The organism is Vibrio coralliirubri (assembly GCF_024347375.1).
In the GTDB taxonomy this organism is placed as follows: Bacteria; Pseudomonadota; Gammaproteobacteria; order Enterobacterales; family Vibrionaceae; genus Vibrio; species Vibrio coralliirubri.
Genome location: NZ_AP025470.1, coordinates 2,590,351 through 2,705,693, shown reverse-complemented (window position 1 = coordinate 2,705,693; position 115,343 = coordinate 2,590,351). Strand labels below are relative to the sequence as shown.

The 115,343-nt window shown below is 45.3% G+C and carries 85 protein-coding genes, 7 tRNA genes, 1 other RNA gene and 3 pseudogenes (2 of these 96 only partly in view); 60 read left to right on the top strand and 36 right to left on the bottom strand.

The window, feature by feature from the left end:
- Both ccmI and OCV20_RS12235 read left to right on the top strand, forming a co-directional pair.
- Positions 1-28 carry the final stretch of a c-type cytochrome biogenesis protein CcmI gene (gene ccmI / locus OCV20_RS12240; RefSeq protein WP_050621064.1) on the top strand. 1,193 nt of this gene lie to the left of the window's left edge, so 28 of the gene's 1,221 nt are visible here — the last part of the coding sequence; its start codon lies off the left edge, out of view; the stop codon is at positions 26-28.
- A 124-nt stretch (positions 29-152) separates the two neighbouring features.
- Complete coding sequence (locus OCV20_RS12235) at positions 153-938, top strand: MlaA family lipoprotein (RefSeq protein WP_086775687.1); 786 nt, start codon at positions 153-155, stop codon at positions 936-938.
- Positions 939-1,028: 90 nt separating this feature from the next.
- On the opposite strand, the gene OCV20_RS12230 is transcribed toward OCV20_RS12235, so the two are convergent.
- From OCV20_RS12230 to OCV20_RS12215, 4 genes are all read right to left on the bottom strand, one after another.
- Positions 1,029-2,288, bottom strand: a complete 1,260-nt coding sequence (locus OCV20_RS12230; protein WP_086775688.1) for an outer membrane protein transport protein — start codon at positions 2,286-2,288, stop codon at positions 1,029-1,031.
- A 296-nt stretch (positions 2,289-2,584) separates the two neighbouring features.
- Positions 2,585-3,889, bottom strand: coding sequence for an outer membrane protein transport protein (locus OCV20_RS12225; protein WP_086775689.1), 1,305 nt, complete (start codon positions 3,887-3,889; stop codon positions 2,585-2,587).
- Positions 3,890-4,186: 297 nt separating this feature from the next.
- Positions 4,187-4,915 carry a DUF3379 domain-containing protein gene (locus tag OCV20_RS12220; protein WP_048616070.1) on the bottom strand — a complete coding sequence of 243 codons (729 nt, stop codon included), beginning with the start codon at positions 4,913-4,915 and terminating at the stop codon, positions 4,187-4,189.
- The gene (locus tag OCV20_RS12215; RefSeq protein ID WP_202910153.1) at positions 4,908-5,456 is read right to left on the bottom strand and encodes a sigma-70 family RNA polymerase sigma factor; all 549 of its coding nucleotides are present in this window, start codon (positions 5,454-5,456) and stop codon (positions 4,908-4,910) included. Before OCV20_RS12215 ends, OCV20_RS12220 begins: the two co-directional genes overlap by 8 nt.
- 552 nt (positions 5,457-6,008) lie before the next feature.
- Here OCV20_RS12215 and fadI point away from each other — a divergent pair.
- Positions 6,009-7,316, top strand: coding sequence for an acetyl-CoA C-acyltransferase FadI (gene fadI, locus OCV20_RS12210; protein ID WP_048607862.1), 1,308 nt, complete (start codon positions 6,009-6,011; stop codon positions 7,314-7,316).
- Positions 7,316-9,532: a fatty acid oxidation complex subunit alpha FadJ gene (gene fadJ / locus OCV20_RS12205; RefSeq protein WP_086775691.1), complete on the top strand. Its 2,217-nt coding sequence runs from the start codon at positions 7,316-7,318 to the stop codon at positions 9,530-9,532. The genes fadI and fadJ overlap by 1 nt, the downstream gene beginning before the upstream one ends.
- Positions 9,533-9,917: 385 nt before the next feature.
- Here fadJ and OCV20_RS12200 read toward each other — a convergent pair whose 3' ends face one another.
- The gene (locus OCV20_RS12200) at positions 9,918-12,695 is read right to left on the bottom strand and encodes an insulinase family protein (RefSeq protein ID WP_086775692.1); all 2,778 of its coding nucleotides are present in this window, start codon (positions 12,693-12,695) and stop codon (positions 9,918-9,920) included.
- A gap of 141 nt (positions 12,696-12,836) precedes the next feature.
- Entirely contained in the window at positions 12,837-13,757 is a 921-nt protein-coding gene (locus tag OCV20_RS12195) for an IS5 family transposase (RefSeq protein WP_261881408.1), read from the bottom strand.
- Positions 13,758-14,063: 306 nt separating this feature from the next.
- Here OCV20_RS12195 and sixA point away from each other — a divergent pair, with 306 nt between their 5' ends.
- Positions 14,064-14,528 (top strand): phosphohistidine phosphatase SixA, encoded by a 465-nt coding sequence (sixA, locus tag OCV20_RS12190; RefSeq protein WP_017064097.1) that lies wholly within the window; start codon positions 14,064-14,066, stop codon positions 14,526-14,528.
- 111 nt (positions 14,529-14,639) lie between these two features.
- On the opposite strand, the gene smrB is transcribed toward sixA, so the two are convergent.
- Positions 14,640-15,170 carry an endonuclease SmrB gene (smrB, locus tag OCV20_RS12185; protein ID WP_017064096.1) on the bottom strand — a complete coding sequence of 177 codons (531 nt, stop codon included), beginning with the start codon at positions 15,168-15,170 and terminating at the stop codon, positions 14,640-14,642.
- 62 nt (positions 15,171-15,232) lie between these two features.
- Here smrB and prmB point away from each other — a divergent pair, with 62 nt between their 5' ends.
- The 11 genes from prmB (at position 15,233) to hflX (ending at position 28,867) form a co-directional block, all read left to right on the top strand.
- Positions 15,233-16,165: a 50S ribosomal protein L3 N(5)-glutamine methyltransferase gene (gene prmB / locus OCV20_RS12180; protein WP_017060640.1), complete on the top strand. Its 933-nt coding sequence runs from the start codon at positions 15,233-15,235 to the stop codon at positions 16,163-16,165.
- A gap of 253 nt (positions 16,166-16,418) precedes the next feature.
- The gene (locus OCV20_RS12175) at positions 16,419-17,060 is read left to right on the top strand and encodes a LysE family translocator (RefSeq protein ID WP_086774322.1); all 642 of its coding nucleotides are present in this window, start codon (positions 16,419-16,421) and stop codon (positions 17,058-17,060) included.
- A 571-nt stretch (positions 17,061-17,631) separates the two neighbouring features.
- Complete coding sequence (locus tag OCV20_RS12170) at positions 17,632-19,089, top strand: protein adenylyltransferase SelO (protein WP_086774321.1); 1,458 nt, start codon at positions 17,632-17,634, stop codon at positions 19,087-19,089.
- Between the two features lie 227 nt (positions 19,090-19,316).
- The gene (locus OCV20_RS12165) at positions 19,317-20,045 is read left to right on the top strand and encodes a response regulator (protein ID WP_004736055.1); all 729 of its coding nucleotides are present in this window, start codon (positions 19,317-19,319) and stop codon (positions 20,043-20,045) included.
- A gap of 45 nt (positions 20,046-20,090) precedes the next feature.
- A complete protein-coding gene (locus OCV20_RS12160) occupies positions 20,091-21,536 on the top strand; it encodes an ATP-binding protein (protein WP_086774320.1) in 1,446 nt (481 codons plus the stop codon).
- A 111-nt stretch (positions 21,537-21,647) separates the two neighbouring features.
- A complete protein-coding gene (locus tag OCV20_RS12155) occupies positions 21,648-22,895 on the top strand; it encodes an ABC transporter substrate-binding protein (protein ID WP_086774319.1) in 1,248 nt (415 codons plus the stop codon).
- Positions 22,896-23,076: 181 nt separating this feature from the next.
- Positions 23,077-24,015: a carbohydrate ABC transporter permease gene (locus OCV20_RS12150; protein ID WP_009848503.1), complete on the top strand. Its 939-nt coding sequence runs from the start codon at positions 23,077-23,079 to the stop codon at positions 24,013-24,015.
- Positions 24,012-24,869, top strand: a complete 858-nt coding sequence (locus OCV20_RS12145) for a carbohydrate ABC transporter permease (RefSeq protein WP_050052727.1) — start codon at positions 24,012-24,014, stop codon at positions 24,867-24,869. Before OCV20_RS12150 ends, OCV20_RS12145 begins: the two co-directional genes overlap by 4 nt.
- A 6-nt stretch (positions 24,870-24,875) precedes the next feature.
- Positions 24,876-25,988, top strand: a complete 1,113-nt coding sequence (locus OCV20_RS12140) for an ABC transporter ATP-binding protein (protein ID WP_017056923.1) — start codon at positions 24,876-24,878, stop codon at positions 25,986-25,988.
- A 140-nt stretch (positions 25,989-26,128) separates the two neighbouring features.
- Positions 26,129-27,274: a S8 family serine peptidase gene (locus OCV20_RS12135; RefSeq protein WP_086774318.1), complete on the top strand. Its 1,146-nt coding sequence runs from the start codon at positions 26,129-26,131 to the stop codon at positions 27,272-27,274.
- Between the two features lie 225 nt (positions 27,275-27,499).
- A complete protein-coding gene (gene hflX / locus OCV20_RS12130) occupies positions 27,500-28,867 on the top strand; it encodes a GTPase HflX (RefSeq protein ID WP_017056924.1) in 1,368 nt (455 codons plus the stop codon).
- A 97-nt stretch (positions 28,868-28,964) separates the two neighbouring features.
- On the opposite strand, the gene pfaD is transcribed toward hflX, so the two are convergent.
- The 4 genes from pfaD to OCV20_RS12110 are packed head-to-tail and all read right to left on the bottom strand — an operon-like array spanning position 28,965 to position 46,407.
- Positions 28,965-30,602, bottom strand: coding sequence for an eicosapentaenoate synthase subunit PfaD (pfaD, locus tag OCV20_RS12125; protein ID WP_086774317.1), 1,638 nt, complete (start codon positions 30,600-30,602; stop codon positions 28,965-28,967).
- A 30-nt stretch (positions 30,603-30,632) separates the two neighbouring features.
- A complete protein-coding gene (locus OCV20_RS12120) occupies positions 30,633-36,533 on the bottom strand; it encodes a hotdog fold thioesterase (protein ID WP_086774316.1) in 5,901 nt (1,966 codons plus the stop codon).
- Positions 36,530-38,563: a PfaB family protein gene (locus OCV20_RS12115; RefSeq protein WP_086774315.1), complete on the bottom strand. Its 2,034-nt coding sequence runs from the start codon at positions 38,561-38,563 to the stop codon at positions 36,530-36,532. The genes OCV20_RS12120 and OCV20_RS12115 overlap by 4 nt, the downstream gene beginning before the upstream one ends.
- Entirely contained in the window at positions 38,563-46,407 is a 7,845-nt protein-coding gene (locus OCV20_RS12110) for a type I polyketide synthase (RefSeq protein WP_086774314.1), read from the bottom strand. The genes OCV20_RS12115 and OCV20_RS12110 overlap by 1 nt, the downstream gene beginning before the upstream one ends.
- A 730-nt stretch (positions 46,408-47,137) precedes the next feature.
- Between OCV20_RS12110 and OCV20_RS12105 the strand changes: the two genes are divergently transcribed.
- On the top strand, positions 47,138-47,971 hold the full coding sequence (locus OCV20_RS12105) for a 4'-phosphopantetheinyl transferase family protein (RefSeq protein ID WP_414503108.1): 834 nt from the start codon (positions 47,138-47,140) through the stop codon (positions 47,969-47,971).
- 11 nt (positions 47,972-47,982) lie between these two features.
- Here the strand turns inward: OCV20_RS12105 and OCV20_RS12100 are convergent, their stop codons facing one another.
- Positions 47,983-48,390 carry a thioesterase family protein gene (locus OCV20_RS12100; protein WP_048607892.1) on the bottom strand — a complete coding sequence of 136 codons (408 nt, stop codon included), beginning with the start codon at positions 48,388-48,390 and terminating at the stop codon, positions 47,983-47,985.
- A gap of 346 nt (positions 48,391-48,736) precedes the next feature.
- Here OCV20_RS12100 and OCV20_RS12095 point away from each other — a divergent pair, with 346 nt between their 5' ends.
- The 3 genes from OCV20_RS12095 to OCV20_RS12085 all read left to right on the top strand — a co-directional run bounded on the left by OCV20_RS12095 (position 48,737) and on the right by OCV20_RS12085 (position 51,916).
- Positions 48,737-49,732 (top strand): TRAP transporter substrate-binding protein, encoded by a 996-nt coding sequence (locus OCV20_RS12095; RefSeq protein ID WP_016788636.1) that lies wholly within the window; start codon positions 48,737-48,739, stop codon positions 49,730-49,732.
- A gap of 64 nt (positions 49,733-49,796) precedes the next feature.
- Positions 49,797-50,552 carry a TRAP transporter small permease gene (locus OCV20_RS12090; protein WP_050635215.1) on the top strand — a complete coding sequence of 252 codons (756 nt, stop codon included), beginning with the start codon at positions 49,797-49,799 and terminating at the stop codon, positions 50,550-50,552.
- Positions 50,553-50,554: 2 nt separating this feature from the next.
- Positions 50,555-51,916, top strand: coding sequence for a TRAP transporter large permease (locus tag OCV20_RS12085; RefSeq protein WP_017060625.1), 1,362 nt, complete (start codon positions 50,555-50,557; stop codon positions 51,914-51,916).
- 74 nt (positions 51,917-51,990) lie between these two features.
- On the opposite strand, the gene OCV20_RS12080 is transcribed toward OCV20_RS12085, so the two are convergent.
- The 3 genes from OCV20_RS12080 to OCV20_RS12070 form a co-directional block, all read right to left on the bottom strand.
- Complete coding sequence (locus OCV20_RS12080; protein ID WP_017064086.1) at positions 51,991-52,173, bottom strand: hypothetical protein; 183 nt, start codon at positions 52,171-52,173, stop codon at positions 51,991-51,993.
- Between the two features lie 157 nt (positions 52,174-52,330).
- Complete coding sequence (locus OCV20_RS12075; RefSeq protein ID WP_086774312.1) at positions 52,331-53,677, bottom strand: sigma-54-dependent transcriptional regulator; 1,347 nt, start codon at positions 53,675-53,677, stop codon at positions 52,331-52,333.
- A gap of 47 nt (positions 53,678-53,724) precedes the next feature.
- A complete protein-coding gene (locus OCV20_RS12070) occupies positions 53,725-55,527 on the bottom strand; it encodes a sensor histidine kinase (protein ID WP_086774311.1) in 1,803 nt (600 codons plus the stop codon).
- A 163-nt stretch (positions 55,528-55,690) separates the two neighbouring features.
- Here OCV20_RS12070 and OCV20_RS25885 point away from each other — a divergent pair.
- The 8 genes and pseudogenes from OCV20_RS25885 to OCV20_RS12035 form a co-directional block, all read left to right on the top strand.
- Positions 55,691-55,873 (top strand): annotated as a pseudogene (locus tag OCV20_RS25885) (hypothetical protein); the annotation flags it as partial.
- 294 nt (positions 55,874-56,167) lie between these two features.
- Positions 56,168-57,466: a trigger factor gene (tig, locus tag OCV20_RS12065; RefSeq protein ID WP_017106221.1), complete on the top strand. Its 1,299-nt coding sequence runs from the start codon at positions 56,168-56,170 to the stop codon at positions 57,464-57,466.
- Between the two features lie 105 nt (positions 57,467-57,571).
- The gene (gene clpP, locus OCV20_RS12060; protein ID WP_004736080.1) at positions 57,572-58,198 is read left to right on the top strand and encodes an ATP-dependent Clp endopeptidase proteolytic subunit ClpP; all 627 of its coding nucleotides are present in this window, start codon (positions 57,572-57,574) and stop codon (positions 58,196-58,198) included.
- Between the two features lie 81 nt (positions 58,199-58,279).
- Positions 58,280-59,560, top strand: a complete 1,281-nt coding sequence (gene clpX / locus OCV20_RS12055) for an ATP-dependent protease ATP-binding subunit ClpX (protein WP_009847283.1) — start codon at positions 58,280-58,282, stop codon at positions 59,558-59,560.
- A gap of 132 nt (positions 59,561-59,692) precedes the next feature.
- Positions 59,693-62,044: an endopeptidase La gene (gene lon, locus OCV20_RS12050; RefSeq protein WP_019824784.1), complete on the top strand. Its 2,352-nt coding sequence runs from the start codon at positions 59,693-59,695 to the stop codon at positions 62,042-62,044.
- A gap of 189 nt (positions 62,045-62,233) precedes the next feature.
- Positions 62,234-62,506 (top strand): HU family DNA-binding protein, encoded by a 273-nt coding sequence (locus OCV20_RS12045; RefSeq protein WP_004736083.1) that lies wholly within the window; start codon positions 62,234-62,236, stop codon positions 62,504-62,506.
- A 218-nt stretch (positions 62,507-62,724) separates the two neighbouring features.
- Entirely contained in the window at positions 62,725-64,590 is a 1,866-nt protein-coding gene (gene ppiD / locus OCV20_RS12040) for a peptidylprolyl isomerase (protein ID WP_086774310.1), read from the top strand.
- Between the two features lie 225 nt (positions 64,591-64,815).
- Positions 64,816-65,115, top strand: coding sequence for a ComEA family DNA-binding protein (locus OCV20_RS12035; protein ID WP_086774309.1), 300 nt, complete (start codon positions 64,816-64,818; stop codon positions 65,113-65,115).
- On the opposite strand, the gene rrtA is transcribed toward OCV20_RS12035, so the two are convergent.
- Positions 65,106-65,654, bottom strand: a complete 549-nt coding sequence (gene rrtA / locus OCV20_RS12030) for a rhombosortase (RefSeq protein WP_086774308.1) — start codon at positions 65,652-65,654, stop codon at positions 65,106-65,108. The two genes, OCV20_RS12035 and rrtA, sit on opposite strands and share 10 nt — an antisense overlap.
- A gap of 9 nt (positions 65,655-65,663) precedes the next feature.
- Here rrtA and OCV20_RS12025 point away from each other — a divergent pair, with 9 nt between their 5' ends.
- Positions 65,664-66,263 carry a tRNA-uridine aminocarboxypropyltransferase gene (locus tag OCV20_RS12025; RefSeq protein WP_086774307.1) on the top strand — a complete coding sequence of 200 codons (600 nt, stop codon included), beginning with the start codon at positions 65,664-65,666 and terminating at the stop codon, positions 66,261-66,263.
- Positions 66,264-66,289: 26 nt separating this feature from the next.
- On the opposite strand, the gene OCV20_RS12020 is transcribed toward OCV20_RS12025, so the two are convergent.
- The 3 genes from OCV20_RS12020 to OCV20_RS12010 form a co-directional block, all read right to left on the bottom strand.
- A complete protein-coding gene (locus tag OCV20_RS12020) occupies positions 66,290-67,633 on the bottom strand; it encodes an anti-phage deoxyguanosine triphosphatase (protein ID WP_086774306.1) in 1,344 nt (447 codons plus the stop codon).
- A 55-nt stretch (positions 67,634-67,688) separates the two neighbouring features.
- Positions 67,689-68,273 carry a 5'-deoxynucleotidase gene (gene yfbR / locus OCV20_RS12015; RefSeq protein WP_017060613.1) on the bottom strand — a complete coding sequence of 195 codons (585 nt, stop codon included), beginning with the start codon at positions 68,271-68,273 and terminating at the stop codon, positions 67,689-67,691.
- A 331-nt stretch (positions 68,274-68,604) separates the two neighbouring features.
- Positions 68,605-69,837 (bottom strand): pyridoxal phosphate-dependent aminotransferase, encoded by a 1,233-nt coding sequence (locus OCV20_RS12010; protein ID WP_050621089.1) that lies wholly within the window; start codon positions 69,835-69,837, stop codon positions 68,605-68,607.
- A 296-nt stretch (positions 69,838-70,133) separates the two neighbouring features.
- Between OCV20_RS12010 and OCV20_RS12005 the strand changes: the two genes are divergently transcribed.
- From OCV20_RS12005 to menE, 6 genes are all read left to right on the top strand, one after another.
- Positions 70,134-71,441, top strand: coding sequence for an isochorismate synthase (locus tag OCV20_RS12005; protein ID WP_086774305.1), 1,308 nt, complete (start codon positions 70,134-70,136; stop codon positions 71,439-71,441).
- Positions 71,438-73,162, top strand: a complete 1,725-nt coding sequence (gene menD / locus OCV20_RS12000; protein WP_086774304.1) for a 2-succinyl-5-enolpyruvyl-6-hydroxy-3-cyclohexene-1-carboxylic-acid synthase — start codon at positions 71,438-71,440, stop codon at positions 73,160-73,162. The genes OCV20_RS12005 and menD overlap by 4 nt, the downstream gene beginning before the upstream one ends.
- 9 nt (positions 73,163-73,171) lie before the next feature.
- A complete protein-coding gene (menH, locus tag OCV20_RS11995) occupies positions 73,172-73,972 on the top strand; it encodes a 2-succinyl-6-hydroxy-2,4-cyclohexadiene-1-carboxylate synthase (RefSeq protein ID WP_048661466.1) in 801 nt (266 codons plus the stop codon).
- Between the two features lie 102 nt (positions 73,973-74,074).
- Positions 74,075-74,941 (top strand): 1,4-dihydroxy-2-naphthoyl-CoA synthase, encoded by an 867-nt coding sequence (menB, locus tag OCV20_RS11990; protein WP_017060170.1) that lies wholly within the window; start codon positions 74,075-74,077, stop codon positions 74,939-74,941.
- 75 nt (positions 74,942-75,016) lie between these two features.
- Positions 75,017-76,024: an o-succinylbenzoate synthase gene (menC, locus tag OCV20_RS11985; protein WP_086774303.1), complete on the top strand. Its 1,008-nt coding sequence runs from the start codon at positions 75,017-75,019 to the stop codon at positions 76,022-76,024.
- 64 nt (positions 76,025-76,088) lie between these two features.
- Positions 76,089-77,525, top strand: coding sequence for an o-succinylbenzoate--CoA ligase (gene menE / locus OCV20_RS11980; RefSeq protein ID WP_086774302.1), 1,437 nt, complete (start codon positions 76,089-76,091; stop codon positions 77,523-77,525).
- A gap of 124 nt (positions 77,526-77,649) precedes the next feature.
- On the opposite strand, the gene nagE is transcribed toward menE, so the two are convergent.
- Positions 77,650-79,095 (bottom strand): N-acetylglucosamine-specific PTS transporter subunit IIBC, encoded by a 1,446-nt coding sequence (gene nagE, locus OCV20_RS11975; RefSeq protein ID WP_170930211.1) that lies wholly within the window; start codon positions 79,093-79,095, stop codon positions 77,650-77,652.
- A 193-nt stretch (positions 79,096-79,288) separates the two neighbouring features.
- Between nagE and OCV20_RS11970 the strand changes: the two genes are divergently transcribed.
- Both OCV20_RS11970 and OCV20_RS11965 read left to right on the top strand, forming a co-directional pair.
- Positions 79,289-80,167 (top strand): LysR substrate-binding domain-containing protein, encoded by an 879-nt coding sequence (locus OCV20_RS11970; RefSeq protein ID WP_048613079.1) that lies wholly within the window; start codon positions 79,289-79,291, stop codon positions 80,165-80,167.
- A 106-nt stretch (positions 80,168-80,273) separates the two neighbouring features.
- Positions 80,274-80,441: a hypothetical protein gene (locus OCV20_RS11965; RefSeq protein WP_017068947.1), complete on the top strand. Its 168-nt coding sequence runs from the start codon at positions 80,274-80,276 to the stop codon at positions 80,439-80,441.
- 133 nt (positions 80,442-80,574) lie between these two features.
- On the opposite strand, the gene OCV20_RS11960 is transcribed toward OCV20_RS11965, so the two are convergent.
- From OCV20_RS11960 to OCV20_RS11950, 3 genes are all read right to left on the bottom strand, one after another.
- A complete protein-coding gene (locus OCV20_RS11960) occupies positions 80,575-81,495 on the bottom strand; it encodes a YeiH family protein (RefSeq protein ID WP_086774301.1) in 921 nt (306 codons plus the stop codon).
- A 146-nt stretch (positions 81,496-81,641) separates the two neighbouring features.
- The gene (locus tag OCV20_RS11955; protein WP_050645671.1) at positions 81,642-83,516 is read right to left on the bottom strand and encodes an MFS transporter; all 1,875 of its coding nucleotides are present in this window, start codon (positions 83,514-83,516) and stop codon (positions 81,642-81,644) included.
- A gap of 17 nt (positions 83,517-83,533) precedes the next feature.
- Positions 83,534-84,124, bottom strand: a complete 591-nt coding sequence (locus tag OCV20_RS11950; RefSeq protein ID WP_017064073.1) for a TetR/AcrR family transcriptional regulator — start codon at positions 84,122-84,124, stop codon at positions 83,534-83,536.
- 196 nt (positions 84,125-84,320) lie between these two features.
- Here OCV20_RS11950 and OCV20_RS11945 point away from each other — a divergent pair, with 196 nt between their 5' ends.
- Together OCV20_RS11945 and OCV20_RS11940 are read left to right on the top strand one after the other, a co-directional pair.
- On the top strand, positions 84,321-85,229 hold the full coding sequence (locus OCV20_RS11945) for a Tim44 domain-containing protein (protein ID WP_004736112.1): 909 nt from the start codon (positions 84,321-84,323) through the stop codon (positions 85,227-85,229).
- A 275-nt stretch (positions 85,230-85,504) separates the two neighbouring features.
- Complete coding sequence (locus OCV20_RS11940; RefSeq protein ID WP_197275920.1) at positions 85,505-85,660, top strand: hypothetical protein; 156 nt, start codon at positions 85,505-85,507, stop codon at positions 85,658-85,660.
- A 175-nt stretch (positions 85,661-85,835) separates the two neighbouring features.
- On the opposite strand, the gene OCV20_RS11935 is transcribed toward OCV20_RS11940, so the two are convergent.
- From OCV20_RS11935 to OCV20_RS11905, 7 genes are all read right to left on the bottom strand, one after another.
- Positions 85,836-85,920, bottom strand: a tRNA-Tyr gene (locus OCV20_RS11935).
- Positions 85,921-86,022: 102 nt separating this feature from the next.
- Positions 86,023-86,107: transfer RNA gene (locus tag OCV20_RS11930), tRNA-Tyr, on the bottom strand.
- Between the two features lie 102 nt (positions 86,108-86,209).
- A tRNA-Tyr gene (locus OCV20_RS11925) sits at positions 86,210-86,294 on the bottom strand.
- 102 nt (positions 86,295-86,396) lie between these two features.
- Positions 86,397-86,481, bottom strand: a tRNA-Tyr gene (locus tag OCV20_RS11920).
- 102 nt (positions 86,482-86,583) lie between these two features.
- Positions 86,584-86,668: transfer RNA gene (locus tag OCV20_RS11915), tRNA-Tyr, on the bottom strand.
- 102 nt (positions 86,669-86,770) lie between these two features.
- Positions 86,771-86,855 (bottom strand) — tRNA-Tyr (locus OCV20_RS11910).
- Positions 86,856-86,958: 103 nt separating this feature from the next.
- Positions 86,959-87,043: transfer RNA gene (locus tag OCV20_RS11905), tRNA-Tyr, on the bottom strand.
- Between the two features lie 563 nt (positions 87,044-87,606).
- Between OCV20_RS11905 and OCV20_RS11900 the strand changes: the two genes are divergently transcribed.
- The 5 genes from OCV20_RS11900 to OCV20_RS11880 all read left to right on the top strand — a co-directional run bounded on the left by OCV20_RS11900 (position 87,607) and on the right by OCV20_RS11880 (position 93,687).
- Entirely contained in the window at positions 87,607-88,683 is a 1,077-nt protein-coding gene (locus OCV20_RS11900) for an efflux RND transporter periplasmic adaptor subunit (protein WP_086776004.1), read from the top strand.
- A complete protein-coding gene (vexH, locus tag OCV20_RS11895) occupies positions 88,683-91,796 on the top strand; it encodes a vibriobactin export RND transporter permease subunit VexH (protein WP_086776003.1) in 3,114 nt (1,037 codons plus the stop codon). The genes OCV20_RS11900 and vexH overlap by 1 nt, the downstream gene beginning before the upstream one ends.
- A gap of 116 nt (positions 91,797-91,912) precedes the next feature.
- Positions 91,913-92,422 carry a helix-turn-helix domain-containing protein gene (locus OCV20_RS11890; RefSeq protein ID WP_086774936.1) on the top strand — a complete coding sequence of 170 codons (510 nt, stop codon included), beginning with the start codon at positions 91,913-91,915 and terminating at the stop codon, positions 92,420-92,422.
- Positions 92,419-93,261 carry an IS3 family transposase gene (locus tag OCV20_RS11885; protein WP_108721729.1) on the top strand — a complete coding sequence of 281 codons (843 nt, stop codon included), beginning with the start codon at positions 92,419-92,421 and terminating at the stop codon, positions 93,259-93,261. Before OCV20_RS11890 ends, OCV20_RS11885 begins: the two co-directional genes overlap by 4 nt.
- Before the next feature lie 105 nt (positions 93,262-93,366).
- Positions 93,367-93,687 (top strand): DUF1244 domain-containing protein, encoded by a 321-nt coding sequence (locus tag OCV20_RS11880; protein WP_004736423.1) that lies wholly within the window; start codon positions 93,367-93,369, stop codon positions 93,685-93,687.
- A 90-nt stretch (positions 93,688-93,777) separates the two neighbouring features.
- Here the strand turns inward: OCV20_RS11880 and OCV20_RS11875 are convergent, their stop codons facing one another.
- Entirely contained in the window at positions 93,778-94,845 is a 1,068-nt protein-coding gene (locus OCV20_RS11875) for a PLP-dependent cysteine synthase family protein (RefSeq protein WP_050644637.1), read from the bottom strand.
- Between the two features lie 129 nt (positions 94,846-94,974).
- On the opposite strand from OCV20_RS11875, the gene OCV20_RS11870 reads away from it, so the two are divergent.
- Entirely contained in the window at positions 94,975-95,448 is a 474-nt protein-coding gene (locus tag OCV20_RS11870; RefSeq protein WP_017062025.1) for an Lrp/AsnC family transcriptional regulator, read from the top strand.
- A 90-nt stretch (positions 95,449-95,538) separates the two neighbouring features.
- Entirely contained in the window at positions 95,539-96,204 is a 666-nt protein-coding gene (locus tag OCV20_RS11865; protein ID WP_086774872.1) for a hypothetical protein, read from the top strand.
- A 133-nt stretch (positions 96,205-96,337) separates the two neighbouring features.
- Here the strand turns inward: OCV20_RS11865 and tesB are convergent, their stop codons facing one another.
- Positions 96,338-97,198, bottom strand: a complete 861-nt coding sequence (tesB, locus tag OCV20_RS11860) for an acyl-CoA thioesterase II (RefSeq protein WP_029224039.1) — start codon at positions 97,196-97,198, stop codon at positions 96,338-96,340.
- 168 nt (positions 97,199-97,366) lie between these two features.
- On the opposite strand from tesB, the gene OCV20_RS11855 reads away from it, so the two are divergent.
- Entirely contained in the window at positions 97,367-97,807 is a 441-nt protein-coding gene (locus OCV20_RS11855) for a YbaY family lipoprotein (protein ID WP_086774871.1), read from the top strand.
- A gap of 75 nt (positions 97,808-97,882) precedes the next feature.
- On the opposite strand, the gene OCV20_RS11850 is transcribed toward OCV20_RS11855, so the two are convergent.
- Positions 97,883-98,185 carry an MGMT family protein gene (locus OCV20_RS11850; protein ID WP_017098798.1) on the bottom strand — a complete coding sequence of 101 codons (303 nt, stop codon included), beginning with the start codon at positions 98,183-98,185 and terminating at the stop codon, positions 97,883-97,885.
- A 51-nt stretch (positions 98,186-98,236) separates the two neighbouring features.
- Between OCV20_RS11850 and OCV20_RS11845 the strand changes: the two genes are divergently transcribed.
- The 5 genes from OCV20_RS11845 to OCV20_RS11825 all read left to right on the top strand — a co-directional run bounded on the left by OCV20_RS11845 (position 98,237) and on the right by OCV20_RS11825 (position 102,968).
- Complete coding sequence (locus OCV20_RS11845; protein WP_017071711.1) at positions 98,237-98,980, top strand: VP0952 family biofilm-associated protein; 744 nt, start codon at positions 98,237-98,239, stop codon at positions 98,978-98,980.
- A 196-nt stretch (positions 98,981-99,176) separates the two neighbouring features.
- Positions 99,177-99,273, top strand: an RNA gene (gene ffs, locus OCV20_RS11840) — signal recognition particle sRNA small type.
- Between the two features lie 140 nt (positions 99,274-99,413).
- The gene (locus tag OCV20_RS11835; protein ID WP_086774870.1) at positions 99,414-100,037 is read left to right on the top strand and encodes a TnsA endonuclease N-terminal domain-containing protein; all 624 of its coding nucleotides are present in this window, start codon (positions 99,414-99,416) and stop codon (positions 100,035-100,037) included.
- A gap of 2 nt (positions 100,038-100,039) precedes the next feature.
- A complete protein-coding gene (locus tag OCV20_RS11830; RefSeq protein WP_086774869.1) occupies positions 100,040-101,905 on the top strand; it encodes a Mu transposase C-terminal domain-containing protein in 1,866 nt (621 codons plus the stop codon).
- On the top strand, positions 101,874-102,968 hold the full coding sequence (locus tag OCV20_RS11825) for a TniB family NTP-binding protein (protein ID WP_202910138.1): 1,095 nt from the start codon (positions 101,874-101,876) through the stop codon (positions 102,966-102,968). The genes OCV20_RS11830 and OCV20_RS11825 overlap by 32 nt, the downstream gene beginning before the upstream one ends.
- A 3-nt stretch (positions 102,969-102,971) precedes the next feature.
- On the opposite strand, the gene OCV20_RS11820 is transcribed toward OCV20_RS11825, so the two are convergent.
- Positions 102,972-103,280 (bottom strand): helix-turn-helix domain-containing protein, encoded by a 309-nt coding sequence (locus OCV20_RS11820; RefSeq protein WP_086774868.1) that lies wholly within the window; start codon positions 103,278-103,280, stop codon positions 102,972-102,974.
- 101 nt (positions 103,281-103,381) lie between these two features.
- On the opposite strand from OCV20_RS11820, the pseudogene OCV20_RS11815 reads away from it, so the two are divergent.
- The 3 genes and pseudogenes from OCV20_RS11815 (at position 103,382) to hsdR (ending at position 107,825) form a co-directional block, all read left to right on the top strand.
- Positions 103,382-103,916 (top strand): annotated as a pseudogene (locus OCV20_RS11815) (hypothetical protein).
- Entirely contained in the window at positions 103,910-105,292 is a 1,383-nt protein-coding gene (locus tag OCV20_RS11810) for a DEAD/DEAH box helicase (protein ID WP_086774867.1), read from the top strand. The pseudogene OCV20_RS11815 and the gene OCV20_RS11810 overlap by 7 nt, the downstream one beginning before the upstream one ends.
- 85 nt (positions 105,293-105,377) lie before the next feature.
- Positions 105,378-107,825, top strand: coding sequence for an EcoAI/FtnUII family type I restriction enzme subunit R (gene hsdR / locus OCV20_RS11805; protein ID WP_086774866.1), 2,448 nt, complete (start codon positions 105,378-105,380; stop codon positions 107,823-107,825).
- Between the two features lie 45 nt (positions 107,826-107,870).
- Here hsdR and OCV20_RS11800 read toward each other — a convergent pair whose 3' ends face one another.
- Positions 107,871-108,248, bottom strand: coding sequence for an elongation factor Ts (locus OCV20_RS11800; protein WP_086774865.1), 378 nt, complete (start codon positions 108,246-108,248; stop codon positions 107,871-107,873).
- 74 nt (positions 108,249-108,322) lie between these two features.
- Between OCV20_RS11800 and OCV20_RS11795 the strand changes: the two genes are divergently transcribed.
- Complete coding sequence (locus tag OCV20_RS11795) at positions 108,323-108,472, top strand: hypothetical protein (RefSeq protein ID WP_008220701.1); 150 nt, start codon at positions 108,323-108,325, stop codon at positions 108,470-108,472.
- Between the two features lie 160 nt (positions 108,473-108,632).
- Here the strand turns inward: OCV20_RS11795 and OCV20_RS25880 are convergent, their stop codons facing one another.
- Entirely contained in the window at positions 108,633-109,031 is a 399-nt protein-coding gene (locus OCV20_RS25880) for a hypothetical protein (RefSeq protein WP_046225069.1), read from the bottom strand.
- 155 nt (positions 109,032-109,186) lie between these two features.
- Between OCV20_RS25880 and OCV20_RS11790 the strand changes: the two are divergent.
- From OCV20_RS11790 to OCV20_RS11775, 4 genes and pseudogenes are all read left to right on the top strand, one after another.
- A pseudogene (locus OCV20_RS11790) lies at positions 109,187-110,689 on the top strand (N-6 DNA methylase).
- The gene (locus OCV20_RS11785) at positions 110,689-112,467 is read left to right on the top strand and encodes a restriction endonuclease subunit S (RefSeq protein ID WP_086774863.1); all 1,779 of its coding nucleotides are present in this window, start codon (positions 110,689-110,691) and stop codon (positions 112,465-112,467) included. The pseudogene OCV20_RS11790 and the gene OCV20_RS11785 overlap by 1 nt, the downstream one beginning before the upstream one ends.
- A gap of 11 nt (positions 112,468-112,478) precedes the next feature.
- A complete protein-coding gene (locus OCV20_RS11780; RefSeq protein WP_086774874.1) occupies positions 112,479-114,677 on the top strand; it encodes an McrB family protein in 2,199 nt (732 codons plus the stop codon).
- Between the two features lie 2 nt (positions 114,678-114,679).
- A protein-coding gene (locus OCV20_RS11775) for a nuclease domain-containing protein (RefSeq protein WP_086774862.1) crosses the window boundary here: on the top strand, positions 114,680-115,343 show its beginning. 1,913 nt of this gene lie beyond the right edge of the window; only the first 664 of its 2,577 coding nucleotides appear in the window; its start codon is at positions 114,680-114,682; its stop codon lies beyond the right edge, outside the window.

Sequence of the window (115,343 nt, the reverse complement as noted above, 5' to 3'; positions counted from 1 at the left end):
GACCATTGATATCAATAAGCAATATTAATCATCACTTTGCATAGGTGTTAGCTATTCCGATTTGCAGATAAACGGTATAGACTTAGCCAAACAATTGAGGCCAGCGATTGCTGGCCTTTTTTATTTTTTGAATTCCTTATGGAAAAGGTGATATGTCTGCCAGTGTTTTAAGACTCTCGAGTTTACTTTTTATCACAAGCTTAACGGTTGGGTGTTCAAGTGCGCCGGACGAAAGTGTTGACGATGATAACCTCGAAACCTCTGAATACGTCGAAGAGTCCCACCCGAATGATCCTTTTGAAGGTTTCAACCGAGCGATGTGGGATATCAACTACGAATATCTAGATCCTTATTTAGTTCGCCCTGTTTCCCTCGCTTATGTTGACTACACCCCTGTGCCAGTGCGTTCTGGTATCTCCAATTTCCTAGCCAACTTAGACGAACCATCAAGCATGGTGAACAACCTCATTATGGGTAATGGCGAGAAAGCACTCGACCATTTTAATCGTTTTTGGATTAACTCAACGATTGGTTTGTTAGGCTTAATCGATATTGCCAGCGAAGCTGGGATCACCAAATACGATGATAAGTCATTCTCTGATGCGATTGGTCATTACGGGGTAGGGAATGGTCCGTACTTCATGGTGCCGGGTTATGGTCCACTAACAACGCGAGAAGTGACTGAAACCGTCGATGGCTTGTATGTCCCTCTGTCGTTCTTGAATTTCTGGGCTAGCTTAGGCAAGTGGGCATTTGAAGGCATGGAAACACGTGCTCAGTTAGTGTCACAAGAGGCGCTGTTGGATAATTCTCCTGATCCATATGCATTAACGCGTGATGTTTACATTCAACGTCGTGATTTCAAAGCCGAGATTGAACCTGAAGAGGTCGACCTTGAAGAAGAAGACTTCATCGATGGTTATCTAGAAGATTACTAGAAACACGATTTAGAGAACCGATAAAAGAAAGGCTCGATGTTGAAAACAACATCGAGCCTTTTTAATGCTTTCTACTTTTAGGGCGGTAGATTAGAAGCGGTAGTTCGCTTGGATACCCACTAACCAGATGCTACCAGTCACTTCACCTTCGAAGTCACCACCAAATGGCGCAGAACTTGCGTCATCTTCAACCATTTTTGCGTCTTTCGCTAGGATGTAAGTGAAACCAGCGTCTAGTGTTAGTTGCTCAGACCATTGGTAGCCTGCACCAATACTTAGCCAAGTGCGGTCTGTTTCTGGGATTGTCGCTGTACGGTGCTCTTCGCTTACCGCTGAAGTGTCGTATGCGATACCAGAACGTAGAGCCAATTTAGGTGTCATTTGGTAAGTCGTACCAATCGCAAAACGGTAGTTGTCTTCCCAATTTTCTTCTTTGATCGGCACCGATTCTGTTGGGAAATCAGCAACAAGTTCTTTGAAGCTGCTCCAGTTTGTCCAGTTAACACTCGCGTGAACCGCGACTTTTTCTGTCAATTGGTGGAAACTCGCAAGCTCTGCGGTTGCAGGTAATGCAAGATCCATAGACCCTGCATCTTTTTTATTCGGTTGAAGCATATTGAAGCCACGACCGTTAGCATGCCCTTCTAGAGTTAAGTCGACTTCTGATTTGTAAGTAAATCCTAAGCGGTTGTTTTCATTGATCTGCCAAGCGGTACCCACTTGCCATCCCCATGCAGTGTCTTCACCTTCCATGTATTTTAGTGTGTCGCCCTTCTTCATAAACAAGTAATCAGAAGCAGCAACAGCACCAAAGCTACCTTCTGCCATGATGTAGCGAATACCACCACCAATTGATACATTTTCAAGTACTTGGTATGCAGCATTTAGGTTCAGTTCCATGCTGATAACGCTTGCTTCATTGCCGTGGTTTGCACCAGCAAAGTCAGTACCTAGGTCGGTTTCCATACCGTAGTTAGTGCCAGCAGCAAAACCTAATGCGAACTTGTCGTTGTACTTATGAGAAACATAAAAACTTGGAATCACAGCACTGTGGGCAAAATCTTTGCTACTTGCTGGAGTATTTCCGCCAGAGGTACCTTCGATATCAATGTTCGGGTCAACATAGATAGCGCCAACAGAAACCTGAGTACCTTCTAGGTAAGTCAGCATTGCTGGGTTACGCCATTGTGCGTCTGCACCGTCTGCCATTGCTGCTTCACCAGCGTATGCGCGGCCAAGACCGGTTGCTGAGTATTCTGCTAGTTGAAAACCTGCCGCGTGAGTCACGGTTGAAGTCGAAAGTAGTCCAACTGCCACTGCAGCAGATAGAAGAGTCTTATTCATTTTCATTATTATGTTCGCTGAATCATAAGTATTTAGTGGCGTGATTCTACTTTTAGAGTCATTACTTTAAAAATGAAATTCGAATAAAACAGTGTTTTAGGGATTTAATGAGTAAATGTGTTTAATTATTAGAGAAATAATCTAAATGTTTCGGCTGTGTTGCGAAATTTGAGCGTACACTTGTAGTCATATATTGACCTTGCAGGCTACAACTGTAAGCTTAAATTGATTTGAGTCAGTGGTTTAGGCAATGAAAAAGGGTCGCGTAATGCGACCCTTTGGGGATTACTTATTAACTTATATTAGAAGCTACGGCTGTACTGCAGGCCTAGTAGGATTGCATCAGCGCGAGTAGTTGCACTGATAGATGTAACGCCTAAGCTTTCATTTACGTTATCTACGTCTTCACCTAATAGGTAAGTGAAACCAAAGTCGACGTTAGATGCAGTATCGATATGGTAAGTGAAACCAGCAGAGAACCATTGACGATCAGAGTCTGGAACAGATACTGATTTCAGGTCATCTTGTGCTGCGATGTCGTACATGTAACCAGCACGTAAATCCCAGTTATTGTTCAAGTAATACGTAGTACCGACTGAGATGTGACCTGCATTCTTCCATTCGTATGCTGAATCAGGAAGAGCACTTGCCGCGCCACCGAATTCAATTTTATCGAACGCTTTCCAACCAACCCACTGTAGAGAGTAGTGAACCGCAAACTTGGTATCTTTAAGTTTGTGGAAGCCCGAGAACTCAGCCATATCTGGTAGTGGAAGAACGATTTCTTGTCCTTTATCGTCTTTAGCCGTAATTTCTGGGCTGTAGCGGTAAGATAAACCGAAGCGGTTGTTTTCGTCTAGCTCGTAAACTGTACCGATGTTAAAACCAACACCCCAACCATCTGCCTCATCGATATCAACAATGCTTGTACCGTTTAACGCATTTAGCCCTCCAGTTATACCACCGTCAACAGCTGGTGGAAGGACGGGACCTGTATAAGTAGTGTCACTAAATGAGCGTTTTAGTGTGCCTTTACCGTAGATCAGATCCAGACCTGCACCAAAGCTCCACTGTTCATTTAAACGGTAAGAACCAGCTAAGCCAAAGTTAAGGCTCATGATATCTGTCTCGCCGCCGTATTCAGATGCTACGAAATCACTACCAAAGTCTGTAGACGTACCAAAGTTTGAGTATGCGTTAACACCCCAAGCAAATTTTTCGTTTACAGGAACGATAAGGTGGATGTTTGGTGCAACAGATGTGCCACCAGCATCATCGTAATCTGAAGACTGTGTACCAGTCGTTGGGCCTGCTGCGCCAATGCCATTTACTGAAGTGTAAGTAGCATTTTTAACTTTAATATCAGTAGTAATTGTTTCAAAACCAAGAGATAGCTCAGTTTTGTCAAACAGTGCCATTGCTGCAGGGTTACGAGCCATGACTGACGCGTTATCTGCGATTACTGCATCACCAGCGAAAGCACGACCAAGGCCGGTAGCTGATTGTGCGTTAAGTTGGAAACCTGCTGCCATCGCTTGCGAAGACGCCAGTGTAATTGTTACTGCTAAAAGAGACTTTTTAAACAGACGCGTGTTGTTGGTAGTCATTCATTTATTCCTTTATATATCCGCCTCTACAGGGCGATTAATTTGAGCAATTGCTCAATGGTGGCTGATCCTATTCGCAAGTATACGATATACAAATCCGACCATTGGAAATTTTGAGTGGAAAATTATGGAAATGACGCCTATCTGGCACGAAAATGGTGCGAAATGCTGTTTTTTAGAGTTTTAACTCTAGAGGTATTGATGGAGTGAATGATTTTGCGGTTTATTTATAAATAAAGCCCAGCAATATCAGTGATATAATTGCTGGGCCTTTTGTGACGGGGCTTTAAGAGCGAATTAGCTCATCGGTTTGATCATTTTTGTCAGCTTTTCGGCGATTTTGGAAACATCCTCACCATTTTCACCCACAAGGATTAGGCTGCTGCCATCGACGGGGGTTACTGAGCCGGACATGCCTTTCTCATCAAAGTCGATAGGTTTGTCTGTCGGAATACCGGTTAAAAACAGTGTTACTTTGCCTTTTGCGCCTTGGAAGACCATATGTACTGCGTTGGATTTACCAAAGCCACAGTGGTTTAGGTAATAAACGTGGTAAGGGAAAGCGTCATCAAACTGAAAAGCAAATGGGTTCATTTTTGCGTTGATCTGCTGCGATGTAACCTGTTCATCGATGCTACTAACAAAGCTCTTTTCATCAACAACATGCTTCATCGCCGTATCAACTAAACTAGCTTGCGCAGGTGAAACGAATGCATTTCCCCAATTCACTTGGCCAACTAATAAACCAGCAACAAACGCCACCGAGGCAGCCATTGCCATTGCTCGTCTCGCAAACGTAGGCCTTACTACTTTGCTTTCTTCGCTTGAGGTCTGATTGAACAGAATACGATCAGCAAGATCGTCTGGCACATCCACATTCATCGCTGAGTGGATCTGTTTATCAAGCGCTAGTACATCGTCTAAGAAGTTACTATTGGCTTCGCTATTCGCGGCCGCATCAACAATATCTTGTGTACGTTGTTTAGGTTCCGACAATACACGACGACGAAATTCCAAATCATCCATTATGTTGCCCCCTCTCTGCCTCTTCTGTATCCAACAGCTCTTTCAACTGATTTCGAGCTCTGAATAAACGTGTCATCACCGTGTTTTTGTTGAGATCGAGAATATCGGCAATCTCATCACCACTAAAACCACCAATCACTTGTAAGAAGAGAGGTTCACGGTAATCAATTTCAAGTTTCATGATCTGGGCTTGTAACCACTGATGCTGATGGTGCGGGTCATCACTGACACTAGCATCGTTACTGTGATCGTCGATATCAACCAGATCAAACTGTTTGCGTTCAAAACGTCGAGCGTTCTCGCGTCTCAAGATGGTAATCAGCCAAGATTTAGCGGCTTTTTCATCTTGAAGGCTATCGAGTGACTTCCATGCACGAAGGCAAGTTTCTTGAACTAAGTCTTCGGCAATGCTTTTGTCTTTGCATAACCAATAGGCGTAGCGAAAGAGGTCACGATGATAGGCACGCACGAGTGCTTCGTATTTTCTTTGTTTGTCCATATCAGAGTTGACCGGACGCTTGGCTGTTTTCTTTCCAAACATTTTTATTATTGACACACGAGCCTCCATAATTGCTCTGCGTATAGCTGTCCTCTATACGTTGTGCTTCGTTTTTATATTTTTAGAGCTAACGATCGGCAGGAAATCGTAAAATCACATTAAAATTGATCTACTTCAAAATCTAAGGCCTCGAACCCGTTATAGTACACCTTGTCGTCTAGTTAGTCATTCGTGGCTAGCATGTTGAGCAAGACGACACTTCCTTTTGAAGGCTGACTTTACTTTCTCCTAATCAGGAAACTGATTATTTCAATTGGCGCTAAGTTAATTGCTTTATATACATTCCGACCACACAGCTTTGTGTGGTTTTTTTTTGCCTCAAGAAAACCATTCTCTACATTGCGATAACAGTCTTGGCTTACAATAGTTTAGTCTCTTACGACAACCTTTCCCCCAAAAAGGTTCGCCTGAATGTGCAGTTATATTTTCAAACAGTGAGATACTCGTATCACGTTTATTTAAACGCTCGTTTGATTTAATTAACAACTTCTTTACAATGCTTCAGGTCAGACCTCTTAACTTTAAGGAGAAACCATGGGCAAACAGGAAGTCAAAACGCGTTCTGGAGAACGTGTTGCCGTTGTCGCTGGATTACGAACCCCATTTGCTCGTCAGAGCACAGAATTTAGCCAAGTGCCTGCGGTTGACCTAGGCAAAATGGTTGTGAGCGAAATGCTTGCAAGAACGGATGTCGATCCTGCGCTTATCGAACAAGTTGTGTTCGGCCAAGTCGTGCAAATGCCAGAAGCGCCGAACATTGCGCGTGAAATCGTGTTGGGCACAGGCATGGACATCAATACCGATGCCTACAGTGTCACACGAGCATGTGCGACCAGCTTCCAAGCGGCAGTTAACGTGACCGAAAGCATTATGGCTGGCACGATTGATGTCGGTATTGCGGGCGGTGCGGACTCTTCTTCTGTATTGCCTATCGGTGTATCGAAAAAGTTAGCGGCAAATCTATTAGCGCTGAGCAAAACGAAAACTATGGGTCAAAAGCTGAAGATTCTTAAAACGCTTTCAGTAAAAGACTTGATGCCAGTACCACCTGCAGTTGCTGAATACTCGACCGGTTTATCCATGGGGCAAACGGCTGAGCAAATGGCTAAGACGCATGGTATTACTCGCGAAGCTCAAGATGCACTTGCTCACCGTTCTCACTCTTTGGCTTCTCAAGCATGGAAAGAAGGCAAGATTAAAGACGAAGTGATGACGGCATTTCCTGCGCCTTACAAAAAGTATCTAGCGGAAGACAACAACATTCGCCACGACTCAACGGTTGAAGGTTACGCTAAGCTGCGTCCTGCTTTTGATAGAAAGTACGGCAGTGTAACGGCAGCCAATGCTACGCCGCTGACTGATGGCGGTGCGGCAGTGATGTTGATGCGCGAAGGTAAAGCGAAAGAACTAGGTTTAGAAGTGCTTGGTTATATTCGTGGTTATGCGTTCTCAGCGATTGGTGTTGAAACAGATATGTTGATGGGCCCGACTTACGCGACCTCACAAGTATTGAAGAACACAGGTTTAGAGTTGTCAGACTTAACACTGATCGAAATGCACGAAGCATTCGCTGCCCAAGTCTTGGCTAACGTTAAAATGTTTGCGAGCGATGAGTTTGCACAGAAGAATCTTGGCCGCGATAAAGCGATCGGTGAGATTGATATGGAGAAGTTCAACGTGCTGGGTAGTTCAATTGCTTACGGACACCCGTTTGCAGCGACTGGCGCGCGCATGATGACTCAAACATTACGTGAACTGAAACGTCGTGGTGGCGGTTTGGCACTGAACACAGCTTGTGCGGCTGGTGGTTTAGGTGCAGCAATGATCTTGGAGGTAGAATAATGTCTACGACTCTTGATGCAACAACAGAAAAAGAAACAGTCGCTCAACCAGATTCAACCTCTGCGACAGAATCAACCCAAAAGAAAGCGGCAGCATTTTCTCTTAATATCGATGAGCAAGATATTGCTTGGTTAGCGATCGATGTGCCAAACGAAAAAATGAACACTCTTCAAGCGGCTTTTGCTGAAGAAATGAAAGCCATCTTTGAGCAACTCAAAGAAAAGCAGAGCCGAGTTAAGGGCCTAATCGTTCATTCTCTTAAGCCAGATAACTTTATCGCGGGTGCAGACGTTCGAATGCTTGATGCGTGTAAAACGGCTGACGAAGCACAGTCTCTGGCTCGCCAAGGGCAGGAGATGTTCCAAACTCTGTCTGAACTACCGTACCCAGTGGTCGCAGCGATTCACGGCCCATGTCTAGGCGGTGGTTTAGAGCTCGCACTGGCGTGTGATTACCGCGTATGTACCGATTCAGATAAGACTCGTCTTGGTCTGCCAGAAGTTCAGTTAGGTCTGTTACCAGGCTCGGGCGGTACACAGCGTCTGCCTCGCCTTATCGGTTTGCTGCCATCTCTCGACCTAATCCTAACGGGCAAGCAACTGCGCGCTAAGAAAGCGAAATCGCTCGGTGTCGTGGATGCTTGTGTGCCTGAAACTATCCTGCTTGAAGTCGCTAAGAGCTTTGTTGAAAAGAATACGGGCAGTAAAAAAGGTAAGCGTCTTGCGTCGAAAAGCCAAGCGTCGACCAAAGAAAAGCTGATTTCACGTAACGGCCTTGGTCGTAAAGTGATTTTTGAACAAGCTTCTAAGAAGACGAATCAGAAAACACGCGGCAATTACCCAGCAGCAGATGCGATTCTAGATGTGATTCGTTATGGCCTAGAGAATGGCTTTGACAAAGGGCTTCAGTATGAAGCGAAGCGTTTCTCAGAACTGGTTATGACTTCAGAATCCAAAGCCCTTCGTTCGATTTTCTTTGCGACTACGGAAATGAAAAAAGAGCACGGCGCAGACGCAGAACCAAAAGCGGTTAAGCGTGTTGGTGTGCTGGGCGGTGGTCTTATGGGCGCAGGTATCAGTCATGTCAGCGTTGCTAAGGCGAAAGTACCTGTGCGCATTAAAGACGTATCAAATGAAGGTGTACTGAACGCGCTTAACTACAACTTTAAGTTATTCGATAAGCAGCGTAAGCGTCGTATTCTGAGCCGAGCGGATCTTGAAAGTAAGATGCTTCAACTGTCTGGTGGTATCGACTTTACGAGTTTTAATCACTCTGATGTGGTGATTGAAGCGGTATTTGAAGACCTCGACCTTAAGCAATCAATGGTTGCGGACATTGAAGCCAATGCCAAGCCAGAGACTATTTTCGCGACGAATACGTCTTCACTGCCAATCCATAAGATTGCAGAGAAGGCGCAGCGACCAGAAAACGTGGTTGGTCTTCACTACTTTAGCCCTGCAGAGAAAATGCCGCTAGTTGAAGTTATTCCTCATGAAACAACGTCAGAAGAGACGATCTCGACGGTTGTAGCATTAGCGAAGAAGCAAGGTAAAACGCCGATTGTTGTGAAAGATACGGCTGGCTTCTACGTGAACCGTATTCTTGCTCCGTACATGAACGAAGCAGCGCATTTACTGTTAGCGAACGAGCCGATTGAAAAGCTCGACAGCACGTTATTGGACTTCGGTTTCCCGGTTGGCCCTATCACCTTATTAGATGAGGTGGGTGTTGATATCGGTGCGAAGATCATTCCGATTTTAGTGAATGAGCTTGGCGATCGTTTCCAAGGCCCTGATGTGTTCGACATTCTTTTGAATGACAACCGTAAAGGTCGTAAGAGTGGTAAAGGTTTCTACACTTACAAAGGGAAGAAGAAGGAAGTCGATAAGTCAGTTTACAAGCTGCTTAAGCTTCAACCAGATCCTAAGTTGAGCGATAACGATATCGCGATGCGCTGTGTGTTACCTATGCTAAACGAAGCGGTTCGTTGTCTAGATGATGGCATTATCCGAAGCCCTCGTGATGGTGATATCGGTGCGATTTTCGGCATCGGTTTCCCTCCATTCCTAGGTGGTCCGTTCCGCTACATGGATCAAATCGGCATTAAGTCACTGGTTGAGATGATGAACGACTTCGCTAAGAAGTACGGTGATCGTTTTGCGCCATGTGATGGCCTACTGACACGCGCTGGTTTGGGTGAGTCTTTCTACAAGTAACTCTCTAGTACGCTAATTAATAAGCCCGCATCAAGCGATTGATGCGGGCTTTTCTGTTTCATGGGTTAGCGAAAGGAATGAGATTCCCGACTCAGTCATTCTTCCTTCTCGGGAATGACGGGGGTAGTGATGTGTTCTGTCTGGTAGCGTTGGCTTGGTGTGGGAAATTCCCGATTCGGTCGTTCTTCCTTTTCGGGAATGATGTTCGAGAGATAAAAAGTAAGTTATTGCGTTGATTAGAAAGGCGGTCAAACGCACGTCATTCAAAACTACTGTCATCTCCTAAAGCGACGAAGGAGCGTAATAGGAGATCTGATTTTGGGCTGCATCCAATAAAAAAGGTTGATGCTTGCACATCAACCTTATGGTTTTGACTCCAGCTTTATCAGCCTAGCTCAGTATCTTTCGGTCGTAGCTGAAACTCGTCAATAGAGCCAATCTCTAAACCTTCTGACAGCTTATCTTCCTCATTATGAGCATTACCGTGAGCATGCATAATCAGGCGATTCGCCGTACGAGGTTTTAGCTGACTCACCACAAAACGCATCATGTCAGAGCGAGTTAACCCCTTAAGGTCTTCCAACACGCGCTCTCTTTGGTTGAACTCAACATCCTTATTGCCTATCGCAACCCATAAGCGCTGAGCACGTCCTCGCAAAGTCGTATCTGGTGTTGAAATCTGATTCCATAGGCCGCGCTTACTGCTGTGCCATTGATAGTCGTTAAGCTCCAACAGCACCATATAAAAGGCATTGAGGAACTCGTCTATTGAGGCTAACAAGTCTGCAGGGGCGGCATTAGGTGATTGTACATACAACACAATTCCAGGGTGTCGGTTGAGCGGCATATTGCCAGTACCGACCATGTAACCTAGCTGCTGCTTGGTACGTATCTCATGGAAGAAAGTGGCCGACATCAAATGGTTTGCCAGTGAATACAGCGCAATGTTTTTAGGCGAAATATCTGGGCATTGGTAATAAACCACGATGGCCGAATCATCTTGGTTACACACCACTTCACGTTGGAAGCTGCCGTTTTCACCCAGCATGATTAGCGGGCGCAGTGACTCTTCGTAAGCCTGATCTTGAACGCGCAGGGCATCTTTTAGCGTTTCAGCCATCTTGTGTGCATCGGCTTTTTTCCAGTCGCCATACACAAACATCTCAACATGAAGTTCCGCCAAGATTGCTTGAACAAAAGAGGAGAGCTCATCGACCTCGATCGTTTCTAGCGCTTCAATTAACACAGAATAGGGCGGATTATTTGGTTGAAGTATCCCCGTCATCGCATTAAACAGCTGCGAAATAGGACGATCTTGCGACGCGTTATTCCAGTTTCTGAGCAGTTGATGCTTAATGGTTTCGAAGCGTGTTGGACTAAAGTCGCGTGCTTGGAAACGTTCAAGAATCATATTGAGTAGCTGTGGTTGCTTCTCGCTAAACCCAGACAGAGTGAGTGTTACACCGCCCTGATGGGTGTACATGTTGTAGCCCATTCCGGCGATTTCAGCCTGATACGTATCTTTTTCCAGCGAGTCTAAGAACATCTCTACACACAAGCGTGTTTTAACGATATTTCTTGGGCTAGCGACGGAGTGCGGGCTATCGATTGCGACATACACCACACCTTTAGGCACTCGGAATTGATGGTCTTGCAGATGCCATAACTTAAAGCCATCGAGCTCTTCTAACAGTTGTGGGAACTTAGCGTCACCTTCGAGTTCAGTCGGGTCTAGATCGTAGCAAATAAACGGGTTTTTGCTTGGGAGTTCAAACTGCCAACCGGGGTTAATGCACGTAAAGCATTGAACTTGTTCAGCGCTAAAAGGTGTGACCGAATAGGGCGTAAAATACCACTTCGCTTCCCTGTCATACTCGAATCCCTGAGCAACAATGGTCGCACGCATGTTGTCGACGGTTAAGTAAGGCAGCAAAGAACGCTGTAACTCGTCATCGAAATGCGACATTTTGTAATCGCCATACACCACATCTTGCTCTTGGTAGTGCTGCATGTTGATGACGAGGTGGCTGACGACATCAAGCGGTCTTGCTGGCTCTTGAAAGCGGAAAGCAGACTCTAAAACGGCGCGTTTTTCTAGGTAGCGCCACTCATCGATGCCTTGTTGTTCGACTAACTTGATGTACTGAAATATCGCTTGGATGATGTTATCGGTTTTGGTTAAACCTTCAATAGTCAACGAGCAACTGACTGTGAAATCACGGTAGTTACTGCCACTCGCGCCACCACCTGCAGAGAGGGATGTTATCCAGCCTTTCTCTTTGAGTTGCATCATCAAACTGCCTTCACCTTCGTAACCTAAAAGGTGGGCAAAGAACGACAATGGCTTAATGCCGTAGTGTTCGTCCATGCTTGGCATTGGGAAGGTTAAGATCAGTTTGCGTACTTCTTTAATTGGTTCAACGCAGACTTGTACGCCCGTGCTTAACTCGCCAACAATCGGTACTTCAACCTTTTTGCCTTGTAGGTTGTGATTGGTGATCGAGCTAAAGCGATCCTCAACCCAGCTTTGCATCTCGTCTAATGATTGATTGCCAGACAGTGTCAGCGTCATCAAGTCAGCAGAGTATTGTTGCTGGTGGAAAGCTAAGATCTCTTGTCGAATCGTCTCGCCGTTTCTGTCACCCAACGTATCGATATTACCGACAGAAAACTTCGAGAATGGGTGATTGTGATTCACCAGTTCTTTGGTAACTTGATACAAGCGTCGTGAGTCGTCGTTGAGTTTCATCTTGTATTCGGAGTCAACGGCTTGGCGTTCTTTGTCTAACGCTTCTTCGTTGAACAGGGGAGCGGTAAAAAATTGGCTGAAGCGATCGAGTGCGGTTTCAAAGGCATTCAATTCAACATCAAAAAAGAAGCAGGTGTGCTCTGTTCCTGTCCAAGCATTGTTGCTGCCGCCATGCTGGCTGATAAAACTTTGGAACTCTCCGACCTTTGGATACTTTTCAGTTCCTAAAAATAGCATATGCTCTAAGTAGTGAGCTAAACCCTCTCGGTCTGTAGGGTCATCAAAATGCCCCACATTGACGGCTAATGCGGCTGCTGCTTTTTGAGCATTTTGGTCCTGAACTAACAGTACACGTAACCCGTTATTTAAGGTTATGTAGCGGTATTGATGTTCATCATTTGGGCTTAAGTGCACAGGAGCATCTCCAGAGAAGGTGGTTTTTAAATTATGTACCCGATGATTCGGCGTGCAAACCTTGTGATCATATTTTGGGATATGAAGGGCTTTGTTGCGTAATTAAATTTAGAGATAGAGCCAACCCGTTTCGCTTGTTTCTTAGTCAATACGACAAGTTTCAGGCATACCTAACCCAGTAAGCTTGTTCAACGCTTTTATCATCGCGTAAGTTTCACCCACCTGGGCATTGTAATTTCTTAAGCTCAGTTTCCCTCCTAGCAACTGTTTAACTCGATACATCGCTGTTTCTGAGAGTGAACGTTTGTGGTATCCATACCGCTCTTTCCAATACTTATTTGAGTCGTATAATTTCTGGCAACCCACGGCGAGATTTCGAGGGTGACCACGCTCCCAGAAGGCAGCCCCTTCTCTTGGGGGAATAAGCGCAATAGCTCCCTTAATCTTAATAGCAGCGTGACACGCTCTCGTGTCGTAAGCGCCATCACCAGACACCTCAAGGATACTTCGGCGTGTTTGTTTCAGTAAGTTCGGGAGTACTTCTCCATCTGTAACCGTCGATAAACTTAGCTCGGCGGCAATGATCTCATGAGTGTTGGTATCGACTGCAATATGCAGCTTTCGCCAGACTCTACGCTTGCCATCCGTCCCATGTTTTTTGACTTTCCATTCACCTTCGCCATAAACCTTAAGGCCAGTAGCATCAATGGCTAGGTGCTGTATCGCTCCTCTCGTTTTAGTCTTAAATGAAACCTCAACTTGCTTGGCTCTACGACTGATGCAGGTGTAATGCGGACAACTTAACGGTACATGGGCTAACCTAAATATCGAGTCGATAAATCCTTGCAGCGCTCTCAATGGCATAGAAAAAACTCGTTTGACCATGAGTGCTGTCGTGATAGCTAAATCACTGAACCGACGCGGCCTACCGCGCTTATTCTGTTTGCTTTGCGCCCATCCGCTTATTGCTTCTTCATCAATCCAAAAAGTCAGAGAACCACGGTTAATGAGTGATCGGTTGTATTGCTTCCAGTTGGTTGTTTTATAACGAGGCTTAGGCATAGGACTACGAGATAGAGTGGAGGTAGCTGATCAGATCGTAGGTTCTTGATTTAGTTCCATTGAATTACGCAACAAAGCCGATATGAAGTGCTTTTTGGCGATTTCTAAATCACTTTTATCGATTTTTATCAGTAATTTATTTTCTTTTAACAAGATTGTTAAGAAAGTCGAACTCTTTGGCAAGTGACTTGATATAATTATTTATATTGACTGCGGTTTCTCTGGATTGAGAGCCAAACCTAAGTAGCGTTTCGCTGATATATGGGATATATCGACTTTCGACATGTTACGAAGACAGGATTGAACATGAAAATATTCATTATGCGCCACGGTGAAGCAGAACATTTTGCGAACTCGGATGCAGAACGAGCGTTGACCAAGCGCGGGAAAATGGCTTCTCTTGCAGTGGCACAAGCTGCAAATGAGCAGGGGATTAGTCAATTCGATAAAGTGCTGGTGAGCCCATATTTAAGGGCACAAGAAACGTGGTTAGAGATCTCTCAGGCGTTTTCTGGAAAGAAAGTTGAAACCTGTGATGATATTACGCCTTATGGAATGTCCGACGATGTGTTTGATTTGACCTTAGCAATGGCTGAAGTAGAAAAACTAGAGACCATTTTATTTGTTTCTCATTTACCTCTAGTGGGCTACCTAACGGCAGAGTTTGCAACAGGCATGGCGCCGCCGATGTTTCCCACTTCGGGCCTAGCGTGTATCGACTTCAACCTTGAGACACAAAAAGGTGAGTTGCTTTGGAACATCAATCCATAAGCTCGTTGAGCTCTGTTTGATGACAAAGTTGCAGACAATTAGAAAGGGCATCTCAATATGATTGGGATGCCCTTTGTTGTTTTTTGGTGAGAGAGAATTCGTAAACCAGAATTATTTCTCAGGAACCGAAAGCAAGACTAACAGCGCGCCATTGCCGCCAAACTCTAACGGCGCTTGGTGGAAAGCCATCACATCTGGGTGCTGTGCTAACCACAAAGGCACCTTCTGTTTAAGGATGTGTTTACCGATACCGTGCTGAACACAGGCACACGCCACGCTCTCTTTCACGCAGTGCGCAATCATCGCGCCCAGCTCACGTTTGGCTTCTTGTTGAGTCATACCATGCATATCGAGATACACGTCAGGCACGTAGACACCACGACGTAGGCGCTTGACCTCATATTTAGAGACATCATCACGCGCATAACGTGTCGGACCGTCTTCGCTAAGATGCGGAATGAACTCATCCGAGAAATAAAACTCGCTATCACTGGCTTGTCTTGCCGTTCGAGTAATTTCTTTTTGCTTGGCATTTCTTTTTGGCTGCTGGACTATGGTATCCTGTTGCAACTTTTTAACGCCCTTTACTGCATCGTTGAACAGGGCGAAATCGTCATCGAAGTCGGTGTCTTTTTTGCTCATCAGGTTATGAATTCTAATTAGAAACGTAATTAGCAGTATTGTAGCGCTTTTCGGAGACAATTTTGGATAAGATTTTTGTAGAAGAAGCGGTATCAGAACTACACACGCTTCAAGATGTGATTCGTTGGACTGTTAGCCGCTTTAACGCAGCGGGCCTATTTTATGGTCACGGCACTGATAACGCGTGGGATGAGGCAGTACAACTTATCTTACCTACTCTTTATCTGCCGATTGATGTTCCTTCGCATGTGATGAACTCTCGTCTAACGAGCAGCGAACGTCTGCGTATTGTTGAGCGCGTAATCAAGCGTATTAATGATCGTACACCAACGGCTTACCTAACCAACAAAGCTTGGTTCTGTGGTCTTGAGTTCTTCGTTGATGAACGCGTTCTTGTGCCTCGTTCGCCAATTGGTGAGCTGATCGAAGCTCAATTCCAACCTTGGTTAACTGAAGAGCCAACTCGCATCATGGATATGTGTACGGGTAGTGGTTGTATCGCTATTGCTTGTGCTCACGCATTCCCTGACGCTGAAGTAGATGCGATTGATATCTCTACCGACGCATTGCAAGTTGCAGAGCAGAACGTACAAGATCACGGCATGGAGCAGCAAGTGTTCCCAATCCGTTCAGATCTTTTCCGTGATTTGCCAAAAGAGAAATACAACCTGATCGTATCTAACCCACCTTACGTGGACGAAGAAGATATGAACAGCCTACCAGATGAGTTTACTCACGAGCCAGAACTTGGCCTAGCTGCGGGTACAGACGGTCTGAAATTGGTTCGTCGCATCTTAGCTAACGCACCAGACTACCTAACTGACGACGGTATTCTTATCTGTGAAGTTGGTAACTCAATGGTTCATATGATGGATCAGTACCCAGAGATTCCATTCACTTGGATTGAATTCTCTAACGGTGGTCATGGCGTATTCATGATCACTCGTGAGCAGCTTGTTGCTTGCGCTGATGAGTTCTCTATCTACAAAGACTAGGTTTCAATTATTAGGTTCGCGCCCCTATCTTAGGGCTGTAAGCTTAGAACCTGAAACCTAGTAAGACGTTCGATTTGAAACGTTTTTATTTAAACGCCATGCATTGTTGCATGGCGTTTTTTATTGCCTAGATTAAAGATGTTTGCATTTATATCGAAGACGTTCAGCGCAATATTTAGTTGATTAATATGAGGGCTTATTACATATTGGTGTTTGATATTTAGTCGTTTTAGTGAGTTAAGGAGGATTCACGATGAGCTTTGATACATGGATTTATTATTTACTAGCGGTGCTGATCTTAACGGCATCACCAGGCCCAAGTTCTCTATTGTGCATGACCAAAGGTGTGCAATCTGGCTTTAAATTATCGATATTTACCGCCTTGGGCAGCTTAACTGCGATTACTGGCATTCTAACCTTATCGTTTACCGGACTAGGGGTAATTATTGCTTCGTCTGAAGTGGTATTTAATGTCATAAAATGGACTGGTGCGGCTTATCTAATCTTCCTCGGCTGGAAATCTCTGCGCTCTAGCCAACAAGATTATGACAAGTTACCGGGTCAACAAGGCGGCTCTCGAACTGTCAAAGAAAGTGCTGCGCAGCATTACCTAAGTGGCTTTATTGTTGGCGCGAGTAACCCCAAAGCTATCCTGTTTTTTACCGCACTTTTTCCTCAATTTATTGACCCATCGATCGCTCTGGTTCCCCAGTTTACCGTGTTTGCTTTGACCTTCGCAGTGATGGAGTTGTCTTGGTTACTGGTGTACGCCTACTTGGGGGCGAAGTCGTCAAATTGGTTGTTTGCGAAAGGCCGAGCTAAGGTCTTTAATCGTGTCACTGGAGGTGTCTTTATTGGGGCTGGTGCACTGCTTTCGACGACCAGTCGAGCATAACTTTCTGTTTTATCAGAGAGGTGAATAATTACAGAATGTTCTTGATGCTGTCATAAAAGGTTAATATTAATGTGCTTGCTGCTTTTGGCGAAAAGCCGATATATTGTAGTTACACCATCACGTTCTCAAGGAGAGACATATGCAGCATCAAGAAATGATTCAACACAGTAACTTTGGCGTAATCAGTCGTACTTGGATTTTCTCTACCCTTTCTCTAGTGGGTATTCTTGCTCTAATGTAGTCAGCTTCATGGCTCTATATTTTTAGTTTTTATTATGAAATCACTTGTTAAAAAGTCTTCAAAGTCAGAACTCTTTCTCTTATAAATGTGGCTTTTCTCATCAGGCTAGCCACTTAACTTTTTCTTAGTCATCTTTTTCTAGTAAGCCTCCTCCAGTAATTTACTCCTAGTTGTCACTTTTTCGTAGTCGTCTTCTACCCCTAAATTCGCCACTTTCTTTCCGTGGACTAGTTTGTCACCTTATCTCTATAAACAAGCGCCATCGCACTTCTGAAGTTGTTACGAAACTGTGATAATCTTAAGTTATCTTTTATCTACAGTGTATCTCTCATGTCTGTCTGGGATTCTATTTCATTTAACAATCGATTTACTGCATTACCTCGACTGTTCTATACCCCAATTCAACCTACACCGCTAAACAGTGTTCAATGGCTCGCATGGAACCATAAGCTTGCGGATGAACTCGGCTTTCCGTCATTTGATGATGCTTCCGAGGAGTTGCTTGAAACGTTATCTGGCAATGTTGAACCTGAGCAGTTTTCGCCTGTAGCAATGAAGTACGCAGGCCACCAGTTTGGTTCTTATAATCCGGATTTAGGTGATGGAAGAGGGCTGTTATTAGCTCAAGTTGTCGCGAAAAGTGGCGAAACGTTCGATTTACACCTCAAAGGTGCAGGTAAAACACCTTATTCTCGCATGGGCGATGGACGCGCTGTTATTCGATCAACGGTTCGTGAGTACTTATGTAGCGAAGCGATGGCGGGGCTCAACATCCCAACCACGCGTGCATTAGCCATGATGACCAGTGACACGCCGGTTTATCGTGAGAAGCAAGAGTGGGGGGCGCTACTGGTGCGTGCTGCCGAATCCCACATTCGATTTGGTCACTTTGAACATCTGTTTTACACCAATCAGTTGGCAGAACATAAATTACTGGCTGATAAAGTCATCGAATGGCACTTCCCGAAATGCCTTGATCAAGAGAAGCCCTACGCTGCCATGTTTAATGAGATTGTCGATCGCACTGCGGAAATGGTCGCGTTGTGGCAAGCGAATGGTTTTGCTCATGGCGTGATGAACACCGATAACATGTCGATCATCGGGCAAACTTTCGATTACGGTCCGTTCGCGTTTCTTGACGAATACGACCCTCGCTTGATCTGTAATCACTCGGATTACCAAGGGCGCTATGCCTTCAACCAGCAACCAAGAATAGGTTTATGGAACCTGTCGGCACTGGCGCACTCACTTTCTCCGCTGGTGGATAAGGCCGATTTAGAGGCGGCTTTAGAGCAGTACGAACCGCAAATGAACGGTTATTTTAGTCAGATGATGCGTCGTAAGTTGGGGCTACTTTCGAAACAAGAAGGTGACAGTCGTTTGTTTGAATCTATGTTCGAGCTGATGTCGCAAAATAAAGTCGACTATCCAAGGTTCTTTAGAACGCTATCGAACCTAGACACCTTGTCGCCACAAGAAGTGATTGATTTGGTTATCGACCGAGATGCAGCAAAACTGTGGGTAGATAACTACTTACAACGTTGCGAACTGGAAGAGAGCTCAGTGGCAGAGCGCTGCGAAAAGATGAGGCAGGTAAATCCGAAATACATCCTCAGAAATTACCTTGCTCAACTGGCGATAGATAAAGCAGAGCGCGGTGATAGCAGCGACATTGACGCTTTGATGGTGGTACTTGCAGACCCTTACGCGGAACACCCAGACTATGAACATCTTGCGGCTCTACCTCCTGAGTGGGGCAAAGCGATGGAGATCAGCTGCTCGTCATAATCAGCTACTCATGACAATCGACTGCTCTTGATAACCAATTGTACGTGATAATCCATTGTACGTTATAACCAACGAGTAGCGGATTAAGTCGTCAAAATGCAGGTAGAGGTCACTAAGTTGTGATCTTTATCTGTTTGTTCTTCTAACTTTACAAACATGTCAATAATCAAACAATCGGCCAGCCTATACACTATGTGAATAAGTTGTAAATTTAATAGGTTTGGGCGATGCCAACAAATACTCGAATTCTCGTGGTGGATGATGATCAAGAAATCCGCGAGCTGCTGGAAGAGTACCTCACAAAATCGGGCTTCGATGTCTCTTCTGTTGGAGACGGTGTTGAATTAGAAACCCACCTGCAAAGCCAAGGTTATCCAGACCTGATTCTGCTCGATGTTATGCTACCCGGTGACGATGGTTTTACCCTGTGTCAACGCGTCCGTAAGCAATCGAATGTGCCTATCATCATGCTGACTGCGGTATCGGATGAAACCGACCAGATCATTGGTTTAGAAATTGGTGCCGATGACTACATCGCCAAGCCGTTTAGCCCTCGCCAGTTAATGGCGCGTATCAAAGCGTTATTACGCCGCGTTCAAGTGGTTGATGACAAGCCAAGTGATGCTCTGCCAAAGCAAATCATTTTTGGTGATTGGACGCTTGATACGTTAGCGCATCGAATTTCCCACAATGAACACTCGGAAGAGATGGATTTGTCGGGCAGTGATTTTTCTCTGTTGATGTTGTTCTTAACTCGCCCCAACGAAGTTCTTGACCGTGACACCATCTCTTTCGCCACCAGAGGCCGCGAAGCGTTGCCTTTTGAACGTGGCATTGATGTGCAGCTTAGTCGCCTGAGAAGTCGGCTGGGCGACAGTGGCAAGTATCCTCACTACATCAAAACCATGCGCGGTAATGGCTATATTCTCGCTGTGCCTGTTCAGTATGAACACTGATAATCAAGTGCCGTTAATGAACACCTTTCCAATGAAGTATTTCCTATGAACTGGTTGAGTCGATTAAAACCAAACTCTTTGGTTGCCAGAACATTGTTACTGACCTTGTTAGCCGTGGTGATTGCTCAAGGTATCGCAACGTCTATTTGGTATAGCGAATCCAAACACAAAGAACTGGAAGGGATTCGTTCTGCCTCCGAGAGCATGGCCAATATGTTTGCCTCGACAGTGACTTTCTTTCAGTCTCTACCCGTCAAATATCGTCATATCGTATTAGATCAGATCCGCAATATGGGCGGTACGCGCTTCTTTGTCTCTTTCAATAAAGAGGCGTTGATTGTCGAACCGATCCCCGATACCCGTTTAAAAACCGCTTCGATTGAAGCGATAGAAAGTGTTTTGAGTAGCAAGCTCAATAAAGTGGAATCAGTTCGTGTTGATTTCTCTCGCCCTGAACATCTTCGTTTGCTTAAAAATGACATTTACTTGAGCGATCTCCCGCGATCGTGGGCACACCATACATTAACCTTAGAACCTCTTAATCCGCCGATTTTGGTTGTTCAGATAGAACTAGCCAGTCATGAATGGGTGTATATCGCCGCGTTATTGCCTGCGCCATACGTAAAGCTCGACGATACGATTCTCGGCAGAGAGCAGGTGATCTTCTTAGTTTCCTCGACACTCATTCTTTTGGTTTTGACTTACTTGATGATTCGTCGCCAAGTGCGCCCTCTTAAAAAATTAGCAAGAGCGGCCAATGAAATGAGTATGGATATTCAGCAGCCGCCACTTAACGAAGAGGGGGCAACGGAGCTGGTGACGGCGACCCGAGCCTTTAATCGCATGCAGCAACGGATTCGTCGCTATGTTGCCGACCGAGAGCACCTTTTCTCGGCAATCTCCCATGACTTAAAGACACCGATAACGCGGCTTAGATTGCGTGCAGAGTTGTTGGAGAGTGAAGTAAAGAAAGACAAATTCAATAAAGATCTCGATGAGCTAGAGATGATGGTTAAAGGTGCTTTGCAAGCGGTAAGAGACACCGATCTACACGAAAACAATGCCATTATTGACCTCAACGAAATGGTGCTTGCTGTGATTGAATCGCATAACCAGTATCAGACAAAGGTTGAGTTCGAGCCGGTCGTCATTGAGCCATTGGTCGCTAAACCACTGGCGATAAAGCGTGTACTCACCAACTTAATCGACAACGCGGTTAAGTACGGTTCCTCAGCAGTTGTTGAAATCAGCGGTGATGATCTTTGGGTGGTCGTGACCATTCAAGACCGTGGTCTCGGTATTCCAGAAGATAAGTTAGAGCTGGTCTTTGAGCCTTACTTTAGGTTAGCAACGGATGATCAAGGACATGGTCTTGGCCTCGGGATCTGCCGAAATATCCTGCATGGACACGGCGGAGATCTCATTCTTCGCAACTCCTCTCAAGGTGGCTTAGAAGCCAAAGTCTATATCCCAACAGGCCTAGAAGTGTAATGTAACAATTATGTTACATAGGACTTACCTTTTGTTTCAATCCTAAAAATCAAAATAAGTAGACTCTTTATTGAACCGGACGTCGAGTCCGCTAAAACATGGAAGATAATAATGAAAATCAATAAAACCCTACTTACTCTATCTCTTCTTGCTGCCTCAACATTTTCTCAAGCTGGTGAAGTGGAAGTGCTTCACTGGTGGACTGCTGGTGGCGAAGCGAAATCCGCAGCGGTACTGAAAGAGATGATTGAAGAACAAGGCCATACTTGGAAAGATTTCGCTGTTGCTGGTGGCGGCGGTGAAAGTGCGATGACTGTTTTAAAAACTCGAGCAGTTTCGGGCAATCCTCCATCTGCCGCGCAGATCAAAGGTCATGATATTCAAGAGTGGGGTGGTTTAGGTTTTCTAACGTCTCTCGATGCGACTGCTAAACAAGAACAATGGGATGAACTACTACCAGAAGTAGTGACTAAAGTGATGAAGTGGGATGGCGAATATGTCGCAGTTCCTGTCAACGTTCACCGTGTTAACTGGCTTTGGGCGAACCCTGTTGTTTTAGAAAAATCAGGCGTGACGGTTCCAACTACGTTAGATGAGTTCTTTGTTGCCGCAGACAAGATTAAAGCGGCTGGCTTCATTCCACTGGCTCACGGTGGTCAACCTTGGCAAGACGCGACGGTATTCGAAGCTGTAGCACTTGATGTACTAGGCAGTGAAGATTACAACAAAGCGTTCGTTGATCTTGATATGGACGTGTTGTCTGGTGACAAAATGGTGGAAGTATTCACCAAGTTCAAAAAGATGCGTGATTACGTCGACAGCAACTCTCCGGGTCGTGATTGGAACGTAGCAACGTCAATGGTTATCAATGGCGAAGCGGCAATGCAGATCATGGGTGACTGGGCGAAAGGCGAGTTTACAGCAGCAGGTAAAGTGCCGGGTAAAGACTACATCTGTGCACCAGCTCCAGGTACTGATGGCCAATTCACTTTCAACATCGATAGCTTTGCGTTCTTTGAGTTAAGTGACAAAGAGAACCAAAAAGCGCAGCAAGACCTAGCGAAAACCATTCTTACCAAAGATTTCCAAGAAGTCTTCAACCTTAACAAAGGTTCTATCCCTGTTCGTCTAGATATGGACATGTCTAAGTTTGACCAATGTGCGTTGGATTCAATGGCAACCTTCAAAGCGAGTGCGGAGTCTGGCGATCTTGTTCCGAGTATGGCTCACGGCCTAGCGACAACAAGCTACGCTCAAGGCGCGATTTACGACGTGGTAACCAACTTCTTCAACGAGAAAGATGCCGATCCAAAACAAGCGGCGGCTAAGTTAGCGAAAGCTGTGAAAGCGGCTATCTAATCTAACTTGATAAGCGACACATAACGCACATGAGTGACCGGTTGTGTTGCTTTACCAAACCCCCAGGGTGGGTAGGCTCGTAGGGAGCCTATCTACTCTTCACTCCCAATTCTGATATGCGTGATGCTGATGTGGTGCCGAAAGGTAAGCCATTGGCTCGATTGTGCAACAAGGATAAGTTATGGAGCATGTTTTGACTGAGTCGACTCCAAAACCCACAAGGAGCCAGCCTGCACCGAAACCGAGTTTTGCTGATAGGTTGCAACATTGGTTACCTAAAATTGTACTGGCGCCGACCGCGTTAGTGACCGTGGTCTGTATCTACGGCTACATTTTTTGGACGGCAGCGCTGTCGTTCACCAACTCTCGATTTCTGCCGAGCTTTAATTTCGTTGGTTTAACCCAATATGAAAAGCTGATGGATAACGATCGCTGGATCACCTCAATCACCAACCTCGGTGTGTTTGGTTTTCTGTTCATGGCGATAGCTATCTTGCTTGGTGTTGGTTTAGCGGTATTGCTTGACCAGAATATCCGCCAAGAAGGGGCGATTCGAACTATCTATCTCTACCCAATGGCGTTGTCATTCATCGTGACAGGTACGGCGTGGAAATGGATTCTTAATCCGGGTCTTGGCATTGAAAAGCTGATGCAAGATTGGGGATTTACTGACTTCAAATTTGATTGGTTAGTTGACTCGGAAATGTCGGTGTATACCTTGGTTATCGCGGCACTTTGGCAGTCTTCAGGCTTTGTGATGGCGATGTTCTTAGCGGGTCTTCGCGGCATCGATTCATCAATCATCAAAGCGGCACAAATTGATGGAGCAAGCTTACCCACTATCTATCTCAAAATCATTCTGCCTTGCTTGCGCCCTGTGGTTTTCAGTGCGGTGATCATCACCTCACACATTGCGATTAAGAGTTTCGACCTTGTGACCGCTATGACGGCGGGTGGCCCGGGTTATTCATCGGATCTTCCTGCGCTCTTCATGTATGCGCACTCCTTTACTCGTGGACAAATCGGCCTTGGTGCTGCCAGTGCCATGATGATGCTTGCTGGTATCTTAGCGATTCTCGTGCCTTATCTTTACTCTGAACTTAGGGAGAAAAAGTCATGATGAATAACGTCAACTTTGCTCGAATCTTTATCTATTCAGCACTGCTTTTCTTCTGTTTAGTGTATCTAATGCCATTGTTCGTAATGGCGCTGACGTCATTCAAAACTCTGCCAGACATCAAGGCGGGTAATTTAATGAGCTTGCCTAAAGAGTGGGTGTTTGATGCTTGGTATAAAGCGTGGGACACCGCTTGTACGGGCGTAAAATGTGAAGGCATCAAAGGCTACTTCTGGAACTCGTTCCAAATGGTGATTCCTGCGGTTGCGATTTCAACATTGCTCGGTGCATTCAATGGCTATGTGGTAACGAAATGGCAATTTAGAGGCTCAAACCTGTTCTTTAGTTTGTTGTTATTTGGCTGCTTCATTCCATTCCAAGTGGTGCTGCTGCCAATGGCGACCATGCTTGGCAAGATGGGTTTAGCGAACACTACGATTGGCTTGGTGATTGTGCACGTTATCTACGGCATGGCATTTACCACGCTGTTTTTCCGTAACTTCTATATCTCTATTCCTGATGAATTGATCAAGGCGGCAAAGCTCGATGGTGCTGGCTTCTTTACCATCTTCTTCAAGATCTTATTACCGATCTCAACGCCGATCATCATGGTGACGGTGATCTGGCAGTTCACCGCTATCTGGAATGATTTCTTGTTCGGGGTGGTTTACTCCGGCTCAGAAACTCAGCCAATCACCGTGGCATTAAATAACTTAGTCAACACCAGTACAGGCGTTAAAGAATACAACGTCGACATGGCTGCCGCGATCATCGCCGCACTGCCAACGCTGTTGGTGTATGTCTTCGCAGGAAAATATTTTGTTCGTGGCCTAACGGCAGGATCAGTAAAAGGATAATTACCCATGGCAACATTAGATTTAAAACAGATCCGTAAAACCTATCGCAACGCGGACAACGAAACGTTAAAGGGCATCGACATCAGTATCGATTCGGGGGAATTTTTGATACTTGTCGGCCCTTCGGGGTGTGGGAAATCCACCCTAATGAACACCATTGCTGGGCTCGAGAATATTAGCTCGGGTGAGATAGTGATTGATGGAGTAGACGTGGCTCAGGTTGAACCGAAAGATCGCGATATCGCGATGGTATTCCAGTCCTACGCGCTTTATCCAAACATGACGGTACGCGGCAATATCGCTTTCGGTTTGAAGATTCGCAAGATGCCTCAGGACGAGATCGATGCTGAAGTAAATCGAGTGGCAGAAATGCTGCAAATTGAACAGTTGCTGGATCGTAAGCCATCGCAGCTTTCTGGTGGTCAGCGTCAACGTGTCGCGATGGGACGCGCTCTAGCTCGTCGTCCTAAGCTGTATCTGTTTGATGAGCCGCTTTCGAACTTGGATGCCAAGTTACGTGTTGAGATGCGTCATCAGATTAAACGTCTGCACCAGAAGTTGAACACCACGATTGTTTATGTAACCCATGATCAAATCGAGGCAATGACACTGGCGGATCGCATCGCAGTAATGAAAGATGGTGAACTACAGCAGCTCGGCACACCGCAAGAGATCTACACCAAACCCAACAATATGTTTGTGGCTGGCTTTATGGGGTCACCGTCGATGAACTTCATTAAAACCATGGTGGACTTGGATGAGGAACAGAATCCGATTATTAAAGTGGTTGGTACCGCAGATCAAGAACACCATATTCGTTTGCCACAAAGTATGCGTGACCAAGACGGCAAAGAGTTGGTGATTGGGTTGCGTCCAGAACACATTACCGAACAGGAAGGTGATGATGTTTCTGCCTCCACAAAGCTAGACTTACAGCTGGAGGTATTGGAACCGACAGGGCCAGATACTATCGCTATGGTCAAAGTGAATGACCAAGAAGTCGCGTGTCGTTTATCGCCGGAATTTGAGGTGTCGGTTGGGCAAATGGCACCACTGCATTTTGACCTATCCAAAGCTGTATTCTTTGATGCTCAGACGGAAGCGAGAATCGATTTCTAAGTGTTACTAGCAAGTTAGTTTCACCAAACACCTCATCGTTTGATGGGGTGTTTTTGTATTAAGACAGGTTAATTGTCACATTAATGATAAAAAACTCAGTAGAGTCTATGCTTGATGGGAGATTAATTTTTATAAAAAGGATGTCTGCAATGAGAGTCCAATTACTTGCAGGAGCAATGTCACTTGCTCTTCTTTCTTCTCCTGTATCTGCTGTTGTTAATCATGATTTGAGAGACAGTTATATTGTCGTTTTAAAACAGAGTGTATCGGAATCACGGGCGAATGATATCGCGCGCGAAGTTGCCAATGGGCGTGGTGTAGTTGGTCATCAATATAGCCATGCCTTGAAAGGGTTTTCTGTTAAGGTCCCAGAGCAAGCTCTCAAAGGTCTTAAAAATAGGTTCCCCGAGATTGATTACATTGAACCTGATATCATCATGCATGCTTTACCGCGAGGAGGTAAACCTAATCGAGGCGGAGGTGGAGATAGTGTTGAGCGAGCTGTTCAGCAGGTTCCTTGGGGTGTAACCAGAGTCAACGGTGGTACTGTTGATATGAGTAATTCCTCATCTGTTGCGTGGGTTATAGACTCGGGTATTGACAGCAATCACCCAGATTTAAATGTAAACAAATCTCGAGGGGCAAACTTTACTCGCGGTAAGAAAAACAATACTAGCGATGGTAATGGTCACGGCACGCATGTAGCAGGAACGATAGGAGCTTACGACGATGGCTTTGATGTCATCGGTGTTGCGCCCGGTGTGGAAGTGATACCTGTTCGAGTCCTAGATAATAGTGGCAGTGGTTCAATGTCGGGAGTTATTGCCGGTGTTGAACATGTGGCGATTAATGGTAGCGCGGGTGATTGTGCCAACATGAGCTTGGGTGGTTCAGGGTATTCGGCCGCATTGGAAACTGCTATTCAAGCTGCCGCCGCACAGGGGATCTTTTTCTCTATCGCTGCGGGTAATTCTGGGTTAGATGCGAATGGTTTTACACCAGCGAGTACGAATGGCACAAATATCTTTACGATCTCTGCATTTGAAGAGAACAATGATAATTTCGCTTACTTTTCCAATTATGGCTCTGATGTAGATTACGCTCAACCTGGAGTCGATGTGTTATCGACCAAAACGGGCGGAGGAACGGTTTCTTACAATGGTACCTCAATGGCGGCTCCTCACTTTTGTGGAGTACTGTTAGCCACCGGAGGCTCATTCTCTTTGGATGGGGATGTGAATAATGATCCCGACGGATCTCCTGACCCTATTGCAGTGAGTAATTAACTTGTTTGATAGTTTAAGTAGGTATAAAAATGCCGTTGTAGGCAATAAAAAGCGACCTGATGGGTCGTTTTTTATTGTGAATAATCATCGAGTAGACAGTTAATTATCGTCAAAGCTGATATTTAGTGTGATGTGGCTATATAAAGCTGACGTAGAAACGCGTAGGATCGAGTCAACTTTAGACCAAATACTAGGTTGCACTTTGGTGCATAAACAGAAGAATACATGAAACTAACAGCAAAACCCTCAGCTAGTAACGCTTTACTTATTTCTATTACGACACCGGACTTCAAAGGTGACGAAGCAAAAGAGTCTCTTGCCGAACTTGCTCGCTTAGTAACAACCCTAGGGTTTAAAGTGGTTGGTACACAATCGCAGCACCACAGTTCAGCTCAACGACAAAACGTGTTGGGTGCTGGTAAGCTTGCGGAAATTGCTCATCTAACCGGTTACCAAGGTTCGATTGAAGAAGCAGAAGATGAAGACTTCCTTGATGAATCAGGTCTATTTGATTCAGAAATCGACGAGCTAGATTTTGATGATCTTCCAACGGGCAATTTCCAATACGGCGCTGCTGATGTTGTGGTCTTTGACTGTGATTTAAGCCCATCTCAACTGCGCACTGTTGAGGCGAGTTTGGGTGTAGAAGTATTTGACCGTACTGGTATCATCATCGAAATCTTCAGCCGTCACGCTCGTACTCGTACTGCTCGTCTGCAAGTTGATATCGCTCGTCTAAACTACTTAGTGCCACGACTTCGTGAAACAGCTGAGGGTGATAAAGAGCGTCAAATGGGTCAGGGCGCCGGTGAAACTTCACTAGAGCTAGACCGTCGTAACGTACGTGACCAAATTGCTGCGCTTAAGCGTGAGCTAGTAAGCGTACAAGATGAAATGAAGACCCGACGCACAAGGCGCGCGGAGCTTTTCACTGTTGCTTTAGTTGGCTACACCAATGCTGGTAAATCTTCGATGATGCGTGCAATGACCGCAACCGAAGTGGTGGGTGAAGATAAACTGTTCGCAACGCTAGACACCACGGTTCGTGCGCTTCAGCCAATCACTCAACCGCGTATTCTTGTTTCAGATACCGTTGGTTTCATCAAGAAATTGCCACACGATCTGGTTGCATCATTCCACTCAACGCTAGCAGAAGCGCATGATGCTTCATTGCTGCTTTATGTCGTTGATGCTTCTGACGTTTCATTCCGCGCACAACTTGATGTGGTACACGACGTATTGGCACAAGTGGGCGTTGAAGGCAGCGAAAAACTATTAGTGCTGAATAAGTGCGATAGATTGACTGAAGAGCAGCAATTAGAGCTGATCGAAGAATTCCCAGATGCGATGCTAACGTCAACTCGTGATCCTCTGGATATCACCAAACTGCACAAGTACATCGTTGGTGTTGCTGAAGAAGGCATGATCGAAGAAGAGATCACGATTCCTTATTCTGGCCAAGGCATCATCGGTGAGATTCGCTCAAACATGAGTGTGGTAAAAGAAGAATACGATTACGAGTGTATTAAGTTGACCGTTCGCTCTAGTGAAATTGACTTAGCTCGACTGAAAAAGCGTATGCAGAAATCTTGATCGTCTATCTAGTTTAGATAAGAACATCCAAAGAAAAAGCGACCTTAGTGGTCGCTTTTTTTATTCGTTGAGCTTAATTAACGCTACATTGAAATGCCTATGCCATTCTTTGCGTTGGCTTCCAACGTGCTAGCTCTGGATCAAGCTTGATACCTTGTGAGGTCAGCAAGTTAACACGAGCCAAGTACGCCGCACCGTGCATCAAATGCTTAGCAAGGTCGACCGCATTACGCTGTTGGTAATCGTCTAGGTAGCTGTCTTTCGCCCATGCGTTGAATGCGCCAAGTGCCGGGCCTGCCCATACTTGGTAATCCATCTCACGACCTTGTTCGCCCGTGTTTGACCAACGGCTCGAAAGCCCCAAGTACCAACGGAAGATCAACGCCATTTTGCGTTTTGGATTGCCTTCAGCACGTTCGATCTGTTTAGGGTCGCGCTCGTTAAAGTGCGCCACAGTACCAGCCCAAATATCATCCAGAGTTGAACGGAATACCTGCTTCTCTAGCTTTTGACGCTCTTCAACTGGAATCGCTTCAATCGAGTCGTAACGTGTGTAGATCTCGTACAGCTTGTTTGCACGCATTGGGAACAAGGTGCCACGTTTAACCACTTGCAGCTTCACGCCCATTTCGAACATGTCTGCTGCCGGAGCCATAGTCACGTCAGCCATTTCGGTTGTCGAAAGTAGCTTACGTGTGTGCTCGCTCGCGCCAGCCTCAACACACGCTTGGTTGATAGAACCGGTAACAATGTATGCCGCACCCATGTTAAACGTTGCTAGAGCAGCGTCAGGCGTACCTACGCCACCACCACAACCGACACGTAGCGGTGTTTTGAATTGGTACTGAGCTTGGATTTGCTCTTTCAGGGCAAGAATCGTTGGTAGTAGAGTTACTAGCGGACGATTATCGGTGTGACCACCAGAATCGGCTTCTGCAGTAATGTCATCCGCCATAGGAACCAGCTGTGCTAGCTCCATCTGTTCTGCTGTGATTCGGCCTTCATCAACCAAAGCTTGCAGCATTTTCACAGGAGCAGGCTGCATGAACTTACTAGCGACTTCAGTACGGCTTACCTTAGCAATAACCTTGTTGCCAATCTGAATCTCACCTTGTGCATCGCGGCTAAGGCCAGCGGCACGGTAGTGAACGATTTGCGGTGTTAAACCTAAGAATGCTGAAGCCTCAACCGTTTTCACTTTGTGCTTCAAAAACAGCTCAACACTACCGCGCTCTAGCGCGGGTTCACTTGGGCTGTGAATCAAGTTAAACGCGTAAGGACCGTTTGGCAGTGCAGCTTGAATGCGGTTGATAGCTTGCTCAACGCGAGACGGGATTAAGCCCGCCGCGCCAAATGAACAAAGAATGCCTGCCTGGCCAAGCGCAATCACCAACTCTTCAGATGAAATGCCATTTGCCATTGCGCCAGCATAATAAGCGTATTTCACGCCGTGGCAGCGGCGAAAATCTTCGTCGCCTAGGCTTTGTGTACCAAGAGCGGGAGCGAATGCGCTAACAGGTTGGCTGTTCGCAGAGCTTGCTGAATCGCTTGATGCAATCTCAGCTTGTTGGCTTACGCCTAGGCCTTTTTCTGGGTGGTTCACTACGTAACAAGCAAGGCTTAAATCTTTCAAGATTGTCGACATTGCTGCGTTATCGAAACGCGTTGTGTTCTCTTCGATCTGCCAAGGCCACGGAGATAGCTTTTCGTTATTGATTGTAGTTTGAGTTGTCATAGTTATTTCTTTCCTAGTTCCGTGTCAGGCTTATGCTTCTTCGATACAAATCGCGATGTCTTTCACTTCGTAAATACGCAGACCATCTTTGCTCAGGTTTGCGTCGCCAACGATGATGCGTTTTCCGTCTTCGTCTTTAATGGCAGTGATGTGTACATCCAGAGACATCTGTTTGTTCAGAGGGTTAATCTGACCACGGTATTTCCATTTCACTTCCGATTGGATTTGACCAAACTTCGGATTGCGGAAGCCAGCGCCAAGGTCTTTGTTTAGCGCGTAGGTTTGCATCAGTTCGATGATCGCTTCGACACCTAGAGAACCTGGCATTACCGGATCTTGATGGAAGTGGAACTGGAAGAACCAATCGCTTGGGTCAATTGTACGCTCAGCGTATAGGTAACCAAGGCCATCTTTACCACCATCGCTGGTGATCTGTACCGTATCGATAAAGTTCAAACGACCGCCAGCCAATTGGTAGTGCTCTTGCACTTCACCAGTAGCAGAAACAGGTGCATTGAAGTAACGCGTTGTTTTATCTAGCAGGTTGATGTTTACATCCGGCGTGCGGTTGTTATCAACGTGCCAAGGGTGAGTCACTTTACCGTTGTCCAAACCAAGTTGATCTTTCAGTGCTGCGCCTTTGAAGTAACCAAATACCGCCGTACCTTGGTAGAAAGGCACGCCGTCAGTACTCAGTTCGAAGCTGAAGCTCTGTACGATGTTAGTGCCCATCATTACCGTTGAAAGCAGACGAGAATCGTTGGTAATCGTTTTGCCACGCAAGTCGACGTTACGCAGCATTTTGCCGCTGCCATCTAGGTTGCGGAAAAACAGTTCTTCACCTGGGAAGCCGAGCGTGGTGCCCATGTAGCCAGAGATGAAGCCGTTTGGCTGCAGTGAAATCTCCATCAATACCGAATAAGGCATCAAGGTGTGGTGGCTGTTTTCATCAAAGTACCATGCATTTTCTGGCACTTCGTATTCTGCGATACACGATGAAGGCTTCTTGAAGTCGCCACGCTTGCCATCAATCTCTACGACACGAGTGGTTAGCTGTAGATCGCCACACGGAGTACGTGGTGGAATCATCCCACGATAGATTGAGAAGTCAGGGCCGAAACATTTCTCGATATCGCCAGTCGCGAATTCGAACATGTGGTAAGGCGTGAACGGAACCGTATCGGGTGTGCGATTTGGGTAATCTGGCGTCACCGGAGCTTCAACGTGTTGAAGTGGAATCACACCTTTGTTTGGTGCCGTTTCTAGGTCTTCAATTTGAGCCATAAGTGGCGCATTTGCTGAAGCTTGTTGGTTCACTGCTGGCGTATGGCCCAAGTTTTCGATAACAGGAGTCGCGATAGCTGTTTCTAAAGAAGGTAGGTAACGAGTACATTCGTCGTCTTCTTTGATCATCACACCCAAGTTTTGGAAATCAACAATCACTTTGCCGTTGAGCAAAATATCGATGTTGGCTTTCGCGTATGGACGAGGGCTTAGACCAATCTCGGTCACTTCCATGCGGTAAGTCAGTTCTGCCGATTGTGGTAGAACTTGACCACGACAGCGTACTTGTTGAGGGGCATTTTCAAGCGGTTGGAAACGACCATTTTGAACAAGCGTGTGCATGCCAAGGTGCATCATGAAGAATTGAAGCAGTTGACCACAACCTTCTGCCATCAAAGAGCCAGCCATTACTGAATCATCTTTGAAGTGACAAGGGAAGTACCAGTGCTCAGGCTCTAGCTGCTTGTGACCTTCAATCAGACCAAGTCCCCATGTGCCGCCTTGCGGTTCAACACGGCTAACCTTTTCGATCATCATGAACTTCTCTGAGCTGAAGCACAAAGAAGGCTGGTGGCGATTGGATTGGTGAGTTGGACCAAAACACTCTGCAATGTTTGCAGTCAGTAGGTGGCGCAGTTCTTGGTGGTTAAACTGGGTTTTAGGACAATGCAACATAGGGTCGAAGCGTTGCTTAGTTGCCAGCTTACGAGCCTTGATTTCATCTTCAGTGTGAATCACACCTTTGCCATCGGCTAGCTCTTCATCAGTAAAGAAGCCTGCACAACCGTTATCCATTTTCAGGATCATCTTGTCGCCAACGAAACATTCGTACGAGAAGAAGAACAGCAGCGTGTCGCCATTGCGAGCAAAGCTGTTGATTGAGATGTCGTAACGCAGCGTATCGCCACCACGAGGCAAGTCGCCAAGGAAGGTCAGCGTACAATCAAGCAGGCGGTAAACACGCTCGCCTTTGTTTTCAAAGTCGATACCTAAGTAGCTGATCAGCATTAGGTCACACTGACCAGATTCTACCGCTACAGCCCAAGGGATTTGACCATCAACAAGATACGGTGCATCAACTGGGATGTCGTACTCTGTGGTCATGGTGCTTGGCTTGTACTCGTTCACGGTCGCGTTAAGCTTGGTTACACGAGATACCAATAGGTAGTCTGTGGTTGGTAGGCGAACGCGGCGCGAGTAGCTATCGATGATCGCGTAGTCAGGGCCAAATACATTGGCGATGTCGCCTTCAGCGTATTCAACCAAATCATCGTAATCCCAGATACATGGTTTACGGATAGGTTTTACTGGTGCTGGCGTCGCAAGTGCGTTTACTGGCGCTGACTGAACCTGATCTGGTTGAGTCTGAACTGGTGTTTCGGCTGAGCTATCTAAACCAGACGTAATTGCGTTTAGCTGTGCTTTCAATAGTGCATCAGCCATTTGCATACCTTGGGCACGAGTGTGCAGGAATGCTTTGTGTACCTGTTGCGCCGCTTGCTGATTTTGAGCAAAAGCTTGGTTGTGTGGTGTTACAGACGGCTGTGATGCTGCATCCGTATTAGCGTCGATTTGAGACGCGCCATTTTTAGCGGATAGGACATGAGTCATATTGCTGTGGTTACCTGTTAGCTGACTGTGGCGTGTTGGCGCCAGAGTAGGGGATACTGATGTAGGAGTTTCGATGACTGGCTCTACCGCGTTCTGCGCTAATGCATTCTTCTCTAACTCTTTTTGCGCAAGGGCTGCTTGAATGCTTGCTGTCGTTGGAACCGACGCCACTCTTGCTGCTTGTTTACCAGAAGCTTTCTGTTGAATCGTAGCCAAGTTAGTCACTGGGGTTTGGGAAATATGTTGATAGATATCGCGACCGCCAAGAGTCACTTGCTTAACCAATTGGCGCTTAGCATCGCTTGCCAGCTCATTGCTTAAACGAACGGAAAGTGACTGAGATTCAACACTCGACTGGCTTAGTAGCAGCTGTGAACATTGTCCTTCGCTGATGTTGGCAACAATCGCGTTCTTAGAACTGACATTCGGATTCAGAGACTCAAGGTTCAGGTTGAGCAGGCCGTGTAGCAGGCTTGCCATACCAGAGGCTGCAGAGCAATGACCAACACGCTGACTCGCTTGAGTCGTCTTTGTGTTCGCGAAACTTAGAGATGAAGACTGATGTAATGACGATTCAGGTGCATGGTTAAGCTCAAGCAGAGAAACATCGTTTGAGCTCATACCGACTTGAGTCAGTAACTCATCAGCAACGGCATTGTTACGCTCGCTTGAACCAAAGGCCAATGCGTTGATACTGCCGTAAGTCGTATCTTGGTTGCGTGCTACTTGACTATCTTCAACAAGAACAATTGCACCTGCGCCTTCGCCCACATTCCAACTTCCGTCTTGCGGTTGTCCGAACTTTGGAGAAAGTGACACTGGGCTCACGCTGTTCTTCAGAATCACATGTTCTGCACTGCCGCTTAGGTCAACGGCTGCAATCACGACGGCGTCCATGGATTCTTGCGACATCAGGTTTTGTGCGACATCGATACAACGCGCAACTGACTGTTCAGCAGCTGAAATCGTAAAGGCAGGGCCGTTAAAGTCCCACAATGATGAGATACGCGAAGCCATGATGTTGCCGATGAAACTGGTGTATTGGTTCAGCTTAGCTGCGTCCATCACACTGTCCATCGCGATGGTTTCTAGCGATTGGTATTCATCTTGTGTTAGCTCAATACCCATGTTGGCAAAGCTGTCAGCCAATTGGCTATGCAGGTTTACGCGTCCACGGAATTGGTGCATCTCAAGCTCTGTTTCCATCGCAACGAGTACTGCAACCTTTTGGCCTGCTACAAGCTTGGCATCTTTGATCGCTTCGTCTGCAACTTTCATCAGTAGCAACTGCTGAGAGATCAAACGGTCATCTTCATTCGGCGGCACTTTAAAGCGTAGGAAATCGAGATCGAATTGATCGATGTACGCTCCGTTTGGAATGCCGTGTAAACCAAATTGATTCAGTAGTTCTGGATGTTGGTCTAAGCCTTTCCAGCGTTTCTTAGGCAAAGCAATGAAAGCATCGTTGTTGGTCTCAATCGCAGTGCTTAGCGCATTGATGCTTTGCAGAGAACCGAAGTGAGACGCTAGACCAGTAATGGTTAAATTAGACGGTAGTAGGCTTGGAGATGCCGACTCTAGAGTCTGGTTGACATGACTGGTGTCTGAATACGCTTCAAGCAGTAAGTGAGCGTTACAACCACCGAAACCAAATACAGAAACACCTGCGCAGCGCTCTGAATTGCCCGCTTTACTTGGCCAAGGTTGAACCTGTGTTGGTAGCGTCTGTGAGCCAAATAAACCTTCAGGCGACGATAGTGGCTTGTCCAAATTAATACTTGGCGGAAGCACGCCTTCTTTCATCGCAAAGATCATCTTCATGATCCCCGGCATACCCGCCGCAGTCAGTAAGTGACCGAGGTTGGACTTCGCAGAGCCAATCAATGGCGGGTTAGAACCATTCAATTTGTCAGCAAAGAAACGCTCCATTGAGGTTAACTCAACCTTGTCACCTAATGGCGTGCCGGTTGCGTGACACTCAATCACTTCAATGCTGTCTGGTGATAGGTTTGAAGCCTCGTAAGCGCGTTCAAAGGCTTGTACTTGTCCTTTGCTATTTGGGCTTAATACGAACTGGCCACGGCCATCGTTCGACAAGCCAATACCGCTGACGACTGCGTAGATATTGTCGCCATCACGCTCTGCATCAGCCAAACGTTTTAGGACTAAAACACCGGCACCTTCGCCAGCAAACAGACCTTTACTGTTGCTATCAAACGGAACCGACACACCGTGGTCTGGGTAAGCGTGAAAGATTGAGAAACCCATGTTGATAAAGAATGGGTCAGCACCGGATACCGCGCCCGCTAACATCATGTCGGCTTTGCCCGTGTTCAAGTAATCACACGCTAACTTCAATGAATACACTGAACTAGCACATGCTGCATCTAGGCTAAGTTGCACGTTGCCTAAACCCAAGGCATCAGCCACTAACTTAGAGGCGTTATGTGCTGCAGCACCATTGATCGGGTTGAGGTTTTGCGCGGTTTCATTGGTTGGTAGCAGTGAAAACTGGTCATTAGCCAATTTATCTTTGAGTGCTTTCTCGACCACCGAGTGATACATCGGCAGGAACAAGTCGTTTGAACGTGTGGTTGGGAACGAAAGGGCACCCATGATCACGCCTGTACGCTCTAAAACATCGGCATTCAGATCAATGCCGGCATCGATTAACGCCTTACGACTGGTATCCAAAGCCCATAGGAAACTTTGGTCAACACCGTTGAATGATTCTGCTGTTAAGCGGTAGCCATTGCTGTCGAAATTGAAGTTTTCGATGTAGCCGCCTTTATCACAATAAAAGCGGTCCGACTCACCTTGCACACCCTGATAGCTTTCAGGTTTAGCACCTAACTTTTCAGCGCTTAATGTGGTTCGAGAGTCTTTTTTATTCAGCAAGTTTTGCCAAAAGTCTTTTGGCGTATCGGCTTCAGGGTATTGGTTAGCAATACCGACAATCGCGATCTTATTGCACTTCACTTGCTGCTTATTCTTAGATTGAGTTTGAGCCTGATACTGGTTCGATTGAGAACTCATACTAGCTCTCCTTGATGATTCACTGCACTGCCTTGAGACACACCACTTAATTGCTTAGCGGCGGTGATCTGTTGTTCTAGCCCTTGGATAAGGGGCTCGACAGACAGTGGAATTTGATGAGTAATGAGCTGACCAATGCACTTGATGAGCGTGACAACATCGTCACCGCCTTTTGCATTGGAAGCGATTGTGTAGTACTGGTCGGCTACGTTGTCACTACGATTGATCTTGTCGATCAATGTGCTGGTTTGACGATCGGCACCTACTTCAACAAACAGACGAGCACCTTGTTGACGAGCACTCTGGATCAACGCGGTGAAATCCAGCGTTGAACAGAAAGTATCGGCAATCGAAAGGGCGATGCTATCGCTGTCTATATTGATTGGTGCGCCAGTCGGTAGACCTGCTGCGCTGATAAAGCGGATATGCTTTGGCAATTCGTCGAATAGTGGTTGCGTGTAAAATTCACGCACTTGGCTATGTTGGCTCAATGCAGGTGTAGTGTGCATTGCGGTAACACGATTCGCGGCAATGCCTCGTTTACCTAGTTTCTTGAGCAATGCACGACATGTGCTTTCACAACCTGCCAGTACGCAAGTGTCACCTTGGATGATTGCGAGATAAGCGCGTGGGAATTCTGGTAACAGAGCCTCAATCGCTTGTGCATCACTGCGAACCACAAAGCTATTCCATTGGATGCTTTCGTCGCCGTTCAACTGCCAATCTTGACGTACTGCGGTGAGTTCGCCAGAAATAGCCGTGGTGAAGATAGGACTGGTTTGAGTCATCTCAATCAGCGCATGCGGGTTTTTCCAAACATTTAAGCTGGCCCACATGGAAGCTTCACCCTTGGAGTAACCCAAGGCGAAGTCTGGCTGCACTTTGAATTCATCACATAGCAGTTGTGTTAACAGATAACTACTGCCTACACCGGCAATTGCCAATTCACTAAGCGACATTTCTTGCGCGTCTTCAGCATAGGTTTTCTCTGCCTGAAGCATCTCTTTCAAGTTACCTTCACGTTCTAAACGAGCAAATAACTGTGGGAAATGGTGGTGAAAATCGCGCAACATACCGGGATAAACCGTGCCAACACCAGGGTAAACAAATGCAACGCCACCTTTGCTTTGAGGCTTTGGTGAGAAACAACTGCCTGCTGGAGTCTTGTATTGGCTATTGTCGGCCATTACTTTTGGCAACGCATTTTCTAGCGCTGTGAGCTCTTGTAGCGCAGCATCAATTGAAGCTGCCTGAATCACGATATTCGCGCCAAGGTCAACATTGTGTTGAACACTTTGGAAATGACTTAGGTTTGAATGCATCAAGCTGGCGATAGCAAGTTCGCTGTCCGCCAAATCGCTAATGTATTTAAGCTCATCTCTTAATGAGGCTAGCTGAGAAACCAATTCAGCTTGGTCATTGCCAGAAACCACAAACATCAAACGCTCGCTGGATAGCAATGGCTTTGGTTCGTGCAAACCGGTCGCTTGAGTCAATATCAGGCTGGTAGATTGTTGGCTATCGTCATTGAAGGTCAATGAAGCAACACGAGCTTTGTTCGGCTCAGTGAACCAATAATGGCTCGGTAATGAACGGCTCGATATCGCATTAACCATATTCAACAATTCATTAAACTGCTGCGAAGCAGATAGGGCTGAGTATTGCTGTTGATGGCTTAAATCTGCAGCGGGGCGGCGTGCAATATTCAGAGAAAGCTGAACGCTATCTTCGGTAGCGGCATCTACAAAACTCGCTAGATAAGCGTGTGGGTGAATCTTATTCTTAGCAGCGGTCAGTGCACTCAACATCACCAATGATGGAGAGTGATGATCCAAACAGAGCTTAACAGCACTACCTTGATGGACTGCCTCAATTGCTTGAGTAAGTGCTTGATTAAAATTGCCATCAACCACAACAGAAACCATTTCAGGGAATGAAGATAATAAGTCGGCAGAAAGCTCAGTTGCGTTTGCTGGCTGAGCTAAAAGAGCGATGCGCAATGGCATCGCTTTATTAGTAGGAACAGTCACTATGACAATTGCTCCTTCTCTAGGTTCTTATTAGCCTCTTTCTTCGATACTGCTGAGCTAGACTTCGGCAAAAATGCGTCGTTTAAGCTCTTGCTGATGGTGACTTTGGCACCTTTCATTACCGTGCTTAAACGACCATCTTGGTGGTAAAGCGAGATATCAGCTTGCAGTGAACGAGCCGTGCTTTTTATCACGCTCAGTTCTAGCCGACCTTGGTCACCATTGTGCATCGGTGCGTAACAAACAAACTCACCGATTGCAGACGGTAGGCTTGCCGCGCCGTATTTCAATCGAGCCCATACCAACATGGCTTGCAACAGATAATCTTCAGCAAATGGTTGGCTATCACCAAAACCTTGCTTGGGAATAAATGATCCGCAGTCGCTGTTTTCAATCTGAGGCAACTGGCATTGAGCCAATAAGCCTAAGTCGTCAAAACGTTCAACTGAGGTAATACCTTGCAGTCTTGGTCCATGAAACAGAGTGCCGTCACTGTATAGAGCTTGTGCCGTTGTTACAGGTGCTGAAGTGTTGGCTTTAAAGCGCTTTGTCGACGCTTGTTGAACATCTTCAGACACTTGCACAGAGGCAACTTGCAACTGAGCTTGATACTGTGGTCGTTCTTGGCAACTGATCACTGCTTTTAGCTGACCTTTTGATTTAGCATCAGAGGAAAGAACCAGTTTCAGCTCTTGCACTTCATCAGTATCAAAAATCACACCTTTCAGCAGTTTGTAGTTGTGAACGCTAACGTTCACCCCTAACAGTTGCTCAGCGACTTCACGCATCCATTGGATGGCACACACTGTCGGTAACACTGGGTTACCGGCAATGCAGTGATCTTGAATGAAAGGCAATGCCTTTGGATCAAGATGACGTGTCACAGTAATGCTTGTATTCAGCGGACTCTCTGCAAGATGCACAGACTCCGCATTAAGCTTTTTTACAGCAGCTTCCTTGTTGTCAGAACCTTGCATGCTCGTACCAACCAGCAATTGAATGCCAGTTTCGTTCAGTAGTTGAGAACTAAATAGCTCCGCACCTGCCTGAAGAGGAATCACGTAAACACCGCGCTCTGTGAACATACGTTTCAGTGCTGCGTTCACCATGCCACCGTCCCATGGTCCCCAGTTGAAGCTCATCACTTTCGCTTGAGGGTTACGCGCAGACAATTGCAGAGCCGCTTTGTTTAGGATCTCGTTAGACATCGAGTAGTCACTTTGGCCTGTGTTTCCGTAGAAACCCGCCGCCGAAGAGAACATCGCAATCAGTTTTAGCTTGCTGCTATCAAAACCACCAAGAACTGCTTCTAGTCCGCCCACTTTCGTGCCGTAAACCATGTTCAGTTCATCAAGCGTTTTATCTTGAATATGTTTGTCAGCCAGTACGCCTGCACCGTGGATAAGACCCGTGATGCCGTCGAAATTGGCCAGTGTTTTCGCTACTGACTCATGGTTCGATACATCTAGGCTTAGGTATTCAGCGCTTGCGCCAATCTCGTTGAAAGCAGTAAGTGCTGCGTTGATTTCAAGGCTGCTCAATACCGGTTTTAGCAAGGCATCTACTTTCTTCGGTGTTGGTTTGTCACCGGTTGCTTGTAGGTGAGCGATAGCCGCTGGTTTTAGATCTTTCTCTTGCTTGCCTTGTGCCCACTGAGGTAGCTCAGCTGAAGTAATATGCTTACTACGACCTGCAAGAATGAAGTGAGACTTACATTGCTTAGCAAGTGTTAGTGCACATTCAAACGTCACGCCTTTAGCACCACCCGTCACCAGAACTTTGTCGCTCTTGGTGAGTTGAGCGCCTGTGTTCTTCGTTTGTGCAGCACCTGGTGTTGCAGCAATCAATGTTGAACGACCAGATTCACCGTTTTCCGTATGGCTAAGGCCGATTTCAACCGTGTTGGTATCGATATCGAACAGTTCGCCTGTGATTGCTTCAGCAAGATGACGAGCATCAATCGAAGCGTCAGCATCCAATGCGCGGCAGAACACGTTTGACCATTCATGGCTCAGTGTCTTAGTGAGACCAGATAGAGCCGCTTGGTTAAGCTCTGCATTCGCTAGTTGCTTAGTATCTAGGTAACCAAAGCCACCATCGATACGGCTTAGTGTGAAGAACACGCTACGACCAGAAACTGCATTCAGTTGGCCATTTAGGTGCTTGGCGAATAAGAACGCTGTCGTCAATGAAGTTCTTGAGTCTGCATTCAAGTTAACCGCTCGCTCGTTGCTTTGTTTTGCATCAACGATAGCTTGTAGGTGAATGAAGCCAGAAATCACTTTGTTCGACGTTTTAAGGTCTGCTTCGATGTCGTTAATAACCGAAGTCACACCAGCATCGTCAATGCTGTCGAGTGTGTAGCTTGCGATTTCACTGTTTAAAGGTGACGCGGCAGAAAGAGCACTACGCACTACAGCAACTTGGATGCCGTTAGCGGTCAACTTTTCTGCTAGAACACCAGCGTTGTGACCATCATCTGTGATCACGACACAAGCGTCTTTTGAGAAACAATCGACGAGTTTATCTGCCGCTGGTAGCTTTTTTAGCGCTACCTCATTGTGTGGAGGAAGTTCCGCTGTCGCTGTTTCTGCGATAGGCGTTACTGATTCAACTTTTGGAGTCGCTACGGGTGCAGCAGCGGATAGCTTGCTTTGCATGTAGGTAACGATTTCACCAAGCGTACGACACTCAGCTAGGTCTTCAGGGTTTAGCTCTGGCAGCGTTGGTAGTTGGTCTTGAACTGTACCTAGAATTTCAACGCGTTTGATAGAGTCGATACCAAGGTCTGCTTCCATGTCCATCGCTAGGTCGAGCATTTCTGCTGGGTAACCTGTTTTGTCGGCAACTACTTCCATCATGGTTGATTGAACATGAGCAGGGTTTAGGTCGTTGCTCGTGCTTTCTACAACTGAATCTGAAACAGGTGCTGCGTTAGGAGCTTCATTAGCGCCTAGCTTGCTGTTCATGTAAGCAACGATTTCACCCAGAGTACGACACTCAGCTAGGTCTTCAGGGTTCAGCTCTGGCAGCGTTGGTAGCTGGTCTTGAACTGTACCAAGGATCTCAACACGTTTGATTGAGTCGATGCCAAGGTCTGCTTCCATGTCCATTGCTAGGTCGAGCATTTCTGTTGGGTAGCCTGTTTTATCAGCCACTACGCTCAGCATTGTGCTTTGAACTTGTTCTGCGTTTAAACCGTTTGATACTGCTTGTACTGGTGCAGATGCTTGAGCCGCTACTGGAGCAGAAGCCGGAAGCTTACTGTTCATGTAGTCGACTATCTCGCCTAGAGTACGACACTCAGCGAGGTCTTCAGGGTTCAGTTCTGGAAGAGTCGGTAGCTCGTCTTGAACTGTACCTAGAATTTCAACACGCTTGATTGAGTCGATACCAAGGTCAGCTTCCATGTCCATTGCTAGGTCTAGCATTTCAGTCGGGTAGCCCGTCTTCTCTGCGACTACTTCTAACATGGTTTTTTGAACGACAGCCGCATCTAGTCCGTTGTTAGATGCTGCTGGCGCCACTACTTCCGTTTGTGCTGCAACTGGTGCAGAAGTCGGAAGTTTACTGTTCATGTAGTCAACGATTTCGCCAAGAGTACGACACTCAGCTAAGTCTTCAGGGTTTAGTTCTGGAAGGGTAGGCAGTTCATCTTGAACCGTACCAAGAATCTCAACACGCTTGATTGAATCGATGCCAAGGTCTGCTTCCATATCCATTTCTAGATCAAGCATTTCCGTTGGGTAACCTGTCTTCTCAGCAACCACTTCTAGCATGGTTTGTTGAACGACTTTTGCATCAAGACCGTTAGCTGCTTGAACAGGAGCGGTTGCGCTTGGCTGTGCTGCAACAGGCGCAGTTGCAGGCATCTTGCTGTTCATGTAAGTAACGATTTCGCCAAGAGTACGACACTCAGCTAAATCTTCAGGGTTCAGCTCAGGTAGGTTTGGCATTTCGTCTTGAACGGTACCAAGGATCTCTACGCGCTTGATTGAGTCGATACCAAGGTCTGCTTCCATGTCCATTTCTAGATCAAGCATTTCCGTTGGGTAACCCGTTTTCTCAGCGACCACTTCTAGCATCACTTTTTCAGCATCGGCTGATTGTACTGCTACTGGTGCAGCGACAGGAGCCGGCTGCGCTTTAACTGGCACAGGCTGAGCTGCAACAGGTGCTGCTGCTTGAGCCACTACTTGTGGTGCAGGAACGACTTTCTGTACTGGAGCTTGTTGAGCTGCTGTCTTTTGAAGCGGTGCAGCTTGAACTGGCGCCGCTTGTACAGGAGCAGTTTGTACTTGAGCCACAGGCTGTTGGACGATAGCTGCTGGAGTCGCTGGAGCCTGAATCGCTGGTTGAGCATTTGCTGGCGCAACGAAGGTTGGTTGTGCCGTTTGTACTGAACCTTGCGTCAGCATATTAAGTGCTGAGTTGTTGCTGTGTGCTTGCATTTCTAGGTAATGAGCGTGAGCTTTTAGCGTTTCAGCTTGGTGCTGGTGGAACATCTCCATAGAACGTTGCAGGTTCTCAGGAATTGCTACGCCTGCTGTTGCCATTTTCGCTTGCTCAGACATTAGGGTGTTGAACGTGTCACCGTATTGTTGAGGAATCGCAAGGAACTGCTGATGTACTTCTGCTGCTTGTTGTTGAGCATTGAAGAACGATTGCAGTGAAGATTCATCAACCGTTACTGAAGCTGTTGGCTGAATAGTCGCTGGTGCAGGTTGTGCTACTTGAGGCTGCTGAGTTGCTGTTGCTACTTGTGCACTTGGTGCTGGAGCAGCTGACTGTTGTACATTTGAAGCTTGAGGAGCAGCAACAGGTACTTCAATGATTTCTGTTTTAATCACTTCTTTTTCCACGATTTTCTCGACTTCAACTTTCACTTCAACAATCTCAGTCTTTTCGGTGACGTTGCCCGAAGCCAATGATTGATCCATTTTCTTACGAGTAGCTGGGCTGATGTAGTTGGTTGCATTCAGCTTGATGTTCATTGGTGATGCCTTTGCAGGTTCAGCAATGTCAGCTTGGTAAGGGTCAATGTTGTCTAATGAAACACCTGCCACACACAGTTGAACCGCAGCTAAGCGAAGCTGTTGGTCACTGTCACCTTTAGGGCTTGGGTTGATGCTGATTGCGTAAAGCTCTTCGTTCTTATCAGCCAATGTTTTTTCAACCAGCTTTTGAAGAATGTTTTTAGGACCGAACTCAACGAATACGCGCGCACCTGCTTCATACATCGCTTCAATTTGCTCACTGAAACGAACCGATTGCAGCATATGTTGCTTGAACGCTTTCTTGATCGCTTTAGCGTCTTTGCTGTGTAGTTTGCCCGTTGCGTTTGAGTAAAGCGGCAGCGTTGGAGCGCTGAATGAAGCTTTATCAATTGCAGCAGCAAATGGTTTTTGAGCGTGAGCAACAAGCGGTGTGTGGAAAGCACCAGACACTGGCAGAGCAATTGCTTTGAAGCCTTGCTCAGTTAGCGCTTGAGCTGCCTGCTGAACGGTTGCTGTTGGACCAGCAATAACCAGTTGAGTCGGAGCGTTGTAGTTGGCAATGCTCACACCTTCGAATTGGCTGATGCAGCTTTCAACGGCTGGAAGCTTGTCTGCGTCTAGGATGACCGCAAACATAGTACCGCTGTCGCCTTGTTCAGGTGTCGCAGCCATCGCATCGCCACGAGCGAAAGCTAACTGGTAGTAATCGTCTTGCGAGATAACACCCGATGCACATAGTGCGCTTAGTTCACCAAAGCTATGACCTGCGACCATGTCGGCCTTGAAGCCAGCTTGAGTCATGATGTCGAACTGACCCATAGACACAGTACCAATTGCACTTTGCGCATTGGCCGTGTTGGTTAACACCGCTTCTTGAGCTTTGGTTGCTTCTGGTGTGAAAGTTGGAATTGGGAACAGAATTTGGGACAGAGCCGTCTTCTTGTGCTGACCAAATACTTGATCCGCTTGAGCAAGCTGTTGGCGCATCTCTGGGTAATGACAAGCAAGCTCGCGACCCATGTTTAGGTATTGTGAACCTTGACCCGCAAACAGAGCTGCTACTTTACCAGTGCCGTTTTCAGCAATCAGTGCTGACTCACGGTAGCTAGTACCGTTTGGCATCTGCCAATGTGTTTTGGTTTGGCTCTCAAGCATAGAAACCGCTTGAGTCAGTTGCGCTTGAAGGTCTGCTTGGTCAGTGACAACTAAACCAAGACGAGCCTGCTTAGCGTCAACTTCGCGTAGAGCGTGTTGCTCAGCAAGCGCTTCTAATTTGAACGCAGCATCGGTAACTTGAGTTGAAACCTGCTTGAGCTCATTGATCAGTGCTTGACGAGATTCCGCGCTGAATAACAGAGTTTGCGGCACTTGGCGCTGACGGTACTTGTCACCGCGAGCGTGCTCTGGCGTGTACTCTTCCAATACAACGTGGAAGTTAGTGCCACCAAAACCAAATGAGCTGATACCTGCACGGCGTGGTGTGCCGTCGACACGTTTCATCCAAGGGCGCGTTTGTGTGTTTAGGTAGAACGGTGAGTTCTCGATATCCAGTTTAGGATTCGGAGCCGATACGTTGATCGTTGGCGGCAGAACTTTGTGGTGCAGTGCCAACGCAGCTTTGATTAAACCTGCAGTACCCGCAGTTGATTTGGTGTGACCAATCTGAGATTTCACAGAGCCTAACGCAATGTGTTGCTTCTCTTCATTGTTCTCGCTGAATACTGAGTTTAGGCCACCAAATTCAGCCACATCGCCTGCTGCAGTACCTGTACCGTGCGCTTCTAAAAGGCCAAGCGTGTGCGGTGCGAAACCAGCATCGTCGTAAGCACGTTTAAGTGCTTTTGCTTGTCCTTCAGGGCGAGGCGCGTAAATACTCTTGAACTTACCATCCGAAGATGAACCGACACCTTTAATCACTGAGTAGATTCTGTCGCCGTCGCGTTCAGCATCTTCAAGACGCTTCAGAGCAACCATGCCGATGCCTTCACCAATCATCATGCCTTTTGAATCGATGTCGAAAGGTTGAATGGTTTCATTGGTGGTAAATGCAGGTGTTTTAGAGAAGCTCATGTACATGGTTGGTGAGTTATCAGTACACACACCACCTGTGATCATCATTTCACTGCGGCCTTCAACTAGCTCGCTCAGTGCCATGCGCATTGCGGCTAGAGAACCAGCACACGCAGCGTCTACCACACAGTTAATGCCACCAAGGTCAAAGCGGTTAGCGATACGACCTGAAATTACGTTACCCAATGAACCAGGGAATGAGTTTTCTTCCCAGTGGATGTATTGGTCTTGGAATTTTTTGATCAGCATTTCGCTGTCTTCGTCGTTGATGCCACTGCTCTTGAAGACTTTTTTCAAAACAGGGTATTGAAGACGAGCATTCAAGCTTTGAGCGATCTTCTGACCACCACCCACACCGAGCGTGATACCGATCTTATCGCGATCGTAACCTTCGGGAAGTTTCGCATCTTCAAGTACTTCTTTTGCCACGATCAGAGAAAGCAGCTGTGACGTATCCGTCAGCTCTAGGATATTTGGCGGAAGACCGAATTCCATAGGGTTGAAGTCAACCTCTGGGATGAAACCGCCGCGCTTGCAGTAAGACTTGTCTGGCGTAGTACGATCTGAGTCGTAGTAATCTTCTGGGCGCCAGTGCGTATCAGGCACTTCGGTAATTGCATCGATCTTTTCGCTGATCAAATCCCAGAATTTGTTTAGGTAGCGAGAGTTCGCAAACATGCTTGCCATACCAACGATAGCAATTGGCATGTCTTTAAGGCGTTTATTAAGTCGAGTGTCGTCGACTGATTCCGGTGTATTTTTTTCGGGTTGGCTCATTATGAGTCTCCACTAGAAATCACATACAGTGAGGTCGTATTTTGAGGCTGCGCTTTTAAATAAATCGAAAATAAATCTGAGACAGATTTGGGCAAACGCAGCTGAAGAGTAAGGCTACCGAAAGTCGGCCACCTGACTGAAATAGGGAGTGCGAAGTACTGTGACTTGCAGGGCTTGATTACGCAGGAGTTAGCTACGCAGGGATTAGTTACGTTTTTCATGCGAGAAGAGGGCATTCGAATCTGAGGTTAATGTCCATTTAAATCCTGTCTCAAGTACTGCTTTATACAAAGCAGGTATCCGCAATAAAAACGTGTGAATTTGTTTAATGGTTGAGCAGGCTACCCGAGGTGAGTTTCCGTTACAATGCTCCCAGAGGTCACTACGATCTGTTCAGACCAGATGATTTTATATTTCTTGTGTTTTTTGTGTTTTTAATCGGATTAACTTATTGATAAATAATGTATATAAGTGGTTTTTTAGTGTTTATACTCTATTTTTTAGTTGGGTGGGATCTGCGTCATATTTTTGTAAGTAACATTTAATAGGTGTCTGTTCTTTAAGGCTCGATGTGATTTATGTTTTAATTTGTTATTATTCGAAAAGTTAGTTTTAAGTCCGTATATGAAGAGTGTTTCCTGCGCAGATTCTCTATGTTTCTCTCAAATCATAGCTGGGTTAAATTTGTTCATTTTGATGTTTTTTTGATGAGTGGTTAGAGGAGGTGAGCATGGATAAACTGGAAAACCCAACCGTCGATTTATGGCTATGTTCTTTGAGTGATTTGCGTGATGATGTAGGCAGTAAGTCACACCTCAAACAGACACTCACAGCTGATGAAATAGCGAAAGTCGAGCGGTATCGAATGCCCTCATCTCAAGTTCAAGCCCTGTATGTTCGCAACTACCTAAGAAAGGTGTTGTCTCGCTATTCTGATTTAATGCCCGAAGCGTGGCGCTTTGAATATGGCGAGAAAGGAAAGCCCAGTTTAGTCGCCGAACAGCAACTCATGACGGGGTTAAATTTCAATATCAGTCATAGCAAAGAACATTTGTTAATCGCGGTTTGCCAGAGAGTCGGGAAGCCAGTTCAATTAGGTGTCGATATCGAACATGCAAGAAGCTCGACCAATATCGATTCGATCATGAAGCACTATTTTTCAGATAAAGAATTGGCAGATTTATTTGAACTTAGTAAAGAGCTGCAGAGAGAGCGTTTTTTCGATCTTTGGGCGCTGAAGGAGTCGTACATCAAAGCGACAGGCAAGGGGCTAGCCACATCGTTGCGAAGCTTCTCGTTCGATTTCTCTAATTTGACCAAGCAAGTAGTGGAACTCGGCTCATCGGATGCTAAATCAGGCTTGTATCGCGAAATCAGGCTACATAGCGGGATTGGGTTGAATTTGGATTCTGCTCAACAAGACGATAGTTCTACAGATTGGCAGTGTTGCTTAGGGCGGTTGGATGAACAGTATCGCTTTGCGGTGACGCTTGGCGGGAATTTGCTACCCATGCAGATAGAGATGAGAACCTTCTCATCGTCTCACCTCTTTACGTCTATGTAGATAAAATAAAGCTAGCTCGACTCTCCAAGCATCGCTTTTAATACTTCAGCGGGTACAGGCTGAAGTTGTTTGTCTTTATCTAGGCAAACCATCTCGATATCACCAATCACGGCGGGTTTGGTCGCATCTTTACGCCATACCTCTTGTCGCCATAAGGTTTTGTATTTGCCATCGAGTTCAAAAGAGGTTCGGATGTCGCAGATCTCAGCGAACTCAACCCCATCTTGAAAAGTCATGTTGGCTTTATAGACCGCAAAACCTAGTCCGTGCTCATTCCACAATTCCGCCAGTTTATCGCTGCCCAAGACATGTTCGCGTGCCCGCTCGAAGTATTTAAGAAAGTTAGGGTGATAAACCACACCAGAGTGATCGGTATCTTCATAGTAAATTTGTACTGGGTGATGGTAGATCTGACTCATTGGTATCAACTCTTGGTAAGTAGTGGGACAGTAAATCTGACTAAGTTGTGCAGCACTCTACAGGATAGGTCGAAATTACTTCAAGACATCATCGGTAATGTGGCTTTTGGTCAGACCTCATTCATTACTAATACATTGGTCAGCTTCCACCCATTTACAAATATTCTATGTGTCATTTTCCACCCATTAATTTATGCGGCGAGTTGGCGACGACTATTGGTAGAACTTATGAAGCCTTGCGGTTAAAGGCTTGTTAATGAATTGTGTTAATGTGGCGCGCTAATTGCCTTAGTGAAAGCACGCAGTTCCCATTGAAGGGCTGCTTTGTTTACTAAGGAGAATAATAATGTTTAAGCCTCTTACCCTGCTGTCTGTATCTGCTCTGGCGCTCACTAGTTTTAATGCTGCTGCAAACTGTGACCCTGGTGAAATCGTGATTAAATTCAGTCATGTAACTAATACCGATAAGCACCCGAAAGGCATCGCCGCTTCTTTACTGGAAGAGCGAGTAAACACGGAAATGAATGGCAAAGCTTGTATGCAAGTTTTCCCTAACTCAACACTTTACGATGATAATAAGGTACTGGAAGCCCTGTTAAATGGTGATGTTCAAATGGCGGCGCCATCGCTGTCAAAATTTGAGAAGTTCACTAAAAAATACCGCATTTTTGACCTTCCTTTCCTATTTGAAGACGTAGAAGCCGTTGACCGTTTCCAAAACTCAGAATCTGGTGAAAAGCTGAAGAACGCGATGAAGCGTCGTGGCCTGCAAGGTCTTGCGTTTTGGCACAATGGCATGAAACAGATGTCGGCGAACAAACCTCTTATCAGCCCTGAAGATGCAAAAGGTTTGAAATTCCGTGTTCAAGCATCGGATGTATTGGTGGCTCAGTTTGAACAACTAGGCGCTAACCCACAGAAGATGTCTTTCAAAGAAGTGTACGGTGGCCTGCAAACTAAGGTTATCGATGGTCAAGAGAACACATGGTCAAACATCTACGGTAAGAAGTTCTTTGAAGTACAAGACGGCGTGACTGAAACCAATCACGGTATCTTGGATTACCTAGTTGTAACATCAAACGACTTCTGGAAAGACCTACCTGAAGATGTACGTACACAGCTTGGCACTATCGTTCAAGAAGTGTCTGAGACGCGTAATGCTGAATCTTCAAAAGTTAACCTAGCGAACAAAAACAACATCATCGAAGCGGGTGGTGAGGTTCGTACACTTACGCCTGAACAGCGTGAAGCATGGGTAGCTGCACTTCAACCAGTATGGAAGAAGTTTGAAAAAGACATCGGTTCAGACCTTATCGATGCAGCGTTAGCTTCAAACCAATAACACCGCTAAGGGAGTGGCGAGTATTCGTCACTCCTTATAAAAACAATTATAAGCGGAGTCAATTATGGAAAAGCCTCAAATGGAACAACCAAATTCTAGCGAATCAGCACTGGAAACCTCTCTTTTTTCTAAAGTCGGAAGAGTTACGGATGTGATTGAAGAGTCATTAATCGCATTTTTCCTTGGCGCAATGACGCTACTTACTTTTGCCAACGTGGTATTTCGATACGCATTCAATGACAACATCTTATGGGCACTTGAACTGACTGTGTTCATGTTTGCTTGGATGGTGTTAGTGGGCGCATCTTATGGCGTTAAAAAACATTTCCACATCGGTGTAGATGTGATCATTAACCTTGCCCCAGAAAAGCTACGCAAAGTGTATGCGTTAATCGCCGTGACCAGTTGCCTAGCATTTTCAATCTTACTTCTTATCGGCTCTTGGAATTACTGGTACCCATTCGCGACCGATCGCGCATGGTATGAGACCGATGATATTCCAATGCCAGAGATGCTTCAGTTTCTTGCTGACTGGCTGAATGAAGGCGAGCGATACGAGAAACTGCCACGTTTTATTCCTTATATGGCGCTGCCGATTGGCATGGCAATGCTGACGTTCCGTTTTGCTCAAGTTGCTTACCAAGTCGTAACAGGCAAGCTTGACCGCATGATTGCAGGACACGAAGCCGAAGAAGAACTGGATGCGTTGAAAGCGGACGTGTTAGCGGGCTCTGACGAAGATGCAACAGCGGTATTGAATTCGACTTCGCAGAACAAAGCGAATGAGTCGAGTACAAAATCTAACGGTAAGGAAGACTAATCATGGCAATGTTATTTCTATTTTTAATGGTAATTGCTTTCATGTTGGTCGGTGTGCCAATTGCAATTTCCCTCGGTTTATCGAGCGTAATATTCTTATTGATGCATTCAGATGCGTCATTAGCTTCAGTCGCACAAACGCTGTTTAATGCATTTGCAGGCCACTACACACTCTTAGCGATTCCTTTCTTTATCTTGGCCTCTAGCTTCATGTCTACTGGTGGCGTGGCGAAACGTATTATCCGTTTTGCTATCGCGATGGTGGGTTGGTTCCGCGGCGGCTTGGCGATGGCGTCGGTTGTGGCATGTATGATGTTCGCAGCCCTTTCTGGTTCATCTCCTGCAACGGTAGTGGCGATCGGTAGTATCGTTATCGCAGGTATGATCAAAAACGGTTACTCAAAAGAGTTCGCGGCAGGGGTTATCTGTAACGCAGGTACGTTGGGGATCTTGATTCCACCGTCAATCGTGATGGTGGTATACGCGGCGGCGACCGATGTGTCAGTAGGTCGTATGTTCCTTGGTGGCGTTATTCCTGGCCTGTTGGCGGGTGTGATGTTGATGATTGCTATCTACATTGCAGCACGTATTAAGAAGATTCCGGCACAGCCATTCGTGGGTTGGGGCGAGATGTTCGCAGCTGCGAAGGATGCGAGCTGGGGCTTGTTGCTGATTGTTATCATTTTAGGTGGTATCTACGGTGGCATCTTTACTCCGACAGAAGCGGCGGCAGTGGCTGCGGTGTATGCCTTCTTTATCGCCAACTTTATCTATAAAGATATGGGGCCGTTTGCGGACAAGAACAATACAAAGCCTGCTTTGGTAAAAGTGTTCCAAACTTTCTTCCATAAAGACACCAAAGACACGCTTTACGATGCAGGTAAGCTGACGATTATGCTGCTGTTTATCATTGCCAACGCTCTGATTCTTAAGCATGTACTGACCGAAGAACGCATTCCTCAAATGATCACCGAGTCTATGCTATCTGCGGGCTTAGGGCCGATCACCTTCTTGATTGTAGTGAACGTTTTACTCTTGATTGGTGGTCAGTTCATGGAGCCATCAGGCTTGCTGATCATCGTTGCGCCATTGGTATTCCCAATCGCCATTGCACTCGGTATCGATCCAATTCACCTAGGTATCATGATGGTAGTGAACATGGAGATAGGGATGATAACGCCGCCTGTCGGGCTCAATTTGTTTGTGACTGCCGGGGTCGCCAAGATGTCGATGATGAACGTAGTGAAAGCTGCACTGCCGTGGGTGGGCGTGATGTTCTTATTCCTGATTATCGTGACTTACGTGCCATGGGTATCTACATGGTTACCGACCACATTGATGGGACCGGAAATCATAACCAAGTAGTGGGCGGTTTAGTTACACGGCTAGTGTAACGAACGGTTTTATTATCAATGTAAATAACGGCGATAGATGAAGAGTTACACCTTTTCATCTATCGCTTTATTTTTCCCGCGCCTTATTGTGCCGCTTAAACGCCTGTCATAGCCTTTCCAGCGTACTTTTTTCTTTCTTCGCTCGCGCCCAGACCTTCTTTCTACTTCATAATGGTCATCAATCAGCACTGTATCTACAATGACAGGAATGGTCGTTTTTTCATTCATATGCAACTTATCCTTAAAGTCGACATATGAATTATGGAAGATGAACCTTATCTCTGCCAGTTTCGATATACATTCAGATTAAGCTACGCTTTGCGTTTTGTTTCGTGGTTGGTTCTTTTATCTCACAATTTAATTATTCACTTCGAAATCTATTGTTTTACTTAAAATTATCTTTATCGATTTGATAACGCTGCATTTTGTCGTAAAGCGTTTTTCTTGGGACATTTAATTGAGACATAGTTAATTTTATACTCCCTTCATTCTCAATCAACGCGCGTTCGATCACCGCTTTTTCGAACTCTGCCACTTGGTCCGATAGGCTAATGCTAGCGTCAGAGTGGATCTCTGAGTTCGCACCATCACCCAGTTGAGCTAATTTCCCGAGTAAGATGAAGCGTTCAGCGCTGTTACGTAATTCTCGAACATTTCCCGGCCAATCATGAGCCAAAAGTGCGTGCAGCTCCTTTTGTGGAAGGGCAGGGGCTGTCTTGCCATAACGCGCCGCAGCGACCAGTAAGAAGTGGTGGAAGAGTGCTGGGATATCTTCTTGTCGGCTTCTTAACGGCGGTAAATCTAGGGTCACAACATTGAGTCGATAATAGAGATCTTGGCGGAAAGTACCTTCTTCAGCGGCTTTCTTTAGGTCGACTTTAGTTGCCGCAATCACTCGAATATCGAGAGGGACTAAGCCATTAGACCCAACCCTTTCGATGACACGCTCTTGCAAGACGCGCAACAGGCGAATTTGTGCCTGCATCGGCATGGATTCTATCTCATCTAAGAATAGGGTTCCGCCTTGAGCAAATTCAAATTTACCCACTCGTTTGCTTTCTGCGCCAGTGAACGCACCTTTTTCATGGCCATACAGCTCACTCTCAATTAGGTTTTCAGGAACCGCTCCACAGTTGACCGCGACGAAGTTTTGTTCTCGCCTGCTGCTTTGTTCATGCAGAGAGCGTGCAACTAATTCTTTGCCTGTACCTGTTTCGCCAAATAACAATATGTCGGCATTGGTATCGGCAACGTGAGTGATGATAGACCGCAGCTCCGTCATTGATTGCGTGTCACCAATGATCCTTGGGCCAAGCGCTTGGCTGGCCTTGAGTGAACGTTTTAACTCAAGGTTCTCAAGGGTGAGCTGACGTTTTTCGAGCGCTCGCTTGGTGGTTTCGATTAGGCGTTCATTAGCGAAAGGTTTTTCAATGAAGTCATAGGCGCCGTATTGGATTGCTTGAACTGCCATTGAAATATCGCCGTGACCAGTAATCATAATTACGGGGATCTCTTTGTTTTTGTGCATCACGGTGTTGAGCAGATCATGCCCGGATAGACCCGGTAGACAGATATCAGTGATGATCACGTGAGGTAAACCGTTTTCTTGAATCGCGAGCAGAGCAGACTCCGCATCGGGAAAGAATTCGGCATCAATGTCGGCGAGCTCGAAGCTCTGTTCAATCGCCATTCTTAGGTCGGATTCATCATCAATGAAATAGACGTGACACATAGTGATTCCTTTATTTCTTTTTATTCTGGTTATTGCTGAGTTTTTGCTTACTGTTCTTGTTCAACAAGGGGTAACTCTATGCTGAATCGAGCACCACCTTGAGGGCTGCTACCGGTAACGAGCTTGCCATTTATTCCGCTGATTATTTGTTGAGAAATCGATAGCCCAAGTCCAAGTCCGTTTTTCTTGGTGGTATGGAAGGGTTCGAAAAAGTTCCCGTTCGAAGGGGAGGTGAAGCCGGGGCCGTTATCATCGACATGAATCAGTAAGGTATTGGCTTGTTGATGGTCGGACTCTCTAATCTCTAACAGAATAGCTAATTGTTTGTCGTCTTGTTGTTCCATCGCCTGAATCGCGTTGGTCAGCAGGTTAATGATCACCTGTTCTAGTTGAATGGCGTTGGCGAGCACGCAAGCATCAAAGGTTTCAGGGAGTTCGTTGACCTTAACTCGCTCGCTCTTGAGTTGTGGCTTCATCAGCTCTTTCGATGAATGTAAAACTGGGAGTATTTGTAAGGTGTGTAGCTCTTCTGCAGTGGATTTCTTGGCGAAAGAGCGAAGCTGGTGGCTGATTTTCGCCATACGATCAGTGAGTGCTGAGATTCGAGATAGATTGTCATCGACACGATCGGTTTTTTCTTTGGCAAGAAACAGTCGGCCGTTGTCGGCATAACTGCGAATCGCGGCAAGCGGGTTGTTTAACTCGTGACTGATGCTCGCTGACATCTGCCCTAGCACCGCCAGTTTAGCGGCTTGGATGAGCTCGTCTTGAGTTTGCCTTAGCACATGCTCGGTTTCGATACGGTGTTTGATCTCAACATGCAACTCCGATGTACGCTCAAGCACTTGAAACTCAAGCTTTTGTTTAGCTTCGGATTGCAGCCTGTCTATCTGAGCGCGTCTTTGTTGTCGATGGTGGTTTAGCTGCATCGTTAGATAAATGATCGCAAAGATAAGGCTCAGAACCACAAGGTAAGCAACCAAGTCCCACCAAACTAAGTGGGTTGGAGAAAATACCCGTATGGTGAGTTTTGGCTCGGCTAGGAAGCGAGAAGAGCTAAAGAACTGCTCTTGGACGAGTTTGTGTGGCGACTCAATAAGACTGGTGGCACCGTCTAAATCACCAGAGAAGTGCAGGCTTTCTATTTTTGTATCGAGATACTGCCTGCTTTCTTGAATTCGAGTGTGTTGTGCTTCGCTTAGCGGCTGAAGGCTTTTGAAAAGCCATTCAGGGTTACTCGACATAAATACGATCTGGTCTTTATCGTCAGCAACAAAAAAACTCTGTTTGCCTTTCCAACTTGCTTCAATTAGCGATAAATCCATCTTTACGACAATGACGCCAATAATCTCGGCGGCATAGGAGACGGGGTAAGAATAATAATAGCCTCGCTTTCCTGAGGTTGAACCTAGCGCAAAATATTGATTTTCATTGCCAATAATCGCTTCTTGAAAGTAAGGACGGAAAGCAAAATTACGACGAATAAAAGAATGCGGTTGATTCCAGTTACTGGCTGCAATGGTGGTGCCGATACTGTCTAGTAGGTAGGTGTCGGATGCTTGAATCACCGAGTTTACGTGCTCTAGATAACGATTAGTGAGCTCGATTTGCGCAGAGTTACTTGGAGAGTGCAGGGCATCGACCAGCTCTTTGTCTTTTGAAAGTAGCTCGGGTATGTGCGCGAACTTGTCCAATTGACTTGAAATGTGAACCGAAAAGCGGTCTAGCTTAGATTGGTGATCATTTAACAAACTTTCATGGCTTGTGCTCCACACCCAATGACCGCCAAACACCATCAGTAAACTGTATGTGACCATTAACAGTATTGGGATTCTAAAAGCTTGAAACATGAAGGCTCTCCGCTAATTTCTTTGGTAAACAATCAAGCCTGTCTTCTCTCGTTTATGGTAGTAAATAGCGGTAGTTTTTGCTTAAAGCAGAGAGTGAACAGATGGGTGTAGGTTAAGGGTTTGTAACGGGGATTGTTGAAAAAGTTATCGACTCTGAGGGGTAAAACAAGAGCAAGATCTCTTTTTAAGGTTTTTAGCAAAAAAAGCCCTCGATTCCCTTGAAAAAGTCGCTATTGTCCCCATTTCTGTTGTGCTAAGTGATGATTTGATCGTTTTTGTATCACTTAGTTGGACGAATTTAGAGCATTCATCATCATGCAGAGGTGAACGGCTCGACAGAGATTAAACAGATCGCTAGAATGTCGCGTCTAAAATTTCTGTCCTGAGGCTAATCGGAGATACCTTTCTTGTTTCTGAAAACAAGCTTTATTGCGTTTTAATCGACGTGTGAAGAACGAAGATATCGCTGATTAGTCTGGTGTTTGGTTGAATAATCAATTCAGACATCAATGCTCGATTTTAAATTAGGTGTTCGGATAGAGCACTACACAAGGATGCAGCCAACAACGTCTGCTTTTGAATTAAAGCTAAGTTACGGCTCATATGCTCAGATTACTGAGCCAGTTTTGAGGTTTATATAATGCAAGTTACTGTTGAAACGCTAGAAGGCCTAGAGCGCCGTCTTAATATTACTGTTCCTGCTGCTAACATCGAAGATGCAGTTACAGCTGAACTACGCAACATCGCGAAAAACCGTCGTTTCGATGGTTTCCGTAAAGGCAAAGTGCCAATGAAGATGGTTGCTAAAATGTACGGCAAAGCAGTACGTCAAGACGTGATGGGCGAAGTAATGCAACGTCACTTCATCGAAGCGATCGTTAAAGAGAAAATCAACCCAGCTGGCGCACCTACTTTCGCACCAGTTGAAAACAACGAAGGCGCTGACCTAGTATTCAACGCAACTTTTGAAGTTTACCCAGAAGTTGAGCTGAAAGGTCTAGAAAACATCACTGTTGAGAAACCAGCAGTAGAAGTTAAAGAAGCTGACGTTGAAGAGATGATCGAAACTCTACGTAAGCAACAAGCAACTTGGACTGAAGTTGAAGCTGCTGCTGACGCTGGTTCTCGTGCAACTATCGACTTCGTTGGTTCTATCGACGGTGAAGAGTTCGAAGGCGGCAAAGCTGAGAACTTCCCACTAGAGATGGGCGCTGGTCGCATGATCCCTGGCTTCGAAGACGGTATCGTTGGTAAAACAGCAGGTATGGAATTCGAAATCGACGTAAACTTCCCAGAAGATTACCACGCTGAAAACCTAAAAGGTAAAGCTGCTAAGTTCTCTATCAAGCTGAACAAAGTTGAAGCTCGTGAACTTCCAGAACTAAACGAAGAATTCGTTTCTAAGTTCGGCGCTGCTGACGGCGTTGAAGGTCTTAAAGCTGAAGTTCGTAAGAACATGGAGCGTGAGCTTAAGCAAGCTGTTAAGAACCGCATCAAAGAGCAAGCTATCGACGGTCTAGTTAACGAAAACAACATCGACGTACCTTCTGCTCTTATCGATCAAGAAATCGGTGTTCTACGTCAACAAGCTGCTCAACGTTTCGGTGGCAACACTGAAGCTGCTGACCAACTTCCACGTGAGCTGTTCGAAGAGCAAGCTAAACGTCGCGTAGTTGTAGGTCTTCTTCTTGGTGAAGTAATCAAGACTGAAGAGCTAAAAGCTGACGACGAGAAAGTTAAAGCTATCATCGAAGAGATGGCTACAGCATACGAGGATCCAACAGAAGTTATTGCTTACTACGAGCAAAACGAGCAAATGATGAACAACATGCGCAATGTTGCTCTAGAAGAGCAAGCTATTGATGCAATCATCGCTAAAGCTCAAGTTTCTGATAAAGAAGTTAGCTTCAACGAGCTAATGAATCAGCAACCTGCTTAATATAGTAATATCTGACGTAGAAGGTTGACGTACGGTCAACAATTCTGCTAACAATGGTCCGTATGATTTAATCATTCGGGCCATTTATTTTAGGGACATAAGAATATGAGCTACCAAGAAAAAAACACAATGCCATCGATTATGGACGCACTAGTTCCTATGGTGGTTGAACAGACTTCCCGTGGTGAACGTTCTTACGATATTTATTCTCGTCTATTAAAAGAACGTATCATTTTCTTAACAGGTCAAGTGGAAGACCACATGGCAAATCTTGTCGTGGCTCAACTGCTTTTCTTGGAATCAGAAAACCCAGACAAAGATATCTATCTTTACATCAACTCACCTGGCGGTAGCGTAACAGCAGGCATGTCTATCTACGACACAATGCAGTTCATCAAGCCAAACGTGAGCACAGTATGTATGGGTCAAGCTTGCTCTATGGGTGCATTCTTACTAGCGGGTGGTACTCCTGGTAAGCGTCACGTGCTTCCAAACTCACGTGTAATGATTCACCAGCCACTTGGCGGCTTCCAAGGCCAAGCGTCTGATATTCAAATTCACGCGCAAGAGATCCTAACGATCAAACAAAAGCTAAACAAACTATTGGCAGAGCACACTGGTCAGCCTTTAGAAGTTGTTGAGCGCGATACAGATCGTGATAACTTCATGTCTGCTGATCAAGCAGTAGAATACGGCTTAGTGGATTCAGTTCTTAATCACCGCGGTCAATAATTGCAGGGCAATTGTTTAACGCAAAGTGATTCAAATTGATATACACTCAAGCATAGAGAGTTAAGGCTAAGAGGTTAGCGAATGACAGATAAAAGCAAAGAGGGTGGTAGCGGTAAACTGCTTTACTGCTCTTTCTGTGGCAAAAGCCAACACGAAGTTCGCAAGTTAATCGCAGGTCCTTCTGTTTACATTTGTGATGAATGTGTCGATCTTTGTAACGACATTATTCGTGAAGAAATTAAAGATGTTCTTCCTAAGAAAGAATCGGAATCGCTGCCAACGCCGCGTGAGATTCGTGAGCATCTTGACGACTATGTAATCGGTCAAGAATACGCGAAGAAAGTGCTAGCAGTTGCAGTTTATAACCACTACAAGCGTTTACGTAATGGTGACACGACAGCTGAAGGCGTAGAGCTAGGTAAGAGTAACATTCTTCTTATCGGTCCTACTGGTAGTGGTAAAACACTACTGGCTGAAACATTGGCTCGTTTCCTAGACGTTCCTTTCACAATGGCAGACGCAACAACACTAACCGAAGCAGGTTACGTGGGCGAAGATGTTGAAAATATCATCCAGAAGTTGCTTCAGAAATGTGATTACGACGTAGCGAAAGCGGAACGCGGCATTGTTTACATCGATGAAATCGACAAGATTTCTCGTAAAGCTGAAAACCCATCAATCACGCGTGACGTGTCTGGTGAAGGTGTACAGCAAGCTCTACTAAAACTTGTTGAAGGTACAGTTGCTTCAGTTCCACCTCAAGGTGGTCGTAAGCATCCACAGCAAGAGTTCTTGCAAGTGGACACGTCTAAGATCCTATTTATCTGTGGTGGTGCGTTTGCAGGCCTAGATAAAGTGATTGAACAGCGTGTAGAAACAGGTTCAGGTATCGGCTTTGGCGCAGAAGTGCGTTCAAAAGACGAAACCAAAACGATCGGTGAATTGTTCACTCAAGTAGAACCTGAAGATCTAGTGAAATATGGTCTGATTCCAGAATTCATTGGTCGTCTACCTGTGACAACTACACTGACAGAGCTTGATGAAGAAGCGCTAATCCAAATCCTATGTGAGCCAAAGAATGCACTGACAAAACAGTACGCAGCATTATTTGAGCTTGAGGATACAGAGTTAGAATTCCGTGAAGACGCCCTACGCGCAATTGCTAAGAAAGCAATGAACCGTAAAACAGGTGCTCGTGGTCTGCGCTCTATCTTGGAGGGTGTTCTACTAGAAACTATGTACGAACTGCCATCTTCAACTGATGTAAGCAAGGTTGTGATTGATGAGTCGGTAATTAATGGTGAGTCAGAACCACTGTTGATTTACAGCAACTCAGATAACCAAGCAGCTGTTGCAGAGTAGGTCTTTTTTAGACAAGTCACTCAAATTGAAAAAGGAGGTAAGCAATTACCTCCTTTTTTTTATTCTTCCATTGAATCCAGTCGTTTAAGCCCCATATACTGCTTTATAAGTTAAAGCGGAAGAGAGAAATATATGAACTTGGAACGTTCCGAGCGTATCGAAATCCCCGTGCTACCTCTACGTGATGTAGTGGTTTACCCACACATGGTTATTCCATTGTTTGTCGGTCGTGAAAAATCGATTACATGCCTTGAATCGGCAATGGAAGCTAACAAACAAGTACTACTTGTAGCGCAGAAAGAAGCGGACACTGATGAGCCTTCAATCGACGACCTATTTAACGTAGGTACAGTCGCTACTATTCTTCAGTTATTAAAGCTCCCTGATGGTACGGTTAAAGTACTTGTTGAAGGTCAGCAGCGTGCAAAAATTCACCAATTCAAAGAAAGTGAATTCTTCTTAGCGGATGCCGAATACGTTGTTACCTCAGAACTTGACGAAAAAGAACAAGAAGTGGTTGTTCGCAGTGCGATCAATCAATTCGAAGGCTTTATTAAGCTGAACAAAAAGATTCCACCAGAGGTTCTAACGTCTCTGAACGGTATTGATGAGGCAGCTCGCCTTGCTGATACGATTGCTGCGCACATGCCACTTAAGTTGGTAGACAAGCAGCACGTTCTAGAAATCTTAGATGTAACTGAACGTCTGGAATTCTTGATGGGCCAAATGGAGTCAGAAATTGACATCCTGCAAGTTGAAAAACGCATCCGTGGCCGCGTTAAGAAACAGATGGAAAAATCTCAGCGTGAGTACTACCTGAATGAGCAAATGAAAGCGATTCAGAAAGAACTTGGCGAGATGGACGACGCACCTGATGAATTCGAGACTCTGAAGAAGAAGATCGAAGATTCTAAGATGCCTCAAGAAGCTCGTGAGAAAACTGAGCAAGAACTGCAAAAACTGAAAATGATGTCGCCAATGTCTGCTGAAGCAACAGTAGTACGTAGCTACATTGATTGGATGGTTGGCGTTCCTTGGGCTAAGCGTTCAAAAGTTAAAAAGAATTTAGCGAAAGCGGAAGAGATCTTAAACGAAGATCACTACGGCTTGGAGCGTGTTAAAGAACGTATTCTTGAGTACTTGGCAGTACAAAATCGTATCAACAAGCTAAAAGGTCCAATCCTTTGTCTTGTAGGTCCTCCTGGTGTAGGTAAAACCTCGCTAGGTCGTTCGATTGCTGCGGCAACGGGTCGTAAGTACACACGTATGGCACTAGGTGGCGTTCGTGATGAAGCTGAGATTCGTGGTCACCGTCGTACGTACATCGGTTCACTTCCGGGTAAATTAATCCAGAAGATGTCTAAAGTTGGCGTTAAGAACCCACTGTTCCTATTAGATGAAATCGATAAGATGTCTTCTGATATGCGTGGCGACCCGTCTTCAGCGCTTCTAGAAGTTCTAGACCCTGAGCAAAACAATGCATTCAACGATCACTATCTAGAAGTCGATTACGATCTGTCTGATGTGATGTTCGTTGCAACGTCTAACTCGATGGACATTCCTGGCCCACTACTGGACCGTATGGAAGTCATTCGTCTGTCTGGTTACACAGAAGATGAAAAGCTGAACATTGCTAAGAGCCACCTATTGGACAAGCAAGTTCAACGCAACGGTCTTAAGCCTCATGAGATTGAGATTGAAGACTCTGCAATCATCGGCATCATTCGTTACTACACGCGTGAAGCGGGTGTACGTAGCCTAGAGCGTGAAATCTCTAAGATCTGTCGTAAAGCAGTGAAGAACATCTTGCTAGACAGCGACCTTAAGTCTGTAACGGTTAACATTGATAACCTGAAAGAGTACTTAGGCGTTCAACGTCATGACTTCGGTAAAGCGGATGAAAGCAACCGTATTGGTCAAGTGACTGGTTTAGCTTGGACTCAAGTTGGTGGTGATCTACTGACTATCGAAACTGAAGCAATGCCGGGTAAAGGTAAGCTAACGCAAACCGGTTCACTTGGCGATGTGATGAAAGAATCGATCCAAGCGGCAATGACCGTGGTTCGTTCTCGTGCAGAAAAACTGGGTATTAACTCGGATTTCTACGAAAAGCGCGATATTCACGTTCACGTACCAGAAGGTGCTACACCGAAAGATGGCCCGAGTGCGGGTATCGCAATGTGTACTGCCTTAGTGTCTAGCTTGACGGGTAACCCTGTTAAAGCTGAGGTCGGTATGACAGGTGAAATTACCCTTCGTGGTGAAGTTTTACCTATCGGTGGCTTGAAAGAAAAACTGCTTGCAGCACACCGTGGCGGCATCAAAACTGTACTGATTCCTAAAGACAATGAGCGTGATTTGGAAGAGATTCCAGACAACGTAATCGCTGACTTGAAGGTGATCCCGGTTCAGTGGATTGATGAAGTACTCAAAGTCGCGCTAGAACGAGATCCGTCAGGGGTCGAGTTTGACGTGAAAAAATAGTGATGCATAGCAAAAATAAGTAAAGAATTACGCTGATAGGCCCGAAAAGGCTTGTCAGCGTTTTTTTTGGACGCTAAGTTATTGATCAAAGCGGCAGCCCTTTTGCAATAAGGCTTGCGGCTAAATTAAAACCAAAATGGAACGTACAGTCATCAGAAGTAGTCACAGATGACACATAGGGGAAAAACAGTGAATAAAACACAACTAGTAGAATCAATCGCAGAAAACGCAGACATCTCTAAAGCTTCAGCTGGCCGCGCTCTAGACGCATTCATCGAAGCAGTTGGCACAACGCTACAATCAGGCGACCAAGTTGCACTTGTTGGCTTTGGTACTTTCAGTGTTCGTACTCGTGCTGCTCGTACAGGTCGTAACCCAAAAACTGGTGAAGAGATCCAAATCGCAGAAGCTAAAGTACCTGGCTTCAAAGCGGGTAAAGCACTTAAAGACGCATGTAACTAATTTTCACTGCTGAAACCTCCATTTAAGAGGGGAAGGCAGTAAAATGCGTTTACTGTTTGAAAAATGATGTTTCATTCTTAAACAGTATGTGTACAAAGCACATTGAACTTATTTAAATTATGCGCATCCTACTGATGCGCATTTCTTTTTCTGATAATATCGCGTGAATAGATTTTTATTTTGAAGCCAATGCTTCATATCCGGAGAGCACTTAAATTATGATGGATCGATTACGCGAAGGCGTGAATAGCATCGCGGTAAAAATTATCCTTGGGTTGATTATCCTGTCATTCGTATTCGCAGGTGTAGGCAGCTACATCACCGGTGGCGGTAACAACGCAGCAGCTAAAGTTGGCAACACAGAAATTGCTCGTGGTGAGTTCGAGCAGGCTTACCAAAACGAACGTAACCGTATGCAGTCTCAACTTGGCGATTACTTCGCGCAAATGCTTGCAGACCCTGCTTACGTAGAGTCTTTCCGTAAATCAGTACTGGATCGCATGATCAATGATGTACTGCTTGAGCAACAAGCTGAGTCTCTAGGCCTACGAATCAGTGATTCTCAAATCCGTACCATGATTCTAGAAATGCCTCAGTTCCAAACGGCTGGTCAATTCGACCAAGAAGTTTACCAAGCAGCACTGCGTCGTGCAGGTTTCAGCGCAGAGAGCTTCGCTGAATACATGCGTCGTGACCTAATGCGCAACCAGCTTGTGACTGCACTTCAAGGCAGTGAATTCGTTCTTCAGGGCGAAATCGATACTCAGAGCAAGCTTATCGCACAAACTCGTGATATTCGCACAGTGACACTGTCTGTTGCTGACCTTGCAAAAGGCATCGAGTTAACTGACGAACAAATCGAACAGTACTACCAAGAGAACCCAGTAGCTTACACTCGTCCAGAGCAAGCTAAGGTATCTTACATTGAGCTTTCTGCTGAAGCGCTTAAGTCTCAGCTTGAAGTAAGCGATGAAGAAGCACAGAAATACTACCAAGAGCACCTAGACAAGTACTCAACTGAAGAGCAACGTAAAGTTAGCCACATCCTAGTTCAAGGCGACGACGAAGCGAAAGCTCAGTCAATCCTAGACGAGCTAAATGCAGGCGCTGATTTTGCTACGCTAGCGGAAGAGAAATCTGACGACTTCGGTAGTGCAGACGTTGGCGGTGACCTAGGTTGGATTGAACGCGATGTTATGGACCCAGCATTCGAAGACGCGGCTTTCGCTCTTGAGAATATTGGTGATACGACTGGCCTAGTTAAATCTGATTTCGGCTACCACATCATCAAGCTAGACGAACTAAAAGCGTCTCAAGCTCAGCCTTACACTGAAGTAGCGGCAGAGATTAAGACAGAGCTTCTAGACCAACACGCAGTTGATCAATTCTACGAGCAACAAACTGAGCTAGAAAAAGTAGCGTTTGAATTCCCAGATTCTCTAGATGACTCTGCAGAAGCCATCAACGCTAAGATCACAACGACAGATTTTATCTCTCAAGTTGACGCTCCAGAAGTTCTAATGACGCCTGCAGTTATGCAAGCTATCTTGAGCCCTGAAGTGAAAGAAGACGGTCTAAACTCAGAAGTTATCGAAGTTGCGCCTGAGCACGTAATTGTTGTTCGTGTAGAAGAGACTCGTGATGAGACAGTTCTTCCTCTAGCTGAAGTGAAAGATCAAGTTGTCGCTGCATTGTCTGCTGTACAAGCAGAGCAACAAGCGGTTGAGCTAGGTGTTTCTCTAGTGAACGAACTTGAGCAAGGCAATGAAGCAGTACTAGCGGACAACAACCTTGAGTTCACTGAACTTGAGACGATTGACCGTAACTCGCCATTAGCGGCATCTGTATTCGCTCTAGCGAAACCAGAAGCAGGCCAAGCTGTGTTTGGTCAATCTAAAGACCAAGACGGTAACATTGTTGTTGTTGAGCTTTCTAAAGTGACTGCTGAAATCAACCCAGCTTACAGCACTCAAATTGGTGCACAGTTGGAGCGAGTTGGTAATCAACAAGATCTGACTAACGTACTAAACGTACTTCGTAAAAACGCAGACGTTGAATACTACGTAGTGGGTCAAGGTCAGTAAGCGTTTGATTCCCTCAGTAGCAAGCTCAAGTTAGAGTTGACTACTGAGAATCAACATGTGATTGTTAAGCTCCAATTCAGATTTGTGAGCCAACAAACAAGCTGATGAAAATAAGATGTATAACGAAGCGGGTCACTTAGGTGACCCGCTTTATTTTTATCTGGTGATTGTGTTATCTAGCGCGGCAAATGCATAAGTTACGTTTTTTGAACAAAGGAACGATTTATGCGCACGACATATTCAACACTATTTCTTTCATTTCTGATGCTCTTAAGCCCTGCTGTGTTTGCAGACAGCCCAACCAAGGCTGAGCTTTACGATGGCATTGAGATTACGGTCAACATCAATACCGCGACAGCAGAAGAACTTTCAGCACTATTGGTTGGCGTGGGTGACAAGAAAGCCAAAGAGATCGTCGATTACAGAGATCAGAATGGGGCATTTACGACTGCTGATGATTTGGTGAGTGTCAAAGGGATAGGTGAAGCGACGGTTGAAAAGAATCGCGAAAGAATTCAGCTTTGATCCGTTCTTTTATTCATTAGAAATGAAACGACAGCCATGAAGCCTCCAGCCAGTGCTCCTGCTAGGTGGGCTTCAATTGCAACACGAGCGTTAATCAGTTCGCCAGTCGTACTAGAAGGACCAATAAGCTGCTCCCAAGCGATTTTAGCGACTAATCCGAACACTAACAGCCAACTAGACTTCCTGCCGTTTAAAGCCTCTCTGAGCGCGAATAAGCCAAACAACCCATGCAAAGTGCCCGATAGGCCAACATAGATCTGAATACTTGAAAACAACAGAGCGACGCCAGTCACTAAACTAATCACAAGCAAAGCAACAACAAGCTGTTTTTTACTCGGTTGAAACAGGTAGCTGATGATCCACAAGCCTGCTAGATTCATCAGAAGATGCGAGTAGTTGGTATGTGAAAAGTTTCCTGTTAGGATTCGCCACCATTGCCCCTCGGCAATCGCATTGCTATCCCAAATGGCCCAAGCTTGTATTGGCTCAAATTGGAATAAGACGCATAAAAGTGAAGTAAAAATTAAAACAGGGTACACATTAAATCCATGTCTCGTTATTGCCCCCAATGCAGCAAGGCTTTGAAAGCTTGTATTTGTCAGTGGGTTACACCACTCGAATCGAATGTTGAGCTTATCATTCTTCAGCACCCATCAGAAGAGCATCGTCCGATGGGAACGGCGCGTATTCTCTCGTTGTCTCTAAAGAACAGCGTGACGTTTGTTGGTGAAGACTTTTCAGACAACGAACAACTCAACGCAATGCTGGCCGATGAACAGTACCAACATGTGATTTTATACCCAAGCGAAAATTCTGCTTTAGTTGAGTCTGCGACATGTCCTAATAAGAAGCTGCGTGTAATTTTATTGGATGGTACGTGGAAAAAGGCATTCAAGATGTGGCAAGTATCGAGTAACTTGCATGCGCTGAACACGGTTCATTTACCGAAAGATCTCAAGGGTAACTACCGAATTCGCAAAGCACCCAGTGAAAACAGCCTTTCAACCGTTGAAGCTGGCTATCATTTGCTTAGCTTGTTAGAGAGTGATGGCGACTTTAGCCCATTGCTAACGGCATTTGACCAAATGATTCAGTTTCAAATCAATCAAATGCCGCCGGGTGTGTTTGAGAAAAACTACTTAGATTAAGCCGATTCACTGGTACGAGTCAGGAGTTAAAACTCGGTATGAGCCGAGAACAGCTGCTGATGCATTTTCTGCGCAAGATCATCGGTCATCGATGAGATGTAATCCGCAATCACGCGCATTTTTCGAGACTCATCTTGATGTTGTAACCATTGCTTCTTGATGGGCAGTGGCAGCAAGCGTTCAGGATCTGCGCTGAATGCTTCAAACATATCCATAATGATCTGTTGGCCTTTGTATTCGATGACCTGAACCTGTGGCACTTGAATCACGAACTCGCTGACAAAGTGTTTCAGCTTATCGAGCGTGCCGTCCATGCTCGGTTCAAGCACGGCATTGTAAGCCAAAAGCACATTCTCAAAGTTAGCATCTACTCGCTTAATCGAGATGCTGGTCAACAGGGCGTTGACTATCCCACCAATCGCATCCTTTCGACGATACTGTTCACCAGAGAACAGCATTTCTGTAATTGAATCTAGGTGTTCACAAATCCATGGGTCGGCCATCTCTTTCAGTTGAGGGTAAGCCGATTCGACCCACTGAGCTTTGGTCACAGAGCCAAGCACAATCGCATCTTCTAAATCATGCACGCCATACGCGATGTCATCAGCCAGCTCCATAATCGAACAATCCAGCGACTTATATTTGGTCTTATTGTGTTCAAGTGGCTCGGTATGCGTTTTTCTTTTCTGTTTTAGAAGCTGTTGGTCGCTGTTTGAAAGCGGTTCAAGCACCCAGTTAAACAATTCTTCATCATGATCGTAGATGCCTTTTGCTGGCATCCAATCTTTGGCTCGGAGTTGTCGTTGATGCTTAACGGGTTCAGACTGTAATTGCGCTTGAACCTCACTAAGCAGAGAAGGGTACTTAATCAGACCTAACAAAGTGCGTCGAGATAGGTTCATCCCATGATGTTCAGTGTAAGGTTCTAGTTGTGTGACAATGCGAAACGTTTGAGCGTTGCCTTCAAAGCCGCCGTGGTCGCGCATCATGTAGTTGAGTGCGACTTCGCCGCCATGTCCATAAGGTGGATGACCGATATCGTGAGCCAAACACAGTGAATCAATCAAACTGTCTGAGGGTAATAGGTCTCGAAACTCGGGCTGCTTTTTCTTCAGTTGAGCGACGATACCGGTGCCAAGCTGAGCGGCCTCAAGAGAGTGGGTAAGGCGCGTTCGGTGAAAGTCGTTGACCGTGGTGCCATGGATCTGGGTTTTCGCTTGTAAGCGACGGAAAGCAGCAGAGTGAAGCACGCGCGCACGGTCACGCTGATACGGGCTGCGGTGGTCATCACGTCTTATTTTATGTTCATCGTCATTTCGATGCTGCCATTCTTGTTCGAGTACAAAGGGTGGTTCGAGTTGAGAATTCAAAATAGCACCTATCAAATTGATTTTATTTAGCTAATTAAAAACAACTTATACCCAGCTAGCTTATCTCGTCTAGTGATAATTCAAAGCTCGGCGCAAATGTGGTGAGAAAGTAGTCCATTTCTGGGCTTTTGCGTTGTTCGAGTGTCTCTTCCAATCGGCGCTTGGCTTGCTCGTATTCATGATTGCCCGCACTGAGCTCTTCCAAGCATTTCAAGTAAGCACAGATAGTATCTGCCTGCTTGACGATGCTTTGCTCTTCTTTACTCGCAGTACCAGATATTAAGAAGGGGGCGAAGTCGTCTCGGAACTCTTCTGGCAACATCGAAAGCAGCCTTTGTTCTGCTGCAGCTTCTATCTTCTTATATTCTTGTGCAATGTCCGGGTTGTAGTATTTAACTGGCGTTGGCAAATCCCCTGTCAGTACCTCACTGGTGTCGTGGTACATGCCAAGCAGAGCAATGTGTTCGGGGTTAAGCTGACCATCAAACTTCTTGTTTTTGATCAACGCTAAAGCATGTGCCACGAAAGCAACCTGTAGGCTATGTTCTGAAATGTTCTCGCTTGAGACCGAGCGCATCAGGGGCCAGCGTTGAATTAGCTTCATGCGTGCGAGATGGGCAAAGAAATGGCTTTGTTTCATACGCGTCCTTATAGTACCAATCGTAGTAAATAACTGGTCATCCTAGCTTGTTAAAAAACTCGATAACTATGTTAGAATTTTTGATTGTAGAATAACTACTTATCGAAAAATTCTGCCTTGTTCTCAAGCTTTTTCCCTACGCTATTTCTGAACACTTACTTACTGTGATTGGTATAAACAATACTCCACTCGTATCTTGTGTTTGCATAGGGATACGAGACAGCGGATACAAAAAAGGCTCCTAAACAGGAGCCTTTTAAGCATAGAAGTGAATGAATACAAGTTAAAGTCTTTTAAAACAGCAAATTGTAGCCATCTTTCTTTATGCTCATTAACCTTCGATGAGGTCGTCTTGGTTGTAGGTCTGTAAGAAGCGCTCTAAACGACCAATTGCGATTTCTAGATCTTCGATGTGCGGCAGAGTCACGATGCGGAAGTGGTCCGGTTTCGGCCAGTTGAAGCCAGTACCTTGAACCAATAACACTTTCTCTTGCTTAAGGAAGTCGAGTACAAACTTCTGATCGTCTTTGATGTTGTACATGTTGGTATCGATTTTAGGGAACAGGTACATTGCGCCTTTCGGTTTCACACAAGAAACGCCAGGGATCTTGTTGATCAGTTCCCATGCACGGTCACGTTGTTCAAGTAGTCGACCGCCTGGAAGAATCAGCTCATTGATACTCTGATAGCCACCGAGTGCGGTTTGGATAGCGTGTTGCATCGGAACGTTGGCACACAAACGCATTGAGGCCAGCATTTCTAGCCCTTCTACATAGCCTTTCGCTAGGTGTTTAGGGCCTGTTAAGAACATCCAACCACCACGGAAACCACATACACGGTAAGCTTTAGATAGGCCGTTGAACGTCACCATTAATACATCTTCAGCAAGCGTTGCCACTGAAGTGTGTACCGCACCGTCGTAAAGTACTTTGTCGTAGATTTCATCGGCGAAGATGATCAAACCGTGCTCACGAGCAATCTCAACCACTTGTAATAGGAAATCACGGCTGTAAACCGCGCCTGTTGGGTTGTTCGGGTTGATAAGAACGATGCCGCGCGTCTTTGGTGAGATCTTAGCGCGCATGTCGTCTAAATCTGGATACCAATCAGCATCTTCATCACACATGTAGTGAACCGGTGTACCACCAGAAAGAGCAACAGACGCTGTCCATAGTGGGTAGTCCGGAGCGGGAACTAAGATTTCATCACCATTATCCAGTAGCGCTTGCATAGACATAACGATAAGCTCTGATGCGCCGTTACCAATGTAAACGTCTTCTACATCAAGGTTACGTAGGCCTTTTTTCTGGTAGTGCTGAACAACCGCTTTGCGGGCTGAATAGATGCCTTTTGAGTCGCAGTAACCTTGAGATGTCGGTAGGTTACGGATTACGTCAACAAGGATTTCATCAGGGGCGTCAAAACCAAATGGGGCGGGGTTACCAATATTAAGCTTCAGTATTTTATGCCCTTCTTCTTCCATGCGCTTAGCATGTTTGAGTACAGGCCCCCTGATTTCGTAGCATACGCTGTTGAGTTTTGACGACATCCCGATATTTTGCATTGCCGATTTCCTGAAATTAATTTAAATACTTTATTAAAGTACCGCAAAATGGCGTTTGATAGAATAAAAATCTGATGAATGTCGCATTTCAGTGTCACGTTTAGCCTTTTTGTTGTCACTCTTTTCTAAATTTTAATTAATCGCTTTCTTGGTTATTGGCTAAGATGAATAAAGGGGCGGGATCGCTTAAAATCACAGGAATGTTGAAAAGATATAGTACATTCTTGATCTAAGTGGGTACTGCCCATAAAGTATCAAACTAATATAATAATAATTTAGATGTGAACGAGGTCGATTTGTCACATTTCCAGCAAACTATCTCCGCTTTGATTGAGCGAGTACAAAATGCCCAAGCAAGCGAAGTTCGTTGTGTTGAAGTTCTAACGCAAAAACCATCGTTTGCATTTATAGAATGGCTTCATGCTCAACCGCTCTTTCCTAAGTTCTACTGGCAGTCACGCGACACTCGTGAAGAGGTTGTTGCGCTCGGACAGTTACATACGTTTTCAGATCCTGCACCCGCGTACGCGATTCTTGGTGAAGACCAACGAATCTGGGGTGGACGCTCGTTTGATGGGCACACCGCAAAGAACCGTCGCTGCATGGAGTCGTTTTTCTTCCTTCCTCAGGTTGAATTGATCCGCTTTGACAATACTTGGTCGTTGGCGGTTAATTTGTCCCCTGATCGCGTTTCTTCTATTAATGCTTTGAATAAGCTTTCTGTAGAAGCCGCGATATTAGCGCCTTTGTCTGCGCATATTGAACAGATCAATCACGTTCCAGAAAGAGAGCAGTGGGACAACCTTGTCGATAAAGTGCTGCAAGGCATTAGCGATAAAGAGTACAAAAAAGTCGTTTTAGCGCGAAAAACTACATTGCAGCTCGATGCGCCTATCTGCGCAGCTCAATTACTTAAAGCCAGCTATCTGCAAAATCACCACAGTTTCCACTTTATGTTGGTGCTGGATTCTAAACACAGTTTCATTGGCTCGACACCAGAGCGCTTATATAGCCGCCATGGTACGGAGCTCGATACCGAAGCGCTTGCTGGAACCATTGGTCGTGGAGAGAACGCAACTGAGGATATGGAGCTTGCCAACTGGCTTTCTCAAGACAGCAAAAACCTCAATGAGAACCAGTATGTGGTCGACGACATCATTGAGCGTCTCACTCCTCATTCTCAAACGGTCCATGTTGAAAAGGATGCGCGTTTAGTACGCTTGCGTAAAGTGCAGCATCTTAAGCGCAATATCCATGCTCAGCTTAATAATGGTGTTAATGGTGTGCAGTTGCTTGCTGCCTTACAACCAACTGCTGCGGTGGCGGGTTTGCCGCGTAAAGAAGCGATAGATTTCATTCTTGAACACGAACCGTTTGCTCGAGGCTGGTATGCAGGCTCTGTAGGCTATATCAGTCATCAGCGAGCGGAATTCTGCGTGGCGATTCGAAGCGCCTTGATTGTAAACGATCAAGTACAACTGTTTGCTGGCGCGGGGATCGTGCCGGGATCGGTTGCCGAACATGAGTGGCAAGAGCTGAACAAGAAGATGTCTACCTTGCTCAGCCTCATTTCTGATCACCCACCATTGGGTGTCGCGTCATGAATCACGACCAAGCCGTATTAAACAGAGTTTGGTGTCACACGTTACTTGAAGAACTTGCACGCAATGGCGTTGAACATGTTTGTGTTGCACCGGGCTCTCGCTCAACGCCGTTAACTCTCGAAGCCGAAGCTAATCCCAAGTTAAACTTACACACGCACTTTGATGAGCGTGGTCTTGGGTTCTTAGCGTTAGGCTTAGCAAAAGCCAGCAACAAGCCAGTTGCGGTGATTGTGACATCGGGAACCGCCGTGGCGAATTTGCTTCCTGCGACGGCTGAATCTGGGCTGACACGAGAGAAGCTGATCTTACTGACCTCTGATAGACCCATCGACTTGGTCGACTGTGGTGCCAATCAAGCGATTCAGCAGCATGGTATCTTTTCTTCCCATGTAGAAAGTGCTTTAAACCTGCCAAGCCCAACCACACAAATTTCATTGAATTGGCTTCTAACATCGGTTGATAGCGCGCTTGCGAAACAACGCAATGTGGGCGGTGCGATTCATATCAATTGTCCGTTCCCAGAGCCGCTCTATTCTAAGAACAGTGCTGAAATGTATGCTGACTACACTAACAGTATCGCTAGGTGGAGCTCGTCAACAACCCCGTATTCTAATACCTGTTTACCCAATCATTTGACTGTACAGCCGATAGCGCCGGGCGATTACCTAGAGCGTAAAGGTGCGGTGATTCTTGGTTCGATTGATAAAGAAGCGGCAACAAAAGCGCAGCAGTTTGCTTCGGCTTTGGGCTGGCCAATTTTCTGTGATCCTCAATCGGGCGTGAGCAGTGATTGGAAGCATTATGATCTGTGGTTACAGAGTGACTCAGTCAAAGAGCAACTCAACCAGTGTGATTTCATCCTTCAGTTTGGTGAGCGCATTGTTTCTAAGCGATTAAACCAATGGGTTAAGTCACAAGCAGCTTGGTTCGATTGCACGCAATATGTTGTGGTTTCAGCTGATGCGCACCGTATAAATCAAGACCATCTGCCTCAAACGCATATTGTTTCCAATATTGAGTCATGGATAACCGATCAACACCTGCCAACGTTGTTGGGCAAACACTCGGGTTGGGCGACGCCTTTAATCGAGGTGGCCAATACCGTTCAGCAACTGGCACTCGCACAAATATCCAATAATGACCAACTGACCGAGTTGAGTGTTGCGGTTGACTTGTCGTCTAGACTTAAAGACAGAGAGTTGTTTGTGGGAAACAGCTTGATGGTAAGGCTGGTGGATATGCTGTCGTCAATATCTGCGAATTGGGTTTACAGCAATCGTGGGGCATCGGGCATTGATGGCTTGGTGGCAACGGCTGCGGGTGTAGTGAAAGCCAACCAGAATCCTTTGTTGATGTTGATTGGCGATACCTCTCTGCTTTACGACCTAAACTCACTGGCTCTGCTGACTCATAATTTAACGCCGATGGTTATTGTTGTGACCAACAATGATGGTGGTGCGATCTTTGATTTATTGCCGGTACCAGAGCAACAGAAACAGTCACTTTATCAAATGCCTCATGGTTTCAGTTTTGAACACGCTGCTGCGCAATTCCAGTTGGGATACGCTGCGCCAGAAACCTTGAACTGCTATCAAACCATTATCGAACAACATTTCGAACAGGGTCAGGGTACCTTGCTCGTGGAAGTTAAGACGCCTCCCGAACAAGCGTCTACTTTGCTGAAACAATTCAGTTCAATGCTCACCGAGGCATTAGCCTAAGGACTTTACATGCTTTACTCCGATTATTACCCAGCTGTACAAGATTCTTCTGACAAACCTTTGCTTGTTTTCTTACATGGTTTACTCGGAAGCGGGGATGATTGGAGTGCATGTCATCCATTCCTTGAGGATTTTCCTCTCCTTTGCATAGATTTACCCGGACACGGACAAAGTCGCTTTATCGATCCGGTAGGGTTTGATCATTGCTGCAAGAAAATTGTCCAGTGCATCACATCTCAACTGGCTCTCAACGATCTTCCGGCCGATTACCCTATCGTAGTGATTGGGTATTCTATGGGCGGAAGGCTCGCTATGTATGGGGTGACAAGTCCTTGCTTTGAGACGCTCAATCTAGAGAAAGTCATCATTGAAGGTGGCAACTTTGGCTTGGAATGTGATGAAGAAAGAGCACAAAGGTTAGTACATGATACGCAGTGGGCTGTTCGCTTTGCACAGCAGTCGATTGAAGATGTTTTAGACGATTGGTATCAACAAAGCGTCTTTTCTTCACTAAATCATGAGCAAAGACAAACTTTGGTCATAAAGCGTAGTGGTAACCTTGGAGTATCCGTAGCAAATATGTTGTTATCTACTTCGTTAGCTAAGCAACCGGATTTACGTGCCACATTGAAATCTCATGAGCATTTATTGCATTATGTATGTGGAGAAAAAGATCGTAAATTCATGGAGCTAGCTGAGAATAGTGGCTTTGAATATAGTCAGGTGGATTACGCGGGTCATAATGTTCATTTTGAGCAACCTGAGCTGTTTTCTAACCTGATAATCCAATGTATCGCCAGTCGTCGTTAATCTGACTGAGCGGTTCTCTCGTATCAAGCACTATCAAAAGCAGAGCAACACCGTCACGACTACTTGTTAGTCGTGGTCTCTAATAGAACAATGGGAATCACCATGGCTAAAACAGTAGGCATCACAGAAGAAGAACTTTACGCGGCAGTTAACTGGAGCGATGAAAGCAGTCAATACGAAGATATTCAGTACCACAAGTCTGACGATGGTATTGCAAAAATCACGATTGCGCGTCCTCAAGTCCACAATGCGTTCCGTCCACAAACCGTAAAAGAGATGATCAACGCACTGGCTGACGCTCGTTACGACGAGAAAGTAGGCGTGATCATTTTGACGGGTCTTGGTGAGAAGGCGTTCTGTTCTGGTGGTGACCAAAGTATTCGTGGTGACTACGGCGGCTACCAAGATGATTCAGGTACACACCACCTGAACGTACTTGATTTCCAACGTCAAATTCGTACTTGTCCAAAACCAGTTATCGCAGCGGTATCGGGTTGGGCAGTAGGCGGCGGTCATGTACTTCACATGATGGCAGACCTTACTATTGCTGCTGAAAACGCGCAGTTCGGTCAGACGGGTCCTAAAGTGGGTTCTTTCGATGGCGGTTGGGGTGCTTCTTACATGGCTCGTATCGTTGGTCAAAAGAAAGCGCGTGAAATCTGGTTCTTGTGCCGCTTCTACGATGCACAAGAAGCACTGGACATGGGCCTTGTAAATACCGTTGTTCCTGTCGCTGACCTAGAAAAAGAGACCGTTCGTTGGTGTCGTGAAGTGCTTCAACACAGCCCAATGGCACTGCGTTGCTTGAAAGCGGCTCTGAACGCGGACTGTGATGGTCAAGCCGGTCTACAAGAGTTGGCGGGTAACGCAACCATGATGTTCTACATGACAGAGGAAGGCCAAGAAGGCCGCAACGCATTCAACGAGAAACGTCGACCGGACTTCGACAAGTTCCCGCGTAATCCATAGTCTTTCTCTTCTTCAAAATGAGTCGCTAATAGCGGCTCGTTTTGTTTTGATGTTCCCCGTTTTTTAGGAAACTTTATGAACTCAGTGAATTCTCAGCGTCACGCTAAACTTTACCGTTATCAATTACCTATGGATAGTGGCGTGGTTCTTCGTGACAATAAGTTGAACGAACGCGTTGGCTATATCATCCAACTTGAGTGTGATGGTAAAACTGGTTTTGGCGAAGTTGCGCCTTTGCCAGGTTTTAGCCAAGAAGATGCCGAACAAGCTGGCATTCAGCTTCAACACGAATTAGAGCTTTGGAGCCACAATAAGCCTCAAACGCCTTTCGACGAGCTGTATCCTTCTGTCGCGTTTGGCTTTTCAATGGCGATGATTGAATTGCGAGGCGATCTTAACGCTCAAGGTAACTACCAAGCTGCGCCTTTGTGTACAGGCGATCCTGATGAACTGATCCCTGTATTGAATGAGATGCAAGGCGAGAAGGTCGCGAAAGTGAAAGTTGGCCTCTACGAAGCGATTCGCGATGGCATGCTGGTTAGCTTATTCCTTGAGTCGATCCCTGATTTGACCCTAAGACTTGATGCCAACCGTGCGTGGAAGCCAGAGAAAGCGAAGCAGTTTATTAAATACATTTCGCCGTCACTGCGTCAGCGCATAAGCTTTATTGAAGAGCCTTGTCAAAAGCCAGAAGACAGTTTGGCCTTTGCCATTGACCATGGTGTTGCGATTGCGTGGGACGAGACACTGCAAGAAGCGGTGCGAAGCCCAGAGTTTGATCTTAGCGACCTTACTGGTGTTAAAGCAGTCGTGATCAAGCCAACTCTTATTGGTTCTGTCGAGCGTTGTGTGGCAATCATTGAGCGTGCACAGAAGCTTGGAATGAAATCTGTATTGAGCTCAAGCATTGAGTCGAGCCTAGGTCTGACTCAGATTGCTCGTTTGGCGCAGCAATATCTACCAAACGAAGTGCCGGGGCTGGATACGATTGGCTTGTTCAAGCAGCAGCTAGAAGTTTCTTGGCCGGGGAGTCAGTTGCCTGTCTCCACACTTGAACAGCAACAATTGATTTGGTCTTCTTAGGCCGATCTATTTGAATGGCTATTTAGTTAGCTTAACAAGTTCTTAATCTATTTTTGGTTATCCTATGATGCGCCCACAATCTAATCATCACCCGCTCTGGGTACAGTGGGCGCAGCAAAACCCACTTCAACCAGCGTTAGTGACCACTCACCGCACTTATACTTGGCTGCAAGTGTTTGTGTTGGTTAGTGAGTACCAACAACAGCTATCTCATCAAGGCCTATCTGAAGGTGATGTACTGACGATTGTTGGTAAGAATCAAGCTGAAGTGATCCCGGTTTACCTTGCCGCACTCAATTTGGGTGTGGTTTGTGCGTTTACGATGCCTCAGCCTAGTTTACGCCTGAAGCAAAAGCTCGATTCCTTATATCAAACAGATCAACAGAGCTACCTTTGGCTTTTGGACAGTAGTGGGATAGAGCATTCAGAGGCTGCTGATTTGAATACTCAGTTGGTGACCTTGTCTTGCTTAAATGAAGTGAAGCTCGATGCTGATGGTAATCGGATCACGACATCTCAAGACTTCCACTTCAATCCGCAAAATTTAGCGAGTATCGTATTCACTTCAGGTTCTACCGGAAACCCAAAAGCGGTCGGTCATACGCTTGAGCAGCACTTATGTTCTGCGTCAGGGCTGCTTGAGGTGTTTCGTTATCAACAAGGTGACACGTGGTTATTGAGTTTACCTATGTACCATGTGTCGGGGCTGGCGATAGTTCATCGTTGGTTGGCGGCTGGTGGCTGCATCAAAATAGGCACAGGTCAGCTTGAAACCGATATAGAAGAATGCAGTCACGCTTCATTAGTCGCTACTCAGCTACATCGATTGTTAAAGAGTAAGCAAGCACTTACTTTAACGCATGTACTTTTGGGTGGTAGTCATATACCAGAAGCACTTGGGCTCGAAGCTCAACAAATGGGCATCGAAACATGGCTTGGGTACGGCATGACTGAAGCGGCTTCAACCGTGACCGCGAAGCCCGTTGATGCCAGCTGCACCGCCGGTTTTGTCCTTAACCATCGCCAGCTAAAAATTGAAGAACAACGTATCTTTATTGGCGGCGAGACGCTCGCTTCTGGGTATTACTATCAAGGTAAATTAACGCCATTAGTTGATAACAACGGCTGGTTTGATAGCAAAGATCTTGGTGAGTGGGTTGGCGAACAAGTGTCGATTATTGGTCGCGCTGACAATCAGTTTATTTCTGGTGGTGAGAACATTCATTGCGAAGAAATTGAGCGAGTACTCAATCAATTGTCTGAGGTTAATCAGGCTTTTATTGTTCCCATTGAAGATGATGAGTTCGGATTCCGACCTGCAGCGATTGTCGATTGTGCTGATCTGCCAACCAAAGAGTGGTTTATCGAGCAGTTAACTGGTCGTCTTGAACGCTTCAAATTTCCTGTTGAGTATTATCGAATGCCTCAGCAGGAACAACTGGGTATTAAGGTTTCGCGCGCTGGATTGGCGCAGTGGTTACAGCAGACTCGTTCTAAATAGAGCGAAGAGCAATAAAATGAAGCGCAATACACGGTGACTAGTCGTAATTGCGCTTCAGGGGGTTGTGACGGTGGTGAAGCCGTCACAAATTCTAATTATTTATCGTGCCATTCAAGATTTGGCGTTAAGCGAGTGCCTTCTTCATTTGTTCAGCGACTTTATCTACCTTACCTAGGCCAATGATAACTTGCAGGCCACCTTTACCAACCGGTACCACACCTGCCGCACCGAGTTTCTTCAGTTTATCGCTGTCTGCTGCACCTGAGTCTTTCACAGTTAAGCGTAGACGAGTAATACAGTTATCGACTTCTAGAATGTTGTCTGCACCGCCAACCGCTTCAATGTAGCTGTTGGTTAGGTTAGCCAATGCTTCTGGTGTTTCAGTTTCTTTTTCTGCTTCCATCTCTTCACCACGGCCTGGAGTACGTAGGTTGAACTTGATGATAGCGAAGCGGAAAATACCGTAGTAAAGCGCGAAGAACACCACGCCTTGAACCAGTAGCATGTACCAGTTAACCGCTAGTGGGTTTTGGCTTGATAGTACTAGGTCAACGAAGCCAGCAGAGAAGCCGAAGCCTGCCATCCATTCCATGCTTGCTGCAATGTAAAGCGATAGGCCTGTTAATACTGCGTGTAGCAGGAACAACACGGGTGCTAGGAACATGAAGCTGAATTCTAGCGGCTCTGTGATACCCGTGAAGAATGAAGCCATAGCTGCCGCAAGCATGATTGCGAATACTTGGTTTTTGTTTTTCGCATCAGAACAGTGGTACATCGCCAGTGCTGCTGCTGGTAGGCCAAACATCATGATAGGGAAGAAGCCCGCTTGGTACATGCCTGTTTTACCCGGAATACCCGTACCGTTAGCGATAGATTGCGCGCCGCCTAGGAAGTTTGGAATGTCGTTAATACCAACAACGTCGAACCAGAACACAGGGTAAAGAGCGTGGTGCATACCAACTGATAGGAACAAACGGTTGAAGAAACCAAACAGACCGGCTCCCACTGCGCCCATGCTTTCTAGTTTAATACCCAGAACGATCAGAGCGTCGTAAACAGCTGGCCAGATGTAAAGTAGAGCAAAAGAGAGAGCCATACCTGCTATTGAGGTCAGGATAGGAACCAAACGCTTACCACTGAAGAATGCTAAAGCTTGAGGAAGTTCAACGGTTGAGTAGCGGTTGTAGATCTCAGCAGAGATGATACCCACAATGATACCTACGAATTGGTTGCTGATTTTACCAAATGCCGCTGGCACTTCACTGAGTTCAACATCCATTAACTGAGCAACAGAGCCCGGAGCAAGTAGCGTGGTGACGACGAGGAACATCACAAAACCAGACAGTGCCGCCGAACCATTCTTATCACGGCTCAAACCAAATGCGACACCCACCGCGAACAGAACCGCCATGTTGTCGATGATCGCGCCACCAGATTTGATCAAGAATGCGGCTAAGATACTTTCTGAACCCCAACCAACAGGATCCAACCAATAGCCGATTCCCATAAGGATTGCTGCAGCTGGCAGTGTGGCTACGGGAACCATTAATGCCTTACCTACTTTTTGCATATACCCGAGTATATTCATATGTGCCCCTAAGTTTGTAATTAATTTTTTTAATGTTTCTGCTCGTCAACGTATGGAGTCAAAGATTGATCGAGGCAGGATTTTAAGTAACTGCGGCTATTAAAAACTTATTTCTTAATGCAAACAAACGAAACGGGTAGTAGTATGAATTAAAATTTTTAATGCATGAGTTCGTATGGCTAACCATCAATCTTTACTTAGAAATCTTCATACTTTTAATGTGGCTGCAGAGAAAATGAGCTTTACGCTAGCGGCGAAAAAGTTGCATTTGACTCAGGGAGCCGTTAGCCATCGAATCAAAGTGTTAGAAGGTGAACTCGGATTTAACTTGTTTGTGCGAGGGACTCGTAAACTGGAACTAACGGAAGAAGGCCAGCGCTTTCAACGAACGTTATCCAAGTCGTTAAGCTCTATTTTTGGTGAGATCGAAGACATTACCAACACAGACTTGTATGGACAGATCAATATCGGTACCAGTCCTGCATTTGCCAACAGTTGGTTACTACCAAGACTGGCTGATTTTAAAAAGCGATATCCTAAGTTTAATCTCAACATTTTCTCGCAAGAAGAGCAGGATTTTCATCAAAATCATCTCGATGTCGCCATTTACTATGGTGCTGAAGATCTCAAAGACATGCATCGACAGCGACTGTTTGGCGAAAAGTATATTCCGGTGTGTACACCGAGTTACGCGGCTGAGCACGACATTTTTGATGATGGCTTAGAATCGCTGCACCGGATTAATTTCATTCATGCACTAGGGTCAGATGTATGGCAGCGTTGGATTAAACACCACGGCTTGGATGTGAACTTGTTTGAGCAATTTTACTGCGTGAGCCACCGAGATATGGGCGTAAGAAGTGCCCTCAGCAATATTGGTGTGGCGATGGGGCGCTATCATTTTGTTAAGCAGTATGTTCAGACTGGTGAGCTCATAACACCTTATCCGAGCATGGATACCGACCAAGGGTATGACTTAATATGCCCGCTAGGCACGGAAAAACGGCCTAAGGTAAGAACCTTTATTAAGTGGTTAGAAGGGCAGTTACGCTAGGTTAGTTAATTTAGCAATTAGATAGTTCAAAACAGAATTTATTATCTTTATAACCATCCATCATAATAAGCCATATAAATAACGGATTATAGAATAAGGTCTTATTATGAAAATTGCCCTCATCATTGCGGTTTTACTGCAGATAGGCCAAGCGATCATCTCATCGGGGTTGACTCGTTCGTTGGCTGAGCTCACCGCATTTGTGTTGGTTGTGGTACTTGTTTTAATGAAAAGAGAGAGCAAGAAGAGTGATAAGCCCCTGTTTGATTCGTGATTGTTGCAACAAAGAATATCCTTACCACAAACGATAAAGGCAAAGCCCATTGGAGCTTTGCCTTTTTGTTTTGTTGCTCGCTAACCCGAGTGTCTAGGTAACCGAACAACCATCTAAAGCATTTCTATGCAGGCTAGGCGAGAGTTAACCACGCTAATGAACCTGTCGAGATCATGACCCACATTGTAATACCGAACATCAATGGCTTCGGTCCTGCTGCTTTTAACTTCTCAACCGAAATACCACAGCCAATTAAGAACAGACACACTACCAGTGCTCGCTTAGAGACATCAAAGATTCCTTGATAGACCATCTCAAATTGTGGCAGTAAGTCACTCACCGCGATAGCGGCGCAATAGAAGAAAATGAAGTAGGGAACCGTAACCTTCTTTTGATCGTTCTTGAAGATCATCGCACTGATTAAAGCGATTGGGATGATCCAAAGTGCGCGAGCGAGCTTCAATGTTGTCGCTGTCGTCAGTGCTTCTTCGCCATACGCTGAAGCTGCACCTACTACAGAAGACGTGTCGTGAATCGCAATAGCTGCCCAAGTACCAAATGTTTGTTGGCTGAGTTCAAGCGCGTGACCAATCATCGGGAATAAGAATAGAGCAACCGAGTTCAACACGAATACAGTGGCTAACGCCAAGCCAATCTGTTCATCGTCTGCTTTGATCGCAGGTGCCACTGCTGCTATCGCGCTACCACCACAAATCGCGGTACCAGAAGAGATAAGGTAGCCTGTAGTGCGGTCTAGCCCCATTCGTTTAGCCAAGAACCAACCAATGACTAATGTACCGATAATCGTCGTTACAATGAGCCCAATACCATCGCCTGTTACTGCTAATGCTTTTTCAAACTGAATACCAAAACCCAAGCCAACAATAGAGTAGGCCAGTAGCTTTTTGGTGAGTTTGCCGACTTCCAAGTGTTCAGGGACTAGTCCTAAACTAGCAAGCAGGAAACCGATAACCAGGGCTGTCGGTGAGCTAACCCAAGGCGTTAAGCAAAACAGTGCAGCAAGATAAAATGGAACGGACTTTTTTAGGTTCATTGTATTTAGAGTCTTGTTTTGTTGTGGCGTTATTGTGATGAGACCACTATACGTTCAATAAAATGATAAGTAAGTCTAAATGAATTGAACAAACGTTAAGGAAAACTTAACGCTTGTTCAGCTGATATGAATAAAGGGTTGGTTAGCTAGCGTAGTGATCCACGAAGGTCAGAGACTGACTGTCGAAGCGTTTCACAAGAGGCTTCTTTAGGTGAAATCGGTTCGCCCGCTTCTATCTCTAGCTTAGTCCAGAAGCGAGTGGGTAACCCTTTGCAGGCACGGCCTTTGTAACGACTAAAGTAGCTACCCCATAATCCTTTAAGAGCCATAGGAATCACAGGGACAGGTGAACGTTTGATGATTAGCTCCATACCACGCATGAACTCAGCCACTTCGCCATCAGAGGTGAGCTTTCCTTCTGGGAAAATACACACGATATGACCTTCATGTAGCGCACGCTCTACTTCTTTGAAAGCGTTTCGAATCGAGTTGCGGTTGGTCGCGGAGATTGGAATCACCCCAGCTCTTTTTAAGAAGCGTCGAATTGGCGGTAACTTGGTGTAATCCTCTTCCATCACAAAACGGATCAAGCGAGGGCAAACCGCACTCAGCAGCAGTGCATCCATATAACTCACATGGTTGCAGACAATCAACGCACCGCCTTTTTCTGGCAGGTGATGTAAGTTCTTATGTTTAACTCGGTACATGGTGTGAGTGACCACCCACGTAAAGAAGCGGAAAGCGTAGATAGGCACCTGATAAAACAGGTACAGCATCACCAAAGTGTTGCCCACCGCGAGCAAGATAAATAGCTGTGGAATTGAAAGCTCTAGAACACTAAGGCAAACAATACCTAATACCGCACTTCCCACCATGAACAGTGAGTTATAAATATTGAGCCCGGCAATCACTTGGGCACGTTCATCTGGCTTGGCACGTAACTGCATCAGTGAATACAGAGGAACAATAAAGATACCGCCAGAGATACCCAGAAGCAGAAGGTAAGCAAACAGTGGCCACAGCTCTGAGTAGGTGACGAATTGATGGAAAGAGCTAAAGTCAGGCAAAGACTCCGGGATGGATATCGCCATCAAAAGACCGAAGATCGAGATACCTAAGCTGCCCATTGGCACGATGCCGATTTCAATGCGGTGATTCGATAACTTATCGCAAGCCAAAGAGCCGATTGCTATGCCTACCGAGAACAGTGCCAGTAAAAAGGCGACCGAGCTTTCAGTGCCGTTTAGATGCAGTTTAGTGAAGTTCGGAAACTGAGTTAGGTAAGCCGCACCAAGGAACCAGAACCAACTGATAGACATCAGTGCTTGAAAGGTCGGGCGGTCTTTTTTGGCAATCGCTAGTGTCGCGCGGGTCAGTTTTACTGGTTGCCACTTTACTTTAAGATCTGGTGCATTACTTGGCGCATGTGGGATAAAGCAGCTTGATACATAGCCAAGCACGGCGAACGAAACAATACACACCGCAGCAATGAGCTTTGCGCCTTCTTCAGATGCAATGATGCCTGCGCCTAGAGTACCAATCAGGATCGCTAAGAATGTACCTGTCTCGACGAGAGCGTTACCAGATACCAGTTCTTTTGTTTCTAACTGCTGTGGAAGCAGGGCATACTTCACCGGACCAAAGAAAGCACTCTGCGTTCCCATAAGGAACAGGAGAAGAAGTAATATTCCGTAGCTTTCGTAGATAAAACCGACCGCACCCAGTGACATGATCACTACTTCGAGGAGCTTAACTTTACGGATAAACCACGATTTTTCGTATTTGTCGGCCAGTACACCGGCCAAAGCTGAAAATAAGAAGAAGGGCAGAATAAAAAGGCCAGCGGCCAAATTAATGAATAGATTGCTGGAAATAGGCAGCGTGTCTACGCTTGCGAAAGCAACAAACAGTAACAGGACATTTTTGAATATGTTGTCGTTAAAGGCTCCTAGAAATTGGGTAATAAAGTAGGGTAGGAACCTTTTTTGCGTTAACAGCGAAGATTGGCTGCTGTTGTTCATTGTCTTTCCTTGGATGATTACCAGTTGGTTAAGTAGTTTGAGACTAGGTTATTGATCAGCTCTTTACCATCAATAGGCTCGGAGGCGAAAAATTTATCATCAACGCTAAGTAGAGTAATTCCGTGTACTCCAGACCATAATACACGGCTGGCTTTGACTACTTCGCTTTTCGTATGTTCAGGAGCAATCGCTACCAGCAACTGCTCTAGCATGCCTGTCATTCTATCGATGCGGTTCGATTGCCATTCAGGAAGGTTTTCACCGTTCATGTTGTGCTCGAAGATAAGCTGCCAACGGTGTGGGTGTCTCTGTGCAAAATCGTGGTAGCAGTAGGCAAGGTTGAATAGAGCTTGTTGAGGGTTGCTCGATTGTTCAACAGCTGCAGCCGATTCTGACGCCAGTTCATCTAATGTTTGAGCGACCACATGCAAAAGCAGTAGGTTGTAGTTACCAAATACATTTACTAAGGTACTTGGAACGTAACCAATCATATTGGCGATTTTACGTAGACTTAGCTCGTGATAAGAGTGCTCTTCTAAGAAGTCAGTTACCGTTTTTAAGGTTAATTGCACTAATTGTTCGCGAGTATGATCGTTTCGTCTTGCCATGGGTACTTTCTATTAAATGAACATCGTTCAATATTTTAATGCTGCCCCTGAGTGCCGTCAATCCCTTCGCTAGTTTAGTAATCAATTAATAGCCGCAATATTATGATACATGTGTAAACACGGTGAATATTTCATTGTTCTTTGTTAACGAGTATGATTAAGGTGTCGAAAGATAAAAAACCTATAAAGGATAATAATGAAACGATTTTTCTCACTAGTCGCGATCCTGTTGGTAACAGTCGCGGTGACGCCAATCGCGGAAGCGAAAAAGTTTGGTGGTGGTAAGTCATTTGGCAAAAGCTTTAAAACGGCTCCAGCACCAAAACAACAAAACACGAATTCGATCCGTCAAGATCAAACAGGTAAGAACACAGCAGCTAACTCTAGCAAGAAAGGCCTTATGGGCGGTCTGCTAGGTGGTTTACTTGCTGGTGGTCTTTTAGCTGCATTCTTTGGTGGCGCATTTGAAGGTATCCAGTTCATGGATATTCTGATTATGGGTCTGATTGCTTTCCTAGCGTTTAAATTCCTACGCGGAATGTTGGGCGCGAAGCAGGGCTCAATGAATCAGCAGAATGCACGTGGCCAACAGCCAGCATTCGGCGGCATGGGTCAGAACAAGTTTGAACAACCTAAGCAACAACCAAATGTTCATAACTTCGAGCAAGCACAACCTCAATCACAAGGCGCTGCTGGTGGTTTCGGTTTTGGTGCACAAAGCGATGTTCCACATAACTACCCACCGGGCTTTGATCAAGCGGCATTCATCAACGGTTCTCGTGAGCACTACCGTACACTGCAAGGTGCATGGAATCACAACGAGCTAAACACGATTGAAGAATACGTATCTCCAAGCCTATTTGAAGACCTAAAAGCTGAGCGTAATAAGCTAGACGGTGATCAGCACACTGACGTAATGTACGTTGATGCTGAAATCGTTCGCGCAGACCACGATGGTAGCAAAGCACAGCTAAGCCTTCAGTTTAGCGGTCGTTACCGTGACACAGCGGATGGCGTTGAAGAAGATATCACTGATATCTGGCACCTAGAGCGTGACCTAACAACTAACAATGCACCTTGGTTAATTGTTGGTATTCAAGGTTAATTCCAGAATTTAACTCAACATCAATAGGATGTAGTTATTCGGAATGACACCAAATAATTGAAAGCCCCTGCTGAGAAATCAGCAGGGGCTTTTTTGCGTCGAATGATATGTATCTGTAAGTCGCTGCAGGGAAATTATGACGAAAACGTGCGGAACAGACAAAGAACATGAGTAGCGGAAGTGTGTCATCACGACAAATATTAAGAGATGTAACTTATCCAAAGATTGGATTACCCTGAGGCTAACTAACTGATTTTATTTGGATGTAATGAGTAATGACAAAGTTCTTTGAACCCGTATTGGAGCCTGAGGTTACTTTGCAGCAGAAACAGATAATTGCGAATGAATGCCAAGAACATGTATCGACCAGTTGTTTAGGCTGTGCTGCTTATCTGGTTTGTGAGCGTCATGCTGAAGTATGGGATCACTGATGTTTGAATGATTTAGCTCGATTAGTTATTTGTAGTAGCGGGTTAGTGTTTAGGAAGTTGAGGGTTGTTTTAGAAAGACACGGTTACAAAGATACGTTTAGAAAGAGACAAAGCTCAGAAACGAAAAAAGCCAACTCAATGAGTTGGCTTTTCGATTTTCCAATTAAGGAGAATATGGTGGAGGGAGACGGATTCGAACCATCGAAGGCAGTGCCGGCAGATTTACAGTCTGCTCCCTTTGGCCACTCGGGAACCCCTCCAGGGTGTGTCTTACTTTTCACAAAGTAAGCCTAAATTGATGTTTTCCCATAAGCCCATCAACTAGGTTGTTCTCTTAACTCTTAAAAGAGGTAAGAAGAATATGGTGGAGGGAGACGGATTCGAACCATCGAAGGCAGTGCCGGCAGATTTACAGTCTGCTCCCTTTGGCCACTCGGGAACCCCTCCAGGGTGTGTCTTACTCTTCACAAAGTAAGCCTAAATTGATGTTTTCCCAAAAGCCCATCAATCAGGTTGTTCTCTTAACTCTTAAAAGAGGTAAGAAGAATATGGTGGAGGGAGACGGATTCGAACCATCGAAGGCAGTGCCGGCAGATTTACAGTCTGCTCCCTTTGGCCACTCGGGAACCCCTCCAGGGTGTGTCTTACTTTTCACAAAGTAAGCCTAAATTGATGTTTTCCCATAAGCCCATCAACTAGGTTGTTCTCTTAACTCTTAAAAGAGGTAAGAAGAATATGGTGGAGGGAGACGGATTCGAACCATCGAAGGCAGTGCCGGCAGATTTACAGTCTGCTCCCTTTGGCCACTCGGGAACCCCTCCAGGGTGTGTCTTACTCTTCACAAAGTAAGCCTAAATTGATGTTTTCCCAAAAGCCCATCAATCAGGTTGTTCTCTTAACTCTTAAAAGAGGTAAGAAGAATATGGTGGAGGGAGACGGATTCGAACCATCGAAGGCAGTGCCGGCAGATTTACAGTCTGCTCCCTTTGGCCACTCGGGAACCCCTCCAGGGTGTGTCTTACTTTTCACAAAGTAAGCCTAAATTGATGTTTTCCCATAAGCCCATCAACTAGGTTGTTCTCTTAACTCTTAAAAGAGCTAAGAAGAATATGGTGGAGGGAGACGGATTCGAACCATCGAAGGCAGTGCCGGCAGATTTACAGTCTGCTCCCTTTGGCCACTCGGGAACCCCTCCAGGGTGTGTCTTACTCTTCACAAAGTAAGCCTAAATTGATGTTTTCCCATAAGCCCATCAATCAGGTTGTTCTCTTAACTCTTAAAAGAGGTAAGAAGAAATATGGTGGAGGGAGACGGATTCGAACCATCGAAGGCGGAGCCGGCAGATTTACAGTCTGCTCCCTTTGGCCACTCGGGAACCCCTCCAGGGTGTTTTTTCCTAACTCATAATGGATAGGCTAAAGAGATGTTTTTCCCAACGCATCTCTCAAGTGCGGAGCGCATCATAGCAAACACGCTAAACCTGTAAAGGGTTTTTCTTATGGTTTTGTGTTAAATGCTGCCTTTTTGGGCAAAGATGGCGAAAAGTACGCATATTGCTCGTGAAGTGAACATCTGTACTAAGGTTTACGTACTGATAGGTAACACCTTGAGGTGACTGGCTTTCTGTATTGTGTTCAATGTGTCTAAAACATGATGAAACGTAAATGGAATTTAATCTAGATTTACACTTCTTGACGTTACAGCATTCATCAGTTGATAGAATACGGTTAATTTCATTTATAGATAATAATACCAATCGTAGTAAATAACGTGTCATCTTAGCTTGCTAAAATGCTCGAGAACAGCGTCAGATATTTTGATTGTAGAATAACTACTTATCGAAACTATCTGTTGAAAAGAGCTGCCTTGTTCTCAAGCTTTTCCCTAAGCTATTTCTGACCACTTACTCACTGTGATTGGTACAAACTTACTTGCAGACCATTATTATGAAGCATAAATCTGTTTTAACCCTGCTTAGCTTGTCTATTCTTATGGCGTCTCCAGCCGTACTTGCTAAACGTATGGGCCCTAGCACTGTCACTGTTGTTACTGAGCAGGTTGATATTCACCAAGTTAGCCAATCTCTTTCGTTGGTCGGTAAGTTAGAAGCCGAGCAATCGGTAATGATCACTTCTGAAGTGGCTGGCAGAGTGGATTCTATCAACATTAAAGCCAATCAAGATGTCACTAAAGGGCAGATGTTGGTTCAGCTTGATGACGACAAAGCGAAAGCGGCGGTTGCAGAGGCTCAAGCTTATCTAAAAGACGAGCAACGTAAGCTAGCGGAATTTCAACGCCTAGTGAAACGTAACGCGATCACGCAAACGGAAATTGACGCTCAGAAAACGAACGTAGAGATCGCCAATGCTCGTTTAGCTGCTGCAAATGCCAACCTGAAAGATCTTCACATCAGCGCGCCATTCTCGGGCACTGTTGGTTTTATCGACTTTAGCCGCGGTAAAATGGTGACAGCAGGTACTGAACTCGTGACCCTAGACGACCTATCTGTAATGCAATTAGATCTGCAGATCCCGGAGCGCTACCTTTCTAAACTGTCTAAAGGTATGAAAGTAACGGCTCGCACTAGCGCATGGGGCGACACTCAGTTCACTGGTACTGTCGTTGGCATTGATTCACGTATTAACGCTGAAACCTTGAACCTTCGAGTTCGAATTCACTTCGACAACAATAATGATTATCTAAAGCCAGGCATGCTAGTGGCAGCGGATATGGACTTCCCACCAGTGGAAGCGCCAATTATTCCCGTTCAAGCGCTTGAGTATTCAGGTACGAAGCGTTTCGTTTATGTTATCGACGAAGATAACAAAGCAACTCGTACAGAAGTTTTCCTTGGGGCACGTATTGATAACGAAGTCGTGATCGACAAAGGCATCGAAATTGGCCAGAAGATCGTGGTGCAAGGTATCGTGAACATGCGTGACGGCGTCTTGGTTCAAGAGCTTACCGTTAATCGCCCAGCTGATGCAGCAAGTGATAGAAAAGTACAAGAAGGCGCTAACTAATGTTGTTATCTGATGTTTCTGTAAAGAGACCAGTAGCGGCCGTCGTATTGAGCCTACTATTGGTTGTGTTTGGTATTGTCTCTTTCAATAAGCTCGCAGTTCGTGAGATGCCAGATATTGAAAGCCCGGTGGTATCGATCAGTACTCGTTATGAGGGTGCGTCTGCCACCATCATTGAAAGCCAAATAACCTCCAATCTTGAAGACCAGTTATCCGGTATTAGTGGTATCGATGAGATCGAATCCACAACGCGTAACGGTATGTCGCGTATCACGATTACTTTTGAGCTTGGTTACGACCTCAATACCGGTGTGAGTGATGTTCGTGACGCCGTAGCTCGTGCGCAGCGTTCATTGCCCGATGAAGCCGACGACCCAATTGTTTATAAGAACAATGGTAGTGGTGAAGCTTCGGTCTACATCAACTTAAGTTCGACGGAGATGGACCGAACGCAGTTAACCGACTACACCGAACGTGTGTTGATTGACCGCTTTAGTTTGATCTCGGGCGTCAGCTCAGTGGATATCTCAGGTGGCTTGTACAAAGTAATGTACGTGAAGCTGAAACCTGCGCAGATGGCGGGTCGTGGTGTTACTACCTCGGACATCACTTCTGCGTTGAACAGTGAGAACATTGAAAGCCCAGGTGGTGAAGTACGTAACGATGCGATTGTGATGTCGGTTCGTACTGCTCGTTCTTACACTGAAGCGGAAGATTTCGAATACCTAGTCGTTAAACGTGCCTCTGATAACACACCTATCTACTTAAAAGACGTAGCGGATGTTTACATTGGCGCAGAAAACGAGAACTCGACCTTTAAGAGTGACGGCGTTGTTAACGTAAGTATGGGTATTGTGCCTCAGTCAGATGCGAACCCACTTGAGGTGGCTGACTTAGTCCATAAAGAAGTCGAAGCAATTCAAAAGTTCTTGCCAGATGGTACTCGTTTAGCTGTCGATTATGACTCAACAGTATTCATCGACCGTTCTATTTCAGAGGTTTACAGCACGCTCTTTATCACGGGTGGCTTGGTTATCCTTGTGCTTTACATCTTTATTGGTCAAGCACGTGCAACACTTATTCCAGCGGTAACCGTACCTGTATCTCTGATCTCGTCGTTTATTGCCGCGTACTACTTCGGTTTTTCTATCAACCTGATTACCCTGATGGCACTTATCCTGTCGATTGGTTTGGTGGTAGATGATGCGATCGTGGTGGTTGAGAACATTTTCCACCATATTGAACGTGGTGAGTCACCGTTGCTTGCTGCCTATAAAGGTACTCGTGAAGTAGGCTTCGCGGTAATCGCAACAACGCTTGTATTGGTAATGGTATTCCTACCAATCTCGTTCATGGACGGCATGGTTGGTCTGTTATTTACCGAGTTCTCTGTATTGCTTGCTATGTCGGTGATCTTCTCGTCGCTAGTCGCATTAACATTGACGCCAGTGTTAAGCAGTAAAATCCTAAAAGCGAACGTTAAACCAAGCCGTTTCAACCTGTTTGTCGAGCGCGTATTTGGCAAACTTGAATCTGGATACCGATCGGTATTGCGCCGTGCTCTAAACTGGCGTTGGGCGGCTCCAATCATCATTATCGCGTGTATGGGCGGTAGTTATGGCTTGATGCAACAAGTGCCGTCGCAACTGACGCCACAAGAAGACCGTGGTGTTATCTTTGCGTTTGTTCGTGGTGCCGATGCAACCAGTTACAACCGTATGTCTGCCAACATGGACATCGTTGAAGAGCGTCTAATGCCATTGCTTGGTCAAGGCTTCTTGAAGTCATTCAGTATTCAATCACCAGCGTTTGGTGGTAATGCGGGCGACCAAACGGGCTTTGTAATCATGATCCTAGAAGATTGGGATGAGCGTGACGTTACCGCACAAGAAGCGTTGAACGAAGTTCGTAAATCGTTGAACGGCATTCCAGATGTGCGTGTATTCCCGTTCATGCCGGGCTTCAAAGGTGGTTCAAGTGAGCCAGTTCAATTCGTACTTGGCGGTTCTGATTACTCTGAACTTCAGAAGTGGGCAGAGCTCTTAAAGCAAGCGGCTGAAGATTCTCCAATGATGGAAGGTGCGGACATCGATTACTCTGAGAAAACACCAGAGCTATTGGTAACCGTAGATAAGCAGCGTGCAGCAGAGCTAGGTGTTAGCGTCTCAGACATCTCAGATACGTTAGAAATCATGCTTGGCGGCCGCAGTGAAACGACCTTCGTTGATCGTGGTGAAGAGTACGACGTGTATCTGCGTGGTGATGAAAACAGCTTCAACAACGCGAACGACCTAAGCCAAATCTACATGCGAACTCAATCTGGTGAGCTGGTTACACTCGATACGCTGACGCACATTGAAGAAGTGGCATCATCGATTCGTTTGTCGCACTACAACAAGCAGAAATCGGTGACCATCAAGGCGAACCTAATGGAAGGTTACACGCTAGGTGACGCGCTCGATTTCCTTGATGAACAAGCGATTGAACAGTTACCGGGTGATATTTCAGTGAGCTACTCTGGCGAGTCAAAAGACTTCAAAGAGAACCAATCAAGTATCCTAGTGGTATTTGCTCTAGCAATGCTGGTCGCGTATTTGGTACTGGCCGCGCAGTTTGAAAGCTTCATTAACCCGCTGGTGGTGATGTTCACCGTACCTATGGGTATCTTTGGTGGCTTCTTAGGCTTAGTACTGATGAGTCAAGGCCTCAACGTGTACAGCCAGATTGGTATGATCATGTTGATCGGTATGGTAACCAAAAACGGTATCTTGATCGTGGAGTTTGCTAACCAACTTCGTGACCGTGGTATTGAGTTTGAAAAGGCGATCATTGATGCTTCGGCTCGACGCTTACGTCCAATCATGATGACGGCATTTACGACGCTAGCTGGCGCAATTCCATTGATTACTTCAACGGGCGCAGGCTATGAAAGCCGAGTGGCTGTGGGTACGGTTATCTTCTTCGGTATGGGCTTCGCGACATTGGTTACTCTGTTCGTTATCCCTGCGATGTACCGACTGATTTCTGGCTCAACACGCTCTCCAGGTCACGTGGAAGCGGAGCTTAATAAAGAGCTTAGCCATGACAACGTGGGAAGAACCTCTCACGGTTAATGAACACGCACGATTAATGAACACGGAATAGTGTAACAATATTGAAAAGCCTGCGTTTGCTCCTAGCGAATGAACTGACCCCCAATAGTTGGACACCAATTATTGGGGGTCTTTTTATGTCCAAATATAGCCGAGAGCTAAAATGTATCATTGCTAAGCAATACTTAGATGGCACGTCATCTCTCTACTTAGCAAAACAATATTCAATTTCTTCAAGGCAGATACGGTATTGGGCTCAAGTCTTTGCCATCCATGGTACTGATTCATTTTTACCAACTAATCATGCCGCGACTGCTCAAACAAAACGAAAAGCATTGAATTTAATGTGGACGAATGAATGGTCTCTCACGCACACTAGCGCTGTATTAAACCTCTCATCCCCTGGAATACTCTCTGTCTGGCTTAAACGATTTAATGAGCTCGGTATCAAGGGGCTCGAAATGCGCCAGAAAGGAAGACCCTCAATGAAACAGCAACCTCAACGTACCACTAAGCCTGATAATGAAATGACACTTGAGGAGCTAAAAGAGGAGTTGGTCTACTTACGAACCGAGAATGCCGTTCTAAAAAAGTTGGAAGAGTTGGAGCAGAAAAAAAACCGTCGAACAAAGAAAAAGCGGTCATAGCTCTAACTCTTAAAGGCAAGTACCCATTAAAGCACTTACTGCACACTCTACAGTTGGCAAAAAGTGTCTTTTATTATCAGGCTCAAACGAGCAAGCGCCAAAATAGCTACGAACGTGAGCTGCGGTTGATAAAGTCAATTTATCATGAACATAAGGGGCGATACGGCTACCGCCGTATTCACTTGGAACTAAAGAATCAGGGGTTCGTGCTTAATCACAAAACGGTTCAAAGGCTTATGGCTCAGCTCAACCTTAAATCGACGGTCAGGATTAAAAAGTATCGTTCATACCGAGGAGAGTCAGGAAAAGCTGCTCCCAACGTTCTTGAAAGAGATTTTAGTGCGACTCAACCCGATGAAAAGTGGGTAACTGATGTCACGGAGTTCAAAGTCAAAGAGCAGAAAGTATACTTATCTCCCGTTGTCGACTTGTTTACTCAGGAGGTGGTTGCTTATAGAGTGGCCAAAAATGCCTGCTTGCCGCTTGTCACAGATATGCTGACGGAAGCTATATCAACGCTTAAACCCAACTCAAAGCCAATTATACATAGCGATCAAGGTTGGCAATATCGCCATCGACAGTATCAGAAAAAGGTAGCGGAGAGTGGGTTAACGCAAAGCATGTCGAGAAAAGGTAACTGCTTGGATAATGCTGTTGCTGAAAACTTTTTTGCTTTACTCAAAACCGAGATGTATCACAACCAAAGCTTTGAAGATGCAGATGCTCTGATAGAGCAGATTAAAGAATACATCGAGTACTACAATACCAAACGTATAAAAGTGAAACTAAAAGGCCTGACTCCGATAGAATATCGAACTCAGGCCTTGAAAGCCGCTTAACAGAAATGTCCAACTTTACGGGGTCACTTCAGAATTGCAGGCTTTTTTTGTATAACAAACAGAGCTCAACGAATTAATACAATAAATCGAATAAAGGAAAGTAAAGTGGCTGAATTTAAATACAAAGATCTTTCTCAAGAAGAACAAGATAAGCTGGATGCAGCAACCTTTCGTCGCCTGCTAGCACACCTAGATAACAATAAAGATGTGCAGAACATCGACCTGATGATCTTGGCTGGCTTCTGCCGAAACTGTTTCAGTAAATGGTACAAAGCGGAAGCAGAGCAACAAGGCTTAGACTTGGATATCGATGACGCTCGTGAGCGTGTATACGGCATGACTTACGATGAGTGGAAACAAAACCATCAACCAAAAGCGACGCCTGAACAACTCGCGGCATTTGAAGCGAAGCAGAAGCCAGAGTAATTTGTTCTCGTTAGTGGCTGACTAATAGAATGAATAAACAAAAAGAGCCCATCAAGGGCTCTTTTCTATTTCGAACTATCGGTTTTGAACTTAAGCCAACTCACCCGTTTGCGAGAAAGCTTCTAGCTTCGCAGCATAAGGTTGTAGGTCACCGATATTGAGATTTACCCACTCGTCATTGAAGTAAGTGTCTAGGTAACGCTCACCGCTGTCACACAGTAAAGTCACGATAGAACCTGTTTCTCCACGTGCTTTCATTTCACTGGCTAGCTGAAGCACACCGTACATGTTAGTACCGGTTGATGCGCCAACCTTACGGCCAAGAATGTCAGATAACCAATGTGTCGTTGCGATACTTGCTGCGTCTGGAATTTTACGCATTTCGTCAACCACACCAGGAATGAAGCTTGGTTCTGCTCGTGGGCGACCAATGCCTTCAATTTTGCTGAATGTACTGCCTTTCACATTCGCATTACCTGTTTGGAAGTATTCGTGGAATACAGAGTTCTCAGGGTCGACAACACAAAGCTTAGTTTCATGTTGTTGGTAGCGAATGAAACGGCCAATAGTCGCTGAAGTACCGCCAGTACCTGGGCTCATTACTACCCAAGCTGGAACTGGGTGATCTTCCATCTGCATTTGATTGAAAATCGAGTTCGCGATGTTGTTGTTACCACGCCAGTCGGTTGCGCGCTCAGCGTAAGTAAATTGATCCATGTAGTGACCATTCAATTCTTCTGCTAAACGACGAGACTCATCGTAAATTTCATCTGAGCGGTCAACAAGATGCGCTTGGCCACCGTAGAATTCTATCTGTTCAATCTTCTTCTTCGCTGTGCATTTTGGCATTACTGCAATAAACGGTAGACCAAGTAGTCGAGCAAAGTAAGCTTCAGATACCGCAGTGCTACCCGATGAAGATTCAATGATTGTTGTTTCTGGGCCAACCCAACCGTTACAGATAGCGTATAAGAAGAGAGAACGCGCTAAACGGTGCTTTAAAGAGCCGGTAGGGTGTGTGCTTTCATCTTTAAGGTAAACATCAATGCCTTTGATACTTGGTAGATCGAGCTTGATAAGGTGCGTATCCGCTGAGCGTTGGTAGTCCGCTTCAATTTTACGAATCGCGTTGTTAATCCATTGATGGTCAGTGCACATAAACGTTCTCCTGATCGAGTGTAGGAATTCTTTGTAATTGGTATGGTTCTAATTTATCCATAATCAGAGAGAAAAACTTTGCCATATTTGCTTTGTTTTGCTTAAATTGTAGAAAATTATTCTCTTTAAATGCGATTTGGTGAAAGTGTGATAGATGCCGTAGATAAAAAAATATTAGGGTTACTGCAAGAAGACAGCACCTTGTCATTGAACGATATTTCTGAAGCGGTCAACCTCACCACAACGCCTTGTTGGAAAAGGCTTAAGCGCCTCGAAGAGAACGGCATTATTGAGAAAAGAGTCGCACTTCTGAACCCAGAAAAACTGGATCTTTCCTTTACTGCGTTCGTATTAGTGAAAACCAGTGATCATTCTCATGAGTGGTATGGTCGTTTTGTGAATACTGTGTCGGAATTTCCAGAAGTGATGGAGTTCTATCGCATGGCTGGCGAATATGATTATATGATGAAGGTTCAGGTTAAAGACATGAAGTGCTTTGATGATTTCTATAAGCGCTTGGTGAATAGCATTGATGGTATCTCTAATGTGACCTCGACGTTTGCGATGGAACCATTGAAGTACACGACAGCATTGCCGCTTTAAGCTGCGCCTAGTAATACGCTAACTATCGCTTCAGTTTAACTATCGTCTCAGTTTAGATCTCGCCTCTGCGATAAAAGAAAAGGATTATTCATGTTTGCAAAAGTATCTACCGCTATCCAGTTGGTATTGGCGGTCGCCATTTTTTACTTGGGTTACACCATCTACTCATTGACTAATAAAGTCGGTGAAATCGTTGATACTTACCCGCAGGTTATCGAAGACATATCGGGCCTCACCAAAGGCCTTAAAGTAGAAGAGCTATTAGCGCTTGCTGAACATGTCAGCGATCTTGCTCCTCAGGTGTTAAACACTGTCGAAGAAGTTAGAAAGACGATCGATGACGTGAATCAAACCGTAGCCTCGGTCGACAACAAAATCCCTGCGATATTAGATGAAGTCAAAAATGTTCGAACGGAAGTCGAGCAGGTAAGAACCGATGTTATTCCTCCTACATTAACGGAATTAAAGAGATACCGCGTAGACGTAATGCCACCTATGCTCGCTGAAAGTAAGTCTTACCGCGAACAGTCTATTCCTGTCATCGTCACTGAATCTGAAATGCTACGAGCGGAAGTCCCAGGTATTTTGGCGCAAGCTAATTTGTTAGCTGATAAGAGTAAGGAACTCGCTCAGGGAGCCGCAGAGGGCGCGGTGAAAGGCGTAGTGTTATCGCCATTTAACCTTCTACGAGACGCAGGTGATGGCATTAAAACGCGAGTTCAAGGCGAGTTTGAGCCAACGTTAGAAGTTGAATAGGTTTTATTGATTATTGCGTGACGAGTTTTCTTAAGCGTCATTAAAGAAAGAGGTTAGGTATTAAACCTAGCCTCTTTTTGTTTGTGTGTATTTGGGGCTTGTAAGAAGCGTTTATCCGCTATTTATTTGAGCGCTATTTAGTAAAACGCATCACACCTTCTTGTACTGCTGTCGCTACCAGCTCACCTTTCTGGTTGAAGATCTCGCCTCTAACTAGGCCGCGAGTGTTCGCTGCCGTTGGGCTTTCAATCGCATAAAGCAGCCATTCATCCATCTTGAATGGGCGATGGAACCAGATTGAATGGTCAATCGTCGCGACTTGGAAATTTGGCGTCATGATAGAGACTTCATGAGGGTGAAGCGCCGTAACCAAGAATCCCCAATCCGATGCATAGGCAAGCAGGTATTGGTGGATCAGTTGGTTGTCTGGCATCGCGCCATTCGCTCTTACCCAAAGGTACTGTTTCGCTTCCGTCTTCTTAGGTTTCAGTGGGTTTACCACCGTCACCGGGCGCATTTCAATCGGCTTTTCGCCACAGAAGGTTTTGCGCAGTTTCTCAGGCAAGAATTCCGCAATGTGGCTCGCTAATTCAGTTTCTGAGGCAAAGTTCTCTGGTCCAGGAATATCAGGCATTGAAATCTGGTGCTCAAACCCTGGCGCATCGCCATGATAAGAAGCAGTGAGGTAGAAAATAGGGCGGCCATTTTGAATCGCTTTCACACGGCGCGTGCTAAAGCTGCGTCCATCTCGTAGGTTCTCAACATCGTAAATGATTGGCTTTTCAGGGTCGCCGGGAAACAGAAAATAACTGTGGAACGAGTGAACACTACGGTCGTCTTGAACGGTATAACGAGCAGCAGAAAGCGCTTGTCCCAATACCTGACCGCCGTATACCTGTGGTAGGCCTAGGTTCTCACTTTGCCCACGGAATAAACCTTCTTCCAGTTTTTCTAGCTGAAGTAAACTTAGTAATTCTTGTAAAGGTTGACTCATCGCCAGCATTCCTCTTCGTAAAATGGGTGTCAGATTATGGTGTTAATCATTTCGCTTAGTCAGATATCTGTCAATAAATCATAGGGTTTCAAGACAGAATATGAAAGCTCTCTTATAATTGGTGAGTAGATTTGCCGAGTCCGGCAAACATGTTGAGAGAAATTGAATATGAAAAAGGCTCTAATTCTTATTACGTCTTTAGTATCGTTTGGCCTACTTGTTGGTTGCCAAGCAACATCAGAAACGAACGCTTCTCAAGAAGTGGTTGCAGAGAACACTCAAGTGATTTCAGGAACAGTAAGCTACCGTGAAAGAATTGCATTGCCAGAGAATGCAGTAGTTACCGTTACGCTAGAAGATATCTCACTGGCTGACGCACCATCGACGGTTATCGCAACTCAAGAGTTCACCACAGACGGTAAGCAAGTACCGTTCGCATTCGAGCTAAGCTACGACAACGACAAAATTAAAACTAACCACCGTTACAACATGCGCGCATCGATTCATGTTGACGGTAAACTGCGTTTCACTACTGATACTATTAAGTCAGTAATTACTGATGTAGAAAATACACAGCAAGCAGACCTACGTTTGGTTGGTGTTCGTTAATCAGAAATCGATGCCACTGTTAAGGCATCTTGATTGGCTTAACTTAGCCAGTTGAATCAGCGATTAGTGGCAGCTCTAGGGCTGCCATTTGTATATTCTGAGTTTAACTTTTCCTGCATCACTCACCTCAACCCCTTCTTTAACCAAATGCTGCTTTTGTCGGTCGAACGAATCACCCTTTAAAGATATTTCACCCTTGCTGTTTATCACTCGATACCAAGGCAGTTTGCTACCTTCTGGCAGGTTACCCAGCGCTTTACCAACATGGCGCGCATAGCCCGGAAATCCTGAAAAACGTGCTATGTCTCCATAAGTTGTTACTTTCCCATATGGAATTTGGTGAATCACAGCAAAGATTTGGCTCAAAAATTGGTCCATACTAAATGTTCCTAGTTCATTAATACCACGGATCGGTAGAAGGAGAGGGCTATGGTATTTACAACGTTTCAGTTCTTGATCACCACATTATTAGCGGTTGTTTGCGCGAGAGCAATCAGTTTAAGTGAGGGAGATATCCCGGTGCTTGCAATGGTCATTCCTGCATTATGGATTTTACCGCAGGGAGGCATAGCAGGATTAGCTTTGCTTGCTGCCATGACCACTTATGGTCTAACCCTTCCTTTGCAGCCTATCACGCTGTCTGTCAGTGCGTGGGTACTGTTCCCGCTATTGATGGTGGTCTTCTCAAGACGCAGTAGTTTGTCGGTCGTGATTATTTCCGGCTTGATTGTGACTACTTTGCAGGTCGGGATCATGGTGACACAATCAGCAGGCAAGCTTGAAGGCGTCCCGTGGGTTACCACACTTCAGACCTTATCAATCATCGTAATTTGGTGGGCGGCAAATCACCTTAAGCCAGCCAGTAGACACAGCTGGTGGTCATTAGGCTTAATACTTCCATTATGGATAGCCGATTTACCTTATGCTGCTTTGGTGGCCTTGTGTATAACGGGCATCATGGCATCGATGGAAACGCTGACGCGCTTGAAAACCTTCCGCTGGAATAAACTACTGTGTTGGACACTGCCAACGGTCGGTTTTGCGGCTCTGGTGATCACTCCAAGCATCGAAGTACCAAGCCCAGTCTTTGTGGTGTGGTTGTGTCTATTAGGTACCGCGTGGATGACAGACTACATCATTCGCACAGAAGATAACGAAGACATCGATATTTAGTACTCCAGCAATCCAAACCTTCCAAATGCAGGTAAATGGTGAATTTACCTGCGATTTTCTAGTGGTTTGAATAAAGGATAAGCACTTAGACCGCAATTGTTCAAAAATAGGGTGGAAGGGCTTGCAATGGTTGCTGTGATGCTTAATAATCCAATCACTCTTTGAGGCAAGCCTCTTAGAAAACGAATCTATGGGGGCCTGGTCCTCCCGCAACAATAGCTCGTGAACTCGGTCAGGCCTGGAAGGGAGCAGCCGCAGCGAGTGACTTGTGTGCCGGGATGTGGCTGGGTTCCCACCCATATTGAAGCCTGCAATATATGTTCGCATAAATTGCAGGCTTTCTTCATTTCTGCATCATAAGTCTTCATATTTGCACCATAAGTTTTCATAGTCTATTTTTTTGTTGTAGGTTTACAACAAAAGTGATTTTGCTATGTTCGACCAAACCAAGAAATCATCTCACGTACACAACATCTGTAAGTTCATGAGCTTGAAGAATGATGCGGTTGTTCGCACACTCTCTATTTTGGAGTTCGATTTCTGTTTTCACCTCGAATATAACGCAAATGTTAAAAGTTTTACCTCTCAACCTTTTGGCTTCCACTATCAATTCAATAATCGTAAGTGCCGATATACCCCAGACTTTTTAGTAGCGGATCACAACGAGCAGTCAACCCTCTTCGAAGTAAAACACTCTAGTCAGATTCTCAAACCTGATTTCAGGAATAGATTTGAAGAGAAACAAAGAGTTGCGTTAAATGAGTTTAACAGACGCTTGGTTTTAGTTACTGAGAAGCAAATTAGAATGGGACCAACTTTAGATAACTTCAAGCTACTACACCGTTACTCAGGATTGCGGACAGTGACTGAGTTTCAAAAGTTAGTGTTGGCGTTTATTCAACGGAAACAAATGGTGAAGTTACAAGAGGTGTCTTTGTATTTCGGTTTATCGGAGCAGGACACACTTATTTCTACTCTACCTTGGATCTCTTCGGGGCAAGTTAAAACAGACCTAAACGGTATTGGGTTTGGTCTCGAAACTTACGTTTGGTGTTAACCATGCCATCGGACTCTAATAACATTTTTGGGTTCTTTGATGAATTTGAAGCTTCAGAAGGAGAGCCTCAGCAACTTCCAATAGAGCTAATTCAAGAACCTATTGAAATTTCTTCGACTATTGACTCTCAATCACCGAAGGTACAGCAAGAAGTTATTCGTCGTATCAAAATCATCGCGTTCGTAGAGAAGCGTTTAAAAGGCGGATGGACCGAAAAAAACTTGAACCCTCTCTTAAGTCTCGTGGAATCAGAATTACAGCTCACTCCCCCGAGTTGGAGAACTTTAGCAACTTGGAAAAAATCCTACTTTGAAGCAGGTAGAGAGCCATGGGCACTCATACCCAAGCATACGTATAAGGGCAACAGCCGAGGAGAAATGGATTCACAAGCCTTGATTAATGAGGCGATTAAGAACGTATACCTGACTCGCGAACGGCTAAGTGTCGCAGAAGCATACCGATATTATAAGAGTCGAGTGATTCAAATAAATCGAGAGATTGTCGAAGGGAAAATTAAGCCAATTGCCGAACGCTCTTTTTATAATCGAATACATGCTCTACCTCCTTATGAAGTCGCGATTGCAAGGTTTGGTAAACGATTTGCAAATCGAAAGTTTCGAGCAGTTGGCCAACAAGTAGCTGCGACAAAACCAATGGAATATGTCGAAATTGACCATACCCCAGTTCCAGTTATTCTGATTGATGATGAGTTAGATATTCCTTTGGGGCGACCCTACCTGACGATGCTTTATGATCGCTTCAGTAAATGTATCGTTGGGTGCAGTATCAACTTTAGAGAGCCTAGTTTTGATTCTGTGAGGAAGGCGTTATTGAACTCGCTGCTAGATAAGAGTTGGGTAAAGCAAAGATATCCATCTATTGATAATGAATGGCCTTGCCACGGTAAGATTGACTGTTTAGTTGTCGACAATGGTGCCGAGTTTTGGAGCCAAAGCTTAGAAGATTCGTTACGGCCTCTAGTGTCTGATATCCAATACAGTCAAGCTGCTAAACCTTGGCGAAAGTCAGGGATCGAAAAGCTGTTTGATCAGATGAACAAAGGGTTAGTGAACGCACTGCCTGGAAAAACGTTCACCAATCCTACTCAGCTACAAGATTACAACCCAAAGAAGGATGCGGTGGTTAGAGTTTCCGTGTTTCTTGAGCTACTTCATAAGTGGATTGTCGACTATTACCATATGGCACCTGATTCAAGAGAACGTGACATTCCATACCACAAGTGGAATCAATCGGAATGGACTCCCTCTTACTACAGTGGTGTTGAGAAGGAGCAGTTGAGAGTTGAGCTAGGTTTGCTTAGACACAGAACCATTGGAGTAGCAGGGATCAGGCTTCATAATCTCCACTATCAGTCCTCAGAACTTATTGAATACCGTAAATATTGGGCGTCCAACAATGGCAAAAAGCTGTTTGTTAAGACCAAAACAGACCCTTCTGATATCAGCTCTATTCATGTTTATCTAGAATCGGAAAAGATGTACATAAAAGTTCCAGCGGTAGACAACACCGGATATACAAAAGGACTGTCCCTTTTTGAACATGAGCGCATACAAAAAGTACGCAGGCTTAACACTAAGCAGCTTGCTGATGATGAGGCGCTTGCGGATACATTTCTGTATATGAAGAAACGTATTCAGGAAGAAACCGATAGGTTCCGCAGTGCCAAAAGTAATAAGGGTAGCTTGCCTAAAACGGGTAACACTTCGAAATTAGCAAAGTTTAATGATGTGGGCTCAGAGGGGCCAAGCTCAATCAGTACGACTCCGGCCAAAAAAGAAGTTGCGGTCGTGTTCGATGTCTCAGAGCAATTATCTGATGATGATTTTGAAGATATTGAGGGGTATTAATTTGAACTTAACGTCTAGTCAGTTTGAGCAGCTAAGATCTTTTGAAACCAGCTTTATCGAGTATCCAGCTATAACTGAAATCTACTCCATTTTCGATCAGCTTCGTTTTAATCACTCCCTTGGCGGTGAACCGGAGTCTTTCTTGTTAACTGGTGAGGCCGGAAGTGGAAAGACGGCTTTGATTAACAATTATCTATCCCGCTTTCTGCCGAGTTCAACTTGGAGCAAACAACCTGTTCTTAGCACCAGAGTGCCAAGCCGCATAAATGAACAGAACACGCTTACGCAGTTTTTAGTCGATTTAGATGGAAAGTCAGGGGGAAGAGGTACTCGACGACGTAATGACATTGCTCTTGGTGAGGCTGTTGTAAAGCAACTTAAACGTAAATCTGTTGAGCTGATTATCGTCAATGAAATTCAAGAGCTTGTGGAGTTTTCTACAGCAGAAGAAAGGCAAGCTATTGCTAATACGTTCAAATATATAAGTGAAGAAGCAAAAGTCTCGTTTGTGCTGGTTGGTATGCCATATGCTGATGTAATAGCGACAGAGCCACAATGGGACTCACGATTAAGTTGGAGACGAAAGATTAACTATTTCAAGCTGTTGAAAGCTAACAGCTATTCGAGTGGAACGGCATCTTATAGTTTTGACTTGGAGCAAAAAAAGCACTTTGCTAAATTTGTTGCTGGTTTGAGTACGAGAATGGGCTTTGATGAACCGCCAGTGCTTACAAAAAATGAAGTGTTATATCCTCTGTTTATTATGTGTAGAGGGGAGTGCCGAGCGTTAAAGCACTTCTTGAAAGACGCACTACTTATGAGTTTCAATGAGAACGTCGATACGATAGACAAAGAGATATTGTCGCGCACGTTTTCATTTAAGTTTCCCTACTTGGATAACCCGTTTAATTGTCCTGTAGAGGAGCTTCGTCTTCATCAAATTGACTCTGGATCGTCTTACAACCTAAATGCTATTACGTCAGAAGATAAGATACTAGCTCCACGATTTACGGATGCAATTCCGTTGAGCATGTTATTGAGCAAAAATGGACTTAAAGCTTAAATATTACTTCTCGCTCTTTAGGTTCTCCAACAACGCCGCCTTCTCTTCATCACTCATCTTATCAATGGCACACGCTAACTCAGCGCTCAATTCGCTCCTACAGAAAAAGTAATTCAGCGGCACATCTAACTCTTCAGCCATGCGCTCAAGCGTACCAATATCAGGTACATGTCTGCCTTTCTCGTAATGATTCATACGACCGCTAGCAGAACTTTGCTCCATACCAATTTTCACCCCTAAATCTTTTTGGGTGATCTTGGCTTTTTTACGCGCAGCTTTGAGCCTCGCAGGGATGGGGTTGTCTTTTTGCACTTACACATTTCTTTTCAACCTTTAGATAACTTAGATTGTCTAAGTTTTACTGATTTTTGTATACTTAGTAATCCTAAGTTTTTATTGCCTGTAAGAGTCACATGAAGAAAGTAACCAGAATTAACCCTCACATGTTTAACCTATTGATTGAAAAAGGGATGGATAATTTCTCCGTCACAGAAGCTAGGGATGCTTTGCTAAACAGTGCTTCAGCCTTCTCGAGTAAGGACGACGTTCGAAAGTATGTTTATAAGCAACTTCTATCATTTGAGGAGAAAGGCTGGCTTTCTGTCATTGGGGCTCGTAGAGACAAGCGCTACCATCAAACTAACGAATTCAAAGCGCTCAGAATAGAGCCTAGAGCAGCTAGAAATAGGCAAGCTAAGGTCGATTCAAATTCCAGAGTGCTCTCTAAATGCACTAGAGCAAGAGAAGAAGCAACATGAAGGCGAGTTGGCGATTACTTTAGGCGAGATTGAGGAATACCAATCGTTGTTAACGCGTTTTCCAAACAACAAGCAAGATATGCAGCCGCTATTTAATGCGGCAAGAGAACGCTCAGCCAAGCTATTAGGCAGAATTAATGCACTAACCAACTGGATGCAAGTCGCCCAAAGCAAGGCTCCTCAATGTTAAGAGCATGGCAAGCCGAGTGTGCAGATCAAGCTATCGAGAAATTCACTTTAAACAAGCATTCACACTTCTTCTGTCAAGCAACCCCTGGAGCGGGTAAAACCGTTATGGCCGCCGAGGTTGCGAGTCGGTTATTTGAAATAGGCATGATTGACTTAGTGCTGTGTTTCTCTCCCTCTCTGACTGTTGCAGAAGGGATGCAAAAGACCTTTTCATGGAAGCTCGAATGTTCCTTTAATGGAGGCTTGGGTTCTCTTGGGGGCTCTTACACCTATCAATCCATCCGTTTTTTAGATGAAAACTTCTGGAACACCGTCAGTAAATATCGAGTCTTGGTCGTATTTGATGAGATCCACCATTGTTCGTTTGATGATGAGGGGCGGTCAAATTCATGGGGGCTAGAAATTGTCTCGAAGATCCAAGGCTTTGCTCGTTATACTCTAGCGCTTTCGGGCACTCCTTGGCGTTCTGATCGACTACCAATTGTTATGGCTGAGTATTCCGACCCCGATGGCAAGGTTGTTTGCGATTACCAATACGGTTTGCAACAGGCCGTTGAAGATAAAGTATGCCGCCGCCCTAAAATCGTTTTAATAGATAATGAACACCTGAGTGTTAAGGCTGGCAGTGACAATCAACACTTCGCCTCTATTCTTGATTGTCTTAAACAATCCGATGTCTCTTACCAAAGCGTCATTCACAATGAAGACGCTATGAATTACATATTAAATAGTGGTTGCCAAAAGCTAGCGCAGATAAGGCAAGAGTCCCCAAGTGCCGGAGGCTTGGTGGTTGCTGCTTCTATCAAGCACGCTAAAGACATTCAAAAGCGACTTGTTGAGCACTTTAATCAATCAGCATGCATAGTGACTTATCATCACGATAATCCGTTACACGAAATTGAATCGTTTCGTCACTCAAAGGTTCAGTGGATAGTCTGTGTTGGGATGATAAGTGAAGGAACCGATATTCCAAGGCTGCAGGTTTGCTGCCATATGAGTTCGGTAAAAACGGAGCTTTATTTTAGGCAGGTGCTCGGGCGAATTTTAAGAGTCAGTGACTCACCTAATCAAGAAGCGTGGTTGTATACCTTTGCTGAAGAAAGTTTGATTGGGTTTGCTGAAAGAATAGAGCAGGATATTCCAGAGTCGTGTCTATTTATTATATCGAATGAACAGACTGATGAATCAGAGAAGGCTCAGAGTTTTACTCCTACAGATTTGTCGAACGATAAGATTATGGTATCAGGGAAGTCCTCAACTCAACTAAATTGGTCAAAAACCGACGGGGTTCAAAACGCTTTTTACTCTGATTTCGAAGGTTATGATGAGTTACGTTTAGGTGATTTTAAACAAAGAGTTATCGCAACATTCACTTAATCACACCGTGAATAATGCGCACTCGGATTTATATAGGCTTTACGATATACTGATTAGCTATTGAGTCTCTCTACGAGTAATCCAAATGGTCAGCAGCATTAATAAAGCTAAGTTATCTGAAACCGACATCATTACCAAATTCATACTTCCTGCGATTAAAGAGGCAGGGTGGGATGATATGACTCAGATTCGCCAAGAGGTGAAGCTGCGAGATGGTAAAGTGATTGTTCGAGGCCAAGCTGCTGCTCGTCAGAAAGTAAAATCAGCTGATATCGTTCTTTATCATAAGCCTAGTATGCCGCTTGCAGTGATTGAGGCGAAAGCCAATAAGCATGAAGTTGGCAAAGGCATGCAACAAGGCATGGTATACGCAGGCCTGCTAGAGGTGCCATTCGTTTTTGCCTCGAATGGTGATGGTTTTATTTTCCGAGACTTAACCAACCCAACTCAACTTGAAACGGAAATTCGTTTAGAGGATTTCCCAACACCTCAGCAATTGTGGGAAAAGTATTGTGCTTGGAAAGGGTATAAAGAAGAACACCTGCCAATTATCACCCAAGATTACCATGATGATGGCAGCGGTAAATCACCGCGTTACTACCAGCTTCAAGCTATCAACAAGACAGTAGAGGCCGTTGCTGCTGGCCAAGACAGAGCCTTACTGGTCATGGCGACGGGTACAGGCAAAACCTACACCGCATTTCAGATTATCTGGCGACTTTGGAAAGCCAAAGCCAAGAAGCGAATTTTGTTCTTAGCTGACCGAAATATCCTTGTCGATCAAACTAAAACGAACGATTTTCAGCCATTCGGCACGGCGATGACCAAGATCACAGGTCGCAAAGTCGACCCTGCCTTTGAGGTTCATCTAGCCCTTTATCAAGCGCTTACGGGACCAGAAGAAGAACAAAAAGCCTACAAGCAAGTAGACCCTAATTTCTTTGACTTAATCATAATTGACGAGTGCCACCGTGGTAGTGCTTCAGAAGACAGCGCTTGGCGTGAAATTCTTGAATACTTTAGCAGTGCGACTCAAGTTGGTTTAACGGCAACACCAAAAGAGACCGATGAAGTTTCTAACATCGAGTACTTTGGCGACCCAATTTATACCTACTCTCTTAAAGAAGGTATTGAGGATGGCTTCTTAGCCCCTTATAAGGTCGTTCGTGTTGACATTGATGTGGATGTCCAAGGTTGGCGACCAACCAAAGGGCAAACCGATAAAAATGGCGAAGTGATAGAAGACCGAATCTACAACCAAAAAGATTTTGATCGCACTATGGTTATTGATGAGCGTACAGAGCTTGTCGCACAAACCATTACCAACTATCTGAAACGTACCGACCCAATGGCCAAAACCATCGTGTTCTGTAACGACATCGATCATGCTGATCGCATGCGCCGTGCGTTAGTAAACCTGAATCCAGAACAGGTAAAGAAGAACGATAAATACGTAATGAAAATTACGGGCGATGATGACATTGGCAAAGATCAGCTAGACAATTTTATCAATCCTAAGAAAAAGTACCCTGTTATTGCCACAACTTCAGAGCTAATGACGACGGGAGTTGATGCAAAAACCTGCAAGCTAGTAGTGCTTGATCAAGGCATTCAATCGATGACCAAGTTTAAGCAAATCATTGGTCGTGGTACTCGTATTGATGATCGCTATGGCAAGCTTTGGTTCACTATCTTGGATTTCAAAAAAGCGACAGAACTGTTTGCTGATGAACGCTTCGACGGAACACCAGAACGCGTGAAGGTCACGACTCCAGAGCAGTTCGAAGATGAAGAAGATTTAGATGACATCATCGACGGCGTTGATGATGTCGATGCTGATAACCCATTCGGTGACGAAGACATTGATCCTGATTCAATTCAAGAACCAGAGGCAGCCTATGGCGAAGGTTCAGGAAGCTCCCCTGAAAGTACAGGCGGTGCAGACGATTGGGATGATGAGAATCGAGTTCGCAAATTCCATGTGAATGGAGTTCCAGTAAAAGCGCTCGCTGAACGTGTCCAATATTACGATTCAGACGGTAAGCTTGTGACCGAGTCATTTAAAGACTACACCCGTAAAACCATGGTGAAGCAGTTCTCTTCTTTAGATGAGTTCACCAAGCGTTGGAACGAATCTGACCGGAAGCAAGCCATTATCGATGAGTTAGCCGAAGCCGGTATTCTATGGGAAGCGCTAGAGGACGAAGTGGGTAAAGACATGGACCCATTCGATATGATTTGCCATGTCGTTTATGACCAACCCGCTTTAACTCGTAAAGAACGTGCCGATAACGTGAAGAAGCGCAACTACTTCACTAAATATGGCGATACCGCGCAGCAGGTGCTGAACAACCTTCTCGACAAGTATGCTGATGAGGGAGTGCAAGAAATCGAAAACATCCACGTTCTTAAAGTGAAACCTTTCGATGAAATGGGCAGACCGTTAGAAATCATTAAGAAAGGCTTTGGTGGCAAACTGCAATATTTAGAAGCGGTTAATGAACTCGAAGCTGCTATCTACCAATCTGCTTAACAATATTCACACCGTGTAGATACGAAAACCTTTAAGGCCGCTAATTTAGCGGCCTTTTTTGTCTTCATCAAAGAGATCCAGTTCAGATGAGAGTAGTGCAAGCTGATCGGCTAACATTCCGCTTATGCAGTTGTGATCAATATATCTAGGTAAAATATTGCCTAAGTTAAGGGCTTGGTAGTCAGGGTGTTCAAACAGTACTTGTAAATACTTATTAAGGCGCTCTTCAGGCGTCGAATCACGCTTTAGCTGCTTTTTGATGTTTTGGCCAAGCTTACGAATATAATCTTTGTCAGTCTCTTTAAAGTCATCGTTAGCATTGAGCTCATCATAAAGCACACTTGCAAGCTGGCTATGGCTCCAACCCAAGGCATCCAAAGCTTTTTGAATCTGTTTTTGCTTTTGTTTTGTCGCTGTCCCCATTTGTCCCTAACCCCCTAGTTATTATTACCTTGTCTTAGCGAAGACATCTTAATCACGAAAAAAAGGACAAAATCATGACTAAATCAAAAGCACCAATGACACCAGAAGCCGCTGCTCGCATTCAAGGTAATGCCGCAAAACAAAACGGCGGGCAAGTTCCTAAAGGCGACTTTGCTGGCCGAGCTCAACGCGCAGCTGCTCACAACCAAAAACAAGGGAAATAGGAGTTCATTATGAATAAACCAGCTTCAAGTACACCAAAAGGTGGCGTTAAGCCGAATCCAAATTACCCAAGCACGACGGGCAAACCATCGGGCGGTGGTCGCGGAAACACACCTAAGCGCTAATAATTAAAGGAGGGGTAGCATTATGCTGCCTCTCTTTTTATGAGCATCTGTTGGCGTGTTGCTTGAATGTGCGAAGAAATATAGCCTGATCTGATTTGTAGTCTGAATATGCCACATCATTTTCTGTTTTTTCTAATGCGCATAAACAAGCTTCCCGTTTACTCTCATACCAACTTACCGACACCATATTTTTGCTAGAATTCACGCAAGTATCGACAATCGCGTATTCCACTTCGAGAGGATACCTTTCTTTGTCTAACCCACTTTCAACAGCGTAACCCCCTAGGGCTCCAACCAGTAAAGCGGAGCTAGCAGAAACGAGCTTTCGCTTGCTGAACTTAAACCCTTTAAAACTCTTCTCACACTCTGAACACGATATGTTTTCTGCAAATTCAATCTCATTGTCCTTCTGGCAACGAGGGCATTCTATTTTCATTATTTAGCCAACTGTATTTATGATTATGATTTTATAAGTTCAGGCTATAGATTAATGAATCTTATATCTATGGTTTCATAGAACTAACTTCATTTTTTTTGACCTAGTTCTGCTATAATTCGCCACAAATTTCAGTTGTTTAAAAGTAGAAAAACATGTCTATCAGTTCAGTTATCAAATCCATTCAAGACATCATGCGTAAAGATGCGGGTGTCGACGGTGATGCACAGCGCCTTGGTCAAATGTCTTGGTTACTTTTCCTTAAAGTATTTGATGCTCAAGAAGAAGAGTTAGAACTAGAACTGGACGACTACAAATCACCAATCCCAGAACAATATCTATGGCGTAATTGGGCGCAAGATGCCGAAGGCATTACCGGTGAAGCACTGCTTGAGTTCGTAAACGATGACTTGTTCTACAAACTGAAAAACCTAACCGCACCGGTTGACCTCAACCCGCGTGGCTTTGTTGTTAAAGAAGCATTTAGCGATGCGTTTAACTACATGAAAAACGGTACGTTGCTGCGCCAAGTGATCAACAAGCTAAATGAAATTGATTTTACTGATTCGTCAGAGCGCCACCTGTTTGGTGATATCTACGAGCAAATTTTAAAAGACCTGCAAAGCGCAGGTAACGCGGGTGAGTTCTACACGCCTCGTGCTGTTACACGTTTCATCATAAACCGCTTAGACCCTAAGCTAGGCGAAGCGATTATGGACCCAGCAACGGGTACAGGTGGCTTCCTTGCGTGTTCGTTTGACCATGTGAAAGACAACTACGTGAAAACGGCAGCGGATCACCAAACACTGCAAAAGCAGATCCACGGTGTCGAAAAGAAACAACTGCCACACCTACTGTGTATCACCAACATGATGCTGCACGGCATTGAAGTACCTGTGTAAATCAAACACGGTAATACGCTCAACAAGCCGCTTTCAAGCTGGGACAGCAACATCAATGTGATTGCGACCAACCCGCCGTTTGGTGGTACCGAAGAAGATGGCATTGAGAAAAACTTCCCGGCAGAAATGCAGACGCGTGAAACTGCCGATCTGTTCTTACAGCTTATTATTGAAGTACTTGATGAAAACAACGGTCGAGCAGGCGTAGTACTGCCAGATGGCACATTGTTTGGTGAAGGCGTTAAAACCAAAATCAAAAAGATGCTGACCGAAGAATGTAACCTGCACACCATCGTGCGTTTACCTAATGGGGTATTTAACCCATACACAGGTATCAAAACCAACATTCTGTTCTTCACCAAAGGCAAGCCAACTAAAGATGTGTGGTTTTACGAGCACCCATACCCAGAAGGCGTGAAGAACTACAGCAAAACCAAACCAATGAAGTTTGAAGAGTTCCAACAAGAGATTGATTGGTGGGGCAATGAAGAAGACGGTTTTGCAAGCCGCGTAGAGACCAATCACGCATGGAAAGTGCCAATCGTCGACATTATTGAGCGCAACTTCAACTTAGATATTAAAAACCCATATCAAGGTGAAGTGGTAAGCCTCGATCCAAACGAATTACTAGAGAACTACCAACAGCAGCAGCAAGAGATCTCTCAGCTTCGCAATCAACTGAAAGACATTCTAGGTACTGCGCTGAAATCATCGGTAGATTCAACGTCTATTACAGCAACTGGTGAGAGTAAATAATGAGCGCAGAACAAACCTCTATGAACCAGTTGATCACCGACAATATTGACGTTTGGACTTCAACCGTTAAAACCAAGTCCGCTTCTGGTCGTGGTAGTAGTAAAAAGCGTGAGCTTTATGGTGTAAAGAAACTGCGTGAGCTGATCTTGGAATTGGCTGTGCGCGGTAAGTTAGTGCCGCAAGATTCGAATGATGAGCCTGCTTCCGTACTGCTAGAGCGAATTGCGGAAGAACAATTACAATTGGTCAAAGAGAAGAAGATTAAGAAGCCGAAGAAACTAACTGAGATCACTCCTGAAGAGAAGTTATTTGATTTGCCGGAAGGGTGGGCATGGGAAAGGCTTGGCAATATCGGTGATACGAATATAGGCTTAACTTATTCTCCAAAAGATGTGGGAGATACAGGAACTCCTGTACTTCGTTCAGCAAATATACAAAAGAACCGTATTGATCTTAAAGACCTTATTAGAGTTAACACAGAAGTCAAAAACTCGGCATATGTTGGTCGAGGGGACCTATTAATTTGTGCTCGGAATGGTAGTAAAGCTCTTGTTGGTAAGACAGCGAAAATTGGTGAACTGAATGAACCTATGGCTTTTGGTGCGTTTATGGCGATTTTTAGAAGCCAAATTAATAGCTATGTGGAAGTTTTTTTAAACTCTCCCGTTTATCGAAGAAATTTGGAAGGAGTTTCTACCACTACTATTAATCAAATAACACAATCAAACTTAAGAGCGACATTGTGTGCCGTCCCTCCTTTTTCTGAACAACACCGCATTGTCGCTAAAGTCGATGAACTCATGACACTTTGCGACCAACTAGAGCAACAAACCGAAACCAGCATTGAAGCACATCAGGTATTGGTAACAACGCTGTTAGACACGTTAACCAACTCCGCTGATGCCGACGAACTAATGCAAAACTGGGCTCGAATCAGCGAGCACTTCGATACCCTGTTCACGACAGAAGCGAGCATCGACCAGCTAAAACAAACCATCTTGCAACTGGCGGTAATGGGTAAGCTTGTCCCACAAGACCCAAATGATGAACCTGCTGCAAAGCTGCTTGAGAGCATCGCGGAAGAAAAAGCGCAGTCAATCAAAGATAAGAAAATCAAAAAGCAGAAAGCTCTACCGCCGATTACTGATGATGAAAAGCCATTTGAACTGCCGAATGGGTGGGAGTGGTGTCGAGTTGGTGATTTGTCACTAAATTCAGAATCTGGTTGGAGTCCAAAGTGTTTAGATACACCTAGAGAAACTGGAAAGTGGGGTGTATTAAAGGTAAGTGCTGTTACATGGGGTATTTACAACCCTGATGAAAATAAAGAATTACCAAGTGCTTTGGAGCCTAGAGAACAGATTGAAGTTAAAGCTGGTGACTTTCTGATTTCAAGGGCGAATACCGCGGAACTTGTTGCTAAAGCTGTTATTGTTCCGTCTGATTCGCCTGAAAAGCTAATGATGAGTGACAAAATTATTCGTTTTCGTTTTTCTGAAACGTTGGAGGCGAATTACATTAATTTGTTTAATAATTCTGGTTTTGCGCGTGACTACTATGCAGAAGTCGCAGGGGGCACGAGTAGCTCAATGAAGAATGTTTCAAGAGTGCAAATAAATAACCTGGTTGTCGCTCTACCTCCAAAAGAAGAACAGAATAAAATTGTGTGTAAAGTTGCGGCATTTTTTACTTTGTGTGACCAACTCAAGGTTCAGTTAAAAGAGTCTCAAACCACTCAACTATATCTTACAGACGCTATTGCCGAGCAGGCGGTGTAATCGTGGCTGATGTGAATACTGTATATAGTATCGGCGTTGTTAAGGACTTAACGGATGATGAGTTATATCAAAAGCTTTATGAAAGCTGGGGAATAACCGACCGTAAGATTGAGGTGTGGGGTGAGCTAAACATTAATGATATGGGTTCTTGGGCCGGGCTTCGCAATGCAAAAACACTTCAAGGCAATCAAAAAATAGAGTACCCATTGTCGGGTTCAAATGAATTGCAATCCGGAGTGTTCTTGAGCCCTGTGATGGCTAAAGCCTTCTTGGGAGGTGAAAAAAAGGTCATGGTAGCATGTCAGCTAGTGTTAGCTTCTCCAAGGCAAAGGGTAATTAAGAACAATCCATTCCTTCTAGCAGTAGATGAAAATACAGTCGAGCGTTTAACTGACTTAACAAGTGTCTTATCTGAGTCAGAGCGCAAGAATATTGTTGCTGATTCGGAAAGTACATTCATACGCACGGCTGTATATGATCTTGAAGTCAAGAGCGTGAAAGATCAAATCGAGTCAGAAACAGGTGCTTTAAAACAGTTATTCCAATCCACAAAGACCAAAACTCGTCAAGAGATTCAAAAGCTTGAAGAGGAGAAAGAACTGAGCCAAAAAAAGGTCACTGACCTAGTGGATGATCTGAAACAACTTACCGTTGAAAATGAACAATTAAGTCAAGATAAAGAAAAAGTTAGCCAGAGCATTGCTGCGAGTAAAGCCAAACTCGAAATAATGGTCGAACAGAATCGTAAAGTTGAGGAAAACATGGCTAAAAAAATAGAAAAACTCACTAATTTCATTGAAGAAAAAGCCGTGTTTCTAAAAACCTTTGAGTTTATTGATGAGGAGGACTTCGATAGCTTTATTTTTAATGCAGTGAAAGAGCGTGATACTGAAAGCATGGTGAGTTTTAGCGATGTTCTTGAGGGTGATTATGAGAAGGCGGTTTCTTATATCCAGTCTTACCTGAAAGAGCAGGATATTCTTTACCCAAGGCACATCATTGAAAACTACCTGACTCTCATTCGCTCAAATGATTTGATCGTGCTTGCGGGGGATTCAGGCTCGGGTAAAACGAATTTGGTGCAATCATTCGCAAAAGCGGTAGGTGGCGTTTCTAAGATCATCCCCGTTAAGCCTAACTGGACAAGCTCTGAAGACTTATTGGGTTACTATAATCCCCTCGAAAAAAAGTACTTAGCCACGCCTTTTTTAGAAGCTCTCATTGAAGCGCAACAGAACCCAGAAGTACCCTACTTTATCTGCTTGGATGAAATGAACTTGGCTCGGGTAGAATATTACTTTGCTGACTTTCTTTCTAAGCTTGAGGAGCGTAACGAGCAGCCGACGATCCAACTTTACTCGGATGACGAAGCAGCACATGTTCTCGCCGAGCTAAAAGGGGTTGTTTCGATCATTTCTAACGCGCAAGAAAAATTCAGCAAAAATGGTATCGTGGACTTTGTTGCGCTCATGCAAGATGAAGAGATTAACGCTGAAATGAAACGCGCATTTGGCTTTAGCGATAAAGACTCACTGATCAAATACCACGGTGACATCAGACGTATGTTGGCAGGTGTTCTCGGCACGCCTTCGTCGATCACGATTCCAGCGAACGTAAGAATTATTGGTGCTATCAACATCGACGAAACGACCCATTACCTGTCACCAAAAATTCTTGACCGCGCGCATGTGATGAAGTTTAAGAGCCCTTTGCTGACCGACTGGGATGTCATTTTTGATGAGATTGACTCTTACGGGCTAGATGACGTTACTTTACCGCTAGTGTTTGATATTGAAGAGCTTGGTGAGCGTACCCCTTACCCGAAATTTGAACGTTCGAATGAATTCTGCGAGCTGTTCACGACCTTAAACCGAGACGTTTTCGACCCGCTCGGTGTAGAGTTTGGTATGCGTACTATTCGACAAGGGCTTAACTATGTAAGTCTGTTTAGCGATGTAAACGACAATAAGCCTTTGGCAATCAATAATTTTATAGTTCATAAAGTGCTGCCTAAGTTTACTTTTGATGGTGATAAGCAAGTGGGTGATTACAGTAAAGCTGAGCTTGTTAGCCGTGTATTCTTACCTCGCCTTGAATCGTTGTTGGATAACCAAGCAGAGATAGCGGCGGAGTTTTCTTGCACCAAATCGGTAGAGCGTTTGGTTAAAGCGGCTGAATCGAATGATGGCGTTGTGAACTACTGGGCGTAATCATGGAAGCTCCATTCGTTATCAAGTTTATCGAGACCAAATGGCACGATAAGCAAACCTTAGTCAGTGTTAGCGAGTCAGAGTACTCGCTAAAGCTTGAGCATACGGGGAACAATACGTTTTCCGCACACACCACCATCTACCCTAAGGTCGATGAGCTACGTTTTGCTCAACTTGCGATTAAAACTAGGCATGGTGATCAATCACCGCCTCACATTGCCATGCCCAATGGCGAGAGAAGGCAGTTAGAGTCGATTATCGATCCTGCTTCTAATGCCGAGTGGTGGGTTGAGCCTGCTCATTGGGATGTAAAACAACGGGTTTGGCGAAGTGAAGCGCGGCGAACGGCTGGTCAGATTACGTTTGTCATTGGTAACTCGACACTAAAGCTTGATATTGATATTTCCGAACAGACCAAATCGGATCTTTCTCGCTATCTATCAGATTTTAAAGCGGACCTGTGGGAGCTGATCCTCGATGAGAACAGTCATATCACGGGTGATGCAAAAAACTCTCAGGTTGCGGCTATCGATCAGGAAGCGTTGTCACTGGTCGCATCAATTCTTAGCAATGCACAAATCATCCTCAAAAAGCCCAAAGTCGAGCTGAAAGAAGTCCAAGCGTTGAGGCCGACCAAAGAAGTGCGTCCTGTTCCGCGTACATTTA

Excerpts from the sequence above, each read along its gene's own strand:
- OCV20_RS12235 (WP_086775687.1), top strand. The coding sequence starts at position 153 with ATGTCTGCCAGTGTTTTAAGACTCTCGAGTTTACTTTTTATCACAAGC.
- OCV20_RS12230 (WP_086775688.1), bottom strand. The coding sequence starts at position 2,288 with ATGAAAATGAATAAGACTCTTCTATCTGCTGCAGTGGCAGTTGGACTA.
- OCV20_RS12225 (WP_086775689.1), bottom strand. The coding sequence starts at position 3,889 with ATGACTACCAACAACACGCGTCTGTTTAAAAAGTCTCTTTTAGCAGTA.
- OCV20_RS12220 (WP_048616070.1), bottom strand. The coding sequence starts at position 4,915 with ATGGATGATTTGGAATTTCGTCGTCGTGTATTGTCGGAACCTAAACAA.
- OCV20_RS12215 (WP_202910153.1), bottom strand. The coding sequence starts at position 5,456 with ATGTTTGGAAAGAAAACAGCCAAGCGTCCGGTCAACTCTGATATGGAC.
- fadI (WP_048607862.1), top strand. The coding sequence starts at position 6,009 with ATGGGCAAACAGGAAGTCAAAACGCGTTCTGGAGAACGTGTTGCCGTT.
- fadJ (WP_086775691.1), top strand. The coding sequence starts at position 7,316 with ATGTCTACGACTCTTGATGCAACAACAGAAAAAGAAACAGTCGCTCAA.
- OCV20_RS12195 (WP_261881408.1), bottom strand. The coding sequence starts at position 13,757 with ATGCCTAAGCCTCGTTATAAAACAACCAACTGGAAGCAATACAACCGA.
- sixA (WP_017064097.1), top strand. The coding sequence starts at position 14,064 with ATGAAAATATTCATTATGCGCCACGGTGAAGCAGAACATTTTGCGAAC.
- smrB (WP_017064096.1), bottom strand. The coding sequence starts at position 15,170 with ATGAGCAAAAAAGACACCGACTTCGATGACGATTTCGCCCTGTTCAAC.
- OCV20_RS12175 (WP_086774322.1), top strand. The coding sequence starts at position 16,419 with ATGAGCTTTGATACATGGATTTATTATTTACTAGCGGTGCTGATCTTA.
- OCV20_RS12170 (WP_086774321.1), top strand. The coding sequence starts at position 17,632 with ATGTCTGTCTGGGATTCTATTTCATTTAACAATCGATTTACTGCATTA.
- OCV20_RS12165 (WP_004736055.1), top strand. The coding sequence starts at position 19,317 with ATGCCAACAAATACTCGAATTCTCGTGGTGGATGATGATCAAGAAATC.
- OCV20_RS12160 (WP_086774320.1), top strand. The coding sequence starts at position 20,091 with ATGAACTGGTTGAGTCGATTAAAACCAAACTCTTTGGTTGCCAGAACA.
- OCV20_RS12155 (WP_086774319.1), top strand. The coding sequence starts at position 21,648 with ATGAAAATCAATAAAACCCTACTTACTCTATCTCTTCTTGCTGCCTCA.
- OCV20_RS12150 (WP_009848503.1), top strand. The coding sequence starts at position 23,077 with ATGGAGCATGTTTTGACTGAGTCGACTCCAAAACCCACAAGGAGCCAG.
- OCV20_RS12145 (WP_050052727.1), top strand. The coding sequence starts at position 24,012 with ATGATGAATAACGTCAACTTTGCTCGAATCTTTATCTATTCAGCACTG.
- OCV20_RS12140 (WP_017056923.1), top strand. The coding sequence starts at position 24,876 with ATGGCAACATTAGATTTAAAACAGATCCGTAAAACCTATCGCAACGCG.
- OCV20_RS12135 (WP_086774318.1), top strand. The coding sequence starts at position 26,129 with ATGTCTGCAATGAGAGTCCAATTACTTGCAGGAGCAATGTCACTTGCT.
- hflX (WP_017056924.1), top strand. The coding sequence starts at position 27,500 with ATGAAACTAACAGCAAAACCCTCAGCTAGTAACGCTTTACTTATTTCT.
- pfaD (WP_086774317.1), bottom strand. The coding sequence starts at position 30,602 with ATGACAACTCAAACTACAATCAATAACGAAAAGCTATCTCCGTGGCCT.
- OCV20_RS12120 (WP_086774316.1), bottom strand. The coding sequence starts at position 36,533 with ATGAGTTCTCAATCGAACCAGTATCAGGCTCAAACTCAATCTAAGAAT.
- OCV20_RS12110 (WP_086774314.1), bottom strand. The coding sequence starts at position 46,407 with ATGAGCCAACCCGAAAAAAATACACCGGAATCAGTCGACGACACTCGA.
- OCV20_RS12105 (WP_414503108.1), top strand. The coding sequence starts at position 47,138 with ATGGATAAACTGGAAAACCCAACCGTCGATTTATGGCTATGTTCTTTG.
- OCV20_RS12100 (WP_048607892.1), bottom strand. The coding sequence starts at position 48,390 with ATGAGTCAGATCTACCATCACCCAGTACAAATTTACTATGAAGATACC.
- OCV20_RS12095 (WP_016788636.1), top strand. The coding sequence starts at position 48,737 with ATGTTTAAGCCTCTTACCCTGCTGTCTGTATCTGCTCTGGCGCTCACT.
- OCV20_RS12090 (WP_050635215.1), top strand. The coding sequence starts at position 49,797 with ATGGAAAAGCCTCAAATGGAACAACCAAATTCTAGCGAATCAGCACTG.
- OCV20_RS12085 (WP_017060625.1), top strand. The coding sequence starts at position 50,555 with ATGGCAATGTTATTTCTATTTTTAATGGTAATTGCTTTCATGTTGGTC.
- OCV20_RS12080 (WP_017064086.1), bottom strand. The coding sequence starts at position 52,173 with ATGAATGAAAAAACGACCATTCCTGTCATTGTAGATACAGTGCTGATT.
- OCV20_RS12075 (WP_086774312.1), bottom strand. The coding sequence starts at position 53,677 with ATGTGTCACGTCTATTTCATTGATGATGAATCCGACCTAAGAATGGCG.
- OCV20_RS12070 (WP_086774311.1), bottom strand. The coding sequence starts at position 55,527 with ATGTTTCAAGCTTTTAGAATCCCAATACTGTTAATGGTCACATACAGT.
- tig (WP_017106221.1), top strand. The coding sequence starts at position 56,168 with ATGCAAGTTACTGTTGAAACGCTAGAAGGCCTAGAGCGCCGTCTTAAT.
- clpP (WP_004736080.1), top strand. The coding sequence starts at position 57,572 with ATGAGCTACCAAGAAAAAAACACAATGCCATCGATTATGGACGCACTA.
- clpX (WP_009847283.1), top strand. The coding sequence starts at position 58,280 with ATGACAGATAAAAGCAAAGAGGGTGGTAGCGGTAAACTGCTTTACTGC.
- lon (WP_019824784.1), top strand. The coding sequence starts at position 59,693 with ATGAACTTGGAACGTTCCGAGCGTATCGAAATCCCCGTGCTACCTCTA.
- ppiD (WP_086774310.1), top strand. The coding sequence starts at position 62,725 with ATGATGGATCGATTACGCGAAGGCGTGAATAGCATCGCGGTAAAAATT.
- OCV20_RS12035 (WP_086774309.1), top strand. The coding sequence starts at position 64,816 with ATGCGCACGACATATTCAACACTATTTCTTTCATTTCTGATGCTCTTA.
- OCV20_RS12025 (WP_086774307.1), top strand. The coding sequence starts at position 65,664 with ATGTCTCGTTATTGCCCCCAATGCAGCAAGGCTTTGAAAGCTTGTATT.
- yfbR (WP_017060613.1), bottom strand. The coding sequence starts at position 68,273 with ATGAAACAAAGCCATTTCTTTGCCCATCTCGCACGCATGAAGCTAATT.
- OCV20_RS12010 (WP_050621089.1), bottom strand. The coding sequence starts at position 69,837 with ATGCAAAATATCGGGATGTCGTCAAAACTCAACAGCGTATGCTACGAA.
- menD (WP_086774304.1), top strand. The coding sequence starts at position 71,438 with ATGAATCACGACCAAGCCGTATTAAACAGAGTTTGGTGTCACACGTTA.
- menH (WP_048661466.1), top strand. The coding sequence starts at position 73,172 with ATGCTTTACTCCGATTATTACCCAGCTGTACAAGATTCTTCTGACAAA.
- menB (WP_017060170.1), top strand. The coding sequence starts at position 74,075 with ATGGCTAAAACAGTAGGCATCACAGAAGAAGAACTTTACGCGGCAGTT.
- menC (WP_086774303.1), top strand. The coding sequence starts at position 75,017 with ATGAACTCAGTGAATTCTCAGCGTCACGCTAAACTTTACCGTTATCAA.
- menE (WP_086774302.1), top strand. The coding sequence starts at position 76,089 with ATGATGCGCCCACAATCTAATCATCACCCGCTCTGGGTACAGTGGGCG.
- nagE (WP_170930211.1), bottom strand. The coding sequence starts at position 79,095 with ATGCAAAAAGTAGGTAAGGCATTAATGGTTCCCGTAGCCACACTGCCA.
- OCV20_RS11970 (WP_048613079.1), top strand. The coding sequence starts at position 79,289 with ATGGCTAACCATCAATCTTTACTTAGAAATCTTCATACTTTTAATGTG.
- OCV20_RS11965 (WP_017068947.1), top strand. The coding sequence starts at position 80,274 with ATGAAAATTGCCCTCATCATTGCGGTTTTACTGCAGATAGGCCAAGCG.
- OCV20_RS11960 (WP_086774301.1), bottom strand. The coding sequence starts at position 81,495 with ATGAACCTAAAAAAGTCCGTTCCATTTTATCTTGCTGCACTGTTTTGC.
- OCV20_RS11955 (WP_050645671.1), bottom strand. The coding sequence starts at position 83,516 with ATGAACAACAGCAGCCAATCTTCGCTGTTAACGCAAAAAAGGTTCCTA.
- OCV20_RS11950 (WP_017064073.1), bottom strand. The coding sequence starts at position 84,124 with ATGGCAAGACGAAACGATCATACTCGCGAACAATTAGTGCAATTAACC.
- OCV20_RS11945 (WP_004736112.1), top strand. The coding sequence starts at position 84,321 with ATGAAACGATTTTTCTCACTAGTCGCGATCCTGTTGGTAACAGTCGCG.
- OCV20_RS11940 (WP_197275920.1), top strand. The coding sequence starts at position 85,505 with ATGACAAAGTTCTTTGAACCCGTATTGGAGCCTGAGGTTACTTTGCAG.
- OCV20_RS11900 (WP_086776004.1), top strand. The coding sequence starts at position 87,607 with ATGAAGCATAAATCTGTTTTAACCCTGCTTAGCTTGTCTATTCTTATG.
- vexH (WP_086776003.1), top strand. The coding sequence starts at position 88,683 with ATGTTGTTATCTGATGTTTCTGTAAAGAGACCAGTAGCGGCCGTCGTA.
- OCV20_RS11890 (WP_086774936.1), top strand. The coding sequence starts at position 91,913 with ATGTCCAAATATAGCCGAGAGCTAAAATGTATCATTGCTAAGCAATAC.
- OCV20_RS11875 (WP_050644637.1), bottom strand. The coding sequence starts at position 94,845 with ATGTGCACTGACCATCAATGGATTAACAACGCGATTCGTAAAATTGAA.
- OCV20_RS11870 (WP_017062025.1), top strand. The coding sequence starts at position 94,975 with ATGCGATTTGGTGAAAGTGTGATAGATGCCGTAGATAAAAAAATATTA.
- OCV20_RS11865 (WP_086774872.1), top strand. The coding sequence starts at position 95,539 with ATGTTTGCAAAAGTATCTACCGCTATCCAGTTGGTATTGGCGGTCGCC.
- tesB (WP_029224039.1), bottom strand. The coding sequence starts at position 97,198 with ATGAGTCAACCTTTACAAGAATTACTAAGTTTACTTCAGCTAGAAAAA.
- OCV20_RS11855 (WP_086774871.1), top strand. The coding sequence starts at position 97,367 with ATGAAAAAGGCTCTAATTCTTATTACGTCTTTAGTATCGTTTGGCCTA.
- OCV20_RS11850 (WP_017098798.1), bottom strand. The coding sequence starts at position 98,185 with ATGGACCAATTTTTGAGCCAAATCTTTGCTGTGATTCACCAAATTCCA.
- OCV20_RS11845 (WP_017071711.1), top strand. The coding sequence starts at position 98,237 with ATGGTATTTACAACGTTTCAGTTCTTGATCACCACATTATTAGCGGTT.
- OCV20_RS11835 (WP_086774870.1), top strand. The coding sequence starts at position 99,414 with ATGTTCGACCAAACCAAGAAATCATCTCACGTACACAACATCTGTAAG.
- OCV20_RS11830 (WP_086774869.1), top strand. The coding sequence starts at position 100,040 with ATGCCATCGGACTCTAATAACATTTTTGGGTTCTTTGATGAATTTGAA.
- OCV20_RS11825 (WP_202910138.1), top strand. The coding sequence starts at position 101,874 with ATGATGATTTTGAAGATATTGAGGGGTATTAATTTGAACTTAACGTCT.
- OCV20_RS11810 (WP_086774867.1), top strand. The coding sequence starts at position 103,910 with ATGTTAAGAGCATGGCAAGCCGAGTGTGCAGATCAAGCTATCGAGAAA.
- hsdR (WP_086774866.1), top strand. The coding sequence starts at position 105,378 with ATGGTCAGCAGCATTAATAAAGCTAAGTTATCTGAAACCGACATCATT.
- OCV20_RS11800 (WP_086774865.1), bottom strand. The coding sequence starts at position 108,248 with ATGGGGACAGCGACAAAACAAAAGCAAAAACAGATTCAAAAAGCTTTG.
- OCV20_RS11795 (WP_008220701.1), top strand. The coding sequence starts at position 108,323 with ATGACTAAATCAAAAGCACCAATGACACCAGAAGCCGCTGCTCGCATT.
- OCV20_RS25880 (WP_046225069.1), bottom strand. The coding sequence starts at position 109,031 with ATGAAAATAGAATGCCCTCGTTGCCAGAAGGACAATGAGATTGAATTT.
- OCV20_RS11785 (WP_086774863.1), top strand. The coding sequence starts at position 110,689 with ATGAGCGCAGAACAAACCTCTATGAACCAGTTGATCACCGACAATATT.